The following is a 115,343-nucleotide window of genomic DNA, read 5'->3' as shown; positions in this document are numbered from 1 at the left end:
CGGTATGGAGCGCTGGTCTATTTTCACTGCGGTTCACAATTTCCCCGCTCATCAAAGCGTGAATTTTATTTCTTAACTGACACTCTTCGGCAAGAGCAAGAAGCAATTCGACACTGCTTGTGTTTAATCGTTGCTTGCTTAAATCCAGGTGGATATTCTGAGTGGAAATGTTTAAAGCTTGATTCCTGTGCGCTGAACTCTTCAGCTCATTGACCGTGGCCAAACGTATGGTTTGCACGTGTTTTTCTAATTCAATCCAGGAATTCAGTTCGGTTAATTGCTTCATGCGCATTATTCTTGAAAAATTTTTTCTAAAAATATCACTAATGCTTGTTATGAACAATTAAAAAATCCATCTTTATGGACTTCTTCTTTATGCTTTGTGGAAGTCAATCCCTTGTTTTGAGTATTTAAGAACAATTTGATAGAAAATCACATAAAAAAATAGCTTTTTTTATAAATTTTTGTATAATCTTCCGCTTCATTTTCGAGAAGGCTTGCCGAACGTAAATTAATCAAGCGAGTTGTTGCCTGAGCGAACACATAGTTTGCCTTTTTAGCAATCAGTCGTTTTGCTTTACTTTGTGCCGTTGATGACGGTACTAGATTGGATTTCTTAATATTTTGTTAAGAATCGTTGTGTAAACTTACAATCGAAAAGCCAAAAAATTGTTTATAATTTAATCATAATGTAGTCACCGAGAACACCATGGAAGATTCTATGGAATAGATGGTGGCTGCCATCTATAAGGGAGATTAGTCATGTTAATTTTGACTCGGCGTATTGGTGAAACTCTCATCATTGGCGATGATGTGAACATCACTGTTTTAGGTGTCAAGGGAAATCAAGTGCGATTGGGTATTAACGCGCCTAAAGATGTTTCTGTACACCGCGAAGAAATCTATTTAAGAATTCAGCAAGAAAAAGAGTCAACTGATACTGAAGAAGCTGTATAACCCAGTTTTTTATTGCAGTCAGCCAGTCCCGAGTCATGGCAAAAGGAGTTGCCAGCTCGGGACAAATTTTTTTGTAACCCTTAATGTTCAATCGTATTGACTGATGTGTCCCCTGAGGATAATTCGTGACACACACCGGCTTCGTCTTGTAAACAGAGTTGGCCAAATTGATTCACACCAAGAGCTTTGCCTTGCAATAAGCCATTCGGTTGTGAAACGGTGATTAACTTTCCCGCCAAATAATCTACGGTTTGCCAATCGCTTAAAAAGCTTGCAAAACCTGAATTTAAAAATTCCCGCATGTGCTGATGGAGCTGATAAATTAAGTTGGCAAGCAGATGGTTACGATCCTGGCGTTTACCGGTAATTTCATACAAGGAACACCAGGGTTTGTCGGGTATCGGCAACTTATCAGTTTCGGTGTTTACGTTTAATCCAATCCCAATAATGACTTGGGCGCAACCATTGCTTTCAGCAATGACTTCAATAAGAATGCCGCATAATTTCTTATGGCTCCAAATTAAATCATTAGGCCATTTTAACTGGATGGTCTCATCAATTCCGCTGTCTTTTAATGCAGCAAGCACTGCAAGGCCGACTAAGAGACTTAATCCGGATAGTTGGGATAGGCAACAATCTAATTGCCAGCGGCTTGAGAAATAAATGTTTTCAGCAAAAGGAGAAATCCATTGACGGCCAAAGCGGCCACGCCCCGCGGTTTGCATTTCTGCGCAACAAATACTTAATGTAGAATCACCAGTCAATTCTTTGAGGAATTGGTTGGTAGAACCAATAATTGGCTGAATATGAAACTGGAGGGGTGTCTCAAAATTGCGCAAATGCAAATGTTTGATTATGGTTCGTTCATCCAAAAAGCTGATTGGGGTGTTTAACTGGTAACCTTGCTGAGGAATGCGTTGGATGGGTAGCCCCCATTCCAGCAACTGTCGAACATGCTTCCATACGGCTGTGCGTGAAATAGACAATCGTTCACCAAGGGCATTGCCACTGTGGCATTCGCCGTCAGCGAGTTCTTTTAACAAGGTGAGCTGAGTTAAGGAAAGTTGCTTCATTAAGATACAAAAAGAAGAACAAACAAGTATTATACAACGACTCGGAAAATTGAGGCAGAGTAATCTCACATATTGATTGCTGACTCAGACATGGCTCCTCCCAAAAGCAGCATGCCAGGGGAGGAGTGGGTAGTTTGAGTTAAGCTCTTCTTGTGGCTAAAGCAAGAAAAATATAGGTCCATCCACTCACCAAGAGCTCAATGGCTATGAAAAGGCCAATAATCCACAAGCCGCTGACAGGCCATTGCATGAGAATCATAATACCCAATATAAAGGCAATAATTCCCGCAAATAACAACCATCCCCAGCCAGCTGCGCCTTTAAGCATGATGGCCATAAAAAAACGGCTGATGCCAATGATGATCAGCACTGAGGCCAGGAGGGCTGTGATAATGGCGGATGCAAAGAATGGATCATAGAGGACAAGCCCTCCAGCGATTAAATAAAGAATGGCGATGAAAGCATGCCAGGCAACCGCTTTCCACTGTTTGGATTTAAAGGCATCGATGATTTGGGAGAAACCACCGATTAACAGCAGGACTCCAAGAAAAAGCATGCTCGCTAAAGTGAGACTCACCAGCATTCCCAAGCCGATGCAGCCTAAAAACACAAATACAATCCCCAAGGCTAAAAGCCAACCCCAGTTGCGTCTGAGCTCTCGACGCTCCTCTAGCAAAATAGAAGCCATATAATGTCCTTATTAAGTTATCATCCCAATAAATCATAAACAAAAATTAGAGGGCATGCACCCTCTCATTAATTAATTATTTTTTTTTGAGATGAGGCTTGATGTTCTCTGTTTAATTGATGAATGCCTGGGATATTATGGAAATAACCTTTGTTTTTAAACCACCTTTCCCCATCCCAATGCATCCAATCACTAACTTCATGCCCTAAGCTTTTTATTCCTTGCACGCCTTTTGTCCGATGAGGCTCATGCTTTGTGATTTCCCAATAACGCAATTCGTAAAATGGATTGCTAGGAACTGCGTTTTTCGCTTTTTCAAAATACTCTTGATGATTGACTTCATTCAGTTGGAAATAATAGTCCATATCAGCGATTAGAAAATAAGCTTTGCCAAGTAAGGGTTTGGTTTTAGGGTTCTGAATGGGCTCAAGGATGGCTATCACTTTCTCCAGGGATCTGATTAAGTTGATAAAAGCTTCCTTATTGTTTTTCAAGTGTTGATTATTATCATAATATTCATTCTCGGGCATGACCTGATACATTTGATGATCGATTTGTCGCATCATTGCTTTTGCCAAAGCAGCCAACCTGACTTTGTCTTCCTCAGCATTCTTAGGTTTACATTGCGTCAGTAGATTGACGGCTTTCTGAACATCACTTAGATTGCACCTTTCGATGGAATTGGTTTTCATCTCCACATCAATGATTAATTCTGCATATTCACGTTTGTAGATATAGAATAATTCTTCTCTGTTTGTTTCTTTAAACAACATCTCGGTTTTAATGGGTTGGAGCTCATAGGCTTTTTTCATCAGTACTACTGCTTGAGCTAATGGGATTAAAGCTTCGGACAATCTTCCTTCCTTAATCTTCTTAAAGGCCTCTTCTCGCTTTAATTTAGCCTCAGATTGAAAATGATCCGCCGCTACAGCCAAATCCTGGGGGTGAAATCCTTGTCCCTTTGTATCACTAAAAAGGTTATAAGCATCAGGGTAAAGTTTGTCTTCCACTAATAATTGCATGGCTTGTGAAGGAAAATGGCTGCTGAAATCAGGGTAAAATTGCTGCGCGAAGCGGCTGATTTTCAAATCCCTTGGCCATTTTTTCAGGTAATGCTCAAACAGTTTGTTTGAGAGCGGGCTCGTTTTTTTGATGAAGGACTTAATCTGTTCCTCACTAAATTCTTTTAGTAAGATTTGCAATGCCCCATCCACGTCCCTATCCAATTCAAGCAGATCAAAAGCTGCTTGAAATTCTTTCTTTTTTAAATGATGGTTTACGAAAAATTTAATTTCTTCCCCTCTGATTTTAGGGGCTAGCTCCAAGGCTTGAGTAATTAAGCTTATGGGGTCGGGAGACTTAAACAACAATGAATTGATTGAGCTGGTGATTTTACCCACCATGGAATCCTGGCCATTTTTTGCCCTTTCAATTTTTTTCTTGGCGAGAGCCAGTGCAAATTTACTGTCCCTAAAGTATGTGAAGGTTGCGGGATCAACATCAACTAATGCGGCCGCGGCCTCCATAATCACAAGATTATTTTGCGGATCAAGACTTGGTGCCACATGATGGAGATTTAAGGATATCCAGGATCGGCCGAAGGCATGATTTAAGGGAATGTGTTCACCATGGTTGGCAATCACAATGGACTGTACGTGATGGTAATAATAATCCACCAATTGTTGTTGGATTAATTGCGTGGTTTGATCGGTGGCTTCGGTAGAAAGATTTTTTAGAAGCTCTTTATCCAGATCTTGTTGTCGCAGAAATTGCAGATGCTCATTCGGGAAACCTCTTAGGTAACCATAATAAGCGTACTTATAAATGCTGAGGCAGACGTTATGCGAGCGACAGTGATTATAAAAACCAAGCCAACCTTTAAAATGCTCCCAAGCGTAGCGAATTAAACCCGCAGGGCGCAACTCCTGCCCATTCGTATACAAGTATTTAGCTTGACTAAGTCGCTGCCATTCTTCGATATACTCTTTTCTGCTGTCTGCATAAAAATAAATGTCTGGCCGATGACTGTAAGTAGAAACTGAATCTTCAGGTATTTGGTTGAATAAAGCAGTATTGATTCGTGGCATAAAATAACCCGGGTTTTTATAAACAGCAAACTGTTTAATATGGAGATCGATTGCTCTAAAAGAGAGCTGATTGTATCACGAAAAAAGAAAAAATCATCGACCAGGGCTAAATTTCTTCAGCCTTGAAAAAATCCAGAGGATTGACTTTAAGGTAGCGAATTACTTCAATCTGAGGCTGAAAACATAGGGCTGCACAGCAGCTTATTTGTGGCATAAAGCAACGCATTTGCCAAACCGTTTCATGGAGACTATCAACTATTTCCTCCTGCGCGGCTGGTAAAATTGGCACGTTAAATCGTTGCGTTGGATAGCTTAAACCAAGGCCGCAGGCTTTAATGAGAGCTTCTTTTTGCGACCAAATACTGAAGAAAGACAGGGGCTTCAATTGAATTGGTACTTTGGCTAATGCTGCACACTCTTGTGGCGAAAACGAATGCTTGGCAATCCCTTCATAGGGTCTTGCCGAAAAAAATTCCAAATCAATTCCGAGAGGGGTATGCTGGCCTACGGCTAGTAAAGCCAATTCGCCTGAATGGCTTAAATTAAATTCAATTGCCTCCTTGCTCTTGATTTCGGGTTTGCCATGACTATTGTAGTCAAACTGCAAATGTTCCGGCGGGCAATTTAAATACTTTCCCAAGATGATTCGCATCATCGCACGAGCCACCCTATAGCGCCGGCGGTGGTGTTCAAAACGGAAGCGGTTTCCTTTGGCTTGCTCATCCTCGTTAAGAAGCAAAAGGGCGGGTTGCGCAAATTGGGTCAGGGGAAATTCCCAAACATCAATACGTGAAGGGCTAAGACAACAGTCTCTGACAGACATGGCTTTAAATAGAGGCATAAGCAATCCAAAAACCTATTGCAATCATTCAAGCAAGGGCGAACGCTATTATTATAGCTAGAACAAGTGGCGTGAAATTGCAGTTGCGGTTATCATATCGCATGAGTGTAAATTCGCCAAATGAGTAGCAAATGAGTCGACAGTTTTTGGATTTTGAACAACCCATTGAAGAGCTGAATCAAAAAATTCAAGCTTTGCGAATGGTGGGCAATGATAATGAAGTCAATCTTAGCGAAGAAATTTCTCGCCTTGAGTCCAAGTGCGAAGAGCTGACCGCTAATATTTTTTCCAATTTGGAGCCATGGCAGGTAGCTCAACTGGCTCGCCATCCCTTGCGCCCTCAAACTACCGATTATCTAGAGCACATATTTACCGATTTTCAGGAATTGCATGGTGACAGGCATTATTCCTCGGCTCCAGCAATCATTGGTGGCCTTGCACGGCTCAATGGAGAGCCAGTGGTAGTATTGGGTCATCAAAAAGGGAAAAAGACTAAGGAAAAAGTCTATCGTAATTTTGGTATGGCCAGACCCGAAGAATACCGCAAAGCGCTGCGGCTGATGAAATTAGCTGAAAAATTCAAATTACCCATTTTTACTTTTATTGATACGGCCGGCGCTTATCCTGGAATCGGTGCTGAGGAAAGGAATCAATCCGAGGCGATTGCCAGAAATCTCCTGGAAATGGCCAAATTAAAAACAATGGTTATTTGCACCGTTACCGGCGAGGCTGGTTCCGGTGGTGCGCTTGCCATAGGGGTTGGCGATCGTGTTTTGATGTTGCAATACGGTATTTATTCCGTCATTTCTCCTGAGGGATGTGCTTCAATTCTTTGGAAAGATCCCTCCAAGGCCAGCGAAGCAGCACGAGCCATGGGAATTACCGCAGATAGAATCATTGAATCAGGTTTGGTTGATGATGTGATTCCTGAACCCCTTGGTGGAGCTCATCGTAATGTGGCTGAAATGGCGAAACGGCTTAAAGACATTCTGGTTGAGGAATTAAGAACGCTAAAAACCTTTCCCATGTCTGATTTATTAGAGCAACGATATAAAAAATTTATGGCAATGGGAGCTTGTGATTGAGTCTTTGATTGATAATCAATGCCGGCAGTCTCTCCTGGCTTGTGAGCGCATCTACGTCGGTTACAGTGGGGGATTGGATTCGACAGTTTTACTTCATGCTTTGTCACAAGACCCCAATTTTTTGCCGAAAATAACTGCTGTACACATCAATCATGGACTGAGTCCAAATGCGCAGGGGTGGGAGAAACATTGCCAAGCTTTTTGTAAAAAGCTAAATTTGCCTCTGATTATCAGGGCTATTAACCTTCATAAACAAGGAAATGTGGAGGAAATTGCTCGAAAAGCCCGTTATGAAGTTTTTAGGGATCTTGTGCAAGAGAATGATTGTCTTCTTCTGGCGCATCACTTAAATGATCAGGCTGAAACCCTGCTGCTTCATCTTTTTAGGGGTGCCGGGATTGATGGTTTGGCTGCCATGCCATTTTGTAAATCGTTTGCCAAGGGGAAATTAATTCGGCCACTCCTGTTTCATTCAAGAGCTACTCTAAACAATTACGCTGGCGAAATGCAGCTGGATTGGGTAGAAGATGAAAGTAATGAGAATTCTGATTTTTCAAGAAACTTTATTCGCCATCAGATTATTCCGGAGCTTAGAAGTCGTTGGCCTAAAGTGATTAACAATTTAACCCGCACCTCAGAACATTGCCAACAAGCGCAAAGTAATCTGGATGATTTGGCTAAAATGGATTGTCCTTCTCTCAATGACATTTCAACTGTGCTCGAATTGAACCAGCTAAAAAAACTCAACAGGGCGCGCTTGACCAACGTTCTAAGGTTATGGTTAAAGAAAAATGAAGTCAGATTGCCATCAACAGCTACCTTTACTCGTTTGATTACCGAATTGATTGAAGCCGCTTCGGATGCAAACCCACAAGTGTCTTGGCCGGATATCTCGGTTAGGCGATATCAGAATGCTTTATATCTTATTAAGAAAGCTAATCCCCCGCTTCCTTTAATTACACCATGGCCGACTTTCCCTGAGCCATTGAATTTGCCTGGCTTAGGAGAATTGAAAGTCAAAGCGGCCAAAAAAGGTTTGGCCATTCCCGCGGGGAGCAAAATTGAAATTCGCTTTCGTCAGGGAGGAGAGACTTTAACCTGGCGAAAGCAAACCAAAGAGTTGAAAAAACTGTTTCAACAATGGCAAGTTCCTACCTGGCTTCGTAACCGTATTCCTCTCCTGTACATTAATGAGCAGCTCGCTTGTGTGGTCGGTTATGCCATTAGTGACTCATTTTTCAAAGATTCCCAAGAATCCTTCGAAATTGCTTTGCTCTAAAAACCTCAACCCGTTGTACCCCAACTCTATTATTAACTTTTAGTTAATTAATGTTAACAAAAAAACGTATTTATTAATTTTTTATCATGAATATAATTTTCTTATTTGTTGAGAGAAACATCATGATTTCTAAATTTAGAGTAGCCTGGTTGCTTAATTATATTTCCATAGCTTCTTTTTCTGCGACCATCATTACTCCGGCACTGCCTTTGATGCAAGTACAATACAAACTCAGTAATGCTCAGGTTGAATGGCTCATATCAATCTTTCTGCTGGGTTATGTATTTGGTCAATTAATTTATGCACCCCTGGCAAATCGCTGGGGAAGATTGCTGGCCTTGAGATTAGGCCTGGTTATTAACCTGGTTGGAGTTCTCTTAGCTTTACTCGGTATTTTTGAAAACAGTTTTATCACCATACTTTGGGGGCGCTTCATTACTGCCTTAGGTGCCGCAGGCGGTTTGGCATGCACCTATATGCTAATTAATGAATGGTTACCTGAAAAGCAACGCACGGTGGCCATTGCTTACAGCATTTTAGCCTTTACTATTGGCATAGGTGCCGCAGTAACGATAGGTGGCTTGGTGAGTGACAATTGGTCCTGGAAATGTTGCTTTGTACTCTTGCTCATTCACGGCGTCATCATGTTGGCGGGAACAAAGCTGTTTAGCGAAACACTTGTAGAACCCCAAGGCATTCATGTATCGGTTATTTTGAATAACTACAGAAAAGCTTTAGCTTCTAGACAACTTATCGTTTTTTCGCTATTGCTGGGTTTCTGCTCGGCCATGGGATATTGTTTTTCAGCAAGTGGCCCTCAAATTGCTCATCATATTTTAGGAATTTCTGCATCCACCTATGGGTATTGGAATTTACTGAATATGATTGCTATGTTCATGGGTGGTCTTTGGTCCAGACGTTTGCTTCAGCAGTTTTCAGTTATGCCCATCATAGGTCTGGGATTATTCGGAAGTGCTGCAGGGATAGTCAGTTTGCTGTTGATGCTGAGCAATCACTCGTCTTCGCCATTGTGGTTTTTTGCGAGCACCATGAATTTCTATCTGTTTGGAGGACTACTGTTCGCAGGCGGCTCTATGGTTGCCTCAACGGCCATTGCCGATAAAGCCAGTGCTTCCTCAATGATGAGTTTCCTAAACATGTTGAGTGCAACCATCGCTGTGATTAGCTTAGGCTATATGAGTGTTAATCCTCTGTTGGCATTTATTGAGACTTTAGCAACCATGTGGGTTTTAGTGACGGTATTGCTGATTTTAGAGTGCACAAGAAAGCAAGGTGCTCGACCCATTCCAGTAACTGAAATGTAAGCTAAATGTCGGTTAGATAACGCTTGCAGGATTAGCATAAAGCATACTAGGGGGTAAGTCTCGCTGTTATACCCCCGTTTTTAGTTTTAAGCTTTCTCATGGCTTTAAGCCCACAGAAGAAAGCTGGTGGTGGCAGATTTAAATCAATACTACCAGTCGAAATGATAATCTGTTTTCCGGCTACTCCAGCCATCGGCTATTTTAATATCGAGTTGTTTTGCAGAATGCAAATCGAACTCGATGATGGGACCCCAGTAGGGGTTGTAAAAATTAAAGGTTTTGATGTCAGTGCCTTGGTCCAACTTAATACTGCAATACAACTGACGTGGATCGGGTGAACCAAGGCCGTCTCCAAAGCCTAAATCCAACTGCGTTGAGCCTTCAGCGTTTGCTTGTGCATCGACGGAATAACAGCTGTTGCATTCAATTTTTACTGTTTGTTCAAGGTGATTATTCAATTTTAAACAGCTGCCATGAATGTATAAACAAGGTTGGGCTGAGAAGGCGGAACCTGCGAACAGGGCGGTAAGTGAAAGAATATAATGGAACCTGGACATGAAGAAAGTCCTTGTAAAAAAAGAATACAAACTTCTATCATTTTTGCAATTTGCTTGTCAATTACGAAACGTTAAATCGAGCAGTTTATTGGGTTTGCAACACAGAAATGTTCATAGAGGATCAAAGGAGTAAGTCAGAGTGATCTCGCTAAATAAACTATGAAACCACTCTGCAAAAAACTCAATTTAGGGCATGTTTTTAGCATTCGGGATGGTTGACCGCCAGGCCTCCCATGGAGGTTTCCTTGTAAATGCTTTGCATGTCTTGACCTGTGTCCTTCATGGTTCGAATGACTTTATCAAGAGAAATTTGATGTTGCCCATCACCGATTAAAGCCATACGAGAAGCATTGACTGCTTTTACTGCCCCCATGGCGTTACGTTCAATGCAAGGAATTTGCACCAAACCCAGAACAGGGTCACAGGTCATGCCTAAATGATGTTCCATTGCAATCTCAGCGGCATTTTCAATTTGCTCAATGCTACCGCCTAAAACGGCTGTCAGACCCCCAGCCGCCATGGATGAAGCCACTCCAACTTCGCCTTGGCAGCCGACTTCGGCACCTGAAATAGAAGCCCCTTCTTTATATAGGATACCGATTGCCGCTGCGGTTAAGAAATAGGTGTAAATGTCTTCTTTATTCCAGCGGTCATGAGCCTCCTGAGAATATCTCAATACAGCCGGGATGATTCCTGCGGCACCATTCGTAGGCGCGGTTACAATTCGGCCTCCTGCAGCATTTTCCTCATTCACAGCCATGGCAAACAAATTGAGTTTGTTCATGATGTCGGATTGTTCAAAGACACTTGGGATTCCCTTGTGTTCAATTAGTTTTTTGTACAAATCAGGGGCTCGTCGTTTCAAATTTAAGCCACCGGGAAGATTTCCAGGATGTTTGCAGCCATTTTCTATGCAATCGTCCATTACTTTTGCAATGGAAAGAATGCCTTGTTTGATCTCTTCATCACTTCGCCAGGTTCGTTCATTGGCCCACATCAGTTCTGCAATGGTCATTTTGTTGTCATTGCACAGTTTCAACAATTGCTTGGCGGTAGTAAAGGGGAAGGGGGGCGGGGCATTGTGCAGAGCAGGTTTATCAAACTCTTCTTCAGTGCAAATGAATCCTCCGCCAATGGAATAATAGACCTGAGACAAAAGAAGCTGGTTGTCGCTATTAAAGGCGCTAAGTCGCATGCCGTTGCTGTGCTTTGGGAGCAGTTCTTTTTGCAAAAAGAGAAAATCGCTCCTTTCATCGAAATGAATATTCTTCTCACCAGCCAAAATAAGTACTTTAGAAGCAATAATTTCTTGCATGCGGGGCACCATAGTTTCTGGAACCACGGTTTCAGGTGCTTGACCTTCCAAACCATTTAAAATGGCTTTGTCAGTTCCGTGCCCTTTACCAGTCAAAGCCAAAGAGCCATAGAGTTCAATTTTAACGCGTTCTGTCCCGTCGAATTGGTTTTCCAGCTTGAGCAATTCTAAAAATGCATTCGCCGCCAGCATAGGGCCGACGGTATGTGAGCTTGAGGGACCAATCCCAATGGAAAACAAATCAAATAAGCTAATACTCATTCTAAGAACTCAGTGGTTTAAATAGTGTCAAGTTTAGAAGGAATTTTACAAGCAAACAATATAAATGTAATGCTGCTATTAAAAGATTAGTCGAAAATATGAATTTAACGAGGGCTCGACTAGTAATTTCAATTAAATTTAGGCAGAATGTCTGAGCATTTTTGCAAGTTCTATTCTGATCGAAGACAAAAGGGGAATTGTTTATGAAGATGAGACTGGTCGCTGCAGCTGTAATGGGCTTAGCAATGACATCCGCAATTGCTGCGAATGACGCAACAAATACAGCAACTTCTGCTACGCCTGCTTCCAACACTGCAACATCTGCTACATCATTAAATAGCGACATGGATAAGCTGTCCTACAGTATCGGCGCCGATTTAGGCAAGAATTTTAAAAAACAAGGTATTGATATCAATCCTGCTGCTATGGCAAAAGGGTTACAAGACGGGATGAGCGGTGTTCAACTGCAACTGACCGAACAACAGATGAAAGATGTACTCAATAAATTCCAAAAAGATTTAATGGCAAAACGCAATGCTGAATTCAGCAAAAAAGCTGATGAAAATAAATCAAAAGGTGAAGCATTCTTAAACGCAAACAAAAGTAAAGAGGGTGTTGTCAGCTTACCAAGTGGGTTGCAGTACAAAATCTTAGAAAAAGGAAATGGCGTTAAGCCTTCTAAGGATGACACCGTTACGGTTGAATACACAGGCAAGTTGATCGATGGCCAGGTGTTTGATAGCACTGAAAGAACAGGTAAGCCTGCAACGTTCAAAGTTTCACAAGTGATTCCTGGTTGGACTGAAGCTCTGCAATTAATGCCTGCTGGTTCTACATGGGAAGTGTATGTCCCCGCTGATTTAGCCTACGGCCCACGCAGCGTAGGTGGCCCAATTGGTCCTAATGAAACCTTAATTTTCAAAATCCATTTGATTTCCGTTAAAAAATCAGATGCCTAATCTGCAATTGCAGCACCTCTGAGTACTCAGGGGTGCTCTTTTAAATTCTTAGTATTGTTTTCAGCGCCGTCCTGCATTCTAAAACCTTGATGAATTTTCTTGCTCCTGAGCAATATTAACAATTTAAGTCTGTGCGAGTCTTCCATGAATAAACGCCTGTTCATCATTTTCTTGCTGGGATTTTCTTCTGGTCTCCCTTTAGCCCTTCTGAGTGGAACCTTGCAGGCTTGGTATGCGGATGCAGGTATGTCAGTTCTAGCCACAGGCATGTTAAGTTTAGTGAGCCTCCCCTATGCCTATCGCATAGCCTGGGGGCCATTGCTGGACCGTTATAGTCTTTTCTCCCTGGGTAAGCGCCGCAGCTGGATGCTAGTCATGCAAGTGGCTTTATTCTTGGGTTTTAATGCCCTAGCCTGGTTTAATCCGCACACTTCTTCAGAATTGATGGCAATATTAGCTTTTATCCTTGCCTGTTTTTCAGCCACTCAAGATGTGGCCATCGATGCTCATCGTGTGGAGTATTTGCCGACTTCTGAACATGCTTTGGGAGCGTCAATGGCTGTATTTGGCTATCGTCTTGCATTGCTGTTGGCAGGGGGGTTGGCTTTGGTTTTGGCTCAGCATTGCGGTTGGGCTTTCACCTATCGATTGATGGGATTTCTTATGCTCCCTGGTGTTATAGCAACTTTGTGGAGCAAAGAGCCCTCTGAGGAACTCATTGAACAGGTTAGTTTTTTAAAATCATTTATTGCCCCGGTAAAGGATTTATTCAGTCGCCGCGGAATTGTGTTTTTACTGTGCTTTATTTTCTTTTTCAAATTGGGTGAGGCGTTTACCACAACTACCAGTGGAATCGTTATGCCTTTTCTAATTCAAGGCCTAGGGTTTTCCTTGGACACGATAGGTTACGTCAATAAAATTATCGGCATCAGTTCAACACTTTTGGGTGGGTTGGTAGCGGGTTTGGTTTTATTAAGGTATTCGCTATTCAGTTCTCTGTTGGCATTCGGTTTGATTCAGGCGATAAGTAATGTCTTATTCATTGCCCTTGCAGTACTGGGTAAAAACCTAACGCTATTTGCGTTGGCCGCTGTTTGCGATAATTTTGCTGCAGGAATGGGGACTACGGCCTTGGTGGCTCTTTTTATGCGGCTTGTGAATAAGTCATTTACAGGAACCCAATTTTCATTGTTGGTTGCCATTTCAAGTTTACCACGTATATTTTCCGGACCTTTTGCAGCGATGATGCAGATGCAATTGGGATGGGTAGGCTTGTATCAATTATCTTTCATACTGGCTCTTGGTTTTATTCCGTTTTTGCTGCTGATCAAAGAACAAATTAAAACGGCCGATGAGACCATTTTCGCTGATGCAGAGGATGTCAGCGTTGTTCAATAAAGATGGCTAATCTTTTACAAACACGGCTACTCAAAAATATCACTAATATCAAGTCGATTGTGCTGGTGCCACATGTTTATGATTAAATCATCAAGATAAGAGGGAAATGGATGATAGCCTGGGGCATAATTGTGTTCTAGAATCAAGCGGGCAGCCAGATTGTGGGCATAAAAAACGGGATCGATAAAATGCAACAAGGTAGGGTGTTTAAGAGCAAAATTAACAGGCTTTCGTGAACATAAAACTTTGGCATGATTAAAATTGCTGCCGATCTCATCTGTAGCTCCCATATTGGCTATGTAAGCTTGGCTGCAATCCGTGGGGTTTAGGTATTTGGCTAACTGTCCGGGAATGCCGGTTGCCGTTACAATGCAAAAGGCCTGTTTCGCACGTTCTTTGATGGTTTCCACCTGCGTGGGAGATAAGGCTTCAAAGCCTGATTCAACAGCGCGGTTTAGGGCGCGCTCACTTTGATCGACAACCGTTAGTTTGCTGGTTTCTGTTCCTAAATATCGAGCAATTCCACGCCCTACTTTGCCAAAACCAAAAAGCAGAAAAGGCTGGTTTTTGATCGATTGCTGAGTCAATTCTTGTATTGCCCTAACGAAGGCTTCGCCAGTTCCATACATTCCTTCAAGTTTTTTTAATCTGGAATCATCGACGTTGATGACCGGGAAGGGGATATTGGCTTGACGATAGCGCTCACCTCCGGTTTGTGTCAATTCAACCGCACCTTTGAGAATCTTAATATTTGGCATGTCTAAAACTTCTGCGCAGCAATCCAGTGCGATATCGTATTCGCCAAGCAATTCAAGATGGTTCGGCACATAATCAAGTCCAATGTTTTCCAGGAGTTGCACGATCTGCTCATTCGGTGGGGATAAAAATTGAACGTGAGTCACGGTTACTTCAGCCCCGGCAGCCAATAAAGGCTCAAGCTTAATCAAAGTTTCATGAGTGAGAGGAATATTATGGAGTATTCTCACCCCAAGAAGAGGCTTTGTTTTTTCCCATTGTTCGCGAAGCTCTCGTTGAAGATAGAAATGATTGTCTGGATAAGTTTGTAAATTGTGCGTGATCAAGGAATCTAAATCGTACATGTACTGCCCCTACAACGCTTCTGCAGCTTGACTGCAAGGAGCTAATAAACGGGTAATTAACAGTACTAAGTATAGGAGATAAGTTAAGAATATCTATTATGGTACCGAGGGTGGGACTCGAACCCACACGGTGTCACCACCACCGGATTTTGAATCCGGCGCGTCTACCAATTCCGCCACCCCGGCTTTGTGCGGCCATTATAGCAAAGAAATGGTTGGAAACAAGTGATAGTGAAAATTATTTATCGACTTGTGAATAATTTTCATTGGGATACACTAAGCATTGAGATTCACCAAACTGAACAAAAGCATGAAATCAATTAACTGGATATTTGCATTGATTTGCCTTGGCTTTAGCATGAATACTTATGCGCAGATTTATAGTTGTCCTGATCCGGAAACCACTTCTTTAAAGTGGGGTGAAATCCCCAAGCCGTGGCAGGAAAATCCTTATTCGCCTCGGCCACAAGGAGAGGAAGGAACCAAATTCGTGCGTGCCAATATTTTAGTAGCCGGTACGGGTCGGGGCGTTATTTGTGCCTATCGTAATTCCTTGGGTGTTTACTCTATATGGTGGCCTGTTGCAGTAAAAATTCCTGCACGTGTGGATTATAACTGGATTGAGGTATATGGTGGTTTTCTCTGCACACAATCACTGGGTGATTGTCAGTTCAGTGTGGCCATAGAGCCCTAAAACATTTTGCATCTTTCAGGCGCTGATATGAGAAAGGATTCATGTTGATTCGGTATGCAATTGCATTAATTTTATTGGTAGCTGTCCATCCAGTCTTCGCACTTAATGATAATCCTTGCCTTGGTCCCAATGAGATCCTAAATATTACCAATGGCGGTGGCCATATTTTCAGTCCATGTGTTGTTCCAGCCCAAAAAATTTTGGCTTCGGGCGAATATGAATATCAAACCTTTAAACCTGTAGGTACTCTCGAGAGTTATCCTGAGATTGAGATAAGAATAGGCCTGCCTGGCTCTTCTGAATTGCGTTTTCTACTCCCCAACTACCTGCAGCTGAAGGAGCCTTCCATTGCCGGGACTCAACCGCTGCTCCTCAGTAGCAAGCATCAAGCTTATCAGGGCGGAAACTGGCTGGTGAGCGTGGACGTTGAATTGGCATTTCCTGGCGGAAGTTCTGAATTTGGCAGCTCTAAGATGCAAGGCTCACTGTCTGGAATTGCCAGTTACGCAATCAACGATAAATGGAGTTTAAACACCATGTTGGAATGGAGTTCATTTACTGAGCCTCCAATACTAAACAGTGAGCGCTACAATGTGTTTTCCCCGGATCTTTCGGTTAATTATTCAGCTTCTGATCGAGTGGTGCTGTTCAGTGAACTGTTTTGGCAATCAGCAGTTGGCGTCAATGAACCAGGCGTCACCGTTGCTGATGCAGGATTTCTCTATATGATTAATCCACATTTTGAAGTGGACTTTACTTTTTTTAAACAGTTGGGAAATAATAATCTCATATACCAAAAGGATTTTATGGTTGGGTTCACCCTGTACAGTTAGCTATTGAACTTTAAAAATTTAAGCACAACACTTTGTTTTGGATTTACAGGGCTAATGAGACAAAAACCTAATATAAAAATTAGGATGAGCAGGCACAATATTGAATATGGTAGGGACTTGAGCTCAGCTCCGGTTTAAATTAAGGGATTTACAATTTGCCAAGCGGCCGATATGAAGGCCAATCCAATTACTAAATGGAATTTAATAATTTTTCGATGTCTTTTCGTATTTTTTTAAAGGAAGTAATGGGTAGATATTGCTTTAGAACATTGCCCTTCGGATCGACAAGAATCTTGCTAAAATTCCAGGGGATGAATTTGAAAGGCCTGCGCTTGATGTGCTTTTTAATAAACGCATAGAGTGGCGCCTGATTTTTCCCCTTCACATCAATCTTTGCAAATAATGGAAAACTGACCCGATAGCAACTCTCGGCAAATTCTTTTATTTCTGCATCTGTCCCAGGTTCTTGCTGGGCAAATTGATTGCAGGGGAAGCCCAGTATCGCCAAACCTTCTTCCCTATATTCCTGATGCATGGCCTCCAATTCCTTGTATTGTGAGGTAAAGCCGCAACGACTTGCCACATTGACCAAAAGCATGACTTTGCCTTCGTAGGCTTTTAAATTGGTTCGACCGCCATCCATTGTATCAACAGGAACATCATAAATTGAAGACTGTTGTGTCTTTTGCAGCTTTGAATTCATTACGTCCCTCTCCAAGTTGAGTAGTTTCCTAGATGCGATTTTCAGTGATATCAATCATCATCTGCAAGGCTTTTTTCGCATTATCAACAACCCATTGCTGGTCTTGCGCATTAAGCCGTTGTCTTGATCCACTAAATTCATTGACCAAGTCACCAGGTTTAACTTCATTATAAGAAGGAGCCTTGCCTTGTCTTAAAAGGTCAACCAAAGCAACCAAATGCGGTGGATCATTGCGTGACATGGTGGCACAACCGCAGCCTATCCCTTTGCTGTGGTCTGCTCTTGGTGTCTCCGCCAAGTTAACCACCTCAATATTTAACGACTTACAATATTGTTTTAGATTGTTCACCATATGATTTTCTGTACCGATGGCATAACGTTTTGTTCCAGCCTTATCATGAACCACGTAGTCCCAAATAAAGGCTGTCGATCCAGCTTGCTGCGCCACACGAATGACTTCATTGCGGCACTCTGGATGAACAACCGTGGAATAACCCTGACTGTGCCAATAGTCACACATCTCAGCTTTATAGTGACTGTGGACGGCACATTCACTGGCAAATAAGATTAATTCAGCCTTGTCGAATTGCTCAAGGGTCTTGCGATCCTGGGCCTGTAACGAATATTGCGCACCTGCCGTGCCGCCAGGCCAATAAGCCAGTTGTTTGATGCCAAGCCAGTAGGCAATATTTTCACCCATGTGGCGGTCTGGGATAAACAGTATCTTTTTGTTTTGTTGTCGGGCCCATTCAAAAATTTTTTTTACGTTGGAGCTGGTACATACGGCGCCTCCTTGTGCACCAGTCATCGCTTTGACACGTCCAGAAGTGTTCATGTAGCAAACAGGAAGAATTGATTCAGCGCCGTAGCGTTCGTTTAAATCAAGAAATGCGGGTTCAACCATGAAATCTTTAGCCAGCATTTCCATAGTGCAGCCGGATTTTGGGTTGGTAATGTAAACTTGTTGATGTGGATTGGCTAAAATGGCGATGGATTCCGCCATAAAATGAACTGCGGATTCAATAATGACTGATTTTTCAGCATGAGTGGCAGCCATTAATGCCAATTGGTAAGAATCACCAATTTTACCGCCGAATTGTTCAACAAGTCTTACAATATCGCCACCCATGTAATAATGGGCGAGGAGCAGGAGTTTGTCGCCGAAATGCTCTTGTGCTTTTTTAAGATAAGGGCTCATCCAGGCAAGGATTGTGGTCAGTTTTCGATCGGGCAGTGCCAAATATTCTTCTGCATAGGGTATGAATTCCTCCTGATACCAATCCAGTGGATAATCACTTTGGCAAATACTCATATCATTGGTTACACGCATGAGTGTTTTTTCAGGCTGGTATGTCGTGTCACTTTTGAACATCGGGTACCCCAATTAAATAAAATGAGTTTGCGGTGAAGTTAATCTGGCTATACTTTCTTCAGCTTTTGGATTTTTAGTGGGAAAATCCTCACGAAAGTGGCCACCTCGTGACTCTCTTCTGGATAATGCTGCCCTGACGATCAGCTCGGCATTTAAAACTATATTACGCAATTCAATGAAATCTCGAGTGATGCAATGTTTCCAATAGTATTCTTCGATGATTTTCTTCCGCTTCATGATTAATTGTAGTAGATCTTCAAGTCCAGCTTCCGTGCGTACGATTCCGGCATAAGAAGTCATTTCGCCGCGCAGGCCTCGCCAGTGGGCGTTAATTTGACTCGCACGCCTTGGATTTACCTCTCCGGGTGAACTCCAATTGGGAACATGGTCAATAACTTTGCTGACTGTGCTGATGTCCTTTAGCGTGCAAGGGGCTGCATTGCTGGCCATGACTAAGGCTTCCAGCAAGGAATTACTGGCCAAGCGGTTTGCACCATGCAGGCCGGTAAAAGCCACTTCACCAATGGCATACAGCCTTTTTAAATCAGTTCTGCCATCGACGTCGGTCAGAACCCCGCCGCATTGGTAATGAGCTGCAGGGACGACTGGAATCATATCCTGGCTCATGTCAATGCCAATGCTTAAGAGGGTTTTAAAAATATGCGGAAAACGCTTTTTGAGAAAGGCTTTGGGCTGATGAGTAATATCCAAATAAACAAATCCATGTTGACTTTGCTCAATTTCACTGAAGATGGAGCGGGCGACGACATCGCGGGTAGCCAATTCCATTTGCCCGGGGGCATAACGTTGCATAAAACGCTCGCCGGTTTCGGGGTTTTTCAGTAAAGCGCCTTCACCCCTGACGGCTTCTGAAATGAGAAAATTATTGACGTGGTGATGATGCAACAGCGTAGGATGAAATTGATAAAATTCCATGTTGCCCACTCGTGCACCAGCGCGGTAAGCCATAGCGACTCCGTCACCTGTAGCAATCATGGAATTACTGGTGTAACGATAAGTTTTTCCTGCGCCACCTGTTGCAAGTATGGTGCATCTTGCTAAAAAGGTATCAATTTCATTTTTTTGACAATCCAGGATGTAAGCCCCCAGTACTTCCCCTTGTATATCGGTTCGATGTGGGTGGTAGTGGGTGATTAGATTTACCGCGATATGATTTTCAAAAAGGCTGATTTGGGGGTGTTGCTTGACGGCGTTTAATAACGCCTCCGTTACCGTCAGGCCGGTTTGATCGCCCGTGTTGAAGATTCGTCGATGCGCATGGCCTCCTTCTTGGGCGAGAGCAAAATCGCCTCCGGAGTGTTTCATAAAGTCAATTTGATAATCCATTAAATCCTGGATGACTTGCGGTGCTTGACGAATAATGAATTCCACAGCGGGTTGATAGCATAAGCCGTCACCGGCTTGCAAGGTATCGGCGATATGGGATTCGAGGGAGTCTTCAGGACTTACAGCAGCAGCAATTCCTCCCTGAGCATAACGGCTGTTGCACTCTTCCACCTCAGCTTTGCTGATTAAGGCTATTTTTACCTTAGGCTGCAATTTTAACAACTGCAAACAATAGTTTAAGCCTGCCAAACCAGTGCCCAGGACGAGAACATCAAATTCTCGAGCTTGCCCCTGCTGTGATAAATTGATCATGAAAACGCTTTCACTAATTGAGCAGCCAGACCCGTATATTTTTCTGGTGTTAAAGCGATTAACTGCTTCTTAACCTCATCGGGAATGGTCAGGGAATTGATGAATTCTTTTAAACTTAAGGCATCGATGCCTTGGCCTCGAGTCAGGGTTTTCAATTGCTCATAAGCATCTGGAATGTTATAGCGGCGCATAACGGTTTGTACCGCCTCAGCCAAAACTTCCCAATTGTCATCCAGATCCTTTTTTAAAGCCGGTTTGTTAATTTGTAACTTGTCATTGCCTTTCGCAATGGCCTGAAAGGCGATTAAAGTATAGGCGAAAGCCACCCCAACGTTTCTAAGAACGGTGGAGTCCGATAGATCACGCTGCATTCGGGATTGGGTCAACTTATTGGCAAAATGATTAAATAAAGCATTAGCCAAACCCAAATTTCCCTCGGCGTTTTCGAAATCGATGGGGTTGATTTTATGGGGCATGGTTGAGGAACCTACTTCCTCCGCAATGGTTTTCTGCTTGAAATAATTTAAGGAAATGTAAGTCCAGACATCCCGAGTATAATCCAAGAGAATGTTATTGATGCGAATCATGATGTGTGACACTTCGGCAATGCCATCATGAGGTTCAATTTGTGTGGTGTAGGCACTGAAGGATAAACCTAAGGAATTAACAAATTGTGCGCAGTGCTTGCGCCAGTCGACTTCCGGGTAAGCGATAACGTGGGCGTTATAGTTTCCAACGGCACCATTGCATTTAGCAGGAATAAGGACTTCCGCCAATTGCTGTTGCGGACGCTTTAGACGGGCCACGAAATTGACCAATTCTTTTCCTACTGTAGTAGGCGTGGCGGGTTGGCCGTGTGTTCTTGAAAGCATGGGAATGTCTGCATGTTGTTTCCCCAGAAGCATAATACTGGCTATGATCTCAGCCAGAGCAGGTTGAATCACTTGGGCAATGGCTTCTTTAATCATTAAAGCGTAAGCGACATTGTTAATGTCTTCTGAAGTGCATGCAAAGTGGATAAAACTGCCGTATTTTTTCAAGCTATCAAAATGGGACAGTTTTTCCTGGAGATAGTATTCAACGGCCTTCACATCATGATTCGTCTTTTTTTCATACTCTTTTACTTTTTGAGCTTCTTCTTCATTAAAATTAACTAAAATTTCCGCCAAATACACTTTAGCTTTGTTATCGAGTTCAGCCACTTCTTTGATGTCTTTATTGCCGGCTAAGGATTCAAGCCAACGAATCTCCACCATTAAACGGTAATAAGTCAGGGCAAATTCACTGAAATAGGGACTTAAGACTGAAGTTTTTTTCACATAACGACCGTCTATAGGGGAAACGACATTTAAGGGGGATAGAATCATGGTAAACCGCCGCAATCATAAAGCGCATATAATATTAGATGCGGCGGCAGATGTGAATAAAAAATCTCGGCAATCGCCCGCTCAAACCGAATAGGATTGATAGGGATTGTTTCCAGTAGGTTCTAATTCACCACTGGTTTTTGCATCGGCTTTGTTGTTGGTCCGACCTGTTTCTGATTGTTCAGTGGGCTTAAAAAACAGTTGGCTTTGAGTTTGCGCGAGAGTTGATGCTGCAATTGATTGCTGACTAGAAGGATGGGTGGTTGTGTTAGCCATGTCCTCTGATTCAGGTATTGTAAATGGAGTCCCACCTGCAATTGACTGCTGGCTAGAAGGGTGGCTGACTGTGTTAGCCATGCCTTCCGATTCAGGTACTGTAGATGGAGTCCCAGAATTTTCTGCCGTATGTTTCTGTGCAAGTTTTGCCAGTTTTTTTCGGACAATGGATGCCGCTTGTTTTATTTCGAGGCAACTATCCTTCGAAACGTATTTAAAAACTTGCCAACGGGAATTCGGTTTTTCTCTTAAGCTTTCATTGCTAATGAGGGGGTGGGAGTCACTTCTTTGAAGCCATTGATAGAGGTTTTTTTCAAAATCAATGATTTTTGTAGTTGCGGGTTCAACTCGCCAGGTATCCGTTTTTTCGTCTTTAACTAATTTTACAATCAGGGAAGGATTTTTAATCGACACATTTACAATCAATTCATCCTCAATCAGTTCATCGTCTAAACAGCCGTCTTCATCACGTTCATGGCTAAGAGCTTCTTCAAGCTTGTTCAAACGTCCTAATAAGCTTTCATACTGCTCAATTACAGTTTTAAGTTTAAGCTTCGTAATGGGTTTGGCTTTTTCTAGCTCTTCATTCGCAATGGCTTTGGCTTTTTCTAGCTCTTCATCAGTCAAGGGAATGAAAGATTGGCTGGTTTGTTGAGACTCCCCCGTCAGGTCAGGAACAGGATTGGCAGAGCGGGGTACATCCTCAAGCTGGGTGTAATCGGTATCGTCAGCAATCAGGGAAGTTAATTCATGCAGGCCCCATCCGCGTCTTGTGAATCGTCCACCAGCACGGCCATGAATTGCCCTCAAGATTGGACTAAACCTGTCGTAACCCCGATAAGTTTGCTCAAGAATATGTCTGAAACCCAAGCGATAGCCTTCGGTTACTCCCGAATAGATGCTTTTAAACACATCGGTAATGCTTTGATTGACTAGAAAAACAAAACCAAAAAAAGCGACTGTAGGGATCAATACGAAAGCCCCTAAACTTGCCATTGCTGTTTTAAGCAAGGTCATTAACAGATTATCTGATCTAAATTTTGCCAGTAAAATGAAAGGTGTAAAACCTAAAGCCAGGACAACAGTTAATAAGACAAAGGCCATTATTACCAGGTTAATTAGTAAGGATTTAAGAGGGAATAAAATGAACCCTAGTACAACGCCGGTAAATTTATCGAGGATTTTAAACATATAAACTGAGACAAAGACAAGGCTTAAGGACTGCAACATTAGCAAAATAATTGATTCTAAGGAAGCGGAATTGTGATTCTCAGCATGGCGCGAGTACTGTTTGCAGTTATTAATGAAGCCAGTTCTGCCAAATTTCTGGGGGTTTTGCTATAATGCAGTTCGGATAAATAGTGGGCATTAAGCATGTCAGATAAAGAATTGTATTCCTCACCCTTAGGTCAGAAAACCACATACGTAGAAACTTACAACAGTTCGCTGTTGTTCCCGATTTCTCGTGGGCCCAAGCGCGAAGACATTGGAATTAACAATCAACAGTTGCCCTTTTATGGTTACGACTTATGGACAGCTTATGAACTGTCCTGGCTGAATAATAAAGGAAAGCCTGTGGTGGCCGTTGCTGACATTTTAATCCCTTGCGACTCTCCGAATTTAATCGAATCCAAATCACTGAAGCTTTATCTGAATTCATTTAACAACAGCCATTTTGATTCCACAGAGACGGTGGTGCAAACACTGGTTAATGATTTGAGCAAATCTGCCGGTAGCCCTGTCAATGTGACAATCTTCCCCCCAGAACATTTCTCTTTAAGCCGAATAGAAGACATGAATGGTTTTTGTCTCGATGAACTGGATGTTCGTTGTGATGAATATCAAGTGAATTCTTCGCTGTTAACCATTGAAGGGGAATCTGTGGTCAACGATTATTCAGTGTATAGCCATCTTCTGAAATCAAATTGTCCTGTGACTGGTCAACCCGACTGGGGAACGCTGGCTATTACCTACAGTGGCCCACGGATCAATAATGATTCCTTACTGAAATACATTGTTTCGTTTCGCAATCACAACGAATTCCATGAACAATGCGTGGAACGAATTTTTACGGATTTAATGACTCATTGCCAAGCAAAAGAGCTTTGTGTTTATGCCCGTTACACAAGAAGGGGAGGCTTGGATATCAATCCCATACGTTCAAGCTCTTACATTGCACCGCCCAGAAATATCCGATTATATCGGCAATAATACAGTCAGTTAGCCATGCTTTGATTCATCATGGACTGTCATTCACATCATCGGCTAATTTAAGTAGAATGGTCTTTTTTTAAAGGAAGTCGGGGAAGATTATGGCTGCCGCAGCACATACAATTGATTTTCAACATTTGGGAATGCAAAATCTTGAACAGGTAGGCGGAAAAAATGCTTCACTGGGTGAGATGATTAGCCATTTATCTTCTGCCGGAGTTCTTGTGCCGACAGGCTTTGCCACTACGGCTGACTCTTATCGGGAATTCCTATCACAAAATAAACTTGAGCAAACCATTTACGATTTACTGTCTTCCTTGAATGTTGATGACATCGCCCAATTGACTGCCGTTGGCAAGAAGATTCGTGAAATGATTGTGAATGCCCCTTTTTCAGCCGATTTTGAGCAGGCAGTGCGAGTCGCCTATGAGAATTTGGCAAAATCCATCGGCCATCATGATTTCACCGTGGCAGTTCGCTCCTCAGCGACAGCGGAAGACTTACCGGATGCATCTTTCGCAGGTCAACAGGAAACCTATCTAAACGTTCATGGCGTTGAAGCGGTGTTGACAGCAATCAAACAAGTCTTTGCTTCCTTGTTTAACGACAGGGCGATTGCCTATCGGGTTCACCATGGTTTTGCCCACCATGACGTGGCGCTTTCAGCAGGTGTGCAGCAAATGATAAGAAGTGATCTTGCAGCCAGCGGCGTGATGTTTACCATGGATACAGAGTCCGGTTTTGACCAGGTTGTTTTCATTACCTCATCTTATGGATTAGGGGAGATGGTGGTGCAAGGTGCAGTCAACCCCGATGAATTTTATGTTCATAAACCAGGTTTGTGTGCTGGAAAGCCTGCTGTTATTCGCCGCACTTTGGGAAGTAAAGCGGTTAAGATGATTTATAACGATGACGCCAGTCGAAGCGAGCGGGTTAAAATTGAAGACGTTAACAACGCCGAGCGTCTGGTATTTTCCTTAAGCAATGAAGAAGTCGAACAACTGGCTCGTCATGCGCTGGTGATTGAAAAACATTATGGTCGCCCTATGGATATAGAATGGGCAAAAGACGGCCTGGATGGAAGGTTATACATTCTTCAAGCACGACCTGAAACGGTTAAAAGTCGTGCGAGTTCTCAGGTTCTTGAACGTTATTCCCTAAAGGCTAAAGGAGAAATTTTAACCGAAGGACGCAGCATTGGCCAAAAAATTGGCCAGGGACGAGCGAGAATTATCAACGACGTCAGCGAAATGCATCGTGTTGAAACCGGCGACGTTTTGGTTTCTGACATGACTGATCCCGATTGGGAGCCAGTCATGAAAAAAGCCTCTGCCATTGTAACGAACCGTGGAGGCCGCACTTGTCATGCAGCCATCATCGCTCGTGAGTTGGGTATTCCTGCAGTGGTAGGCTGCGGAGATGCAACAAAGACCATCAAGGATGGGGATGAAGTCACCGTCAGTTGCGCTGAAGGAGATAATGGTTATATTTATCGAGGGTTGCTTCCATTTGAGCAGGAGCGCCTGGATGTGGATTCCATGCCTCAGTTACCACTTAAAATCATGCTTAACGTAGGAAACCCTGAACGTGCTTTTGCTTTTCAAGCCATTCCCAATTCGGGTGTTGGTTTAGCCAGGTTGGAATTTTTAATTTCCAATACCATAGGCATCCATCCTAAAGCGCTTTTGGAATATGAAAAACTTCAGGACAAACAATTAAAATCCCTTATTGATGAGAAAACAGCCGCGTACCCTTCGCCCATAGAATATTATATTGAGCGCTTAAAAGAAGGCATCGCAACCATAGCTGCGGCGTTCTATCCAAAACCTGTAATCGTAAGGCTTTCTGATTTTAAATCCAATGAGTACGCCAATTTAGCGGGTGGGAAGTATTACGAGCCGCACGAAGAAAATCCAATGTTGGGTTTCAGGGGCGCATCCCGCTATGTTTCCGCTGATTTTGCAGAGTGTTTTGCGCTGGAATGCCAGGCTGTGCGGCGTGTGCGTGAAGATATGGGACTCAATAACGTTGAGGTCATGATTCCTTTTGTCCGGACTGTGGCGGAAGCGAAACAAGTCATTGATGTGTTAAAGAAACATGGCCTTGAACGAGGTAAGGAGGGTTTAAGGATTATTATGATGTGTGAGTTGCCTTCCAATGCTCTATTAGCCAGTGAATTTTTAGAATATTTTGATGGATTTTCAATTGGTTCTAATGATTTGACCCAGCTTACACTCGGTTTGGATAGAGATTCTGGTCTGGTAGCTTCTCAGTTTGACGAACGAAATGAGGCAGTAAAGGCATTGTTGCATATGGCGATATCCACCTGCAAAAAAGCTGGGAAATACGTAGGAATATGCGGGCAGGGACCTTCTGATCATCAGGATTTTGCTCAATGGCTGATGAAAGAGGGCATTGATAGTGTCTCCCTAAATCCAGATTCCGTATTGGAAACTTGTCTCTTTTTGGCAAGGCAAAAGTGATGAACGCAAAGGGCAAATACCTGATTCTCTTCGCCTTGCTTTGTCCAGTACTCCTTTACGCGGGGGTACCTGGTGACAACAGTCACGACCCTTTGGCTCCTATTTTGTTATGGGTGACTTTAATCCTATTTGCGGCTCTTGTTGGCCGCTATCTTGCGCAACGATTTCACCAGCCTGCCGTGCTTGGAGAATTGTTGATGGGGGTTTTACTCGGGAACATTTTTTATTATTGGGGACTTCCTCTGGCGACTGTTTTGCGCGAAGGGCCAGCTATTTTTGAGATCGTACGGGATATGTTAGCCGAAGTGCCTTTAGCCCAGGCCGTGAAAAATCATATTAGCAACCCTTATTCTACGCAACAACTGATTGCTGTTCTTGGAGGCCCTCATGGCCTGGATCTGGTGAAAATTGGCAACATCCTGGAGGTATTTTCGCGTTATGGAGTGATTTTCATGCTTTTCATGGTGGGTTTGGAAAGCTCCATGACAGAACTTAAGCATACGGGCCGTGAGTCTTTGCAGGTCGCAATTCTTGGCGTCATTACACCTATTCTTCTTGGTTTTGTCGTCGCTCATTTGCTGATGCCAGAATCCACTTATAAAGTGGATTTGTTTGTAGCGGCAACTTTGGCCGCCACGAGTGTAGGTATTACAGCCCGCGTGTTAACGGAAATGAAAAAACTCAAGACCCGAGAGGCCAGAACCATTCTGGGCGCTGCAATGATTGATGACATTCTGGGCTTGATTCTTTTATCTATTGTTAGCTCCCTAGTTACCAATGAAACAGTCGATTTAACCGTAATTCTCCGTATTATTATCTCGGCATTGTTATTTTTTGTAGCGGTTTTGGCTATTGGACCCAGTATTTTGCGAATGGTTGTCCGATTCTTTAATTATTTTCTAGAGCCTTGGGAAGTAAAGCTATTTTCTGTTTTTATGTTTGTAATGTTTTTGGCTTGGCTCGCAACTTTGGTAGATTTAGCAGCGATTATAGGTGCTTTTTGTGCTGGGCTCATTCTGCACGATGACTTTTTCTTAAACAAAGATCAAGTTGTCGAGGAGCCTAGTATAAAAAGCCTGGTGGCCCCCCTCGAATCCATATTGGCTCCCTTGTTTTTTATTTTGATCGGCGTCCAGGTTAAGCTAGAGTCTTTCTTGAGTTGGAATGTAATCATTCTGGCCACAGGACTTATTGCGGCCGCCATTATAGGTAAATTAGTGAGTGGTCTTGGTGGTGGCAAACGAGATGATCGGTTGTTGATTGGCATTGGCATGATGCCCCGAGGGGAAGTAGGTTTGGTTTTTGCTTCCATAGGCAGAAGTTTAAATGTAATTTCGGATGACTTGTTTTCGGCCATTATTTTGATGGTAATTGTTACTACATTGCTCGCCCCACCATTATTAAAACAGCGATTTAAAAAAAAGAGAAAATTAAAACATGCTGCCCACCCAAAATGACATTTTAAAAGACGTCCGACGTGCCTTGGAAGAAGACTTAGGAGATGGCGACGTCAGTGCTGCTTTATTGCCGCAGGCCTTAATGGCAGAAGCAGAAATCATTTCCCGTGAACCGATGTTAATCTGCGGGCAACCCTGGGTCGAAGCCGTATTTGCTGAAGTTGATCCCACAATTCACTGCGAGTGGTTATGCCAGGAGGGTGAGTGGCTTAATGCGCCTGCTACCCTATGCCGCATCGGCGGTCCTGCTGCTTCAATCTTGACTGCTGAACGAACCGCATTAAATTTTTTACAAGTTTTATCCGGCACAGCCACGCAAGTGCGTCAGTATTTACTTAAATTAGAAGGGACAAATACTCAACTTCTGGATACTCGAAAAACAATTCCGGGATTGCGGTTGGCTCAAAAATACGCAGTGGCTTGTGCGGGCGGCAATAACCATCGAATGGGTTTATACGATGCGTTTTTAATTAAGGAAAACCACATTAAATCTTGTGGCTCAATCAGCAAAGCGATTCAACGAGCCAGGGAAATCCGAAAGGATTTGATGGTCGAAGTGGAGGTTGAAAACCTGAGAGAACTTCAAGAGGCGCTTGCTGCAAGGCCAGATCGGATTTTACTGGATAATTTTAGTTTGGATGAACTCATGGAAGCAGTAAAATTAAATAATCGAAGTTGTGAATTGGAGGCCTCCGGCGGGGTTGAATTATCTACGATAACATCCATCGCGCAAACTGGGGTGAATTACATTTCAGTGGGTGCTATGACTAAGTCCATTCATGCTATTGATTTGAGCTTATTGGTTAGGGAAATAAAATGAATCCACACATTGTATTTACCGGGGGAGGCACAGCGGGGCATGTTACCCCAAATTTAGCTCTTATCGATGTGCTTCAGGATAATGGCTGGCAAATTGATTACATTGGCTCTGAAAACGGGGTCGAAAAAGACATGATTTGTTCTCTGGCTATTCCTTATCATGCTGTAAGCAGCGGAAAATTAAGACGATACTTCAGCTGGCAAAATTTTATAGATCCATTCAGGATCTTACTAGGAATAGGACAAGCTTATTGCCTGTTAAAAAAAATTAAACCGGATCTGGTATTCTCCAAGGGTGGGTTTGTGGCTTTTCCAGTAGTTGTCGCCGCTTGGCTACAGCGCATCCCGGCGATTGCTCATGAATCGGATTTAACCCCCGGTCTTGCTAATCGATTAACTTTTCCCTTCGTCAGTAAAATTTGCCTAACCTTTGCAGCAGCCAAAAAACACTTTAAAAACCAGGACAAAGTTGAGATCACTGGCACTCCAATCCGTGCTGAATTATTTAAAGGATCCAAAGACAAGGGCTTGGAATTATGTGGGTTTAACGCTGATAAACCTTGCCTGTTGGTGATGGGGGGGAGTCAAGGCTCTGCTTCATTGAATGAAGCTGTAAGGCGTTGCTTGCCGGTTTTATGTGAACAGTATCAAGTGGTTCATCTATGCGGTAAGGGAAAAATTGACAAAACCTTATTGAATAGGGTTAATTACTTTCAAATGGAATATGCGAAGGACGAATTGGCAGATCTGCTGGCTGCAAGCGATTTAATCGTCTCCAGGGCTGGAGCAAACGCTTTGTATGAAATTTTGGCTTTGGAAAAACCACACGTCTTACTGCCCTTATCAGGAAAAGTCAGTCGTGGTGATCAATTGCAAAATGCTCGTTATTTTAAAGAGCAAGGCATCAGCACGGTAATTGAAGAAGAGCAGTTATGTGAGAACTCGCTTATGTCTGCTATTCATGAGGTACAAGAAAACGCTCAAGAAATTAGAAAGAAAATTAGAGCATTAGAGATTGAATCTGCTACCGCAAAAATTATTGCTCTAATCAAGGAGGAGATGCATGTTCAATCCCCAGAAGTTGTATGAGTATATTCAACATCAATGGCAGGAAAATATTCTTACAAGTCTTTTTGAATACATTAAAATCCCAAATAAATCACCACAATTTGATCCAGATTGGCAGGCGCACGGCTTTATGGAACAAGCGATTAACCATGTCGCAGATTGGTGTAGGAAAAATGCGCCAAAGAACATGAGTCTTGATGTTGTTCGTTTACCGGGACGAACCCCTCTGATTTTCATGGAAATCCCTGGCAATACCGAAGAAACCGTGCTCCTCTATGGTCATTTGGACAAACAACCTGAAATGACTGGTTGGCATGAAGATTTAGGCCCCTGGAAACCAGTAATTAAGGATGGACGGCTTTATGGGCGAGGGGGGGCCGATGATGGTTATTCCGCCTATGCGTCCTTAACCGCCATTCGCGCCTTGGAAGAGCAAGGCCTTCCCCTCGCCCGTTGTATTGTCATCATCGAAGCCTGCGAAGAAAGCGGAAGCTACGATTTGCCATTTTATATTGATCAATTGAAGGAAAAAATTGGCCAACCGTCCTTAATCATTTGCCTTGATTCTGGGGCTGGGAATTACGAACAGTTATGGATGACCACATCGCTTCGTGGAAACGTAAGTGGGGAATTAACCGTTGAAGTCCTTAAGGAAGGAGTTCATTCTGGGGCTGCCAGTGGCATTGTCCCGGACAGTTTTCGAATCGCAAGACAACTGTTAAGCCGAATTGAGGATGAAAATACTGGCGAAATTAAGTTGAAATCCCTTTATTGCGAAATTCCTGAAGACAGAAAGCATCAAGCTGTGGCTTGTGCAGAAGTATTGGGGGAATCCGTTTACAGGAATTTTCCATTTGAACCAGGAATGAGTGCTGTAAGTCAAAGTAAAGAGGAATTAATTTTAAATCGCAGTTGGCGGCCGGCTTTGACCGTCACCGGGGCATCTGGTTTGCCAAGCATTGCCGATGCCGGGAATGTTTTAAGGCCTAAGACGTCTTTAAAATTGTCAATGCGGCTTCCTCCTTTAATTTCACCTGAACTGGCGGCTTCGGCTATGGAAGAAGCTCTCAGCCAAAATCCTCCCTATCACGCCAAGGTATCCTTTAAGGCTGATCACGGTTCTATAGGTTGGAATGCTCCCAGAATGGTTGCCTGGCTAGAAGAGGCAGTCAATGAGGCTTCAATGGCTTTTTACCAAAAGCCTGCTGCATACATAGGCGAGGGCGGGACAATTCCTTTTATGGGAATGCTGGGTGAAAAATTTCCTGAGGCCCAGTTCATGATTACAGGGGTACTCGGGCCGCATTCAAATGCCCATGGTCCCAATGAGTTTCTGCACTTGGAAATGGTAAAAAAATTAACGTCTTGTGTGGCCTTCGTCCTTCACTCACATTTTCAACAAACAACACTCGACAGATAAAAAAAAACTTGCGATACTCATTACTTCTTGCGTCCGCGAGAAGTAATTGGTTGTTTTTAAAGGAAAAGTAAAACAACCAGTCCAACTAAATAAGGAGAGTAAAAATGAAAGCAAATTTATTTGCTGCTGTTCTATCTTTGTGTGTAATCGCCCTTCCCTTGCAGGCGGCCAAACCTAGTCCCGCTTCGACTGAAAAATCGCTGCAAGCCCCAGCAAAAATCAATTTAAATAAAGCCGACGCAAAGCAGCTTTCCCAATCGGTAAAAGGAATTGGTCCAAAACGAGCCCAGGCTATTGTTAAATTTCGCGAGGAACATGGCCTCTTTAAATCCATTGATGAACTGGCGCAAGTCAAAGGAATTGGGAGGCAATTTGTTAAAAATAACCTTGAGCAATTGCAAGCAATCTTTAGCGTAAATTAGTTTTGAATTTTTATTTTATTTTTTGGGCTGGGTGACTTGCATTTGCAAGTCCACCCTGTATTTTCCTGAATAAGCGCAAAAATGGTTCATTGTTTTCTAACAACTTGAATAATAATGCAAAATTTATCTTAAGTTTTTTAATCTTGGGCTGGCTCACTGGGAGTGTCCGGTTCAGCCCAGTGTAAATGTTTATGTAATTTCCGGTTTTGATTGAATAATTTTCCGTTAGAATCAATCAAAAAAAATACTTAAATTGGAATTCGAACCTTCCTCAAAAAAAACTTAATCAAGATCTGTCGATTTTTACGCAAATATGAGGTAAAGTGTTCGCCAAAAAAAGAACGAGGTAATGTTTCACATGTTCAGGAAATTGAGGGGCGTTTTTTCCAATGATTTATCCATAGACTTGGGAACGGCGAATACACTGATTTATGTAAGGGATAAGGGAATTGTTTTAAACGAGCCTTCTGTGGTGGCGTTGCGCAATGAATCAGGGCAAAAACGCGTCGCAGCAGTGGGCCTTGAAGCCAAACGCATGTTGGGTAGAACACCTGGCAATATTAACGCAATCCGACCTATGAAGGATGGCGTCATTGCGGACTTCTTCGTTACTGAAAAAATGCTGCAACACTTTATCCATAAAGTCCACGAGAACCGTTTCCTAAGACCTAGCCCGCGAGTGCTGGTGTGCGTACCCTGTGGTTCAACCCAGGTGGAACGACGGGCCATTCGTGAATCGGCGATGGGCGCAGGGGCAAGGGAAGTCTTCCTCATAGAAGAGCCCATGGCGGCTGCTTTAGGTTCGGGGATGCCTGTGGAAGAAGCCAGCGGTTCGATGGTTGTCGATATCGGCGGCGGTACCACTGAAGTAGCCATTATTTCTCTCAGTGGTATTGTCTATCATCAATCTGTACGCATTGGTGGCGATAAATTTGATGATGCGATTGTCTCTTATGTTCGACGCAACTACGGCACTTTAATTGGGGAGACCACCGCAGAGCGGATTAAACATGAAATTGGCTCTGCATTCCCAAGTCGCGATCTTTTCGAAATTGAAGTCAGAGGACGGAATCTGGCCGAAGGAGTTCCACGCAGCTTCACACTCACCAGTGCTGAAATCCTTGAAGCTTTGCAAGAACCACTTTCTGGCATTGTAGGTGCAGTAAGAGCAGCGCTTGAATTGGCTCCTCCTGAATTGGCCGCGGATATTGCAGAACGAGGTATGGTACTCACCGGAGGTGGGGCTCTCTTAAAAAATATGGATACCTTATTAATGGAAGAAACAGGCCTGCCCGTGCTGGTTGCAGAAGATCCTTTAACCTGCGTTGCTCGTGGCGGTGGTAAAGCATTAGAAACCATGGATCTACGCGGCGGTGATTTCCTCTCAACCGAATAACCATAAGAGCAGGATTTTTGCAAAACGCGGTAAGCGCAAGGCCTTTAGCTTTGTGTTTGCTGCGTTTTTATCCTTTTCTTGTATGTTTTTAGACTATCACTATCAGTATCTAAAGCATGTTCGCAGCGGCTTTGGGCTGTTGATTTCTCCTTTGCAGTTTGCTGTTGATTATCCTGTGCGGGTAATTGGTTGGCTGCAATCTTTAGTGAGTGCCAAAAAGGCATTAATCAACGAAAACATGCAATTACGTTACCAGCAAACGTTGCTCGAAGCTGAGCTGCAAAAACTTCTGGTTATTAAAGAAGAAAATTCACAGCTTAGAGAGTTGTTGTTGACTTCCTCCAAAGCAAGCATGCGTGCCATGGCAGCTCAGATTTTAGCCGTTGAAACGAGCAGTTCGAGGCAGCTTGTGGTACTCAACAAAGGCAAAAGGGATGGGGTCTACGTGGGGCAACCTGTCTTGGACGCCAAGGGTGTTATGGGGCAAATTATTGATGTGGGTTCGATGACCAGTACAGTCTTGTTGATTTCGGATGCTAAAAGTGCTGTTCCGGTAAGAAATAACCGCACTGGAGAGCGAGCCATATTGGTGGGCACCAATGATATGAGTCAACTCTCACTAATTAACCTGCCCAAAACCTCTTCCATTAATAAAGGGGATTTGTTGGTTACCTCAGGTCTTGGTCGATTATATCCAGAAGGCTATCCTGTGGGGCGTGTTGAATCAATTAAAAGCATCCCCGGTGAGGCGTTTATTAAAGTGGATGTTAGTCCTATTGCCTTACTGAACAGAAATCGATTGGTGTTGCTAATCTGGCCTGATCAAGAGCAAGCTGCATTGACTGAGCAAATCCATGAGCGCCTCAATGCCATAGGAGAAGTCGCATGAACTCGTTGGGCTTGCGTTTATTTGTTGCCGTTATTTTAGCTCTTGCTTTAACCATTCTGCCCTTACCTGAATTATTAACCCACTTAAGACCGCCCTGGGTTCTAATTCTGGTTTTGTATCTGCAATTCTTTTTGCCTAATCAATTCAATTTGTTCGCTGTATTGATAGTTGGTTTACTGCTTGATGTTTTGCTGTCCACCGTGCTAGGAGAACATGCCTTTGCCCTTGCTTTGGTGACCTGGATTGCAAGCAGTAAGGAGCGGCGATTCAACTTTTTCCCCATGTGGCAACAAATGGCTTTAATTGGCTTTTTTTGCTTGTTGTATCAGCTATTAATTTTTATTGTTGAAGCATTCTTAGGCTATCGCATCTCTTTATTGATGTTGTCTGCCAGCGCCGGTGTAAGCATGGTTCTTTGGCCCTGGGTGAGGTTGATTGCTGATGATGCCCTAAGGTCAAAGGCAGTATATGCGAGGTAAGTCAGGGTCCTACACCCGGAAATAGCATCGGAACTACAAAGACTCCACATCCAGCAGGCGGTATTCTCCAGGCGGTATATCCCCTAAAGACCAATTTGCTATTCGATGACGAACTAAACGTAAGGTGGGGAAACCTATGGCGGCAGTCATGCGTCGAATCTGATGGTTTTTTCCTTCCTGCAGAATAATTTCAAGCCAGGTTGTAGGTACCGTTTTGCGAAAGCGAATGGGAGGATTTCTGGGCCACAAAGGAGGTTCCGCTATCAGTTTTACCTGGGCCGGTAAAAATTGCGTTTCTTTAAGCCGCAAGCCTTGTCTTAAGGGTTGCAAATCATTTTCCTGCGGTGCGCCTTCTACTTGCACCCAATAGTATTTCTTCTTGTTAAATTTAGGGTGGGATAAGCGGTGCTGGATTCTTCCTTCATTGGCAAGCAAAAGCAAACCCTCACTATTTTTGTCCAATCGTCCAGCTGCATAAAAGTTCGGTAAATCAATATAGGCAGATAGGGTTTGCTCATATTGCTCACCCGTAAATTGACTTAAAACACCAAAAGGTTTGTTAAATAACAAAATGCTTGGCACGACTCTACTGCTTAAAAAGTAAAAGAAAGGCTTATTATGCAATTAAACGGATTTGGGACAAAGGATTTTCAGTGCTATGATTATCCCTTTTATATGACCGGAGTTGCCATGACATTCGAAAAAATAAAAGTTCCAACTGAAGGACAAGCCATTACTGTAGCTGCGGATTTATCATTGAAAGTACCCAATTTCCCAATTATTCCATTCATTGAAGGTGATGGGATTGGTGTGGATGTCACTCCACCAATGATGGAAGTAGTGAATGCTGCTGTTGCAAAAGCCTATGGTGATCAGAAAAAAATTCACTGGATGGAGGTTTATGCTGGTGAAAAGGCAACTAAGGTTTATGGCCATGATCAATGGTTGCCAAAAGAAACCCTCGAGGCGTTAAAACAATTCGTGGTAGCAATCAAAGGTCCTTTAACCACTCCAGTCGGTGGAGGAATCCGCTCGCTAAACGTTGCTATCCGTCAGGATTTGGATTTATACACCTGTCTGCGTCCCATTCGTTACTTCAATGGTACACCAAGCCCTGTTAAAGAGCCTTGGAAAACCAATATGGTTATTTTCAGGGAAAACTCAGAAGACATTTATGCTGGTATCGAATGGCAAGCTGATTCAGCCGAAGCGAAAAAAGTGATTAATTTTTTACAAAATGAAATGTCTGTGAAAAAAATTCGCTTTCCCGAGCATTGTGGCATTGGAATCAAACCGGTTTCCAAAGAAGGAACTACGAGATTAGTCAAAGCTGCGATTCAATACGCCATCGACAATGATCGTGATTCGGTTACTCTGGTTCATAAAGGCAACATCATGAAATTTACCGAAGGAGCCTTCAAGGACTGGGGTTATCAAGTCGCCAAAGAGCAATTTGGTGCGACTGAATATCAAGGTGGGCCATGGCTTGAATTTAAAAATCCTAAATCGGGTAATCGCATTATCATTAAAGATGTGATTGCCGATGCTTTCTTACAGCAAATTCTGCTAAGACCTGAAGATTATAGTGTAATTGCCACTTTGAACCTGAATGGCGATTATATTTCAGATGCTTTGGCAGCACAGGTTGGTGGAATCGGGATTGCTCCAGGCGCCAATATTGGCGATGAAGTGGCTGTCTTTGAAGCAACACACGGGACCGCTCCTAAATACGCAGGCCAAAACAAAGTTAACCCAGGCTCTTTAATTTTATCCGCTGAAATGATGCTTCGCCATTTAGGTTGGACGGAAGCCGCTGACTATATTATCAAAGGGATGGAAGGGGCTATTGAAGCAAAAACAGTAACTTATGATTTTGAGCGTATGATGGAAAATGCAACTTGCGTAAGCAGCTCAGGATTTGGGCAAGCCATCATTAAACATATGTAATATTGCTAAATAACAATGGAAGATTCAACTTTTTGCTACAATTAAGTACAGCAAGAATTGGCAAGAAGTTGAATTTTCTATGCACGTCATTGAATTTATTTAAAAAGCCAAGGATAATTTTTGCAAGGACTTCCATTTTAACTTATTTATTGTTTAATAAATTTTGCAGCGATTCTCACGCCAAAGATGAATGTAATCTAATCAAGATGTTGTTCATTTCCGCAGGGTTTAATTTTTTCAAGAATTAAATCATTTTTTACTGGCCAAATGTGCGTTAGAAGTCTATAAAATTAGTAAAGGGTGTATGTTATGAGTGGATGGTCTTTAGAGGAAATTGTAGAGCGAGAACAGGCTGAATCGGAAGCCTTACCAAAGCTCAAACAGCCCAGAAAATACAAAGTAATTCTACTTAATGATGATTACACACCAATGGAATTTGTAGTGGAGGTATTAAAGCGATTCTTTCACCTTAATGAAGAGGTAGCAACCCAGGTGATGTTACAGGTTCATATTTTGGGGAAGGGCGTTTGTGGTATTTTTACTAGGGATATAGCAGAAACAAAAGTTGCTTTGGTCAACGATCATGCGAGGAGCAATCAACACCCCCTGCTATGTACCATGGAACCAGAATGATGGTGGTGTGGCTGGAGAGGAGCAACGACAATGTTAAATAAAGAACTTGAATTCACCTTAAATCTGGCCTTTAAGGAAGCAAAAGAAAAACGTCATGAATTTATGACGGTAGAACATTTGCTACTATCATTGCTTGATAATCCAGCCGCTGGGAATGTCCTACAGGCTTGTGACGCCAATATTGAAGCTTTACGCCGCGATTTAACCGAGTTTATTGATGAGACAACCCCAAGAATTCCTGAGGACGAAATAGATAGGGAGACGCAACCTACCTTGGGTTTTCAGCGAGTTTTACAGCGTGCTGTGTTTCACGTTCAATCTGCCGGGAAAACCGAAGTTACCGGCGCAAATGTGTTAGCGGCTATTTTTAGTGAGCAAGAAAGTCAAGCCGTGTATTTTCTGCGTCGTGAAAACATTACCCGTTTGGATGTAATAAACTATATCTCCCATGGTGTATCCAAATATCACAACGATATGAGCGATAGCATGAATTCCATGGATGAAGACTCAATGGGCAATGAAGGAAATGAATCCCCGCTTGAAAGCTACTGCATGAATTTAAACAAACGTGCAAGATTAGGCAAAATTGATCCTTTGATTGGTCGTCATGAAGAAATCCAACGAACAATCCAGGTCTTATGCCGTCGAAGAAAGAATAATCCGCTGCTGGTGGGTGAGGCAGGTGTGGGTAAAACTGCCATTGCCGAGGGTTTGGCAAGACGCATTGTTGATGGCGAGGTTCCGGAAGCAATACATAACTGCGTTGTGTATTCTCTTGATTTGGGTGCACTTTTGGCGGGCACAAAATATCGTGGGGATTTTGAAAAACGCCTGAAAGCAGTGCTGAAACAATTGTCACAACAAGATGGTGCTGTTCTCTTCATCGATGAAATTCACACCATTATAGGAGCTGGGGCTGCCTCAGGCGGTGTAATGGATGCTTCTAATCTAATTAAACCGCTGCTTGCCAACGGTGAGCTGAAATGCATCGGTTCTACTACTTATCAAGAGTACCGTGGCATCTTTGAAAAAGACAGGGCACTGGCACGCCGTTTCCAAAAAATTGACATTAAAGAACCGAGCATTGATGAAACCTTTGAAATACTTAAAGGCCTTAAAGGTCGTTTAGAAGAACATCATGGGGTAAAATTCTCGATTCCTGCATTAAAAGCTGCAGCAGAACTGTCTGCCAAATACATCAATGATCGCTTCTTGCCCGATAAGGCTATTGATGTCGTTGATGAAGCAGGTGCCTATCAAAATCTACTTACTGCTAATAAGCGCAAGAAAATTATTAGCGTGACTGAAATTGAGAGCGTTGTGGCTAAAATTGCCCGTATCCCGGTTAAGAAGGTATCTGCAAGAGATAAAGACACTCTTCGCAATCTCGAGCGTGATTTAAAACTGTTGGTGTATGGACAAGATGCTGCCATTACAGCGCTGGCTTCTGCAATCAAATTAGCCCGCTCAGGTTTAAGAGAACCTCAAAAGCCAGTCGGTTGCTTCCTGTTTGCAGGTCCTACCGGAGTAGGTAAAACCGAGGTTACAAAACAGTTAGCCAATGTTCTTGGCATTGAATTGCTTCGTTTTGATATGTCTGAATACATGGAAAAACACACTGTATCTCGTTTGATTGGCGCCCCTCCCGGCTATGTGGGTTATGACCAAGGAGGATTGTTGACCGAGGCGGTGACGAAAAACCCCCATGCTGTTTTGCTGTTGGATGAAATTGAAAAGGCGCACCCTGATGTATTTAATCTGCTTCTGCAGATTATGGATCACGGCACCCTAACGGATACCAATGGGCGTCAGGCTGACTTTAGGCACGTTATTCTGGTGATGACTTCGAATGCTGGTGCTACTGAAATCAGCAGGAATTCAATTGGATTCTCCTTACAGGATAACAGCAATGATGGCCTGGAGGTCATTAAGCGGCAGTTTAGTCCGGAATTTAGGAACCGATTGGATGCGATCATTAATTTTGCACCATTGGATACAGCTACCATTGGTTTGGTGGTCGATAAATTTATTATGGAGCTCGATGAACAATTAAGTAATAAGGGTGTGACCTTTAAAGTAGACCCAGCCGCCCGAGATTGGCTCATCGAACATGGTTATGATAAAGCAATGGGGGCGCGACCCATGGCTAGATTGATTCAAGAAAACGTCAAAAAACCGCTGGCTGACGAGTTACTTTTTGGAAAGCTTGCCAATGGCGGTCATGTTACCTTGAGAGTAAAAGACGGCAAACTCCATTTCGACAGCCATGATCATAGGGAAGGTGTTTGCTAAGTAGCAAAAACTCTCTTTCTGCGCTTCTTCGGAAGCGCTTTTTTTTATTTCCCCATCCTCCCGTCCAGTTTCCATTTAATCCCTAACAATTATTTATCATCTAAGGTAGAATATGGCAATTTGCTAACCTGGTTTTTACATGCTTAGTGTTATTATCATTGCTAAAAATGAGGAAGCCAATATTCGACGTTGCCTAGATTCTGTTAAATGGGCTGATGAAATTATTGTCTTGGATTCCGGAAGCAGCGATATGACTGTAGCCATTGCCAAAGAGTACACCGATAAAGTTTACTGCACAGATTGGCAAGGATATGGGGTTCAAAAGCAGCGTGCTTTAAATTATGCCAGAGGTGATTGGGTGCTGAACCTGGATGCGGACGAGTCGGTATGCCAATCATTGCAGGCAGCTATAGTCCAGGCAATTCAGAGCGATGAAGCGGATGCTTATCGAATTCCCATCTGTATGAATTTTTATGGCAAGCCATTACGTTTCTCTTCTAGCCCTAAGCGTCATGTGCGCCTATTTAAACGTTCAGGTGCACGCTACAGTGATGACATTGTGCATGAAAAAATCGTGCTGCCGGCGCATGCACGTATTAAACAATTTCGTATTGCTATCCAGCATCATTCTTTCCGTGATGTAAGCCACGCACTCTATAAATTAAATAAATATTCATCCTATAGTGCCAAAATCAGAATTGAACAACAGAAAAAAAACAATTTCCTTAAAATTCTCGGCTCCAGCAGCTGGATGTTTTTTCGCTGCTATTTTCTCCAAAGGGGCTTTTTAGATGGTAAGGCCGGTTTTTTATTTGCTGTCATAAATGCTCAAGGTGCTTTTTATCGTGGAATAAAACAGCATTACCACGATATGGATGTCAGTCGATTACCAAATGTATTGAGGAAGGATTAAATGGAAATTTTGTTGCAGTTGTCTAAAAAATTCCCATTACAAAGCTGGGTTTCCCTGCTGCTTGCAGCTACATTGCTTGCTTTACCATTAAGTTCCACCGGTAAAAGTATTGCGGCGGTATTATCCGTCATAACGATTATTATGATCCCTGAATTTCGTAGGGACTTGCGTTTTGTTCTTTTTGAAAAATGGTCATTAGCCGCTTTGGCATTATTCAGCATTGCAGTGCTTGCTTGTCTTTGGAGTCCTGCTGATTGGGGTGATAAGGGTTTTGTAATCGAAAAATACAGCAAATTGCTGTACTTGCCCATTTTAGCTGTGGGCTTTCAGGATGCAAAAACAAGACAATTGGCTTTGTATGCCTTTCTTCTTGCTGTAACCATCACCTGTATGTTGTCCATACTTAAATTTCACGGTTTTTTGTCCTTTTTCCAATTTAATCCAGATCGCGTATTTCGCAATCATATTATGACTGGGTTTATGGTAGCTTTTGGCACTTACTTGTCCTTTCTTTTTGCTTATCGCCATTCTGGTTATTCTCGTTATGGCTATGTATTACTGGGTCTTCTTTTCAGCTATCAAGAATTATTTGTTAACGGTGGGCGCACGGGTTATGTGCTTTATTTTTTAATGATGGGATTATTAATCGTTCAACTGTGCTCATTAAAACAGGCCATTGTTGCTTCACTGTTGGTGATCACTGTATTTGCAGGGAGTTATAGCCTAAGTCCTGTGATGAAAGGACGGGTGAATGCTTTGGTGCTGCAAATTAAAGCTTATCAACAGAATCAAAAAGATTCCGACATTGGTTTTCGTTTGCAATTCCATGATTATGCACACCAGCTGTTTAATCGTCATCCCTTGTTTGGCAATGGCACAGCCAGTTTTACTTATTTCTATGCGAAAGAGGCGCCTGTACCGGGTTGGTTTTGGAAGCTTTGGGAGCCCCATAGTCAATATTGGCTCATCGCAGCTGAATTTGGCTTGTTAGGCATTACAGGCTTATTTCTCCTGTTTTTTTCATTAATCAGAGCCAGTTTTCAACTTAATCAAATGAGAGTTATAGCTTTTGCAATGCTTTTACCCTTTATGATTGGTAACCTATCTGATTCACTGCTATTTTATTCAGGCTCTGGCTATTTTTTCCTATTGTTCATGGCGCTTTGCTTGGGGGAAAAGGTGGAGTTGGATAAAAACAAGCGCCTGGATAATCGACCGTCTTTTCGTCTTTGAGTTTCATTTAGAGAATCGTTCCTGCGATTAAATAATAGAAGTTCATACGAGACAAGATGAAGCTCACTCATCTTGTCTCATTCAATCACTACCCTGACCGGTGATTAATTCACGCTCTTGATTGCATGTTGCTCAAGCTGCACTTAATTAATATTTTCTTAACAAAAGTTTTATATGATGCGACGAAATCTAGTAGTTCGATGTCAGCATGAAACTTTACCGTACACTTTCCGAAGCAGTAGGAGCGATTCGACGCAAACCCAAAGAGGTTATCGCAATCATCAGCTTTAATGGTCAGGCCTATTTCGTATTTCGCAGTAATCCAAGCCCTGAGGTAGCGACAATCATTCAAGCGCAAATGAAAATTTTAATAGCTAATGAATTGCTCGGCATTACAAGAGCAGATTACGGCAATGACAGTAAAGAGCAACTTTATGAATTCATGCTTCAGGCGAAAATACCTGAGTTATTTCCAGAGTCTCGCCATGCTGAAGAAAATCTAATTCTGGGTTTCTCTGGAATTTTAGAGCAGTTTAAAACGGAGTTTCCTGAGCAAAAAATTAGAAAGATCGATATTTTTTTGAGCCACTCACCTTGTTCTGAACAAGGTGTGAAGAGATGCAGCGGATCCCTCTATCTTAATGATTTTTTTCTGCCATCTGGCTGTGATCAAAAGCTAATTGCATTTTTCAAAAAAGGGAATTACGTGGATTTGGATAGAAGCTTATTTCTAGAAAATTCTAATGTTCAGGTTCGTTACCATCGCCAGTTTGATTCGGCAGTGGAGAACCACGTAGAAAATTTTATAATTCAGGCTGAACCTGAGCTTAAAGATGTTTTTGATCACCACTGGAAAAATGCTTCGCCGACTCTAAAATGCTAGCTTAAATTGCTGCCAATATTGGTTATAGAGTGCCAAAACCTCTTCGCCAACATCTCGCTGGAAATGACCGCGTTTTAACAGTTCGGGCGGTGGGTATACAACGGGATTATTTTGTACTGTTGTGGGTAAAAGCGTTTTAGCTTTGGTATTGGTAATGGCATGCCCTTCAATCAAAGCAATTTGGGCTGCTACATCGGGCCTTAAAATGAAATTGATAAATTCATAAGCTTCTTTAGGATGAGGCGGATTTTGAGGGATGGCAAGGCAATCAGTCCAAATTACAAACCCTTCTGAAGGATAGCTAAAGGCAATGCGTTTATTCTCTGCCTGGGCTTTGACTGCATCTCCATTCCAGGCTACACCGGCAATTGCATCCTCATCAATCATAATGGCTTGAATGCTGTCGCTTGCAAATAATTTGACATTAGGAACGAGCTTCAATAAAGCCTCAAAAGCCAATTGGATATGTTGAGGGTTGTTGTCATTTGGATTAAAACCAAGGCTCATTAAGGCAATTGCAAAAATTTCTCTTGAATCATCAAGCAACATCAGCTGTTTATGCCATTTTGATTGCCAAAGCTCTTTCCAACTATTAGGCGGCGGGTTGACCAAATTCGCATCATAAAAAATACCTGTGGCGCCCCAAATGATAGGGATACTGTACCGATTGCCGGGGTCGAACTCACTGTTGGCAAAATTTGGGTCTAAATTAATCAAATTGGGGAGTTGGCTGTGGTCCAAAGGCAAAAGCATGCCTTGCCTTTGCATGCGTTCCACAAAATAACCTGAGGGTAAAATGACATCATAAATGCTTCGACTGCTGGCTTTGAGCTTCGCATACATGGTTTCATTGCTGTCATAAGTCGAGAAATGAACCATGATACCTGTCTCATGCTCGAATTGTTGGATCACTTGTTTAGGCAATTCACCGCCCCAGGCGTAAACATTCACAACGCGCTGTGCATTGGCCATGCCGGTTAAAATCAACAGAATGCATAAGGCAAAGCGCTTCACTTGGACTCCCCTGACAAACGATGTGAAATAATCACCAGAATCATCGATAACAGAATGGTAATACTGCATAAGGCATTTAATTCAGGTGTAACACCTGCTCTAACCAAGGAATAGATGGTTAATGGCAAAATGTTAAAGTCCGGTCCAGCAACAAAATAACTGATAATCACATCATCAAACGACAAAGTGAAACAAAGTAGAAAGGCACTTAATACCGCAGGCCATAATAAAGGTAAAAGAACTTTCCGAAGGGCAATTGTACGACTGGCTCCCAGATCGAGAGCACTAAAGTAAATATTTGGATCAAGGGTATGAATGCGACTATTAATTGTTAATACCACGAATGGAATACAGAAGGTGATGTGAGCAATAAGCAGGCTAAAAAAACCTAAAGGAATGTCTACGGTATTGAAAAAAATAAGCAAGGCAACGCCAAGCACTAAATCAGGAATAATAATTAATAGCAGCAAAATGGCTTGAAGAGATTGCTTTTTCTGTCGATGAAGAAACAAATTGACACAAGCCAGTAAGCCAATCGTGGTTGCAACCGTTGAAGCACTTAAACCCAACAGCACTGAATGGATGAAAGAGGACCACAATCCTCGATCTTGAAACAGTTCTGAATACCACTGGAGAGAAAAGCCCTGCCATTGCAAAGAGAATTTAGCATCATTGAAGGAATAGACTACCAACACCAAAATAGGAAAATAAAGGAGCAAGTAAACAAGAGCTAAAAAACTTTTTTGCGCCAATTGTTTCAATGCAGTCCCTCCTTATTCTGGCGACGAAATATAAAAAGCAACAACAGCAGAAGGGCCGTTAAAATGATGCTGGTTGCTGAGCCTTGGGGCCAATTAGCCAATACGAGAAACTGATCCTGGATGAGATTCCCAAGTAAAATCGAGCGCGCTCCTCCCAAGACATTGGGTATGTAAAACAAAGTCATGGAAGGAAGCAGTACTAATAAGCAGCCGGCTATAACTCCGCTCGCTGTGTTCGGCAGAAAAACACGAAAGAATATAGCCCATTTGCTGGCACCTAAATCCCTGGCTGCTTCAATCAACCTAAAATCAAATCGTTCCATATTGGTAAAAATGGGTAGAACCATAAAAGGGAGAAGGTTATAAATTAGCCCTGTAATCACAGCAAAATTGGAATAGAGCAAGGAAAGCGGTGCGTCAATCACATGGAATTTTAGCAAGATGCTGTTAATTACTCCTTTCGCCTTCAAAATAGCAATCAAAGAATAAGTTCTTACTAAAGAGCTCGTCCAAAAAGGAATGATAATTAACAAAATAAGCAAAGATTGCTGTTTGGATTTTACCAGCAAATAACTGAATGGATAGGCAAGAATAAGGCAACTGAGGGTGGTTAATAGGGCGATGACTAAGGAACGAACAAAAATTTTTAAAAAAACGGGGGATAATAAAGCGCTGTAATTGGCCAGGGTAAAGGGTAAGGAGACGAGTTGATTGTTGTTTGACGATAAGAAGCTGGCGAGTAAAACCAAAGTAAGCGGAAGGACGCAAAAAAGCATCAGCCAAGCGTAAATGATTGTTAACGAAATCGATTTATTTCTCATCAAGCAAGTCCAACATTCAATTTTGAGGTTTTCAATACCCAGGGCTCAAACTCCCTGATGATTTCAAAGAGAGAGCTGATTTTTTAAACAGGGAAAGTCCAAACAGTATTTGGCTCATCTTTAATCCGCCTGAAATGACGCCAATCCACTTTTTCCAGGACGATGCCTTTCAGTTGTTGTTTTCTTCGAAAGGCAGTAATACTTCCCAACCGGCTAACCATTGCACCCAAACGATCTCATTGAGAGAGTATTCCAGCTTGTCATCGTCTTCATCAAAAAATTCAGAAGCATTGATTACCTTCCCCGAAGCCAATTCAACTTTTAAATCCACCGTGGAACCTTTATAGACAATATCAATAATCTTCCCCGGCAACATTTCGTTGGATTCACTGACTTCGTATAGGCTCCAAACCCTTATGTCCTCAGGGCGCACCATTAAATGAAGTTTGTCGCCTGCTTTGTAATGCTGGGTATTTTTGCAATGCAAACGAATGGATTCAATCGCTGTAACTAAAGTCTGGTCATCGGCTTCCAAGACTTCTACATCAAAAATATTTGCTTCGCCAATAAATTTAGCCACGTATAAATTTTTGGGAGTCTCATACACTTCTCTAGGCGTTCCTATTTGCTCAATATGTCCATGATTGAAAATTACAATTCGATCAGACATAGACAGGGCTTCTTCCTGGTCGTGCGTGACAAAGATAAATGTCATATTTAAGGTTTTCTGGAGTTGTTTGAGTTCATATTGCATTGCTTTTCTTAAGCGGTAATCCAATGAACTTAAAGGTTCGTCCAATAATAAGACCTGAGGACGATTAATAATAGCGCGGGCAATTGCAACTCGCTGCTGCTGGCCCCCGCTTAATTGTTTGATATTGCGGGCAGAAAAGGCTTCCAGTTGCACAAGGCGTAGCGTTTCCTGCACTCGCTTCTCGATCTCGTCTTCATCTACCCCTTTACACCGCAGTGCAAACGCTACATTTTCAAAAACAGACAAATGAGGGAAGAGCGCGTAGCTTTGAAAAACCGTATGCACATCTCGTTTTTGCGGGGGAAGGGCATTAACGCATTGTCCATTAATGTAAATATTACCTGAGCTGGGCTGTTCAAAACCAGAAATCAAACGTAAAAGAGTTGTCTTGCCGCAGCCTGACGGCCCTAGCAAAGTTAGGAATTCGCCGTTATAGACTGATAAATTAATATCATCCAGAATTTTGGCTGCATGGTATGATTTAGACAGTTGTTTAATTTCTATTAGTGCCATTCGAGTTTGGTTATAAAAAGGGCAAATTATGGGCTCTGATTAAATGCTTGTCCAGCCCAACCCTGGTTAAATTAGAAATAACCAGAAAAAAGCTGGATTCCTAACCGCTTATTGTTATTTCAGGCCTACCAGACTGATATGCCTGAAGGTGGTGCTTGCAAACTGCATGCCTCTGAAATACCGCCATTATTACAAACCACTGCCCCAGTGGCATCATCCACCGTTAAAACCCCTCCCTGCCAAAGGCAGCAGCCTTGTAATTTTTGCAAATCCATAATGGCATGCCGTGTACAATAGCAAGAAGAATAATAGCCGTTGTTGCAAACGTATCGACCCGCAGAAGAGTCACAATAATTAATGCCTCCCATGCTGCCGCAACAATTTTTCTTATCGCAAGTGGGCAGGTAACTTGTGCTTTCATCACAGATGTATGTTGTTTTGGCAAGGCTTGCGCTGGTCATTACGGAAAGCATGATTGCAATAAGCAAATGAGAGACGAGTCTCATGGTAAATCCTGAAATTTATAATGAATTAAGAATAACATAGCTGCTAACAAAAAGAAGCTGTTTACACGTTCCTGCTGAGATAAGGTTTGCTTCAATCATTTTCAAAAATTGATTGTTCAATAACACTTTATAAGGAGTTAGCCAGGAAAAGCGCTAAGCTGCATTATAAAAATAGAAATTACTATTAAAATTCGTGGGCTTTGCCCGCATTTTAATAAGAGCAGGCGCTGAAAGCGTTTACACCCCCTAATCATGATACACCATGGCATCTGGCCAGCTCCCACATGAGTAAGAGAGCAGGCAAGGAGAAATCTTGGGCCTGGTAAATTAGGGAGGGGTAATTTTCCAAACAAATGGCTTAAGGGATGATTTCAGGTTCAAGAGGGACTACCAGCCATAAAATTAAATAAGCCAGGATGGCTGACCCACCTAAAAGCACGCAAACGACAAACAACAGTCGGACAAAAGTGGGATCAATGCCAAAATATTCCGCCATGCCGCCACAAACCCCCGCAATCATTTTTTCTTTGCGAGAGCGATACAGTTTTCGATTTTGCCGCGATAATTGTTTCATAATTTTCATTCCTGATTATGTCAGTCGCTGTTTAACAAAGATGACTCCATTCTTATAATTTTAGAATATTATAAAAGCAAGTTCATTTTTTATGACAAAGAAATCGTAGAGCTTTTTTCTTCTTCTTGATCAACATTGACTGTTTGTCTGTCCAGGGTTAATCGATTATATAAATTGCCTTTTATAATCAAGTCAGCAGCGGTTCTTATATTTTCCCCTGGTCGATTGGCAATTATAGAAGAATTTGGGAAAAAACTGAATCGATGACGGCTTGCATAATTAACTACGGCTTGCATGTCCCCATACAAATCCCTTTCCCAAGAGGGATTTTCCGTAATCTCACGATCACAGCCTATTACCCAAATGGATGCCTTTCTAAGTGCAGTCCCTTGTGAAAGCGCGTAATTGCGCATGGTTTCGTCCAATTTATTGAACAGATCAAGACGATATAACCAAAATTCTGCAGTTAAAAGGGGAGAGTTGCAGCCGAAAGATAGCTCAACTCGAGGCACATGATAGCTGCTGCTGACAATAATAATATTTGGATTTCGAGCCAGGTTCCAAAATCTGGAATATTCTGGCCAACATTGTTCAAGGAATTTTCCCAAAGCAATCACTTGACCCGATGTGCTGCCAAGGGGGCAAGTATCGATTAAAAACAAACGGCGCGGATAACCATGGAAAGAACCTTCCATCTCGAGTATCTGCTTGAGCTGCTCGTTTTGTTGTTGTACACCATTAAAATAAATATAAACCGCTCGTTTTTTGCCTAGCTCGAGATTTTGCCTGGTGCATTTTTTGGCCAAGTCAAGGCTATATTTGATGCGTTTTATGGTGTCCAGGGGATCGAAAGCTTCGGGAGAAAATGAATATTTGTTTCCGCTTTCTGAGTAACTTCCATAAAAATCGCCACGCCCACTCAAGACTACAATTAAGTCAATGTCTCCCAATTCAAGATGGCTTGCATCAACGGCTTGAGCCATATGGTATTTGCTTTCCAGTTGTTCAGGGCTAAAGGCCAAATCCTCTTTGGCAATGTCCTTTTTCTTTAATAAATCGGCAATAGCCAACTTACTGATTGAATGATCGTCCTCATTTTCATCCATTTTAATGCTCCGAGCATCTGGAGGTTACTGCTTTGTTTCAATACTGATGCAACTAATCTTCCAAAGCAGGAATCTTTTCAAGATCTTGCAAGTCCAGTTCGACTGACTCAATTTTTTGAAATCTCTGAGTGATCTTTTTGGCAGAAGTATTTACTTCACTCACATCTTGTTGTGCTTGGTCAATGTGCTTTGTCAGCTTATCCATTCTTTTTTCAAAGCGTTGAAAATCTTCAGCCAAAGCTTGAAGGTGCTTTTGAATTACATGGACGTGTTTTCGCGTCTCATCGTCTTTTAATACTGCTTTTGCAGTGGTTAACACGGCCATGAGGGTACTGGGTGAGACCAGCCACACCTTTAGTCGTTGGGAAAGCGCCACGACTTCAGGGTAATTGGCATGAATTTCAGCAAAGATGGCTTCCGCGGGGATGAACATCACAGCACCATCCGCTGTCTCGTTTGGAATGATGTATTTTTCAGCAATGTCTTTAATGTGTTTTTGTAAATCCTGACGAAATTGTTGCTGCAAACTTTTTCGTTCCACTGAGGTTGCATCAGTAGCCATGATTTTTTGAAACGTTTCAAGGGGGAACTTGGCATCGATAACCACATTACCTGTGGGCTCGGGCAAAAACAGGATGCAGTCAGCGCGTTTCTGATTGCTGAGTGTATGCTGCATTCGATAATGGCTGCTTGGTAATACATTGGCAATTAAGGTGGCTAATTGCACTTCACCAAAGGCACCCCGTGCCCGCTTATCCACCAAAACATCTTGCAAACTGACTACATGGGTTGACAATTCCGTAATTTTTTTCTGAGCCTCATCAATAATGGTCAAACGTCTGACTACGTCGGTAAAGGTCGAGGATGTTTTTTCAAAACCTTCAGTCAATTTATGATTTACTTGTTGAGTTAAGCTGTGTAAATGGTTGCGAATCTCTTCAGTCAATGTTTGCAAATGAGAGGTTAAAGAACCGGCATGTTGTTTAAAGCTATGATTGATTTGCTCGCGCACATCCAACATATTCCGCTGAACGGTCTCACCGATTAACTGTTGAGTCAACAATTGGCCTTGAGTGATTTTTTCGAGAATCTGCTGTTGGCTTGTCTGATAAGCTTGTTGCACATCAAGTTGCAATTGATGCAATTGCGTAATAATCAATTGCTGAGTCTTTTCCGCTTCATCTTCAATGCGTGCACGGAGACTCCTCTGGCTAAAAATTACCCAAATCCCAATAAGAGCTTGAAGGACAAACAGCAAAGTGATGCCTTCAAGCCAGGAAAAATCTGCAAAATTAATCATATTATCCTAGAGCAGTGATTGCGATTGGCTCACTGTATTCGTACACAGGTTTAAGTTGGCCAAAATCAATCAAGCGCAAATAGCCTATAAAGTAGGGAGGTTTATAATCACTTTTAAGGTTTGAATCAAATGAAAAATCAAAATTGTGCACCCCAGCTGCAAACCAGGAGGCTGACTGCACTGCGGCAAAAGGCTGGTAAGCCCCATTTGCATCACGGCCAAAGAGCACCGCTTCAAGCGCATAACGACTGCCGGTTGCTACCTCGAGTTTGGCAGAAAATTCATAGGTGTTTTTGGCTTTAATTTCGCGAATAGCTGATGATGGAATCACATAGGAGAATGCGGTGTGACCATGCCGAATAATCTCGGTGTTGTTGACGATAGTCGTTGTTTGCACATCCACATACCAATTTTCACCATGGCTGTCCTTATCAGAGAGTAAATCAAATTTAGCAAGATATAGATTATTTTCAATTTGCTCCAGATTAAGCGATATGGGTTCCCCATAAGGGCTTAACAGATAGGCTGAAATGTCATCAATGGGATAATTTAAATCTTCATCAATTAAACGGATCAGTACACTGAGCTGCTCGCCATAATGATAACGCGTCTTATTCGTTTCAACCGTTAAGTAAGTGCTGGCATTACGATCATAAACATGAATTTGATAAGCTGAATCCAATTGCAACTGACCCTTAGAGGCTTTGAGGACAAATTTTCCAGCTCCTAATTCGGGTTTTAACTCAAAAGCAAGAAGTTCATCGGCAAAAGCAGTTCGACTCAAGGCATTTTCTTTAGCAAACAGAGTGGAAGCTTCACTTAGACTGAATTGTTCGCCTTTGCTATTCAGAATAAAAAATTGCGGTGATTTATTGTGTTTAGCAGTTGTAGATATTCGAATTACTGCGCTGGGACCTTGAGTGGTGATCGTGACTCCGTTTTCTAGATCTTTAAGGCTGGCCGTTTTTTGGTATTTTCGACTGATTTGTCGATTACTCTCATTTTTCTTCAGTGATTTGGCCTCAATTGCCCAGCTGTGACTTAGTTGTTCGTGGGATAATTCTTCACAGATTTTACAATCATAAGGAATGACAGGTTCAGAGGGCAAAGTCATTGCCTGGGATTGGCCAAACCAGAGGATAGATAAAAACATTAAGCGCTGTAACTTCATCATGCTACTCCTTGGGCGGATAAATCAGTGCGCAGAATTTGTTCAAAACCGAAACAGGAATAACGGCTTTGATTATGACTCAGTGGTATCCTGTCTATGGTTTTTTGCCAGTCGTAAAACCAGATTTTTCCAGCAGCAATTTGTGAGCTGCAGTTTAAAAAGCCATCGGAGCAGCTGGCCAGATAAGTTTGAGTCAATTTTAAGCCGGCATTTAATATGTAGCCGTTGCAGTAACTGGCTTTGGAAAAGGGTGATGCAGTTACATCCGTGCCTACAACTACTCGGAAGAGTACGGGCAAAGAGGGGCGATTAGCTGTGCCAAATAGCATTTCGGCGTTGAACAGGGCCATATCGGCAACACGCTGTTGTTTGACGGAATCATTGCGATAGCCGAGTAACCAGCCCACTCCCTCAGCGAACACATTGCCGTTCATGGCTTCATCCGCCAAAGGGGTTCCAGCACTTGAAGGGGCGATGGCAATGACTTGTTGTATTGTTTTAGTTAATTTCAGGTAGCGTGCATCGTAACTCGGGTTAGATAAAATCCAGCGGATCACATTTGCACCGTTGGAGTGGGTATAAACAGTAATTTTGCTGATTTTTCTCCGTTGAATAAAATCAAGCATTTGATTAGCGACACAGCCAGCAGCTGCCTCATGCCACATGTATTCTCTAAAATCACATGCTACAACCAAGTGATTTTCAGGGTTTGGCAGAGTGGTCGCTAAACTGTCGATGAAATCAATTTTCCAGTAACCACCATAGGCATCTTCACGATGGTCATTGGTTCCGTGAATAAGGACGATGCCAAAATTATCAGTTGGGGAAGAGGCAAAAAGACATGAGGTACAGAAAAATATAAGCAGGCTGCTCAGCAGCTTCTTGAAGTCCATTTCGTTTTCCATCCTTGGTTAAAACTCAAGAATATCTATAGCATACCCACAGATTGGACAGCAAGGGGCAAAACCAAACCCTGCAAACCTTATCGAAATCCTATATTTAATAATGCTAAACTGCTTCTTTTAATTGCCCTAAACTTTCATGAATCAAGTCATTCAAAATAAAATTAAAACGCTTCAAGAACGCATCCGCTTGTACGACTACCATTATTATGTACTGGATGAACCCCTTGTTCCTGACATTGAATACGACCGCTGTTTTAAGGAGTTACAAGCTCTTGAGAATGAGAATCCAGAATTCATTAGCGCTGATTCACCAACACAGCGTGTGGGCGTGACACCCGCTGGGGCATTCGAAGAAGTTAATCATATTAAGCCCATGCTCTCTTTAGCCAACGTCTTTTCAGAAAAAGAGCTGCAAGCATTTATGAAGCGGGTTGCTGATAAATTGGACATGAGTGAAGAGTCCCTGGAGTTTACTTGCGAACCTAAATTGGATGGTTTAGCGGTAAGTTTGACTTTTAAAGACGGCTTGTTCGCTTATGCTGCAACGCGCGGAGATGGTGCCGTGGGAGAAAACATCAGTAATAACATTAAAACCATTGCAGCGGTCCCCCTTAAATTGCTATGCGAAACCCCTCCATCCCTAGTTGAAATCCGTGGGGAAGTCTACATACCTAAGGCGGGTTTCGAAGCTTACAACGCCAGGGCAAGGGTGACTGGTGAAAAGTTGTTTGCCAATCCACGCAATGCGGCAGCGGGCAGTTTACGCCAGTTAAATCCTGCCATAACGGCTTCAAGGCCTTTGGCCATTTATTTTTATGGTCTTGGGGCTTGCGAGGGATTTGATCTTCCTGATAGTCATTACCAACAATTGCAACTGCTGCGCACTTGGGGGTTTCGAGTTTCGAATGAAACTAAAAAAACCAGGGGTCTTAGCGGCTGTCTTGAGTTTTACCAAAATATTTTAAAACGCCGCATGGATTTGGCTTATGAAATTGATGGCGTGGTTTACAAATTGGATGACATTAACCAGCAGCAGGAATTAGGCTACGTTGCCCGCGCCCCACGTTTTGCCTGTGCCCATAAATTTCCTGCGAGTGAGGAAATGACTGAGTTGTTGGCGGTTGATTTCCAGGTTGGGCGTACAGGAGCATTGACTCCAGTGGCTCGTCTTAAGCCTGTCAGTGTGGCTGGTGTAACGGTCAGTAATGCCACTTTGCATAATATGGATGAAATATTACGCAAAGACATTCGTATTGGTGATACGGTTGTGATTCGAAGGGCGGGCGATGTTATACCGGAAGTAGTTTCGGTGGTACTCGAAAAGCGCCCTCTTCATACGGAAATTATTCATCTTCCTGCTCACTGTCCAGTTTGTGGTGCTGATGTGATTCGCGAAGAAGATGAAGCCGTTGCACGGTGTACGGGTGGATTGTTCTGTACGGCTCAGCTTAAACGAATGCTGCTCCATTTTGCTTCGCGAAACGCGATGGCGATTGACGGTTTGGGAGCAGGACTGGTGGATTTATTTGTCGGGGAGGGACTGGTTCGGGATGTATCGGATTTATACCAACTGGATCTCGAAACGATTATGAATTTGCCGCGAATGGGACGCAAATCGGCAGAAAATTTGCTAACAGCCATTGAAAAAAGTAAAAAAACTACATTCTCTCGCTTTTTATATGCCTTGGGTATTCGGGAAGTAGGGGAGGTCAGTGCACGGGTTTTGGCTTCTGAGTTCCAGGACATCCCATCTTTAAAGGCTGCTTCAGTTGATGAGCTAATGACCTTGAAAGACATTGGCCCTGTCTGTGCCTATCATGTGGTGCATTTCTTTGCTCAAGCTCATAATTGCGATGTCATTGATAGGCTGATCTCTTACGGTGTTCACTGGCCAAAAGAAGAGAAAAAAACATTCAACCAAGAACATCCTCTTTATGGAAAAACCCTGGTTTTAACAGGAACATTAAACAGTATGGGACGTGAAGAAGCCAAGGCGCGCCTTCTTGCTTTAGGCGCAAAAGTTTCAGGCAGTGTTTCCAAAAAAACAGACTTCGTCATTGCCGGTGCTGAAGCGGGTTCAAAGCTTGATAAAGCAAATGAACTTGGCGTTAGGGTATTGAATGAAGAGGAATTTATTGCGCTTTTGACTTGACGTTGCCTTTCGCAAAGAAGATGATAAGGCCATGATTAATGGCGCGTGAGAAAAATAATCTTGGCAGCAGTTCGCAATTTAGGAATTCTGTTTTCCTGGCTGCTCGCGCTGTCCGTTTCTTATGCTGCTCCATGGGTTTTGAACAATCCTTATCCGGATGACGATGATTCAGAACCCATTTATTACTCTTCTTTTGCAGAACAACCCAAAACTCTTGACCCAGCCAAGTCTTATTCCAGTAATGAATATCAATTCATTTTACAAATTTATGAACCTCTTTTGGAATACGATTATTTCATCAGACCTTACACATTAGTGCCGTTGATAGCCGCCTCGATGCCAGAAGTCCACTTCTTAAACCAGGCGAAACAGGAAATCAGCAATCCTGAAAGCAAGGATTTGGCTTTTTCTTTGTATCGAATACATATTAAACCCGGAATTTATTTTCAACCGCATCCTGCTTTTGCAAAAGATGCCAAGGGTGAGTATCTTTACCTCCGCTTAACGCCCGGTTTCCTCGAAGAACATGACATTAACAACTTATCGGATTTTCCACAGAACGGAACCAGGCAGTTAACTGTAGATGATTACATCTATCAAATTAAACGCTTGGCTAATCCTGCTGTTAATTCGCCAATATACGGTTTGATGAGCGAACGCATAGTGGGTTTTCGCGACTTTTCACATCTTTTAATCACTGAATCTGAAAGTTTTCTCGATTTAAGAAGATTCCCCTTGGCGGGGGTCACCAAAATTGATGATTTCACTTTTGAAATCCTGCTTTACGGATTATATCCACAATTTAGCTTTTGGTTGGCTATGCCTTTTTTTGCTCCAGTACCCTGGGAAGTTGATCAATTTTATTCACAAGCCGGAATGGATGATAAAAACTTAAGTTTTGACTGGTATCCTGTGGGCACAGGACCATTTATGCTTACGGAAAATAATCCCAATCGTCGTATGGTTCTTGATAAAAACCCTAATTTTCGGCAACAATTTTTTCCAATGCATGGTTCACGGAAAGATGAACAGGCCGGTTATTTACAACATGCTGGTGAGCGCTTGCCTTTAATCAGTAAAGCAATATTTAGTCTTGAGAAAGAATCCATACCCAGGTGGAATAAATTCTTACAAGGTTATTATGATTTATCAGGAGTGAGCACCGACAGTTTTGATCAAGCCATTCAAATTAGCCCCAGCGGGGAACCAAAGCTCACTTCTCAAATGCAAAACAGGAAAATTCGCCTGTCAAAAACGACTGATCCCAGCATTTATTACATGGGTTTTAACATGCTGGATCCGGTGATTGGCGGGAGAAGTGAAAGAGCCAGAAAATTACGTTTGGCCATCTCCATAGCCGTAAATTTTGATGAGAACATCGCCATTTTCTACAACGGTCGGGGCAAGCCTGCCCAAGGCCCTATTCCACCCGGCATTTTTGGTTATCGTGAAGGGAAATTGGGAATCAATCCCTATGTTTATCAATGGAAATACGGACAGCCCAAACGAAGACCCATTGAAGATGCGAAACGGCTGATGCGAGAGGCTGGTTATCCCAATGGGGTGGATAAAAAAACAGGAAAGCCTCTGATGTTGCACTATGACGTTCCCATTACAGGAGGACCGGATGATAAGGCCCTTTTGGACTGGATGCGTAAGCAATTTGCGCAAATCGGTATCGATCTCAATGTCCGTGCCACTCAATACAATCGTTTTCAGGACAAAATGCGCTCAGGTAATGCCCAAATTTTCAGTTGGGGTTGGAATGCTGACTACCCGGATCCTGAGAATTTTTTATTTATGCTTTACGGTAAAAACGGCAAAGTAAAACACAATGGTGAAAACGCAACCAATTATGAAAATCGTTATTACGATAAGCTTTTTGAGCTCATGAGAAATCGGCAAAACGACAGCAAGCGACAGCAACTCATTGACTCCATGGTGGAAATTGTTCGCCATGATGCTCCATGGGCTTGGGGGGTTAATACTGAAACCCTCTCATTAAGCCAGCAGTGGGTATCCCCGGTAAAACCCAACACCATCAGTTTAAATGCCTTAAAATATCTTGATATTGACGTAAAAACCCGCAATCAATTACGCGCGACTTGGAATAAACCCATTTTTTGGCCCCTCGGCTTGTTTTTATTGCTCTGTTTTCTGTTATTTTTACCCTTGCTATTCGCTTATATTAAAAAAGAAAAACAAAGTGCCCCGAGAATAAAACAATGATTGCCTATTTGCTACGTCGAATTTTATATGCCATTCCCATTTTGCTGGGAATTAATATCCTTACCTTTGCGCTTTTTTTTATGATTAACTCTCCTGATGATATGGCAAGGATGCAATTGGGGCAAAAACATGTCAAACCGGCAGCAGTTTTGCAATGGAAGATACAACATGGCTATCACTTGCCCTTATTTTTCAATGCAGAAGAATCGGGTTTTAAAACCATAAGTAAAACCCTTTTTTTTCAAAAATCTCTAAAATTATTTGCTTTTGATTTTGGCATATCCGATGCAGGACGAGACATCAGTTACGACATCTCACATCGAATGTGGCCAAGCCTTGCCATTGCTTTCCCTATTCTTATTTTCGGCATGATTGCCGACATCCTGTTTGCCATGTCTATGGCATTTTTCCGCGGAACCTATCTTGATTTAAGCGGGGTTGTGTTTTGCATTATTCTGATGTCCATTTCAAGTTTATTCTACATCATTGGTGGGCAATATTTTTTTGGAAAATTGCTACGGTTAGTACCCATTTCAGGTTATGACAGTGGTTTGGATAGCATTAAGTTTATCGCTCTTCCTATTTTCGTTGCCATACTCTCAGGAGTCGGTTCTGGCGGGCGGTGGTATCGCAGTCTTTTTCTCGAGGAACTCAATCGCGATTACGTCAAAACTGCAAGAGCTAAGGGTTTGTCAGAGGTGCGAATTTTATTTCGCCATGTTTTGAAAAATGCCATGTTGCCCATTTTAACAGGAATTGTGGTGCTGATTCCCTCGCTGTTCATGGGAAGCCTGGTTTTAGAGTCTTTTTTTGGAGTACCAGGTTTAGGCAGTTACATCATTGATGCCATTCAACAACAGGATTTTGCCATCGTTAGGGCCATGGTTTTTTTAGGTTCAGTTCTTTATATTTTAGGTTTGGTATTAACGGATATTTCCTACACACTGGTGGATCCGCGAGTGAGGTTTAGATAATGGAATTACTATGGACTGACAAATGTTTTCTGGCTGTATTATTAGTCAGTACTGGCGTTATCCTAATGAGCCTCAGAAAAAAACACATTCGACTGGCTTTTCAACGAATCATGACCAAACCAGTCGCAGTTAGTGCTGCTGTGGTGTTGTTATTCTTTTTAATCATTGCTGTTCTTGATTCAATTCATCTCAAATCCGCAAGTGCAAATTCGGCAGGAGGCTTTCACGATTCCATCCTGGATCGGGCTCTTTCGCCACTAGATCATTTTTATGAAAAAACCTATTCAGCGCCCCTGGCACTCCATTTATATTCTGTAGAGACCCGCCTCATTCATGGCCAAATGCAGCAATTTCATCCCAGGTTATCTTACCTTAGCCCCGAAATAAAATCAGAAGATGACAAACAGCAACTTATTCGTTTGAGTCTGGCAAAAGCAACCCTGGTTGCGGCTTTGCTAACCCTGATCCTGTGGCTGCTCTACCTGTTATTTAAGAGGCTAACGGGAAAACGAATTAAATTAGTGCCTACAGTAACTGCAACCAGCGCCCTCACCACTTTTTTTGTTTGCCTCCTTGTAATGTTTGCCAGCTATTGGATTTCTCGGTATTTTCATCTTTTTGGTACCGGTAAAATCGGGCAGGATATCTTTTACTACACAGTAAAAAGTATTAGAACCGGATTGGTTATAGGTATCTTGACGACGGTGTTTATGCTTCCCCTGGCTTTGTTCTTTGGAATTGCGGCAGGTTTTTTTGGCGGAGTAATTGATGATCTAATTCAATACGTCTATACAACCTTAAGCTCGATTCCTGGGGTGTTGTTGATTACTGCTTCCGTTTTATCCATGCAAACCTATATTGCTAATCATCCGGATCAATTTTCGACATTGAGTGCCAGCGCAGATGCCCGTTTGTTTGCCTTGTGTTTGATATTGGGCGTAACAAGCTGGACCAGCCTTTGCCGTTTGCTGCGGGCTGAGACTTTAAAACTCAGGGAGGTTGATTTTGTAACCGCTGCAAGGGCATTAGGCAGTCGTTCTTTAACCATCATCCGTAAGCATTTACTGCCCAATGTAATGCATATTGTGCTGATTACTTTGGTTTTGGATTTTAGTTTTCTGGTCTTGGCTGAAGCAGTTCTTTCTTACGTGGGTGTAGGAGTTTCCCCAATGACCATCAGTTGGGGCAACATGATTAATGGTGCCCGTCTTGAACTGGCACGAGACCCAATTGTGTGGTGGCCAATGCTGGCTGCTTTTGTATTTATGTTTATTCTGGTTTTAGCGAGCAATCTTTTTGCTGACGCGGTTCGGGATGCTTTTGATCCTCACCAGGCTGCCGTGTGATGGTTTTGCCTAAATTAGGTTTACATTGAAGAAGTTAGAAATTATTCGCGCAAGATGATTGATATTGAATCAATTAAAATTTAGAATCAGCAGCGGTTAATATCCTTATCAAGGTTACAAACAATGAAAAAAATTAGCTCTGGTATTGTCTTGGCCACATTATTAAGTGGTTGTGCAGCTATCCCATTGGATCCCGCAGCTTCCCGCGTTATTGCTTCCACCAACCCAGCACCTAAAGGTTGCAAATATTTAGGTCAGGTAGTTGGCAATCAAGGTAATTTCTTCACGGGCGATTGGACCTCCAATAAAAATCTTGAAGAGGGTGCTATGAACGACATTAAAAATAAAGCCAGTCGTTTGGGCGCCAATTACATCCAAATTATCACTAACCGTGCTGGAAATACAGGTTCTATGAGTGGTTTTGACGGTAATATGAATGGTCACATGGCGCAAACCAACGTCACAAATATGGGAAATGCTTACATTTGTCCTGATAAATCCATAGGTTTGTCCTAACGGCAGAGCCCTCTGCCGAGGGCTTATTCCATTCATTGCTGTTGCGTAGTTTGCCAGAGAGCTAAATGCGCACCAGTAGGATCAGTAATGATCGCGAATTGACCCATATCACCTGCCTTTGTAACTCCTTTGATCTCTTGAGCACCATTTTGTTTGGCTTTATCCAAAGCTTGGGCAACGTCAGGAACTAAAATATAGGCCATCCAATGCGGTGGAATTTCATGCTGGTGCTCATTGGGAATATGCCATATACCTGCAAATTCTTTGTTATTGCTTTTAACAATGGTATAAGTCATTTGCCCTGAGTCAAGATCCTCAAATTGCCAGCCAAATACCTTGCTGTAGAAGTCTTTCGCCTTTTGTACATCAGGTGTTGCCAATTCATTCCAGCAAAATTGGCCGAATGATGGTTGCGTCATAATCTGTCCTTATTAACGTAAAGATGGAGATTGAAAACTTCGTGTTGAAAAGCAAGCTTTCGGATTAATAAGGATAATGCAGCAGGTTGCTATTTTCAATGAATGCCATTAAGGGAATTGGGCCATGATGCGGACACAGCTACCACTAAATAAAACAGTATAGCCAGTCCGCTGGATAGAAAGTAGTTTTACAGAAATTCTTTCAAAATACTCATTTGATAAGAAGTGGATTTGACGCGTAAATTGTAGTCCCCCCATCCGTGGCCAGTGGACCAAATTGTCCAACCCACAAACCCATAATTTTTACCTTGGGCGCTGTTATCTTGTAAATATTGCAAGAACTGGCGCAAAGCAGTACTGCAACTGGCCTGGTTTTTTCCGCTACCAAATTCAGTGACAATTGCCTTTACTTGATTCTCTTGCAACCAATCGGCAAAGGCATTCAAATTAAAACCATTGGGGCCAATGCTGCTTAAATCCTGCTGGCAGTCATCGTGAATGCCGCTGTAATCGTTATCTAAATACTGATGCACATTGATTAAAATTCTAGATAAATCTTCAATCCCTGCCCGTACAAAATTTTCACGGCTGAATAAACTCGCGTTGCTGTATATTTGTCCGTCCTGACCTGTCCATTGATGGGTGAGCCAGGAATGCAAACCGGACCAACTGTTGCCTTCTACTAAAATGTAGCCGTCAAATGATTGATTGCGAAGTGTCTTTATGAGGGAGGCTTGAATCGTAAAGACTTTATCATCAGGCACATTAACAGGTTCATTCATTAAATCCAGAAGCAGGTAGTTTTTATCAATTTTAGAATCATTCTGCATGAGTGTTGCGAGCTGGCTCCATACCGATTGATAGGCTTTCTCATCTAAAATCAAACTGCCATCTGGACAGGCACCTGAAGGCCCACAGCCGGAATATTGTTCACCAAATTTTGAATAGCGCATATAGGCATGTAAGTCGACGATGGTGTTAACCTTGGCTGCTGTTAAGGTTTGCAGCAAAGGTCGGATGTAGTTATTGTAATAAGCCAAATTAAGGCTGCCTTTTCCAGGCCCATCCAGTTGGATATACCCCCAACTGATTGGCAAACGCACCGTATTCATTCCGGCATTGATCAATTCTTCGATCTCTTTTAAGTCAGAATTATTACTGGAGCTGTCTTGTTGCGAAAGATTGGGAATGACAAAGGGATCAATGACTTTGCCAAACTCAAGCCCGGATAAATTAAAGCCAACAAATGGCCAGTTTTTGCTGGGCTTCGCATGGGCCATTTGAGTATTCGTTTCTATAGGGGTATAGGTAATCACGCCTTTCACATGCCCTCCACTGTCTATGCTTCGATTCGCATAGGTGATATGCACTCCAGCAGGGGGAGAGTAATTGCCGATGCTGTTATTGCCCGAATTATTAATGCTCAATCCCAGATATCCCAAATAACTGTTTTCTGGTTCACAACCGCCAAATCGGAGGGTTGCACCTGCATAATAGGCACTTCCGGAAGCCGCATTGGCATCGCCGCTTTGACCTGGCGCCAACTTTAATGTCACGGAGCCAGATTGGTTTTGAATGCATAGATAGGGCCTTATCAAGCCATTGGGCCCAACCCCTTCGATGTCATTGCTGATAGAGGCGGCAAAAGCTAAATTCGGAAAAACAAAAAAAGTGAGCCATTTGAACATTCCAGCCCCCGGATGATTGAAAATTAAATCATGTGTATAATAACAATCCATTATTGAATTAAAACCTGTCTTTTTTAACAGGTTTGGGAAGGCAAGATGGATAAATTGTTGAACGAGTTTGAGAGAGCACACACCCTAAATCAGCTAAATGATGCCCTCATGCAGTTTTTTTATTCTCAGGGAATCCAAAGCATCGCTGTTACCTATTACCAGCAACACACGAAAACGGGCAGTAAGCTCATTTACAATTGGGTAAGCCCGGCCTTAAAAATCTGGCATGAGTTTTATCTGGATCAAGGTTATGCCGATGTGGACCGCACTTTGGAAGAAACAGAGCAATCCTTAATTCCGCAGTTTTGGGATATTAACGAGCAGTTGACGCAGGCGAAAAACAAACGTGAGCTGCGCATGCGCCAGGAGTCTAAGGAATTCGGTGTTGATAAAGGGTTGTCTTTGCCCATTTATGGTCCTGCAGGCGAATTTGTAGTGTTGGTGCTGCATCAACGCCAAGGAGAGAATGGCTTATTAAATTGGCAACAAAAACAATACGTCTGGCTTGCAATCAGCCAATGCTATTTCCATTTTTTAAGGCGAACGCTTGTGAGGGATGTCAAAAAAGGGGTTAAACTCACTCGTCGGGAGCAGCAGTGCCTTAAGCTGACCGCAGAAAATCTTAGGCTTGAAGCGATTGCCAACCAACTGGGAGTGAGTCAAAGGACCATTCACTATCATTTGCAAAATGCCAATAAAAAGTTGGGTGTGAATAACAAATACTTAGCAGCAATGCGCTGGTTGCAAGAGAATTGAAACGAATGCTTGCCCTAAGCAAACGACTTCGGTAGAGTTCGGTCATTCTTTTCAGTGAGTTTGCAAGATGCAGTCGCGTTTCGTTCATTTGCACCTACATACCGAATTCTCCATGGTAGACGGGTTGGTGCGAATCAAGCCGTTGATGAAATCCCTGGCTAACAAGGGTATGAACGCCGTTGCCATAACTGATCATTGCAATCTTTTTGCTGCAGTTAAAGTATTTAAAACGGCCCTTGAAATGGGCATTAAACCCATTATTGGCAGTGACTTGCCCTGTCATGATCCCCAAACTCCAGAGCAAATCACCTCATTAGTCCTGCTCTGTCAAAATGAGATAGGCTATCGCAATTTAACTTGCCTGGTTTCAAAAGCTTACCAGGAAGGTCAATATCAGGGACAGCCTCGAGTTCAACATGAATGGATTAAAGAGCATGCGGAAGGCTTAATTGCTTTATCAGGTGGGCGCTTTGGGGCGATTGGCAAGGCTTTACTAGCCGATGACGAGGCTGCGGCTTACGAATTGGCCCGCTCTTTCATGACCTGCTTTCCAAACCGTTTTTATCTTGAAATACAAAGGACGGGGCGCGCAGACGAAACCATTTACAATGAACGAATTGTTCGATTATCTGAAGAATTGAATTTACCGTTAGTCGCAACGAACGACGTGCGCTTTTTGCATCAAGACGATTTCGAAGCCCATGAAGCCAGAGTGTGCATTCATGAAGGTTATACCCTGGCTGATCCCAGAAGGCAGCAAATTTATAGTTCTGAACAATACCTTCGTTCCGCCGATGAAATGATCGAGCTATTTAAAGATTTGCCCCAGGCCATCGAAAATAGCGTGCAAATTGCTAAACGATGCACCGTTAAACTGAATTTAGGCAACAATTACTTACCCAATTTTCCTATTCCTCAAAGCTATAGCGTTGAAGACTACCTGTCTGAGTTATCCAGGAAAGGCCTTGAAGAGCGTTTAACTCACATCTTTAGGGACAAAAGCGTTGAGGAACTCACGGCATTGCGGGAACCTTATGACAAGCGGCTGGCCATAGAACTGGATGTGATTAACCGCATGGGTTTTCCTGGCTATTTCCTGATTGTTGCCGATTTTATTCAATGGGCTAAACAAAATGGGGTGCCAGTCGGTCCGGGAAGGGGGTCTGGCGCTGGTTCATTGGTAGCTTATGCCTTGAAAATTACCGATTTGGATCCGCTCCTCTATGAACTTCTTTTTGAGCGTTTCTTAAATCCAGAGCGCGTATCCATGCCTGACTTTGACATCGATTTCTGCATGGAAGGACGGGATCGGGTGATTGATTATGTGGCTGAAAAATACGGTCGGCAAAGTGTCTCGCAAATCATTACCTTTGGTACAATGGCGGCTAAAGCTGTCGTCCGCGATGTGGGGCGGGTTTTAGGCCATCCCTATGGCTTTGTCGATAAAATAGCCAAGCTTATTCCCTTCGAAATTGGCATGACTTTAAGCAAGGCTTTGCAGGACGAGACTGAGTTACAGCGCCGTTATGAGGATGAAGACGACGTCAGAGAACTGATAGATTTGGCTTTAAAACTGGAAGGGATTACTCGCAACGCGGGAAAACATGCTGGGGGGGTGGTTATAGCTCCCTCCAGGCTAACTGATTTTACAGCCATCTATTGTGAACAGGATTCAACCCAAATAGTCAGCCAATTTGACAAAGACGACGTTGAGGCAGCAGGTTTGGTAAAGTTTGACTTTTTAGGCTTAAGAACTTTGACCATTATCGACTGGGCCTTAAAAATTATCAACAATCAACGCGCTGCAAAAAACGAAAGTCCAATAGATATTTCCTTCATACCTACCGACGATAGGAAAACCTTTGAACTGCTCATGGCTTGCCAAACTACGGCTGTGTTTCAGCTGGAATCCCGGGGAATGAAAGAGCTCATTCATCGCTTACAGCCGGATTGTTTCGAAGATATCATTGCTTTGGTTGCCCTGTTTAGGCCTGGACCTTTGCAATCAGGGATGGTTGATGATTTTATTGACAGGAAACATGGACGGGCAAAAGTCGAATACCCACATCCTGACTTGGAACCCATCTTAAAACCCACTTACGGGGTGATTCTCTATCAGGAACAAGTCATGCAAATTGCCCAGGTTTTGGCAAACTATACCTTGGGCGGTGCGGATTTGCTTCGGCGGGCGATGGGTAAGAAAAAACCGGAAGAAATGGCGAAGCAACGCGTCATTTTTACCGAAGGGGCCACTGCTCGTGGTGTTGATGAAGAGGTGGCCACCCATATTTTTGACTTGATGGAAAAATTTGCAGGCTATGGCTTTAATAAATCCCATTCCGCAGCCTATGCGCTAGTCGCCTATCAAACTGCATGGCTTAAAGCCCATTTCCCAGCAGCATTTATGGCCGCTGTAATGTCTTCGGATATGGATAATACCGACAAAGTGGTGACTTTCATTGATGAATGCAATCAAATGCAATTGAAAGTCCTTCCTCCAAATGTCCATAGCTCCAATTATCAATTCACCGTAGCGAATGATAAAACTATTCTGTATGGATTGGGGGCGATAAAAGGAGTGGGTGAAACGGCCATCAACTGCATCGTTGAAGAAAGGGAAAGAGGGGGCTTATTCTCCGGCTTATTTAATTTTTGTCAGAGGATGGATCTGCGCAAGGTGAACCGCCGCGTGCTTGAAGCATTAATAAAGAGTGGTGCAATGGATTGTTGGGGGGTAGAGCGTTCAGTCTTGTTTGCTTCCCTTGAGAAAGCATTAAAGGTGGCGGACAAAACTCATCAAAATGCAAACAGCGGCCAAACGGATTTATTGTCCTTATTGGACGACAGCCAGCTGGAAGAAGATTATTTGGCAGCCAAGCCCTGGCCTGAAATGATGCGGTTAAACGGTGAGAAAGAAACCTTAGGTCTTTACCTTACGGGGCATCCTGCCAGTCAATATTGCGAAGAATTTAAAGCCTTCACCACGCCTATTGCCCGTTTAAATCCCAACCAGGCTAAAAAAGCCTGCATCTGCGGTTTGATCTTATCCTTGCGCCGGGTTATGACCAAGCGGGGCAAAAAATTAATCATTATTGGTATTGAAGATGCCAGCAACAAAATGGATGTTGTAGCTTTTTCCGAAATCTTTGAGGCTCAGGAAAAACACATTCAAATTGGCCAAATGCTTGTGGTAGAAGGAGAAATTGCCACAGATGATTACAGCGGTGGCGTAAAAATGACTGCAAGCCAGTTTTTCACTGTTCAAGAAGCACGAACTCGCTTTGCCAAATGCCTTGCTCTTGATTTAACCCCCACCAATGATTCCTTGGTTTCTTCTTTGCAGTCTATTTTACAAGCCAATCAGGGGGAGTGCGTGGTGCAGGTGCATTATTTCAACTCAACTGCATCGGCCATTTTAACATTAGGTTCTCAGTGGCGCGTATCACCAAGTGATGAGTTATTGGCTGTATTAACTGATCTTTTAGGCAACGATAAAGTTAAGTTGAACTATTAAACCCTTTTTTTGCCTTAATGCATGAGCTAACATGTCGAAAAAGCCTAATGGATTGTTAAACATGAATTTTTCCTTGCGAATGCTGCTAATTTCCTTATTCAGTTTTGCTCTTGGAAGTCATTTTGGTTTCGCCGCTTATAAAGACAACATGTATAGGAATTTTTGGTTACCCAAATACCATGGCGAACGGTTGAATTATTGCAGCCTTGACGGTAAGGCCTGCGGCATCAAGCTTGCCCACCGTTATTGCAGGCTTATGGGTTACGAATATGCTGATCAGGCCGTCATTGCTCACAATGTGGGTCTGACGAATTATCTTTTCTGCCGAGCCCGATGCAAGGGTTGGCGTTGCAATGGCTTTAAAAACATTCGCTGTGTGGCCAAAGTCCGTCATGCTCCACCTAAACCCTATCACTATCGTTATAGACGTTTTGTTTTCCCACGATTTGAGCGTTATCGCGTTGACTGGTGTTACGATGGCAGCCGTGGATGTGGACGAAGAGCAGCATTTTCATTTTGCCGTCGCATGGGCTATTTAAATACCCGCGGTTATAAGATAGAAAAATGCATTGCAGCCACAAAAGCCATCGGAAATCAAAAGCTATGTTTTGGTGTTCTCTGCAACGCTTTTGAATACATCGATTGCTCTCGTTAATTGCATTATCGGGATCATAAATTGTTTATCCCTGCTGTTATCAGCTGTCATTGAATTAGCTTATCCGGGTCTTGACATGCAATCGCAAGACCGCGGGAATGAGTGAATTATTATTGTAATAGCGAGTCGTGGAACCGTTACATGCAGGGTAGACACATTGATGCTGTTAACTTGTTCCCTAATCAAGATTATTTATGTTCAAATTTAAGAAATTAAATGATTTTCATACTTCTGCTATAGGCGTATTTTTAATTAGTTTTTCTATCTTGGTATTAGAAATTACCCTTACCAAAATTCTATCAGTAACCCTGTGGTATCATTTTTCATTTCTGGTGATATCCATTGCCATGTTTGGTTTTGGATTTGGTGGCTTGCTTGTTTATTCTTTAAAAAGACATTTCCAAACTTTCCATTCTGAAAATTTAACCTTATTGTGTCTTTCTTTGGCCGTCAGTATCCCTGTGAATTTATATGTGACGGTTAAATACCAGTTCCCCACTTCAATCAACCTACTGTCCCTCGTACGAGGAGGATTGGCTTATTTATTATTTAGTGCACCTTTTGTGTTAAGCAGCATGATTTTATCCATGATTTTTTTAGAGTTTAAGAAAAAATCAAGTTTAGTTTATGGCTACGATCTGTTAGGTGCCTCTTTGGGCTGTATTGCCAGTATTTATTTGCTCACCGTCTTTCCTGCGCCAAAAGTTGTTTTAATCACGGGATTAATGTGTGTTTCTGGTGCTTTGCTGTTTGACCTCCCTAAAATCAAATGGTTAAGTTTTTCTATCTTCGTCCTGAGCTTATTGTTGGTTTTTTACAGCGATAGCCTTTTTAAAATTACCCAAACCAAAAAATTCTCCCAAACGGATTATCCGCCAATATTTGAACAATGGTCACCTTTGGCACGAATTACCGTCACTCGTGATATTTTTTGGCGAGGAAAAAACAGCGATCTTCCTTTTGGTTGGGAAATGAGCCGCAATGTAAAGAATTATGGTCGTTTTGAACAATTGTGGATAGAGCAAGATGCTTCCGCAGGCACGCCTATTGTTCCTTTCGATGGTGATTACTCAAAGGTGGAATATTTGAAATACGATATAACCGCTATTCCTTATTATTTATTAAATCATGCAAACGTATTTATTTTAGGAGTGGGTGGTGGACGTGATGTTCTGACTGCGTTGGTATTTGGCAATAAGCATATTACTGGCGTAGATATTCATCCAATTATTATTAACTTGGTTAAAGAACGCTTTGCCCACTACGCCGGGAATATTTTTAATCATAAATACGTAAAGGTATTTGTATCTGAGGGACGGAATTTTTTGCAAAGCAAGCCGTTGCAATATGATCTGATACAAATTCCCCTTATCGACAGTTGGTCAGCTACGGTCTCAGGCGCTTATGCCATGACTGAAAATAGTCTCTATACCTTGGAGGCTTTTCAAATTTACTTAAGGCACCTCACACCCAATGGCATGCTGAGTATTACCAGATATTACTTTAATCCTGATATGCAAACGATAAAAATTGCTGTGTTGGCTAGGGTGGCACTTGAAAAACTGGGCAGTGATTCACCACAAAAACATATTGTCATTTTAAAAAACCGACACATAGCGACCGTACTGGTTAAACGCAGTAAATTTACCATGGCTGAGCTAAACAAGATTAATAACCTTTCTAAACAATTGAGTTTTCCAACCGTATATTCTCCGGATGGTTCAACTAATGAAGTGCTATTTCAACAAGCGTTAACCACTAAAAATCTGGACAATTTCCTTAAGCAGTATTATTTCGACATCAGGCCTAATACAGATGATAGGCCCTTCTTTTTTCAGATGATGTATTTTTCTAAAATCAAAGATCTGTTTAAGATGAACATCATGGATGATCAATTTAGAAATTTTTATGGAGTAGGTGTCCTCTTTTGGCTCCTGATCATTTCAACCATCTTTATATTGATTTTTTATCTGTTGCCCATTCTTTTTACAAAAGAAGGAGGAAAAATTGCGCCTTTTTGGGGTTTATATTTTATTTTAATCGGTCTAGGCTTCATGCTCATTGAAATACCTATCGTGCAGCAGGGCTCCGTGTATTTGGGTAGCCCAGTATATGGCTTGTCCATTGCTTTATTTTCTTTATTATGCTTTGGTGGCATCGGCAGCTTATTAAGCAGTCGCTTCAAACCGAGTCAGTTAAAAAGATTGATGTTGCTCAGTTTCCTCTTGATTATTGTCACCACGCTTTTATTCCCCTTTGGGTTTTCCATACTGAAGCAGGGCAGTTACGAAAGCTCCTGGATATTGAAGTGCTTGGGCTTTATAGCCTTAGTCTTACCGATGGCAATTGCACTTGGAATTCCTTTGCCTTCAGCATTTCGTTTAATTCCTGCTGGATTAAGCAGCAATATCCCCTGGTTTTGGGCATTGAATGGAGCGGCATCGGTGCTTGGTTCAATCATTGCAATGAGTTTAGCCATTGCTTTTGGGTATTATATTACATCCTGCATTGCCGCCGTTTGCTATTCATTGGCATTGCTATGTCTTTTTATTGCAAATCTCAATTCAACCCCATTAGTTGAATAAACCATCGCGATATATTTTATCGAGGGTTTTCTAGCAGAATAGAATTGGCTCTTGGGAAAAATGTTCGCTCCGTGTCGATTTCCGAAGGGTTTTTAAACTAAGGTGTCATAAATTTGACAGTTCCTAATTTGCTACCATACTCATGATTAGATATGCTGGACTTAGAGACGGTTATGGGGCGAAACGAGACTATTTTAATTATTGACAATAATGAGGGGCGCTCTAACAAACTTCGTACTATTCTTAATTTTATTGGCGAATCCTGCCTTATTTCCGATTATGAAACCTGGCAAGATTTTTTTAGCAAAAAAACCTATGCCATTTTACTTGGTGCCCAGGAATCCCCCGAGGAAACCTTAGAATTTCTTGATGAATTAAGGAAAGCTGCAGTAAAGATTCCTGTTATTTTGGTTGATCCATCCATAAAGGACGCCCTCTATGCGAACTTTGGAGTAATCGCATCTCTTTCTTTTCCATTTAGTTATGCCCAAATATTAGAGGCATTGCACAAATGCCAAATGGCCCATGAAATCTTTTTAATGGGTGAAAATTACAAGAATAGAACCCCCTTATTCCGCAGTTTGGTGGGCAATAGTGAGGCTATTCGCCAGGTTCGCAAATTAATCGCCCAGGTTGCTGATACGGAAGCGAGTGTTTTGATTTTAGGCGAGTCGGGCACAGGTAAAGAAGTGGTAGCTCGAAATATTCATGCATTTTCCTCTCGAAGTAACAAACCCTTTATCCCAATTAATTGCGGAGCAATACCTGCTGAACTGTTGGAAAGTGAATTATTTGGCCATGAAAAAGGTGCATTTACTGGGGCTATCACTTCCAGGCAGGGGCGTTTTGAGCTGGCGGATGGCGGCACCTTATTTCTGGATGAAATCGGCGATATGCCTTTGGCCATGCAAGTCAAATTACTAAGAGTACTGCAAGAGCATTGTTTTGAGCGGGTGGGCAGCAACAAGAGCATTGAGGTGAATGTTCGCATTATTGCCGCTACTCATCGCAATCTGGAAAAGGCCATTGAGGAAGGAAAATTTCGCGAAGATTTATATTACCGTTTAAACGTCTTCCCCATTGATATGCCGCCGTTGAGAGCGCGTCGTGAAGATTTGCCTTTATTATTAAACGAACTCATTTCAAGAATTGAAGGTGAAAACAGACCTAGTGTGCGCTTAATGCCTGCTGCCCTAGAGGCTTTAAGCGCTTATGATTGGCCGGGTAATGTTCGTGAATTGGCTAATTTGGTTGAGCGTTTGTCAATCCTTTATCCCAATGGAATTATTGATTTCGCCGATTTACCAAGACGGTTTAAAAAAGAAAATAAAACCGCAGCAGCGGGACAATCCGCGTCGGACCGAGAAGCCTTATTGGAAATGCTAAATCCCGATAGCCTTTTAAGGGATGGCATCGATTTAAAAGAGCACTTGATCAAAACCGAGCTTGCATTAATCAATCAGGCTTTGCATGAGTCCGATTGGGTGGTGGCACATGCTGCAAATTACCTCAATATGCGCCGAACCACCCTCGTGGAAAAAATGAGAAAATATGGATTAACAAGACCTGAACGCGCCTAGCAGAATTTATTCTGTCTTATTTGATGGCGGCTCAATATCTAAATGGGTTTTATCCTTTGCTGGTTTCTTTTTTTTGACGGCGGCAACCGTAACTTCTTCTTCATGGCCTTCTGGACCAGGTTTTTTTGCGCTGGCAACGACGACTTCCTCACCGGCTTCTGACGTCTTCTTTGCCGCGGTAACGACAGCCTCATCCTTTTTTTCCGCAGTTTTTGAAGCGGAGCTTACGACCTCTCCCTGTTCAGCAGTTTGCTCACGCTTTTTCTTATAATCGTCAATAATTTCAGTAACACTTTTCTTAACGTCTTTAAATAGTTTGTTAGCGAACGAACTCAGTTCCTTGAAATCAGGTAGTTTTGATTTAAAATCATTCATAGTTGACTCCCTGTTGTCGTCTTAGCCTATTAATTTTAAGTATATCTTGAATTTAGCGTTTTTCCGCAAATAATCAAGGATTAGCTCAAGCCCAGGGATGCAGAATTTTTGTAACAGGCTTAAGCATCTTCTCAACCATGGATTTTTTACCATGGACGGTAATTTTAAACACATTGGATTCACGCATTTTCTCAACCAGGTAATCATCGCTGGTCTTTAATTCATCCACCAATTTCAGACCAAATGCATCTTTAGCGAGCCAATGTTCACCCGTTGAAACCTCATCGATATCAAGCTGGGGACGGTTAGAGGCCACGTAAGTTCTGAATGCCTGATGAATTTTCTCCAGATCTTCCTGGAATTTTTTACGCCCTTTCTCGGTGTTTTCAGCAAACAAGGTCAGGGTGCGTTTGTACTCGCCTGCAGTGAGTAGCTCCATATCAATGTCATTTTTCTTCAACCAACGATGAAAATTCGGAAGTTGTGCTACAACACCGATTGAACCAATGATAGCAAAAGGTGCTGCCAGAATTTTATTAGCAACGCAGGCCATCAAATAACCGCCGCTTGCTGCCATTTTGTCGATGCAAACAGTGAGTGGAATTTTTCTATCGCGGATGCGTTGCAATTGGGAGGCGGCAAAACCGTAGCTGTTCACAGCCCCGCCGGGGCTTTCCAGTTGAATGACTACCTCATCGTTTTCATCAGCAATGGCGAGAATGGCGGTAATGGCTTCGCGCAACCCTTCGGCCTGGCTTGCTTTGATATCACCATGAAAATCCACCACGTAAACTGCATGTTTGCTTTCTTTTACTTTTTTCTTTTTTTCCGGTTTTTTTTGTCTGATGTCATGAGACATTCTTTGTTTGATTTCTTCATATTCCTTGGTTAGTGAAGTTATTTCAAGTTTGGGTTTTGCCTTACGGCCTAAGGCGAGAATTCCTGCAAAAGCCAGCAAAATCGCAATGACAAGGGTTAATGTTTTTAACAAAAATAAACCGTATTGGGCCAGAAACTCCATCATTCACCTTGAGGTTTGTCAAACAAAGTATGGAATTATGCTCGCGCAGGTTATGGGGTGCAAGTGCTTTCTTGCAATGTATTTTTAATTAAGTTCCAACAACATGAATTGAAAAGTAAATGTCAAGAGCATGCAATTGTGATAGTCTCCTTTTTTTAAACAGCTGCTCAATCATGCTTGAAGTCATTTCACTTTCTTTTGATTATCAGGACAAACCCGTACTTGATCAGGTTGAATTTGCTGTAAAGCCAGGCGAATTATTGCATTTACGGGGTGGTAATGGGGCAGGGAAAACCACCCTGTTGCGCCTGCTCACTGGACTACTTGAGCCCTCAACGGGTGACATTCGTTATCAAGGCGACTCCATTTATAAAGACCTATCCGCTTATCAGCGGAATCTTTGCTTTGTAGGCCATCGCACAGGCATTAACCCCTTTTTAACGGTGAGGGAGAATTGTTTTTTTGATCTTCAATGGGGGCGCCGGGGGGGCAATTTCGAAGATCTGTTGCAACATTATGGACTGAGTGACTTCGCGGATGAGTGTTGTTCACATTTGTCTGCTGGTCAACGTCGTCGAGTGGGGTTATTGCGCACGGCTATAAGCAATGCCAAATTATGGTTGCTGGATGAACCTTTGGTTGCTTTGGATCAGCAAGCTATGAAGGTTTTTATGGGCTCCCTTGAATCTCATCTTCTCGAGGGGGGGCAGGTCATCATGAGCTCTCATCAGGACTTGAAGTTAAAATCGGTGCCTCAGTTGGAGTATGCATTATGAGGGTTGTATACCAGGTGCATCATGCTTAATTTAGTTATACTGTTTAGGCGCCAGTTTCAACGCGAACTGCTTTTGCATGCCAGACAGCCGCGGTTATTGCTTCATTCTTCCTTGTTTTTTTTAATGGTAACTGTATTTTTTCCATTAACCATGCCGCCAGAGCCCATGTTGATGCGTACTGTTGCCCCAGGTTTGGTTTGGATTGCCATGTTATTGGCCCTGTTGCTTTCCTCAGTAAGCTTATTTCAACAGGATTATGAGGATGGGGTCCTCGAGCAATGGCTTATTTCCCCCTATCCTTTACCAGTAATTGTTTTTGCAAAATTATTTGTACATTGGTTGTTGAATTTGGGCGCCATGCTCATCTATTGCCCTCTTTTGGCCATTCTTTTTCATTTGAGTGGCTATGAAACAGTCATTTTAGTGATTAGCCTGATTGTAGGGACACCTGCAATCCTTTTCCTGTGTGCTTTGGCTTCGGCATTCAGCGCCGGAAGAGGGGTGTTGATGGCCCTTGTCCTCCTGCCTTTAACGGTACCGGCCATGGTTTTTGGCAGTGCCAGCCTGTCAGCCGCCATGCAGGGATTAGCAGTTCCTGGTTATCTTGCCATACTGGCTGCGGTTTCCTTATTGACGGTTTGTTTTTTACCCTTTGCCATATCTGCTGTGATTCGCATTAGCCTTGCAGATTAATGCGTGATAAAATTCCGTCTTTTTTAAGCAGTCAAGTCCTTATGTGGAAATTTTTATACCAAATGGCTTCGCCGAAGACTTTTTTTCAATTGACTAAGCCCTGGCTTGGTTGGTTGGGATATGCTGCTTTGTTGTTTTTAACCCTGGGCTTCTTATGGGGTTTATTGTTTGCCCCTGCCGATTATCAGCAAGGTGATGCATTCCGCATCATTTATCTTCATGTGCCAAGTGCGTTCCTATCCATGGCCTTGTATACCTGGATGGGTTTTCTCGCCGTGCTGTTGCTGGTTTGGCGCATCAAAATGGCGGGTTTAGTTTTAGGAATAGCGGCGCAAGTTGGGGCAGTAATGACTTTCATCGCTTTACTGACTGGGGCTATTTGGGGTAAACCCATGTGGGGCACCTGGTGGGTCTGGGATGCCAGGCTTACCTCAGAACTCATTTTGCTCTTCCTGTATTTGGCCATTTTAGCTACTAAGGATTCGTTTCAGAATAAGGAACAGGGGGATAAGATAGCCGCTATCTTGACCTTGGTTGGTCTCATTGATTTGCCAATCATCCATTACTCAGTGTATTGGTGGAATACCTTGCACCAAGGCGCAACGCTAACTTTGTTTGCCAAACCTAAAATAGCAGCCCCCATGCTGTACCCTTTATTATTCAGCATCATTGGCTTTTTCTTATATGCGTTTTGGTTGATTTTACATAAGACCCGAAGTGAGTTGCTAATCAGAGAACGTCGGCACGACTGGTTAAAAAAAATGTTTGAGCGGGGGGAACTATGAATCCAGTTCTTCAATGGTTAAATATGGGCGGCTATGCCACATATGTGTGGCCTGCCTATGGCTTGGTGTTTGGTATTTTGATTCTGTTGGCGATTCGAGTGAAATTCGATGCATCACGCAAACGTAAACAGCTTCAGCAGTGGTTTAAGAGGCAAAAATGAACCCAGTACGCAAACGTAAAATGCTGATGCTTGTATTCATTGTATCGATTTTGGCGATGGCTGCGGCTTTGGTTCTATATGCTCTAAGGCAAAATATCAGCTTATTTTACAGCCCGAGCCAGGTGATAGCTGGTGAAGCGCCAGCTAACCACAACATTCGTTTAGGCGGCATGGTGGTGAAAGGCAGCATCATCCGCTCCAAAAAGGATTTAGCCATACAATTTAAGCTGACGGATTTCAAAGAGGAAGTGACGGTTTATTATCGAGGCATTCTGCCCGACTTGTTTCGTGAAGGACAAGGCGTAGTGGCCATGGGCAAATTAAGCGATGCACATCAGTTTCAGGCCAGTCAAATTCTCGCCAAACATGATGCCAACTACATGCCTCCTGAAGTGAAACAATCGTTGGCTAATGCTAAACAGAATGGAGAAAAAAGTTCTACATGATTGCTGAAATGGGTTTATTTTCATTAATTCTTGCTTTGTTATTCGCGTCTTTATTGGCCATCGTACCCAGTTTAGGTCTTTGGCGACAGAAAACGGCCTGGATTGCAGCGGCTCCTCTTTATGCGATCGCGCAATTTATTTTCGTTTCATTTGCGTTCCTTTGCTTGGCATTTTGTTTTTTAAGAGATGATTTTTCGGTCATCTATGTTTTAAGCAACTCCAGCACTTCTTTACCCTGGTTTTACAAGCTGTGTGCGGTTTGGGGAGGGCATGAGGGCTCCATGTTGCTATGGGTAGCGATTTTAAGTTTTTGGATGGTGGCTATTAGCCTGTTTAGCTCTTCGCTTGAACAGGACATGAAAGCACGCGTATTAATTGTATTGGGGCTGATCAGCATTGGCTTTATTCTTTTCCTTTTATCCACGTCAAATCCTTTCGCACGTCAATTTCAGCTTCTCAATACTCAAGGGCGAGATTTAAATCCGCTGCTGCAAGACCCAGGGTTTCTGTTTCATCCGCCCATGCTTTATATGGGTTATGTGGGCTTTTCAGTCGCCTTTGCTTTTGCCATCGCCGCGCTTTGGGTTGGTCGTGTGGAATCCTCTTGGGCAAAATGGACCCGACCATGGACTTTGGCTGCCTGGTGCTGTTTAACTGCAGGCATCACTTTAGGCAGCTGGTGGGCTTATCGTGAATTAGGCTGGGGTGGTTGGTGGTTTTGGGATCCGGTTGAGAATGCCTCTTTTATGCCATGGCTGGTGGGCACTGCTTTGCTTCACTCCCTGGCCGTGAGTGAGCAAAGGCAGCAGTTTAAGGCCTGGACATTGTTGTTAGCCATCACTGCGTTTTCGCTGAGCTTGATTGGAACTTTCCTCGTGCGCTCCGGCGTCTTGACCTCGGTTCATGCGTTTGCAGTTGACCCAAAGCGCGGGTTATACATTTTGACCTTTTTACTGGTGGTGATCGGCGGCTCTTTGCTGTTATTTGCTCTACGAGCGCAAACTTTGCAAAATAAAGATGCGGCATCGCCCGTTTCAAGAGAAAGCGCGCTGCTATTAAATAATGTTTTTCTTGCTGTAATGATGTTAACTGTACTAATGGGCACAGTTTATCCACTGTTAATTGATGGTTTAGGTTTGGGCAAATTGTCCGTAGGTGCGCCTTATTTCAATTCCGTTTTCATTCCCTTAATGATTCCATTACTGATATTAATGGGGCTCGGAATTCATTTAAATTGGCAGCGGGATCAGTTTGATAAAATCCGCAAACGTTTGCTAAATGTAAGTTTGATGAGCTTATTATTGCCCCTGGCTTTGTTGTGGCTCTTAAGCGATTCCGTTAAAGGCTATGCCTTATTGGGTCTGGTACTTGCTGTATGGATTATCCTGAGCACGCTGAAATTAATTGTCATTCGTTCCCAACAGCGTGGAATGCGAAATCTGGGCCAGGCGTTTTTAGGGATGGTTCTTGCTCATTGTGGTGTTGCGGTAACCGTAATAGGCATTACGCTGTCTTCAAACTATGGTGTGCAAAAGGACGTGCGCATGGCACCAGGTGTGAATGCAAAACTTGCAGGTTATGAAATTCAATTCATTGATGAACGGTCGTTACAAGGTCCCAATTACCATGGCACACAGGCTCGCTTTAAGATTAAAAACAACAACAGCAGCAAGTTCATTTACCCAGAAAAAAGAATTTACAACGTCGGCAAGATGGCCATGACTGAGTCAGCGATTGATGTGAATCCATTTAGGGATATCTACATTGCCTTGGGTGAGCCTTTGGATGATAAGGCTTGGTCAGTCCGTTTATATTACAAGCCTTTTGTGCGCTGGATCTGGGGCGGCGGTTTTTTGATTTTGACAGGTGGATTACTGGCTCTGGCTGATAGGCGCTACTATCAGAAACGTCAAATGGCTTTATCTACACAAGAGGTGGTGTTATGAAGCTGTGGCGTTTACTGCCTTTCGCCGTTTTTGTCATCCTTGCTTGTTTCCTCTGGAAGGGATTGTTTCTCGAGCCACAAAAACTGCCTTCGGTTCAACTTGGAAGGGCATTACCCTCATTTGAACTGGACAGCTTAAATGATGAGCATCGCTTTACGCCTGACTTGCTCAAGGGACAAATTAGCTTGCTTAACGTTTGGGCAAGCTGGTGTCCTGCTTGTACTGAAGAACAGGTGTTTCTGACGCAGCTTTCTCAGCAGGGAGTGCCAATTTTTGGCATAAATTATAAAGACAACAGTGATAGTGCTAAACAGTGGCTTAAGGATTGGGGTAATCCCTATCGCAATGTGGGTGAAGACCGAGACGGAAAACTGTCTATTGATTTAGGTGTTTATGGCGCACCGGAAACCTTCCTCATTGATAAGAAAGGAATCATTCGTTACAGGCATGTGGGTGTTCTTGATGAACAAAGCTGGAATGCGAATTTCCTGCCTCTCATTAAAAAGCTGGAGGCGGAGCTATGAAAAAAATATTCGTTTTTCTTACGGTGCTGATGGGTTTGGGGCTGGCTATTGCCCATGCTGATAACCTCTACCCCCTTGAAACGGCAAAACAGGAGGCACAATTTTCCCATTTATTAAGGGAACTTCGCTGTCTGGTTTGTCAAAATCAGGATTTGGCTGATTCCAATGCCAGTCTTGCAAAAGATTTGCGCGGGCAAGTGTATCATTTGGTTAAAGAAGGGAAGAGTGATAATGAAATCATTCATTATTTAACGGAAAGATATGGCGATTTTATTTTGTTTAAACCCCCCGTTAAACCTTTAACCGCTTTGTTGTGGTTTGGGCCTGCGTTGTTTTTACTCGCAGGTTTGTTGATTTTTTGGCGTACCTGTTTAAAGCGAAATGCAAATGGATAAGTGGTTATTAATTTCTTTAGCAATCTTGCTGCTCCTGGCTTTGCCAGTTGCTTTGTATCCTTTGCGAGCTTCTAAAAAAAGCTTGTTTATCATCATACCGTTAATGGTTTGCTCTCTGGCCTTGGCTTATTGGCAGTGGGGAGCTTTGCCGCAATGGTCAGAATACCAGCAACAACAAGAAAAACAGAAAAAAATTGTCGCATTAATGCAAACCATTAAAGGCCCGGAACAATTAATTGCCAAACTTAAGGCTAGTCTTAAGGCCAATCCCAACAGTGCTAAAGGCTGGTATTTGCTCGGACGAATCTATGCCAGCCAGGGAGAATGGTTAGACGCTAAAGCTGCATTTGAAAAGGCCTATCAACTTAATCCAGCGGATGAAACCATTGTTGTAAATTATGGCCAAAGCCTTTGGCAATTAAATCAGCAACAGTTCAATGACACAATTCGTACTATTTTTAACGGCCTGTTGCAAAAAAATCCGCAACAACCTGATGCTTTAGCCATGTTGGCCATGGATGCTTTTGGTTCGAAAAATTATCAATCTGCAATTGATTATTGGCAGAAGTTGCTCAAGTTAGCTCCTGAGCACTCCGAAGAAGCACAAATGATTCTAAAGGCTATTGCTAAAGCACAAGGGGAAATGCAGTCGAATCATTGATGGTTGGATTGGAATATACAAGTAAGGCTTCATCTTAGGAATAATATGAATCAACTGATCACCTTAATGCCCGGAGATGGTGTTGAAATCATCGCGCCGGCTTCTCGTTGTTCGGATAAACAACTTGCCGAACTCAAACAGTTGCTGACTTCCTGGGGGTTAAACTGCTTTGTCCAGGATGAGCTATTCGGTCAGGATCTGTTATGTGCGAACAGTGACGAACTTCGTTTTTCTGCCTTGAAAAGGGCGCTGTACAATCCGGACATCAAAGCAATCGTTTGTGCCAGGGGAGGCTACGGGAGCATGCGCCTGTTGCCTGAGTTAATTCAATTACCCCCTCCCCAAACCCCAAAATTGCTCGTAGGAATGAGTGACATTACCGCTTTGCATTTATTCTTGCAGCAACACTGGTCTTGGCCTAGTCTTCATGCCGCTTTGGCTGTTGATAAATTCAATTGGGAATGCATTGAAATGAGCAAAGCGCTTATGTTTGCTGAAAAAAAGGAGATTTGTTTTAAAACCACTGCTCTTAATCGATCGGCGCAAGAGCAGGTTTCCATCCAAAGTAGCGTCTGCGGTGGCAACTTAACGCTTGTGCAAACCAGCCTGGGAACCGATTGGCAAATTAATGCTGAAGGCAAAATTATTTTATTAGAAGAGGTTGGCGAAAGAGGGTATCGGGTTGATCGAATGCTTGAACAGCTGCGCCAAGCCAAAGTGTTTGATCAGGCTGCAGCCCTATTGTTTGCTGATTTTACCGAGGGAATTGAGCCTGATGGCTCATCTTTGATAGAATCAGTGATTAAGCGATTTGCTGAAACTTGCAAGATACCTGTGTTTAAGACCCATGGTATTGGCCATGATCCGGTTAATTTTCCCATTCCCTTAGGTACAATGGCCAGAATCGAAACAGCTGATAACCAAATTGTGGTGAGTATTTAAAACAAGCTATGCATAATTGTTGTGTTTATGTTGAAATATCGTCTAGACTAAATTTGCTAAAAGGAATTTTTGCCTTCAAGGAGAGAACATGACCGATCGAGTTTATCAAGTTGTTCAATTAGTTGGTACTTCAGAAATTGGTATTGAAGAAGCAATCAATAATGCTATTGCTCATGCTGCCAAAGTTCATGGCAAGCTGGATTGGTATGAAGTGATGGAAACTCGTGGCTTTATCGATAATGACAAAAGTAAGTATTATCAAGTCCATCTAAAAATTGGCTGCCATGCCCATTAACCACTACTTGAGTGTGGTCAGCAGAGAAACTTAAATCCAGGCACTCTATAATAATTGACTTAAAACCGGGATGGGTTTGAGCGGCTATCATCTTTAATACTTAGGTCTTAAGCTTAAGAACTTAACTGGTCTCTTCATATTCTTTTAGAGCCTTCAGAAAATGCCAGCCATAATGACTTAATTTATGCTGCCCAATTCCGGAAATATTTAACAGGTCATCCATGGTTTTCGGCTTTTTTTTGGTCATTTGTTGCAAGGTGGCATCGCTAAAAATCATAAAAGGAGGTTTACCTTCCTCATCGGCCAGTTTACGCCTAAGACTTCGCAACAACTGAAACAAAGGATTGGTTTCAATCACTACAGTTTGATGTTTGGTCTTGGCCAGTTTTTCCTTTGGCTGGATTTTGGGAAGAGAGAGCAGCACCTGCTCTTTATTTTTTAAAATGGCCACCGCCTTTTTACTTAAGCGAAGGATATTAAAGTGCTCGGCATCTTGAAGGCAGTAGTTACGATGAATAAGCTGCCAAGCTAAATGTTTCCAATAATTGGCTGATTTGTCTTTGCCAATTCCAAAAGTGCTGAGACGGTGGTGGCCTGCTTTTTGAATTTTTTCAGAGCTGCTGCCCCGCAACACTTCAATGGTGTAGCTCATACCATAACTTTGGTTCAGACGATAAATGCAGGAGAGAAATTTTTGCGCATCTTCGGTAGCATTAACCACTTCTGGCGGGTTATCGCAAACATCGCAATAATTACATTGCTCTTCCATGGATTCATCAAAGTAATGCAGCAAAATCTGCCGACGGCAATGCGTCGCTTCCGCAAAAGCCAACATATGGTTGAGTTTGTTCGTTTCAATTTGCTGCTGCTTAATATTTGAGGTGCCCGCAATCCAGGCACGCAGCCTCGCGCTATCACCTGGATCGTAAAGCAATAAAGCTACTGCAGGCAGTCCATCGCGACCAGCCCGTCCAGTTTCCTGATAATAGCCTTCAATATTTTTAGGTAAATCATAATGGACTACAAAACGCACATTGGATTTGTCTATACCCATTCCAAAAGCCAAAGTGGCCACAACCACATCAATTTTGTCGTGACGAAATAATTGTTGTACCTCGCGCCTTTCCTGATGTGGTAAACCGGCGTGATAGGCTCTGGCTTTAAACCCCAAATCTTGTAATTTGTTGGCAACCCGCTCAACCTCATTACGAGTTCCGCAATAAATTATTCCGGATTGCTGCGTTTGCGTTTTAAGAAAAAAATGCAATTGCTTCATCGGGTTGTCTTTCGTGATGACGCTGTAGTGAATGTTGGGACGGTTGAAAGACGCAATGAATTGTTTGGGTGAATAGTTGAGCTTATTAATGATGTCTTGGCGTGTCAATTTATCAGCGGTGGCGGTAAGTGCCACCATTGGAATGCCTGGAAATAATGTCTTCAATTGTCCAAGACTGGCGTACTCAGGCCGGAAATCATGTCCCCATTGCGAAATGCAGTGCGCTTCATCAATGGCAAATAGCGCGAGCTCACAACTTTGTAAACGCTCCAAAAATGAACCCGTCAGCAAACGTTCTGGAGCAATATAGAGCAAATCAAGTTCGCTGGCGTGGAGTTGGGCCAGCACTTGGCGTGCTTCGTCGCTGCTTAGAGAGGAATTGTAATAGGCAGCCTTGATTCCTTGCAACTTCAGCGCCGCGACTTGGTCTTCCATTAGGGCAATGAGGGGTGAAACGACGATGGCAACCCCTTTTCGAACCAAAGCAGGGATCTGGTAGCACAAAGATTTTCCCCCGCCAGTGGGCATTAGAACCAGAACGTCTTGACCGGCGATTAAGTGCTCTATGATTTCTTCTTGCGGATGTCGAAATGCATCAAAACCGAAATAATTCTTTAAAACATGCAGAGCTTCTGAGGGTTTGGAATGAATGTTTACGCCTTCCATACTGTTCTTATTATTGTTTGATGAAAGAGAAAGTTTGTACTAAAAACTGTCTGGCCACCATCGTAAGCTTGAGTGCTTTTTACAACGTAAAGTCTGTTCATGCAAGTCTTAAAACAGAATGCTGTTGATTTCCTTAGCTGCAATGAACTGGTTGGAGCCATTCTGGAAAGCTGCCTTCCTTAAATTTTTTACCTTGGGCAGTAAGCTTCAGTGACTTTGCTTGTGCTATCGTTTTAGAATACTAACTTAGCCATGTTTTAAACATTAAGGAAAGCTATGGATTTCAAGTTCAGCGAAGAGCACCTTGCCTTTCGGGATATGGCTGCGGAATTTGCACGCAACCAGTTGGCTCCTGGGGCGGCGGCATGGGATGAACAAGCCTATTTCCCTATAGAAGTGATGCGGCAAGCGGCTGCATTAGGAATGGCTGGCATTGTGTGCGGGGAAGATATTGGCGGCGCCAATTTAACCCGTTTAGATGCCGCTATCATTTTTGAGCAACTGGCCTCAGGTTGTGTGAGTACCAGTGCTTATCTCTCCATTCATAATATGGTTGCCTCTTTAATTGATCGTTATGCCTCTGAACATTTGAGAACCCTTTGGGGGCCTAAGTTAACGTCAATGGAAGCCCTGGGAAGTTACTGTTTAACGGAGCCTGAATCTGGTTCCGATGCCGCATCGTTAAAAACGAGGGCTGCCAAGGAAGGGGATTACTACGTTTTAAATGGTGCCAAGGCATTTATTTCAGGCGGCAGTGTCAGCGATGTCTATCTATGCATGGTTAGAACTGGAGATGAGTCTCACCATGGAATTTCCTGCCTTCTTGTTGAAAAAAATACTGAAGGGTTAAGTTTTGGGAAGTTAGAACATAAACTGGGTTGGCGAAATCAGCCCACTTGCATGATTTATTTTGAAAATTGTCGTGTACCGGTCACTAACCGCGTCGGTGAAGAGGGTATGGGATTTAAAATTGCTTTAAATGCTTTGAATGGTGGGCGAGTCAATATTGCTGCTTGTTCTTTAGGGGGAGCAAAAGCCTGCTTGCGCCTAAGTCAGCGCTACGTTCATGAACGCAAGCAATTTGGTAAAACTTTAAGTCAAATGCAAGCTTTGCGGTTTTATTTTGCAGACATGCTAACCGATTTTGAAGCAGCAAGGCTTATGGTTTATCGGGCAGCAGATGCTTTGGATAAAGCAGATGTTCATGCGCCAATGTATTGCGCCATGGCTAAACGCCTGGCTACTGACGTTGCTTTTCGCATCAGTGACAAAGCCATGCAGCTTCATGGGGGTTATGGCTATTTGCACGATTATCAAATTGAGCGTATTTTCCGTGATTTGCGGGTTCATCAAATTCTTGAAGGAACCAATGAAATCATGCGCGAGATTGTAGCGAAATCCAGCCTGGATGATGAATATATTATTGAATAACAGGAGTTTTCATGAATTTAATAGAACAAAATGTAGATGGGCGTGGCATTCTCAATTTAACATTGAACCGGCCAGAAAAGTTAAACGCCTTAAGCACGGAAGTGCTTCAGATCCTTGATGAATTACTCGATTCGGCGAAAGAAAATCCCAAAGTTAAAGCCCTCTTGATCACTGGTTCTGGCAAGGCATTTTGCGCTGGCGCTGATATTTCCCGTTTGGCTGAATGCAACGCCCAAACAGGTTATGAGTTTGCGCGCCAAGGACAGAATGTTTTCAGAAAGCTTGAAACATTAGGTAAACCGTCACTGGCAGCCATCAATGGATTTGCTTTTGGGGGTGGATGCGAGTTAGCCATCTCAGCCAGCCTAAGAATTGCTTCCAGCAATGCGCAATTTGGGCAGCCTGAAGTAAAACTTGGGGTCATTCCCGGTTATGGCGGCACACAACGTCTGGCCAGATTAGTTGGTAAAGGAAGGGCCATGGACTTGTGCTTGACTGGGCGATTTATTGATGCTCAGACTGCCTTAAATTGGGGCTTGGTTACGGCGGTTGTCGAGCCAGAATCTTTACTCGAGGAAGGTAAAAAAATCTTGGGCACCATATTATCCATGGGTCCTTTGGCCATTCAAAGCGTAATGGAGGTGATTGATCATGGTTTTGACATGAGTCTCACCGATGCACTACACCTTGAAGCCGTACATTTTGCTAAAATTTGTGCAACTCATGATAAACAAGAGGGAGTTAATGCTTTTCTGAGCAAAAGACAGGCAGAATTTAAGGGAGAGTAGTGATGGATAGTATAAGCTTTGCAGAAGAAGGCCAAATTGGTTTGGTTACTCTAAACCGGCCACAAGCCTTAAATGCTCTGACACTTGACATGATCCAAGCCCTACAGCAACAACTGCTCACCTGGGAAAGCAATCCGAATATTTGTGCTGTGGTGATTCGAGGTGAGGGCGAAAAGGCATTTTGTGCTGGAGGCGATGTCCGCTGGCTTTATGAAGCTGGCTTAAGCCATAATCCTCAGCAGATGCAGTTTTTCTGGCATGAATATCGTCTTAATCATTACATTAACCGTTATCCTAAGCCTTACATTGCCTTAATGGATGGCATCACCATGGGGGGGGGCGTTGGAGTTTCCCTTCATGGTTCTTACCCTGTGGCTACAGAGTGTTTCGTTTTCGCCATGCCTGAGACGAGTATTGGTTTTTTTCCTGATATTGGTGCTTCTTATCTGCTATCGCGCTGCCCAGATGCAGTGGGATTGTATTTGGGTTTAACAGGCAACCGTATTTCTGCGGAAGATGCTTATGCCTTAGGGCTAATTAAAGCTGTTGTTCCTTCAGAATCGATTGAAAAGCTTTTGCATGAGCTTATTAACAGGGATTTGTCCAACCACCCGCAAAGTGTCATTGATGATTGCATCAAACAGTTTGCCAAGGCGAATTCACAAGCGCCAATTGAGGAGCAGCGCAAGGTAATTAAGGATTGTTTCTCACGCTCCAGTGTCGAAGACATCTTTAATGCTTTAAATGAAAGAGGGGATGATTGGTCAACAACCATTTTAAATAGTCTGCACTTTAAAGCGCCTCTCAGCCTGAAAATTACTTTTGCCCAAATTCACAAAGCTGCTTCTTTAAATATGGCGCAATGCATGGCGATGGATTATTGTCTGGTTAGCCATTTTATGCAGGGGCATGATTTTTATGAAGGCGTACGAGCATTATTAATCGATAAAGACAAATCACCTCGCTGGCAGCCAAGCACTTTAAACCAGGTGAGTGATGCTATGGTTATGGAGTATTTTGCTGGCAATGAAGAGCTCATCCTTATTATTTGATCTAAGGGTAGAAGTCCTTCTATGTGGCGATAACTGCCGTTATGCCTAGACTTAAGGAACGCTTGGCCTTCTGATTGGCTGAGCCATGATGTTGCTGTCTATTCAGGAAGGAAGTTTAAAATTTGCTAAAATATAACTGGTAACTGAGTGTGTGCAAGGAGTTGCCCCGTTATTTCACGGCTATTTAATTGTGTATAACTGACATTTTGCATAAAATGCTCATTCCAAGCTCAAACAGGTTCTTTATGTCAGATTTTTATCAAGATTTTTCAAAAAGACGGACATTCGCCATCATATCCCACCCAGACGCGGGTAAAACAACCGTGACTGAAAAATTGTTGTTGTTCGGAGGAGCGATTCAGCTTGCAGGAACTGTAAAAGGCCGCAAAGCAGACCGTCACGCCACTTCCGACTGGATGGAAATGGAAAAGGAGAGGGGTATCTCTATCACCACATCCGTGATGCAGTTTGTGCATAACCAGCATGTGATTAATTTATTGGATACCCCAGGCCATGAAGACTTTTCGGAAGACACCTATCGTACTTTAACGGCGGTTGATTCGGCGTTGATGGTCATTGACGTCGCCAAAGGTGTGGAAGAAAGAACAGTAAAGTTGATGGAAGTCTGTCGTTTACGTGATACACCGATTATGACTTTTATCAATAAATTAGATCGTGAGGGTAGAGAACCCATTAGCTTGCTTGATGAGGTCGAGACGGTACTAGGCATCCAATGTGCGCCAGTGACTTGGCCTGTGGGAATGGGTAAGCGATTTAAAGGTATTTACCATTTGCATCAGGACACGATATTCCTGTACCAGCCAGGGAAAAACAGTCAAAAGCAAGAGGCCTTAAAGATTAAGGGCCTGGACAATCCGCAACTGGATGAACTGCTGGGCGAGATGGCACAAGAATTACGCGATGAAATTGAATTGGTTAAAGGCGCTTCTCACGAATTCAATCTTGAAGATTATCTGGCGGGTAAGTTAACCCCGGTTTATTTTGGTTCAGCCATTAATAATTTTGGCATCAAAGAACTTCTGGATGATTTTGCTGAGCACGCTCCAGGACCAAGGCCTCGTGCGACTCTTGAGCGGCAAGTGAATCCTGATGAAGAAGCCTTTAGCGGCTTTGTATTTAAGATTCAGGCTAACATGGACCCGAAACATCGGGATCGGATAGCCTTTTTACGCATTTGCTCCGGTACCTTTAAAAAAGGGATGAAGTTAAATCACCTGCGCATTGGTAAGGAAATACAAATAGCCAATGCTTTGACTTTTATGGCTGGCGACAGAACCCATGCTGAAACGGCTATGGCCGGTGACATCATTGGTTTGCATAATCATGGGACCATTCGTATTGGTGATACCTTTACCCAAGGGGAGCAGTTAAAATTTACAGGCATTCCGAACTTTGCCCCTGAATTGTTTCGCTTGGTCAGACTTAAAGATCCACTAAAAAGTAAAGCGTTGGTCAAAGGTTTAATTGAACTGTCGGAAGAAGGTGCCACCCAGGTTTTTCGGCCATTAAACAGCAATCAGCTCATTTTAGGCGCGGTTGGTGTGTTGCAATTTGATGTAGTGGCCCATCGCTTAAAACATGAATACAAAGTTGATTGCGTTTATGAAAACGTAAGTGTGACTTGTGCTCGCTGGGTTTATTCAGAGGATGAAAAGGCCATGGCTGAATTCCGCACCAAGGCTTACGACCATTTGGCTTTAGACGGCAGCGATTCTTTGATGTATTTGGCGCCAACTCGGGTAAATTTGACGATGGCTCAGGAACGTTATCCTAAAATTGAATTTTCTGCCACTCGAGAGCATTAAAAGACCAGGAGCTTTCAGTGTCTGAAAGCTCCTGATAGGAATACTAGGCGGAGCAGCTCGCACTTATGGTATGGGGGCCTTTATTTGTTAATCGCACCTTCCCTCCAGAGTCGGCAACGATGGTTACCTTATCACCGTCGTGAACCGTAACATAAATGTTGTCGCCTTCTGAAAGTTCGGTGCCATTGATTTTTCCTGATCGTTTTAACACTTCAATCAAAATTGGATTGCTGCTGTCTTGGCTATGTATGGTGCATACCGAAGTGATTGTCCAAAACCAGGAATTCACAAATTCTTGAGGATCATTTGGAGGTAATTCATAGTCCAGACTGATACCAACATTGAATTCATGAAGGTTAGTAGAAAAAGCACTGGCGCTGAATAAAGCACCAGCAAAAAGCAAGCCATAACCAAGCTTTCGCAACATAAATGTCTCCTGAAAAAAAAGATTAAGATACCTGTATTTTTTATGGATGGCAAACAGGGAAAAATTTTAGATCAAATTCATAAATATTTTTGTTTTTATTCAATGTAATTTTTTTAATTTTGCTGTTCTTTCTTGAGTAAAAAAGAAAATTTATTTTTTAGAAAATAAAAAAAACCCGCAACATTTCTATTACGGGTTTTTATTATATAACAAGTTAATTTTTCAAGTATTTTTTATATTTCTGTGAGTGCTTTGGCAATGGATTCAGTCATCTTTTTCGCATCGCCGAACAACATGTAGGTGTTGTCTCGGTAAAATAAATCGTTTTCAACGCCCGCATAACCCGGTGAGAGGCTTCGTTTTACAAATAAAACGGTTTTGGCCTTTTCTACTTCCAGCACAGGCATACCATAAATGGGAGAGCCAGGATCCGTTTTGGCTGCGGGATTGGTAATGTCATTAGCACCAATTACGAAGGCAACATCGGCTGTGGCAAAGTCGCGATTGATTTCGCTTTGCTCATACACCCGATCATAAGGAATGTTGGCTTCCGCAAGCAGCACGTTCATATGGCCGGGCATGCGGCCAGCGACCGGATGAATGGCAAAACGCACGCGTATATCGCGCTTTTCTAACGCGTCTACCAGCTCTTTTACGGCGTGTTGGGCATGTGCCACAGCCATGCCATAACCAGGCACAATGATGACATCCTTGGCGTTGCTCAATAGAAAAGCTGCATCTTCCCCATTGGCTTGATGAATTTGCTGGTTGTCCTGCCTTACTGCCGAAGTTCCAGTGTCGCTAGCTTTAAGGCCACCGAAAATGACGTTTATAATTGAGCGGTTCATGCCCACACACATGATGTAACTCAAAATTGCCCCGCTGGCACCGACCAGGGCACCGGTTATCACCAATAAATGGTTACTCAGCGTAAATCCAATTCCAGCGGCAGCCCATCCAGAATAGGAGTTCAGCATGGAGATTACGACAGGCATATCCGCGCCGCCGATTGGGATGATTAAGAGCACTCCCAGGAGAAAAGAAAGAGCCGCCATGGTGATTAGGGTGTAGAGGGATTGGCCGGTTAAAAAGAAAATGAAGATAGCTACAATGCCAAGAGCAAGGATGAGATTCCCAAATTTTTGTCCTGGATAACGAATGGGTTGTCCTGACATGATGCCTTGAAGCTTTAAGAAAGCAATGACAGAACCGGAAAAGGTGATTGCACCAATGATTAAACCGAGGCTCATTTCGACAAGGCTTGCTGTTTCAATATTACCGGGTCTGCCAATGCCAAAAGAAGCTGGGGCTAAGTAAGCGCAAAAAGCGACAAGAACCGCTGCAAGGCCAACCAGGGAGTGAAAGCCAGCTACCAACTGGGGTAGGGCGGTCATATTGATTTTAAGGGCAATGATTGTTCCTACGATGCCCCCGGCGATAATTAAAGCGATGAGCAGCAAATGATGGTGAGTGGACGGCATCATCAAGGTGGAGGCCACCGCTAGAAACATGCCAAAAATCCCCAGCAAGTTTCCTCGCCTTGCGGTGGCAGGGCTTGCCAAGCCTTTAAGTGCCAGAATAAAGCAGACTGCCGCAATCAGGTATAAAAATGGAAACAAAGAAGTCATGGCTTATCGTCCTTAATCATTATTTTTTATACATGCGCAGCATGCGTTGAGTCACCACAAACCCACCAAAGATATTGATGGCTGTGATGAATATTCCTAATCCACCTAAAACGGTTATCGTGCCTGTAGCGGTCGTTCCGGCCGCGATAATCGCTCCTAAAATAATGATGCTTGAGATGGCGTTGGTGACTGACATCAATGGGGTATGCAAAGCAGGGGTTACCTTCCAAACCACGTAATACCCTACAAAGCAGGCTAATACGAAAATGGTTAAAATCGCTATATAGGGGTTGCTTAAAGTGTTAATGCTATGCATGTTGAGCTTCCTTATTCGCTTGAAAGGGAAGGTATTTCCCTGCATGACAAAGCAGGGCTTGTTTAATAATTTCATCCTCGGCATTGAAGTTCAATTGCTCGGCTTTGGGAGCCAGGAGGCGCATTAAATTAAGCAAATTAGTGGCATACAGTTCACTGGCCGTTGCAGGAACAAATCCTGCTAAATTGCTGTAGCCTACAACAGTGACTCCGCCAATACGGACAACTTTATCCCGCTCACTGTACTCGCAGTTACCGCCACGAGAGGTTGCCAGATCAACAATGATTGAGCCTGGTTTCATGCCTTCAACCGTTTGCTTGGTTAAGAGGATTGGCGCCTTTCGGCCTGGGATTAAAGCTGTGCTGATGACGATGTCAGATTGCCTGGCAAATTTATCAATCAGTTCGGCTTGTTGACGTTTGTATTCTTCCGAGGTTTCCGAAGCATAACCGCCCTTTGTTTCGGCATCCTGTTCCACACCCACTTCCACAAATTCAGCGCCTAAACTTTCTACTTGCTCCTTGGCCGCACGTCGGACATCAAAGGCATAAACGACTGCACCTAACCGTTTGGCCGTTGCAATTGCTTGTAATCCGGCCACACCAGCCCCCAAGACCAGAACTTTGGCCGGGTGAATCATTCCAGCTGCCGTCATCATCATCGGAATAGCCCGTTTAAAATAAGCTGTGGCTTCAAGGACAGCCCGGTAACCGGCCAGGTTCGCCTGTGAAGAAAGGCTGTCCATGCTTTGGGCGCGGCTGATTCTGGGTATTAAATTCATTGAAATGAGGCTGATGTTTTCCTTACATGCCCAAGTGATTAATTCCGCTTGCGGCTCATTATCGATATGGGCAATCACGAGACTATGGGCTTGCAGCCCGTCCAACTCGCTGGGATTAGGTTCATTGACCAGCAACACGATGTTTGTGGTTTTAAGTAGAACCGTTCTCTCATTAACAACCGTCGCCCCGGCTTGTTGGTAATCAGCATCACTGAAACCTGAGGCATTACCGGCCTGCGTTTCAACGGTCACCTCAAAACCCATTTTAATGTATTGCTTCACCGCAGCGGGGGAAATCGCAACGCGAGTGTCTTTGTCGCTCTCATTTAAGGTTGAAATTATCATGGAAATATCCCTATCACCTTTTTCTTTATCCTATTGGAATATAATTGTTATTGCTAGGGTTTTTCCATCAATTTTGCCGTTAAACACCCAATTTCATGGAGTTGTTTGAACTTGTGATTTCGCTAAAGTACGTCCTTTAAAGCAGGTCCGACATGGAATATGGAAATACTCTGTTTTTTTGCGGGGGCGGCCTTTTTTTACACGAATTCAGCGCTTTGCCTGTTGCTGATGTTTGCATTATTGTTCAAGCCAAGCTCAGCTTATCCAATTTGTTTTTTAGCAGGATTATCATATTGCCTTGTTCATGAGTGGCTTATTGCTGATCAAGGGATGGGAAACAAGGCTTTAAAGGTGATGCCAAAAGTCTTCATAGAAGGTGAGATAGTTTCCATTCCAACAGCCACCGAAGCCAAATCACAGTTTCAATTTAGAGTGGTTAAGCTTGACCGCCAGCCCGCGTCAGCAATTGTATTGCTGTCTTGTTACAATCATTGCCCTAAGTTTCATTTAGGTGATCGCTGGCGATTTCAAGCCAAATTGAAAAAACCACAAAATCTGGGTAATCCTGGACATTTTGATTACGTGGCCTGGTTGAGGATGCATCATATTAACTGGACTGGTTACATTAAATCTCAAGCTATGACGCGGCTAGCAGGAGCAAGAGGGCTTAGCTTGTTGGCTCTGCGCCAGCATTTCGCCCATTCAGCCTCGGCCCTTATGTCGCATGAGTCCTCTTTAGGAATTTTTGAAGCCATCAGCCTCGGTTTAACCAGCCACATCGATAAAACGCTTTGGGATTTGTTTCGGCGAACGGGTACAACCCATTTAATGGTCATTTCTGGATCTCATATCGGTTTGGCGGCAGGTTTGAGTTTTTGGCTGATGCGTTGGTTTTGGACAAGAAGCGCTCGTTTATGCCTGTTTTACCCAGCCCCGCAAGCAGCCAGTTTTGTGGCATTAATCGTTGCATTGGCTTATTCGCTTTTGGCGGGATTTGGTGCTCCAACGCAACGGGCATTATTGACTTGCTTTTTCATGTTGATGAAAAATTTTTTAAGCGGCCGTTTCAGTGTATGGCAGGCTTGGCGATATGCCTTGTTGTCAGCACTTCTTCTGGAACCTCATGATGTACTCAGTCCAGGCTTTTACCTCTCTTTTTTGGCCGTTGCCTGCTTAATTTTGGTCAATCAACGCTTTGCAGTGCAGGGAATTAAAAAAGTCATCCTGTTGCAACTGAGTTGCCTTTTTGGCCTGTTACCCTTGACCCTATACTGGTTTTCTTACGGGGCTTTAAACGGTTTTGCGGCGAATCTTTTGGCTGTACCGATGGTGGAATTGTTTATTGTCCCCTATTCTCTTGCCGGATTATTCTTAATCCAGTTTTGGCAGTGTCCCTGGATTTTATGGCCAATTGATGTTGGCATTAAAGTGTTGCTTGGCTATCTAGGTTGGATTGATTCCTTTTCATTCATTAATTTGCAATTTTCCTTCAACGACATCTTGCCTGTTTTGTCTTTAATGTTAACCATGTTTCTTGCTCTTTTTTTTCCGATAAGACCTGTTTTACCAGCCATTGCAGTGTTGTTCTTGGCAAGCCTTTTGCCTGGAAAGCAAAGGCTTGCAGAAGGGGAGGCAGCCATTGATGTGGTGGATGTCGGACAGGGATTGGCCATTGTGGTTCGCACTGCTAATCATAATCTGGTTTATGACAGCGGCATGAAATTCTATAAGGGAGGTGATATGGCCAATCTGGCTATCATTCCTTACCTTGAGTGGGTTGGGGTAAAAAGCCTTGATGCCATCATCATCAGCCACCCGGACCTCGATCATCGCGGAGGATTAGCTTCTCTTGAGGAGAAATATCCGGGAGTGCAGCTATTGAGCAACGAGGTTTCTTTTTATCGTCACGGCTTGAATTGCCACGATTATCCCCCTTGGACATGGGATGGCGTTTATTTCCAATTCTTACCGATTAATGAGCGATTTCCCGATAAAAATAACCGCTCCTGCGTGTTAAAAATTTCTACAGAAAATGGACAGGTTTTATTCACGGGCGACATTGAACGATTAGCAGAGCACTATTTGCTAATGACTTATGGTGACCATCTGAAAGCGGATGTGTTGGTCGTGCCACATCATGGCAGCAAAACATCCTCATCCAAAGAATTTATAGGTATGGTGGCTCCAAAATACGCCATTATTTCTTCCGGCTTTGATAATCGCTACCATTTTCCTCATCAAAAGACCTTGGATACGTTCAACGAAAAAGGAATCATCTGGTTTAATACTTCCAGTTGCGGCATGTTTAGTGTGCGATTAGGAAACAAAGAAGCCGAGTTAAAACCTAAGTGTTTCAATTCGCCTAACAATGGAGAAATCCTGTACTAACGGAGTTCTCGTTGACAATAAAATATACATCTTGTACCATGTGGCCACTTTAATTCATGGATTAAATGATGCGATTAGCTGCCGTTTTTCTTGTGGTATTAACCAGCTGTTTTTCAATTAACCTCTATGCCGAAGGGAAACATTGCGAGCAGCAACGCTGTGTCGCGGTGGTGGATGCAGGCAGCACAGGCTCCCGATTGCACATTTATTCCTATGATCTGGATAGCACACAAACTCCTGTGAACGTGACTGAAGTCTGGAACAAAAAAATCAAGCCCGGACTGGCGACGATTGAGCCCAATGCAGCAACGATTGATGCTTATTTAACAGCCCTGTTCTCCGGTGTTCCAGAGAGCAATCTACCCGTTTATTTTTATGCCACAGCCGGCATGCGTTTATTACCCCAGCCTAAGCAGCAGCAATTTTATACGCTAATGCAGCAATGGTTTGCCAATCAAAGCAATTGGACATTGCAGCAGGCTAAGACGATTACCGGTAGTGAGGAAGGGCTTTTTGGCTGGTTAGCGGTCAATTATCAACTGGGTGCACTTAATTCCCAAGACAAAGAGCTGGCTGGCGTGATGGACATGGGTGGGGCTTCGGTTCAAATCATCTTCCCGGTACAAAATGCCGACAACGTCAATCCACAGGATCTGAAACAATTCAATTTGTACGGCAGGCAATTTAATTTGTTCATTCATAGTTTCTTAGGTTTAGGCCAAACCGAAGTGACCCATCAATTTTTAGATGAATCCACCTGTTTTTCGGATAACTATGAATTGCCCACAGGGTTCACCGCCGCTGGCGATGCATACAACTGCGAAAGCAGCATTGCACCCTTAATGAACGTCCATAAAGTTAAGCGCACCGTGGCCCCGGCGATGGAAGGCAGCCAAATTAATAACTGGTTTGTTTTAGGCGGTATGGCCGAACTGGCCAAGTCCAAACCATTTGAATTCAACGGCCAATTCAGCAATCAGGATTTGTTGGAACAAGCCAACTCACAAGTTTGCCATCAATCTTGGGACAGTTTAAAAAACCAATACCCTGAAAACGAATACCTCTACGGCTACTGCCTGTTTTCAGCTTATTACTATGCCCTAATGGTGGAAGGCTACGGCCTTGAGCCCCAGCAAACGGTAAGTTTGCTGCCCAATAATCAAGGCAGCGACTGGACAATAGGGGTCGTCTTAAACCAAAAACCCGTTTAAATTCAATCTTGCACACAAACCGACTCGAGGTATAATAACCGCTATCGCCGTTGTAGCTCAGTCGGTAGAGCAATTGATTCGTAATCAATAGGTCCGCGGTTCGATTCCGCGCAACGGCACAGAAGGTATAAGGGTTTTAGAAGGGCAATTGAAAATATAATATCACTTTGGTACCAGTTTTGGTACCGAATTTGAAATGTAATTGATTGATAGCAGATGTTAATTTCGGGGCCTTTCACAATTAAGGGGGGCACTTCAAATCAACGAGCACTATTATTGGTAACTTACTTATTTAGAGTAAATACTAAACCGTTAACAGTTGATTTCACCTACTAATCAAGAAAATCAAAAAGGTTGGATGCGTCCAAACCCTCCTTTCCATATACTATTTTTCGATTGTTAGCATTATTTTCCCATGTCCTGTCAGCTTTTTTAATTTTTTGGGCGTTTGTAAATCCTATTAAAAGTGGATTTGAATGGCTATTAGAATAATAAGGGCTTGCTCGATCTAAATCCGAAGTTAAATTAAGAGGAGCTTTAGTAGGATTATCGACAAACTTACATTGAACAATAGCCTTTGTTTCACCATCGTATGTATCAATTATTATGTCAGCTCCTTTATCATGGCTTTGTTGAGTATATCTTGCAATATACCCAAATTTAGGCGCAATTTTTTTCATATCTTGAAATATTAGATCTTCATAAGTTTTGCCATTTAAATGAATATAGCTTTCCTCAATTGGAAGTTTAATTTTTTGATTCTTTTGAAACGTCTTTGCATAAAGCTCATCAATAGTATCGTTTTCCATAGGAGGTGCTATGATGATCTGTTGGCTGAGTCGACGTTTTTTTTCTAATAATTCATGCAAATTTAGATCAAAACAAGTTGATTCGTATTCAGGATGTAATGCAAGTATATAATAGATATGCACATCTGAGTTTTGGCCAATTCTATATATCCTATCATTAGCCTGATCCTCTACAGCTGGATTCCACCATCTTGTTAAATGAATAATGTGATTGGCTGCTGTGAGAGTCAAGCCAACTCCACCTGCGCGTGGAGATAATAGCATGACATCAAAAATTCCTCTTTCATTTTGGAATTTATCTACTATATCCTGCCTGCTTTTTGAGTTTATTTGTCCATTAATTGCCATAGGTAATTTTTTAAGATTGTATCGTGTTTTAATAATGTGGGGTAAAAAAGCAGGATGATGCCACTCGTTATACTCTATAAAGATAAGAGCTTTTTCTTTATTCTTATATATGCTATCTAAAATTTGAAAGCATTCTTTTACTCGAGCAGATTGGAGAATAAATTCATCATAAGAATTATATTGTCTTTGCCTTTTACTATCAGGATGTAAGGAGCAGGCCCTTAATAAATGTAATGCTTTCAGCATTCCTCCTGATTCTTCTTGCTGAGCTACTTCTTGAATTATTTTTTGGTAGGCATTTGCTTGTATATTGGGCATTAATACTGTTTTAACATGAATATTTTTTTTGGGTAAACCTGGTAAAATAGACGATTTCATTCTTCTTAGCATAAAAGGCGGTGCTTTTTCACTCGCTTTTGTCAATCCATCTTGAAGTTCTTTAATAATTTCATTTTGTTCGTTCTCACCTAATGTTAGGATTGATTTTTCATATTTTGTGCTAAATTCTTTAATGGATCCTAACATCCCTGGTTGTAGCACATCAGTGATGGCCCAAAGATCACATAGTCGATTTTCAACAGGAGTTCCTGTCATTCCCAACCAGAAATCACAATGAAGGCTGCATGCTGCAGAATAGTTTTGGGTTCCAGGATTTTTTAATTTTTGAATTTCATCAAATACTACAACTGCAAAATTGATCACACTGAAACTTGTTTGATATCTTGTAAGAGTATCAAATGTAGTCAAAATTAGATCAGAACCTTTTAATTGGGTTACATCTAAGTACCTACCAGATTTTAAATTTTTTAATGTTGAACCATAAGCACGGAGAAGATTACCTAGGCCACTAGATAAATGAATATTAATTTCGTCTTCCCAATTTTTTAATAAGCCAGTAGGGGCGACAATTAATAAAGGTTTATTCGTTATCTCTTTTAATTTCATTGCTTCATGAAGCCAAGCAAGAAACATGAGTGATTGGAATGTTTTCCCCAAACCCATGTCATCAGCTAATAATACGCCTCTAGAACCAGCTATATAATGGTTCTGTAACCATTTAAAAGCTTCTATTTGGTGGGGTTTCGGTTCAGACTTAACATTATTTGGGATTGCATTCGAATGTGGAATTATCACTCTTGGGTGACGAAAGACATTAAATTCGACACATTCTAAATTTTCTTTAACTAGCATAACTGGGGTTTGATTAATTTTATCTGTGATTCCAGTTAGTGTTTTTAGTTTATCTTCTTTTTCGATAACTGTATTTGGTTTTTTAGGTAAAAAACATTCAAGTTTTGAAATGTTCTCGTTATTCACAGGTATACTGAATTCTCCATATTGATAAAATTGATATCCATCCTTTTGGGCGTTTTTCAACTTATCTACTAAATCAGATACCTCATTCTTATTTGCAAATTGATGCTTATCACCATTAATATCAATACCAAAGGGAACATTTGGTAGTTCGCCACCAGGCAGCCATTCATTCGGAGGAAGCTGTATCCAAGGAATTATTTTCGCGTTCCAATCTCCAATTCCTATGACTCTATCGGAAAAAATTTGATCTAGTTCATCTTCATTGATAATTCCTTCCAAATCCTCAGCTAGAGCGGCTTTTGGATTTTTCAGAAATTCTAATTTTTCTTCTTTTGTTGCATGTTGAATTTTATGGACTGTTTCTAAAGCTTTATTAACCTGAGGATGAATCAGCAGATATCGACCAGGCCCAAGCCCATAATATTGGTTTAGTTGTAAACTATTATTGAAACTTCTGATGAAGGCTTCTTGATCAATAGGAGGAAGAATATTTTCAAAATGTGGATCCAAATTTTCAAGCTCTTTTTTTCTCAATAAAATTGGCTCTATTCTGAAACTATCTTTTTCTGGTACAGCTTGAATTTTAAATGCATTCGCAAAGAAAAGAGTTATTTTCGATATGGAACCATCGTCAGTTAAAGTCCATGTCTTTTCTTCTGGTAATAGATGCCGTATTGATGAAAAATGCTCTATAAGCTCTAGTCTTTTTTGTATTGAACTTGAAGAAACTAATTGTGTCTGTAATAACTTAATTTCCTCTTTTATTTTCCAAGCATACCAAGGTAGTAAAAATTTATTTTCACCTATCTGTAAAAAAATACCCCATTCTTTTGATTGAATAATTGGCCGTGAATAACTATTAACCCAATGATATTTGATTTTATAGTTGTTTTTCGCAATTAATCCTTCAGATATGATATGGATTCCACCGTCAAATAACGGCGGCAGTTCTAAAAGATTCTGTATAAAAAGTTCTTGTTCTTTAATAGAGGTAATAAAGTCCTTTGACGAAATAATCAATGTATCTACAGATGGTTGTTGTTGTAAGTTATTTGCTTCAATAAATTCCAATAACCATTGAGCTCCTTTGTGATCACATTTATGCCATTCACTTAAAGGTATTAAGCTATTTTTTTGTTGGAGTTTGAATAATAAAACCCATTGATTGTTGATGAATTGTTCATCATAAATTAAAGTTTGTTTACTGCGCTTTTTTATATTAAATCCAAAAATCACTGTGGTACACCTTTAAACCAGTATTGCGATATATAAAATCAGATAAATTTTGTTGCCAAGAGTATGTATTACTAGATAAATGACCAATTCCATCAGAATTGTAATGCGGTACGATTTTTAAAGATTCTTCTTTAAAATTTTTTCCCACATAATAATTTTTATATCTTTCCGGGGCTTTGGGATCCTCATCCCGCCATGCTCTACATTTCCCTTCGTGGCTCCATTCAGCAAGGACAATATTTCCAATTTTAAGAATTAAAACACTATGGTTTGACTTGCATCCGGAATCCATTGCTCCAAATGAGAGCTTGTTTTCAAAATAAGTTTCTGCATAATATTTTGCGTCGGGTCCAAGAACGAACCATGCTTCATCAAGAAAACCGTATTTATAATAAGCCATCCAAAAGGCCTTACGATATTTCCATTGCCGATCTAGCGCCATTTGATCAACAATTTCAAAGAATTGTTCAATGCTTTCACCAACTAACCATTGGTATATAACTTTCAAATATTGTTCGCTAATTGACCTCCAACCATCTCTTCGGTATGCAATAATACGTGGGTCTTTAAAATGTTTTATAAGTAGGTCTTGTACTTTTTTTTGACTTTCACTACTGTTGGTTGAGTTATTACTCAGCCAAGGAGTCAATAAAGATTGAATTAAATTAACTCTATGATTTGAAAATCGCACAGAATCTTTAGAAAAAAAATAATTGATTACAGCGTTTATTAATTTATCAGATGGCTCTCTTTCTAGTATTTTTAATAAGTTTAACCCTATAGCTTCAGAATAACCCCTAATAGAAATCTCGCCCTGTAACCCAAGAAGGCTAAAAAATTTGTATATATCTAAATTACATTCGTTTAAATATAGAGAAATCACTTTACTTAAATCAAAGTTTGGGGAAAATATATTTAATTTTTGATTTCTTTCATACCATTTCGATAGGCTGGGATTCATCGACGAATATATTTTTTCTGTTATAAAACAACTTAATTTTTTAAATACCGCAAGATATTGTTCTCTTAAGCTAAAATCTTTCAAGAAACAATATATTAATTTTTTTAAGTTACTAGCAGTCAGATTTTGAGATAGCCAATTTAAATATTTTTGTAAAAAATTAAGATCTGAACCAAGTGCAAATGAATTAACTTGGGGTGTTGTCCATAATATAAATGGTACTAGCTTCCATTCTTTATTAGAAATATTGTCAAAGGATTTTGCTTCTAAGGCTTTATAGAAAGTAATAGATAACTTTTCTAAGTTTTGACTAGTGGGGATACTACCCAAGCTATCAAATTTTTTCTCAATTATCTTTAATGCCCTATTTACTTGAGGTTCTTGCAATGATAAATGTTGAGATTTAAGTTTTATCGTATGATAAAACTGAGAAATTTCTTTTCTTAATGAAGGAGAGTTATCTGATTGCACGATGAAGTTTCTCCAGATCTTCAGGAGTAGGCGATCGCATGATAAACCTTAACTCAATTCTTCTATTAAGTTCCAGGCGATTGGGATCGACGGGTCTTCTTGCTTCATAACCACTTACATTCAAAATAGGAATGCCATTAATATTTTTGACTCCCTCATTTAAAAATGGTTTGGCTTCAGTTAGTTCTTTGAATATAGAAATAGCTCTTCTCGTTGAAAGGTACCAGTTATGATCAGAAGATCCTGTCACATCGGTATGGCCTTCAATGAAAACAGCATCCAAGCCATCTTGAGAGGCCAAATTTAAAGACCCACAATGATATTTATATTTTTTATCAGTTATTGCCATGCAGGGTAAATATTTTTCTAGAACATTTGCTAATTTAGATAAAGCCACTTTGCCATTTTCGTTAAGGTTATATTGGTCGATGCCAAATAAAATACTTTCAGGTAAACGTAAGACCCCTTGTTCAAGATCTACTGTTACAGCGACACCTTCTTCTTTCAAACTATGCTCAATTTTCTTTAATATTTTATCTCTGGACTCATTTATTTCTGTAACTTTTTTTGTTGCAGATTGATAATTATTAGCAACTATCATCAATAAAATAATAAAAATGAAAATAATGCCTACTAACATATCTGTGAATGAGGCAAAATAGCTTTCATCATGTAATTCTTGTGTCTGCATCTACCTGCCCATTTGACTTTTGTTCAATAAAATTTGTATAGGTTTCTTCCCGTTCCTCTTGTAATTCATGTATTGCTGCGCTTAAGTGGCTCAATGCTTTTTCAAACTGTGAATCAAAAGACTGTATAAAGTGAATAATACTATTTTTAAACTCTTCACTTCCTTTTGCTAATTCAGAAAATGCATTAGCTAAATCATGATCAACTTTCGTGAATCTATCTTCGTATTGGCTCAAAATAGTTGGCATTTTTTCGGTGAAACTATCTAAACTGTTTAATAAAGTACCCATTTGTTTTTGACTTTCTATTAGTCTTAATTCAGTTTCTTGAGTAACTTTAAGAGCTTTTTGGATTTGCTCTGATGTTTGAGATAGAGGCAAGACTGATTGTCGGATATCAGATGATGATTTTTCTAGATTTGTAGTAGTATTATTTAATCCATCAATTACAGTTTGTATTAGAGTGATATTATCATTGAATTTTGAGCTAGCATTTTCAATATTTTGAGCAGATGAATTAAAACCATTCACTGCAAGGGAAATTGAATCACCTGCGCTATCAAGTTTAAGAGATGATTCATTAATTTTTTGTAGTGACAATGAAAGATTGCCAAGTAAGTCTTGGATTGGCGCAATATTTTCTGTAATTTGATTGACTGTACCAGCAAGATTGCTCATGCTTTGAGTGTTGATACTAGCTGCGCCACTTATGTTGCCACTGGCATTTTGGATACTTTCAGCGATACTTTCAAGTGAATTAAGTGTTTTTCCAAATTCAGCAATACCATTTTGTACTGGTACAAATGTATTAGCAAAGTTCTCTAAGGATCGCATAAGTCGATCTGTGGATTCTTTAGTATTTGAGCCAAAGTTTGTACTCATTAATTCGATATTATCAACTAGTTTTTCAAGAGAGACTTTTAAAGTATTCACACCATTGACAAGACCTTGCATGTCATCAGCGGAACTTTTTCTTAATTGTTCAATAAACTCATCTAAAACTTTTTCAAGAGCATTTTCATTACTTCCTGAGAATTTATGAGCTAATTCTCTTATTTCGTGAGCTAAAGGCTCGAGAGCTTTAGCGACACTAACCGGCAATTGGTTATTAAGTACATCTCCAATTCCTCTGGAAATATCATTGGCCATACTTTGCAATGCAAAAGTCTGTTTAGTTTGCTCCTGTATACTTTCAAATAATAGTTTTTCAGTTGGTTTGTACTCAGTGCAATTTTCAATTAATGAACAAAAATTATTTAATTTCTTGTGAAACTCTTTTGTTTGCTTTTTCTGAATAAATGAGATGAATAAACTACAACTTATTCCTGCAATAGAACTAAAAAATTTAACAGATGCTACTTTCAGAAGTTCTGATAAGGCTGCCTGTCCTTCACCATGTGCTAATCCTTGTTGTGCTATATGCAGAGCAGCGGCTAATCCTATAAATGTAAAGGTCAGACCAATTCCGATTAGGTAATTGGGATAAGCATAAAATTGATTAATATTTAAAACTTGGCCTAATATGGACTGTTTAGTGAAATACTCATAGGGTCTATGTGATAGATATACTGCTCTATGGCTATGATTATCGGTCTCATTATAAGTTAAATAGTAAGTGCTCGATATAAAGTCATTCCAGATCGCTTTTAGCCATCTAAGGTTTGATATTTTCGTAGAAATGGATTCAAAGTTATTATAAAAGTCCTTTTTTGACTCAATTTGAAAAAAAACTTTCGATGCAATCTTCAAATCTTTATTAACTTTTCCTATATTCCAGAAGGATTGTTTTAGAGGGAAAAGGGCTACTATTACAATGAGTAATACAAAAAACCAAACGGTAGAATCTTGGGTTATGAAATAAAAAAAGGTTTCTGCATTTAGCATAATTTTGTTTCTCAAAAAAATAATAGCCTCATAATTCAGTGAGCATAAATATCTATCAAGTATCTATTTGAAATACTTATGATAGGATTAGCTCACTCTCCTAGAATTATTTTTTTTATTGAGATAGGAGGATTATGCTTCTTGTATACAGTTCTTGATAGTTTTCAAGGGTTGTTAGTTGGCGGATTTTATATTTTATTTGTTCAAGCTTCAACTATAATGTATATCCCTAATTTAGTACTAATAATTAGAGGTAAATGTAAGGGATAGAAAAAGATTAAAACTTCAGTTTTTTTACAAAATCCTTGATAAGTATTTCCTATATTTATTTGAATTAATAAGTGAATTTTAACAAAGAGGGAAATCAATCTTTCCTATCAAAAAATTTGGATTTGATCTAGAGCAACATAATTCAATTGCCTTACTAAGTGAATAAACCTATAATCCGGACCCTTTTTAAATGGTTTTGGATTGGAGATATCATGAAAGATTATTTTGCTAATAGGATAGAAACTGAGGAAGATAAGGACGAATATATGCCTTGGTAACCCAAGGAATATTTGCAGCTGCAATGGGTAATCCCAACATACCAGCACCAATGGAAGTTCCTGTAATTAATAAAATACCGCCTATGGATCTAGAATCCATTAATTTCCCCCTACACTATCGAACCTATTTTATCCTTTAAGCAATTATTAATTTATCCAGAAAAAATATAGAACAATAGCATTGTTCTATGTTTATTCAAGCTTTATTTTGTAAAGCTCCCATCTTTAGTGGCAACCTAAATTAGAGTTCATTGTCTTATTTTTTGCCAGATGTTCCCACGGTGTTAAATCATTTAGCGAATCGTGCGGTCTCTCGTCGTTATACTCCTTTATCCAGTTTTCTGTCAGCTCTCTGACTTCTTGTAGATTTTTAAACGCGTACATATCCAATATTTCTGTGCGGTAAGTTCTATTGAATCGCTCAATAAATGAATTTTGCGTTGGTTTACCTGGCTTAATAAATTCTAAAGCCACTTGATGCTTTTCAGGCCAGTCTGCTAATGTGCTTGAGATAAATTCAGGGCCATTATCCATGCGTAATTTAGCAGGGAAACCTCGCCATGCAACAACACGTTCTAATACGCGAATTACTCGCTGAGCAGGCAGGCTTAAATCGATTTCAATAGCCAACACTTCACAGTTAAAATCATCTACTATGTTAAATGTTCTGAAGCGTCGGCCACACATCAACGCATCACACATAAAATCCATAGACCAACACTGATTAATGGATGCTGGCACACTCAGGGGGCAGGTGAGCGATTAGGAAGCCGTTTTTTGCCTTTACGACGCATATTGAGCTTCAGTTCACAATATACCCGATAAATGCGTTTATGATTCCACCTATGACCCTGACGGCGCAAGACTTTAAGCAATTTACTAAAGCCATACGCCGGATAGCGTTCGGATGATTCCTGCAATGCCACAATAACGCCTTCATCGGATTGGCTATCCGGCTTATATCGATAAACCGAGTCGCTGATACCCACAACCTTACAAGCACGGCGTAAACTCACAGTATGAGTATTCACTGCATAATCAACCAGCTCCCGTCTCACAGATGACTTCATAGCTTTTTTTCGACAATATCCTTCAGGATTTTGTGATCAAGACTTAGCTCAGCATACATTTGCTTTAGACGACGGTTCTCTTCTTCAAGATCTTTCAGACGTTTTACGTCGGATGCCTCCATGCCACCATATTTGGCTTTCCAGTTGTAATAGGTTGCATCTGAAATCCCATATTCACGACAAATTTCTTTAACCAGCCGACCTGCTTCGACTTCTTTTAGAATTTTTACAATTTGTGTTTCTGTATAACGCGATTTTTTCATTTTTGTTCTCCTCAAACATAGTTTAACTTGGAGAACTCTAATCAGAAATGCACCTATTTTAGGGGAGGGTTACACTTTACAAATGTTAATGATTAACCAGAGTGGACGAAATATTTTCATGCCATCCGGGCTCTCTCAGTTCAAGCATATTAATAAAGCGTGTTTTTGGAAAATAAAGCAAAGCGTTGGTCAGATTTGACCCTACAAATCATTGATTATCACTGAAGGATGCTTTGATTTTTAATAGGGGCTAAGCCCTCATATTGCTTGAATTTCCTAATGCAATTTAAGCCGATTTTATTAAGAAATTGTCGGGCCAAGGCCCGACCTAAGGTTGTTGGGACTGTGGAAAAACAAAGCTTCAGCGATTACGTTAACTCTGGCTTCCTTTGCTAAGGTAGACGGGTTGTACGTTATACTCCACCGCGTGTTAATAACAACACTATCAACACAATCAGGATGATGCCCACGAGTCCACTTGGGTAATAGCCCCATCCACTGCTGTAGGGCCATGTTGGCAATATGGCTATCAATATAACTACTAAAATTAATAAAGTTACTAAGTTCATTTCAATTCCCTTGTTTAGATGATCCTAAGTCTAGTTTTACTTTGCTAAGCTACAAAAAGCAAATTTTTCTAACTTCATGAATTTTAAAGTCTAATTCATGGGCATTAAAGTTTACAAATTTTACAACTTGCCACTAATGCTCCACTTAAAAGAATACTTGATTCTTTTAGCAGGGTGGGTAAGCCGTCGACAGGCAAGGTGGTTTCCTAAATGCAATTTTAACCAAAATTTTATCAAGAATTTCGAACCCGAGTTTATAAGCGCATAAAGAGTGGAAGACATGGCTAAAAGCCTGAAGGCCGAAGAAGCTAAAAGGGACGTCCACTCGCCTCTGTTTAATTTTTATTTATTTGAGAAAATCGGTTTTTGATCCGGAGTCCAATTGATGTCTTCTGGTTTCAGAACTAATGTTGGGTGATGAGCATTGAGGTATTTGTCCTCATTCGTTACTAAATTATTAAAATAATCCAAAACCTCATCATCGTAATCATCAATATCGTTGGGATTAACACGCCGCTTAAACCATTTAAAATAAAAATTACTTAAAACCTCTTCATCAACTACGTTAATAATTAATGCTCTTGAATCCATTAAAGCTTTTTGACATATATAATCCAGACATTTACTCGCAAAGCCATTTCCTCGGAATTCTTCTTTCACCTCTATCCAAGTAAAATCAATATCTCCATCCTTTCTGTCTTTATAGATGCAATGCCCTACAATTTTTTTATTACTCAATATATTAATATGATGCTCATTTTTACCGTTGTTATCGAAAATTTCCTCAAATTTTAACTGCTCCTTCTTAGCTACTTCTCGGTTGTTATAAAACATTTTGACCCCAAACTTAATGCCTTAAGTGTCATTATAGTTTAATTAAGTGGTCAGCCCTTAGTTCGACAAATTAATTTTCCTTCCCACGATGTTGAAACAACATTTTTTTCAAGAATTTGTCGAGTCAAGGCCGGATCTACGCTGCTTATCGTCAAATAATTCTTGTTCTAATCGGTATACCGGAAAAGGGTTACATCGGTATAAATCCTTTGATTAAAATTTGAACTATGATTAAAAAGAACTTCCTTGCTATAGGGGCAAATTATGAAAAAATCTTCTCCAGGTTCCATAAAAAAAGAAAAAATCAAACAAGAGGATTTGAAAAATATTTCGGGAGGGAGTGATGAAAGGAATAGAAATCTTAATGACCCGATTTACACCAAAAACCCTATAAAAAATCCAATAAAAACACCAAAGAAACCTCGAAATCGATTCTGAACAGAGGCTCTTTGTCCTTATTTAAAGGAGCTTCTCGGCTCCTAGTGTCATGGTTGTAATGAGGCACATTTACAAGAGGCGCCTCATTGATTTTTTAGAACCTTCTTCCATTGGCACGTTCTATGGGATTGAGTATTTACTTAATCCATGAGTCAGCAAACGGAGTCAGGCCGAGGGCCAACCTAAACTTACTGGATTAACCTCGTTTTCAAAGCTAATTGGACGAATAGGCCTGTGGGTTCGATTTCGTGCAACGGCATTGTAGAATTCAAAATCCCAAATGGATGTTTTAAGTTCAATGAGATGTATCTGGTGTAGCAATTTCGATCAAGCATTTGTTTGCGAATCCAACTGCCAAATTTTTCGAGTGATGATTCCTCAGAACAGAATATTAAAATTAGAGAATTCCGCTGTCTTTTTTTTAAAATGTATTACATAGTTGTTGAGCTTCATCGCAAAATGTTCATTAGCCATTCTTAAGGACTAGAAATGCTAAATAAAATCCAAAATATCTGTTTATTAGTCGTATTAGTTATCTCTACTGTGTCGGCGGAAACTTACCGTGTAGCTGCAACAAAAGACACAGTAACTCTAGGGCTTTTTACCTTAGATAAGCAACCTGCTGTTAAAATTCACTCTGGCGATTCCGTATCTCTTGAAACCTGGAACAGTTGTTTGCATGAAATGGTTTTTAATAAGACCACCCCTGCTGGAGTTGCACAGTTTTATCAAAAACATGATATTCAAAATAGACGTGGAATGCACAGCTTAACTGGTCCTGTCTACATTGAGGGAGCTGAACCAGGTGATGTGCTTGAGATTCGGATTTTAGATATCAAACTAAACGATTTTGGCTATAATTTCTTAAGTCCTACCGCAGGGATTTTATCGGAATTTACAACCCCTCAAATCATGTACTTTAAGTACAATAAAGAAAAAACCACTACTGAATTTACCAAAGGTATCTGCTTACATTTAAAACCCTTTCCAGGAATTATTGCAGTAGCTCCTCCCACAGATTGGCCTGATGGTTGGCCCGTTAATTTAGATTCGCATATGGGGCAACCTGTTCCAGGACAATTTAATTCCGTTCCACCTGGTCCATTTGGCGGTAACCTTGATGAGCCCAGTTTGCAAGTTGGTTCTATTCTTTATTTACCTGTTTTTCAAAAGGGTGCATTAGTTTGGACCGGTGATTCACATGCAATGCAAAGCAATGGTGAAATTGATGTTACTGCACTTGAAACCTCGTATGAAGGGATCACTTTGCAATTCATCGTTCGAAAAGATCTAAGAGCTGAAGGGGTATTTGATAAAACCAAACGTAATGGTAATAGCCTGTTCACTTGGCCAGTTATTGAAAATGCAAAAGAATGGATTGTGATGGGTTTGAATGAGGATCTGTTTGAAGCCATGCAGCTTGCCTCTAGAAATGCTATTGAATTGTTAGTCCGCACTCAAGGGTTCTCGGCGAAGGAAAGTTACCAGTTCTTAAGTATGGTAGGTAATTTCAAAATTCCTGAAGCAGTCAATACCATCAAAAACGTAGCCGTGCATATTCCTAAAGAAAGCTTCAAAAATCTAGGCAAGATGAAGACGCTTTCCTCTGAAGGTAAGTTTCCTCTTACAGCGCCAAAGATTAATGAAAATGCAAGTTGCGAACCTCAGGAAGGCAAGATTATTCAATAACCCTTTAGGTGAAAAAAATGAAAAAATTCATAATGTTTTTATATTTATACTTCATGGCCTCGGTTGTTTTTGCGCACAGCATTGTACTTGAGAATAAAACGAATTATCCAGAAAAGGGCAGATTAGGCCAAATTGCAGTACAGTGGGCTACTTCAGCAAGAGCGGTACAAAAAGCCAATAATAGCATGCTTAAAGGCGCAGCATTGAGTGCGAACTCATTCGTATTGCCCAATCAAAAAGGAAAAATTCAGCTCAGTTCACCGAATAATGCCCGCTACTTTAGGCTCATAGCATGGTCAAGTGATAAGCCAGATCCTGATTTAATAACTAACTGGGTAGGCATTACTCCGAATAAAACTTATGTCGTGAACCAAAATCAACTGGTACCCCTTATACTCATGGCTGGCTCAGGCTGTTAAACGCTAGAGCAGTAAGCGTAGGTCGGGCCTTGGCCCGACACACAAGCTTTTTAGGGAAAGAGTGCTTTTAATAGGCTTGGATCTTCATATTTCATTGGATTTCCGAAAGCATGGTCTAAAGAGACGACGTGCGCTTTGCAATTGAAGAGAACGTTGACTTCATTTATGAAACACTAAGCGAGGATTTAAGAGAACAGGGTGTACTACATCGTTTTAAATATTCAAAGCCTGATTTTAAACAAGCCTTTTTGGCAAAAGGCCTCTTGCTATTTTTTTAATCTTAATTATGGATGGTAAAAAGGCAGGGTTTGCCAATTTTTACATTGAGCATCGAAATTTTATACTGCAAACAGCAAGGCAAACCTGTATTTAAATGATCTATTTGTCCTAAAGGCATATCGGCAAAGAAGAGGGGCTGCTTTATTGATGGAGAAATTTCAAGAAATAGCCAGCGAAGAAAATTGTGGTCGAATCGAAGGGGTTATGCTTGCGGATAATGAAGAAGCGCTCAGGCCAAGGCCCGATTTACCATTTGAAATCAGCGTAGCCATGACTTTGTGGCGGCGGCTTTAGGTAAACACCAGGATGCTAATTTTTGTACCATTTAAATATCTTTGTTAGAATGAAATTCGAATGAATAACAATGTGAGGGTAATACCGGCATTTTATTGGTATGAAAAATTCTAATCTAAGCATATGTGACGCAACCATACATCCTGGTGAAGTAGCTAATTTGGCTCTTCCTCTTCCCGAATTATATTCATGTACTTCCTTTTACATGCCCATCAAGGTAGTCCATGGCAAACAGGCTGGCCCCTGCATCCTTATTTTTTCTGCATTGAAGGGTGATGAATTAAATGGCCTTGAAATCATCAATCGTCTGTTAAATCCCGAACACCTGAAAAATTTACAGGGTACATTGATTGCTATACCCGTATTGAATGTGTTGTCGTTGGTGAATCATTTAAAAACGCTGTCTTTCGAAATTAATCTTGAACGATGTTTTCCTGGTAAAAAGAATGGAACTTATGGTGAAAGGATGGCCCATGTGTTCACAAAGGAGATATTGTCGAAAGCGGATTATTGCATTGAGTTACAAAGTGGTTCATTGAACCACGACATTTTACCGCAGATATATTGTAATGTGTCGGATGCAACGAGTAAAACGCTTGCGCAAGCCTTTGCTGCTCCGGTGATTACCAACATGAAAGCCAAAACAAATTCCTTACGCCAAACGTCTGAAAAGCTCAATATCCCTTTGCTCATATACCAAGCAGGGGAGGCTTTGCGTTTTAATGAGTCTGCAATATCCCTGGGATTGGACGGGATTTATAGAGTACTGCATGCGCTTGGTATGTTGTCTGCTCACAGTGAAAAAACCTCAGAAGGATTCAAACCTGTATTCTCAGAAGATCAGGACTGGATTTATTCACACATGAGTGGTGTACTCAAAAGTAAAGTGGAGTTGGGGCAGCGTATTCACAAAAAACAAATCATAGGATTAATTAATGATCCTTTTGGAGCAGGGAAAGTGGAATCAATCAAAGCACCATCGGATGGTATTGTAGTAGGGATTAATCGCCACCCTCTCATTCATGAAGGGGAATCCATTTTTAAAATCGCTTCCTTCATCGATAATAATCGCGCTGAAACGGCTTTAGGTGTTTGGAGCGAAACGTTCATTGACGAAATGCTCTGAGACATAATATATGACGGTTCGCGGCACTATAATTTGGCTCATTTGTGCATTTTTCTTTTTATATGAGTTTTTTTTACGTACTGTATTAGGCACGTTTCAATCTTCAATTATCCTAGATTTACATTTGTCTGCGGTTCAATTTGCAATCATGAGTTCAACTGCTTATCAAATAATTTATGGATTGATGCAGTTACCGGTGGGAATCATTGCTGACCGATATGGCTTAAAGAAAACGCTCTTGTTTGCTGCTCTTGTTTGCTCAGTTTCCAACTTGGGTTTTTCTTTTGTCCACAACTACCAAATGGCATTACTTTTTCGACTGTTTATGGGCTTGGGTTCTTCCTTTGGTTTCGTTTGTTTACTACTCGCGGTTTATGATTGGCTGCCGCGGAAAAATATTGCTTTCTTTATCGGCTTATCCCAGTTCATCGGTACTCTGGGGCCTATGCTTGCTGCAGGTCCTCTAAATGCATTGTTAGAAACTAATGTTTTAGGGTGGCGCGAATTGTTTTTAGTACTTGCTTTAATTGGTGGGATATTTTCCATTCTCGTGTTTTGCTTTGTTGATAAAAATAGAGAGGAAGCTAATTCCCTTTTTATATTAGCAAGACCGTCGTCCTTGCTTTCCAATTTGTATCAACTGGTTCGGCAAAAACAAGTTTGGTGGATAGGCTTTTATTCCTCAAGTGTTTACTTTTCTCTGGAATATTTGTCAGAAAATGAAGGCATTTCTTTTTTAATGGCCAAGGGGCACTCTGCTACTTTCGCAGCTTACCTCATTACGATTGCATGGCTAGGCTATGCAATCGGATGCCCTGTTTTGGGTTTTTTATCCGATAAATTAAAACAACGAAAACCCAGCATGCTTTTTAGTATTGGTTTGGTGCTGTTCAGTTTAAGCGCAATTATTTACCTTCCACTTAATCCATTAAGTATTCTGCTTTGCTTTTTTCTACTGGGTATTGGCGCAAGCGGACAGAGCCTGGGTTTTGCGATCATTAGTGAATATTGTCAATCCAGCTATCTAACGATAGGACTGGCTTTTAACAACACGCTGATTATGTTCTTCGGCGCGGTTAGTGCGCCCTTGATTAGTACAATGCTTGAGCGGGGCGCCACAGCCTATCCTTTACTTGTTAACTATCAAATGAATTTTTCATTAATGATAGCCTTCATATTTATAGGGGTTATTCTTAGCTTTCTGTTAATCAAAGAAACTTTCTGCAAGCAAGTTCACGAAATAACAATGTTGTCGCCAAAACTTGATTAATAAGAGTAAAGCAAAAAGGCTCATCTATGATCATGAAGAATCGGATTTACACATTCAGATTCATAGCAAAGGCATTCGCGATAAATACAGAATACGATATTTTGAATCATCCATGATTACAAAATATCGTCCGTCGTTATAAAACCAGACCATTGGGTTGTGGATGAAGGATAGTATCATTCATATTGATACCCACAGCCTGGCAAAGATCTTCACCTGGCATTAGAAATCCTTCCGGTAAATTTTCTTTCTGGAATACGAGTACTTGTTTACGATGGCCACCCGCTTCGCTAATCGGGCTTGCACCACGTTTAAAGAAACGGATGATAGGGAGAGGGGTTCCTTCCTCAAGGCTTTCTAATTGGTAACGGAAATCCTGATTCAATCCAACAAGCTTTGTAAACAAAGCCTGTGAGTAATCATTCATTTCATGGTCTTCCATCTCGATGCCATCATTGAGTTCTAGCCATATTTCCAGTTTGTCCTCACCCGTTCTTTCATCGATATAGCTGTAAAATGCTTTTTTAAGAATTTTACTCTCTGTATCTATATCTGTAACAGCGCGTTCTAATTCAGTAAAGGCCAGATTAGCCCCATTGAATACCACAGTGGAATCACGTCCCCACACAAAAATCAAAGGTAAATTGGTTTTAGGTTTCTGGAAAATACCGTATTTTGCCAGCAAGGCTTGCACATCACTCGAAGCATAGATTCTGCCCTTATCACCTAAATCGTAACGGATACGGGGGGATGAGCGATCGTTTCGGGTGGCAGTAAAGATGAGTGAATCTTTGTCATCCGCATGCGCTTCATCTTTGCCTTCATCAAGACACTCCACATGATAGTTCCAGGGATCGTAGTGAAAGACCATCGGTAGACCTTTATTGGGGCCATAAAGCTCACGGGCAAGACCTGGATTTTGTTCAATTGCTTTGCGCACTGTTATTTCATACTCCGTCTCAACACCCAGGTTAATATCTAAATCCGAAGCACCATAAGAAGAGTAGATTTGATTAAATCCGTCTTGTATTAACAGATCGCGCATTGCTTCTGAAATGGGCTGGCCGCCAACCACAGCAATGGCTGAAAAGTCAGCTAAGCTATAGCCCTTATCTTGTATATAGGCAGCCAAATCCTTAAGAAAAGGGGGGTAACCCGCGATGATGATTTGGCTTTTCTCTTTGTTTAATGTTTCAGCAATAGCCCTAACTTTGGCTTTATAGCGATTCATAAATGCTTTTGCTCTATGGCTAGAAAGTGCAGCGATTTGGGCATCCAAAGCGTCAGCAAGCTTTAGATCACGATTTTTTAACAAGGCTTTGAGGGTGTTATCAATAATTTCTGTAATAATCCTTCCACCTTCTTCGCTAATACCCGGATTGGCTCGTTGCAGGTTGTTAACTGCCAATTCAAGCTGGTGTTTTTCATATTTGGTTATACGTACGAGCTCATCCAGAATTTTTTCTTTATCTGGGCCTGTTGCAAAAACAGAACCTGTTTCACGCATCAATTCATAAGTGGTTAAGCCAGTAGCCCATGGACCTAGCGCAAAGGCATTCACATAATTGAGTTTTCGATTGCCAAATTGAATTTTTGCCGCCAGGGCTAGTGACTTCTTAACGGTATCCAATTCACGCTCACTACGCACCCAGGTTGTAGGTTTACCTGTTGTACCCGTAGAAGTATCGGTTTTTCCCTTCTCTGGATATTTGCCTTGCCAATGAAGGTCTGAATCGTGTTCCTGGACTTTGATGTAAATCCCCTTCGATGTAACAGGAACATCGCCGTAAGATGCATCAACTGCTCTACCATTAAAAGTTTTTAAATGTTGCCTGTATGCAGGGACTTTGGCATAAGTCTGGTGATAGCGGCTTTTTGCAAGGATCTCACCCGTTTCGAAAATATTTTTTTCTTTACCAAAGAAAAAAAAGCGCACCTTAATGAGGAAAGAACTCCGGATGGTTACCTGATATAGCCAGCTCAGGAAATTACCCTTGAAGGAATCGGCAATTGGATCAGTCCAGAGATTGATTCGACGTTGGTTATGTTGGCCTGCATGGCGAAGATGCTCACCTGCAGTATTTTGGCGCTCTTTATCTTCCAGAGTGGGATTATTTAATTCAGATTTCCAGAGTTTGTTGTTTAATATCCTGATAAGTTTGCTATCCGAATCATTGGCGCTGGCATGTCCACCAATATATTTTATTAAACTGCTCCGATTTACAACAAACACCGTCTTTCTCTGTTGTCCATTTTCAAGAATCTGGTTTGCTTCAATCTTAATGGTTCTATAAAACATTGATGCAGGCCAATGGTGCACGGTCACCCCATTTTTTCCTAATTCGTTTCGTGGATTTGTTTGGCCTTGCTGGAATAATAGGCGCTCTCCATATTCTGGATGATTAAAAACAATTACTGCTGATTTAATTTTGTGAATTGCCATAGACGTGATCCCTTAGAAATTTGCGGGTCGAATTTAATCACAGCAGTCAAAGATTAACAATGGCGTTAAAAAATTTATCATCGATGCAGTTAGAAATTCCTAAACAGGGGTTTCAGGAAATGGTCAGGCCGAGTCCCGGCCAGCTCGTCAGTGATATAGAATATCGTTAACAATTGGTCCTGTTTCCCATAATAAGACCTATACGATCAGCTATGTTTGAAACAGGCTCTCTATCCAGTAATCTATTTCTTTCTTCAAATGATAGGATTTCAGTAAATTTAGTTAATAAATACTGATGGGTATCAGAGCCTTCGATAGAAAAATTCAAAAGGTATTCGACCAATTTATAACTTTTAAATAGGGGCTTGAATGTGGCTTCTATCTCCTGCAGTTCAATCCTTTTATCATTTTGAACACAATCAATAAGATCAAGAATTTTTATGGATTTAGTTTGAATCTCAGGTATAGAAAAAATAAGGTTACAACTGTAATATTTTGCATAGAAATTCTTATTTTTTTCTGAAATATTAAAATTGGATATAAAATGGATTTCTGTGATTGCTTCTATAGGGATATTGACGGCTCTTTGAAAATTAAATTCCGCACCTGCGGAAAGTTTTTTCCCTATTAGGTTGAAAATTGAAATCATTTCTTCATCCCTAACTTGATTTAATTCTTGGCAAATCAAATCCATCAGTTTAGGCAATTTTTCTAAATGCCTAAAAAATTGCATGACGAAAAACTTTTCCACATTTCCAGGCTGCCCATAAAATATGGTCTGTCCGTAATCCGCTTCAATTACATCTTCCTGAATATTGAAGAACAATTGTTCTTCCTCAGTTGGACTCTGTTGATAAGGCTCTAAATATTTTCCATTATAGGTGTAATGAAGGACGTATTTTTTCTCATCAATCATAAATTTTATGCCGCAGGCATTTCGGTAAATCTTTAAATTTATCTTCCCAATTTTAATGCCATCGGAAAATTCATCTGGAATATCAAATGCAGCGAATACTTTGTGATCTTTAGCCAGGGAATCTGTTTTTCTAACCTCTTGGGAATCGGGTTTTGATGACCATAATAAGTCATGTTCTTTAACAAATACTTGCCCAGGCATAAAAGTTTTTAACTGTAAAAATTTTCGAAAATCAATGAAAATCCTTATAGGAGGATATCTTAAATCCGCATTTTGTATCGCTAAGCTATCAACGTCATCAATTCCGAAGCAAATTGAATCATAATCAGCTGGTTCTGTAGAAGCGTTTAACGCTGAACCTATATACAACATATTTTTTTCAACAAGATATTTTCTACTGAAAAAAGAGGAATCTAACATTAAATCAATATAAGCTTGATTTGTAACGTGGTTCAAAGTGCTAATAAAATTCACCTTTTGTAAATTTGCCAAAATCCTGGTGAGTAAATCCCTTTCAATCCGCTTTGGCAGATAAAAATTACTGGTGTAAGAAGCAAAAGGATAATACTTTCGGTGAACTTGTTTTCGAGTATTCGAATGAAATAAACCTTGGAGAGGTCTGATTCCTTTATTTCGCTTTTCTTTTTCATTCACTTTCTCGATCAAATTCTTTTGAATTTCATTTTTGCTATGCATTTATACCCTTTAGCTACAATTAGCCATATGTGTTGAATAAAGGGAGCATTATGCAAAAATTTGACGCAAGTGCAATAATTCCACAAAAAAGGCAGAAAATGAGCTTTAACGAAATATGAAGAATGAGCTATATAAAATTACATTTTATGATTGTTTGGCTGAAAGTAACCGAGTTTTAGCTGTGACCGATGCTTTCTCGAATTCTCTATTCGGGACGACCTACTCACTCTTCATGAGGTTGTTGCCATGAATGGATTGGAAAGTCGCAAACAAGCACGATGACTGTAAATAAATAGAGAGTCCTGAATCAAACCATTGCTCTTGTAATATACTTAATTTGATTGAGTAAATGCCTTAAGAAAACACAAGAAGATCTTTAGAAATTAAATGAATTCTGGTTTAAGAAAATGTTAGGGATAAATGCTATGGTTTCTACTCGTTTAAATAATGAAGAAGGGCTGAAAAAAATTGCGGAAGTGAACAAGGCCCTTACTGCCATAGGCTATGTGGTTTTGATATTGGCATTAATTTCTGCAGTGATGGTGGTAAGAAGCTTTCTTTTCGCTATCCTTGTTTTCTCATTGTTTGAACCAATCATCACTGCCAAAAACAAATGGTTTAGATCAATTCGAAGTTATTGGATTATTGCCTGGCACCCATTGATTGGTATTTTCTACGTTTTATGGCTTTGTTTACTGCTGGGCACGTTATTTACAAACCCACTTGTATTGGATTATCTACTCGCCTCAATCCTGCTAATCATTGGTTTCTCCCGGATTTACATGTCATTTAGATCAAAAGCCTTAGTGTTGGTTTCAGCAGGAGTAATGTCCATAGTTCTCGCCGTTTTTTATTTATCAAATAATGACATGTTAAAAATGTTTGTGATTTGTTTAATGGTCTTCGATTGCATTATTGGCGGTGCAATTTATGTGATGGTGGGAGGTAGCATACGCAAAAAATTAAAAGACACTCGTGTAACGACTAAGCTAAAGCAAGAGTAGGGCGGTCCTCGTCCTCACAATTTCCATATTGGTTAGAGAATTTTTTTGGGGTCTATGATCTCATCGATGCCGCATTGTATTGTTCAGCGAGTGGAGTGTTGACCTAATTTGAGTTTTATCCAAAATGGTCGGGACAAGGCTTGACCTACTTGTTGGGGTAGGGCGATTCTTTTAAACAGGTGCGAAAGTAGTAAATCATTAAATCGATGAATATCTGAGGGCAATAAATGGAATAGCGTCCATTAAAGAACGCTATCCCCTTCATTTAGAAACGGCTTATAGGGAAGACGCCAAATAATTGAGTACCGCACTGCTGGGTAGGGCAGGCGTGAACGTTTTGCCACTCCAGAT

At 41.7% G+C, this 115,343-nt stretch carries 102 protein-coding genes, 2 tRNA genes and 1 pseudogene (2 of these 105 only partly in view); 60 read left to right on the top strand and 45 right to left on the bottom strand.

Annotated elements, in window-relative coordinates; genetic code table 11:
• Nucleotides 1-286, bottom strand: the beginning of a protein-coding gene (gene pgi, locus EL203_RS09295) for a glucose-6-phosphate isomerase (RefSeq protein ID WP_058469871.1). Its footprint begins 1,187 nt before the window's first position; 286 of the gene's 1,473 nt are visible here — the first part of the coding sequence; its start codon is at nt 284-286; the stop codon falls past the left edge of the window.
• A 476-nt stretch (nt 287-762) separates the two neighbouring features.
• Here pgi and csrA point away from each other — a divergent pair, with 476 nt between their 5' ends.
• Complete coding sequence (csrA, locus tag EL203_RS09290; RefSeq protein ID WP_058469756.1) at nt 763-957, top strand: carbon storage regulator CsrA; 195 nt, start codon at nt 763-765, stop codon at nt 955-957.
• Between the two features lie 80 nt (nt 958-1,037).
• On the opposite strand, the gene birA is transcribed toward csrA, so the two are convergent.
• The 4 genes from birA to EL203_RS09270 form a co-directional block, all read right to left on the bottom strand.
• Nucleotides 1,038-2,030 carry a bifunctional biotin--[acetyl-CoA-carboxylase] ligase/biotin operon repressor BirA gene (birA, locus tag EL203_RS09285; RefSeq protein ID WP_058469755.1) on the bottom strand — a complete coding sequence of 331 codons (993 nt, stop codon included), beginning with the start codon at nt 2,028-2,030 and terminating at the stop codon, nt 1,038-1,040.
• Between the two features lie 139 nt (nt 2,031-2,169).
• On the bottom strand, nt 2,170-2,718 hold the full coding sequence (locus EL203_RS09280) for an HdeD family acid-resistance protein (protein ID WP_058469754.1): 549 nt from the start codon (nt 2,716-2,718) through the stop codon (nt 2,170-2,172).
• A gap of 68 nt (nt 2,719-2,786) precedes the next feature.
• Nucleotides 2,787-4,805 carry a hypothetical protein gene (locus EL203_RS09275; RefSeq protein WP_058469753.1) on the bottom strand — a complete coding sequence of 673 codons (2,019 nt, stop codon included), beginning with the start codon at nt 4,803-4,805 and terminating at the stop codon, nt 2,787-2,789.
• A gap of 106 nt (nt 4,806-4,911) precedes the next feature.
• Nucleotides 4,912-5,646 carry a 4'-phosphopantetheinyl transferase family protein gene (locus tag EL203_RS09270; RefSeq protein ID WP_232003926.1) on the bottom strand — a complete coding sequence of 245 codons (735 nt, stop codon included), beginning with the start codon at nt 5,644-5,646 and terminating at the stop codon, nt 4,912-4,914.
• 131 nt (nt 5,647-5,777) lie between these two features.
• Here EL203_RS09270 and EL203_RS09265 point away from each other — a divergent pair, with 131 nt between their 5' ends.
• From EL203_RS09265 to EL203_RS09255, 3 genes are all read left to right on the top strand, one after another.
• On the top strand, nt 5,778-6,731 hold the full coding sequence (locus EL203_RS09265; RefSeq protein WP_058469751.1) for an acetyl-CoA carboxylase carboxyltransferase subunit alpha: 954 nt from the start codon (nt 5,778-5,780) through the stop codon (nt 6,729-6,731).
• Entirely contained in the window at nt 6,724-8,010 is a 1,287-nt protein-coding gene (tilS, locus tag EL203_RS09260; RefSeq protein WP_064108342.1) for a tRNA lysidine(34) synthetase TilS, read from the top strand. The genes EL203_RS09265 and tilS overlap by 8 nt, the downstream gene beginning before the upstream one ends.
• A gap of 122 nt (nt 8,011-8,132) precedes the next feature.
• On the top strand, nt 8,133-9,335 hold the full coding sequence (locus tag EL203_RS09255; protein WP_058469749.1) for an MFS transporter: 1,203 nt from the start codon (nt 8,133-8,135) through the stop codon (nt 9,333-9,335).
• Between the two features lie 149 nt (nt 9,336-9,484).
• On the opposite strand, the gene EL203_RS09250 is transcribed toward EL203_RS09255, so the two are convergent.
• Nucleotides 9,485-9,892 (bottom strand): hypothetical protein, encoded by a 408-nt coding sequence (locus tag EL203_RS09250; RefSeq protein ID WP_058469748.1) that lies wholly within the window; start codon nt 9,890-9,892, stop codon nt 9,485-9,487.
• 199 nt (nt 9,893-10,091) lie between these two features.
• Nucleotides 10,092-11,468 carry an L-serine ammonia-lyase gene (locus EL203_RS09245; protein WP_058469747.1) on the bottom strand — a complete coding sequence of 459 codons (1,377 nt, stop codon included), beginning with the start codon at nt 11,466-11,468 and terminating at the stop codon, nt 10,092-10,094.
• 203 nt (nt 11,469-11,671) lie between these two features.
• Here EL203_RS09245 and EL203_RS09240 point away from each other — a divergent pair, with 203 nt between their 5' ends.
• Together EL203_RS09240 and EL203_RS09235 are read left to right on the top strand one after the other, a co-directional pair.
• A complete protein-coding gene (locus tag EL203_RS09240) occupies nt 11,672-12,427 on the top strand; it encodes an FKBP-type peptidyl-prolyl cis-trans isomerase N-terminal domain-containing protein (RefSeq protein ID WP_058469746.1) in 756 nt (251 codons plus the stop codon).
• A 144-nt stretch (nt 12,428-12,571) separates the two neighbouring features.
• Entirely contained in the window at nt 12,572-13,825 is a 1,254-nt protein-coding gene (locus tag EL203_RS09235; protein WP_058469745.1) for an AmpG family muropeptide MFS transporter, read from the top strand.
• A 26-nt stretch (nt 13,826-13,851) separates the two neighbouring features.
• Here the strand turns inward: EL203_RS09235 and EL203_RS09230 are convergent, their stop codons facing one another.
• Together EL203_RS09230 and EL203_RS09225 are read right to left on the bottom strand one after the other, a co-directional pair.
• On the bottom strand, nt 13,852-14,925 hold the full coding sequence (locus tag EL203_RS09230; RefSeq protein ID WP_058469744.1) for a Rossmann-fold NAD(P)-binding domain-containing protein: 1,074 nt from the start codon (nt 14,923-14,925) through the stop codon (nt 13,852-13,854).
• 99 nt (nt 14,926-15,024) lie between these two features.
• Nucleotides 15,025-15,111, bottom strand: a tRNA-Leu gene (locus EL203_RS09225).
• A gap of 172 nt (nt 15,112-15,283) precedes the next feature.
• Here EL203_RS09225 and EL203_RS09220 point away from each other — a divergent pair.
• Entirely contained in the window at nt 15,284-15,619 is a 336-nt protein-coding gene (locus tag EL203_RS09220; RefSeq protein WP_375232612.1) for a DUF3757 domain-containing protein, read from the top strand.
• A 41-nt stretch (nt 15,620-15,660) separates the two neighbouring features.
• A complete protein-coding gene (locus EL203_RS09215; RefSeq protein ID WP_058469742.1) occupies nt 15,661-16,452 on the top strand; it encodes a transporter in 792 nt (263 codons plus the stop codon).
• 190 nt (nt 16,453-16,642) lie between these two features.
• Here EL203_RS09215 and EL203_RS09210 read toward each other — a convergent pair whose 3' ends face one another.
• The 5 genes from EL203_RS09210 to EL203_RS09190 form a co-directional block, all read right to left on the bottom strand.
• Nucleotides 16,643-17,155, bottom strand: a complete 513-nt coding sequence (locus tag EL203_RS09210; protein WP_064108343.1) for a glutathione peroxidase — start codon at nt 17,153-17,155, stop codon at nt 16,643-16,645.
• Between the two features lie 28 nt (nt 17,156-17,183).
• Nucleotides 17,184-18,527 carry a quinolinate synthase NadA gene (gene nadA / locus EL203_RS09205; protein ID WP_058469741.1) on the bottom strand — a complete coding sequence of 448 codons (1,344 nt, stop codon included), beginning with the start codon at nt 18,525-18,527 and terminating at the stop codon, nt 17,184-17,186.
• A gap of 12 nt (nt 18,528-18,539) precedes the next feature.
• Nucleotides 18,540-20,186, bottom strand: coding sequence for an L-aspartate oxidase (gene nadB / locus EL203_RS09200; RefSeq protein ID WP_058469740.1), 1,647 nt, complete (start codon nt 20,184-20,186; stop codon nt 18,540-18,542).
• Complete coding sequence (purB, locus tag EL203_RS09195; RefSeq protein ID WP_058469739.1) at nt 20,183-21,553, bottom strand: adenylosuccinate lyase; 1,371 nt, start codon at nt 21,551-21,553, stop codon at nt 20,183-20,185. Before purB ends, nadB begins: the two co-directional genes overlap by 4 nt.
• An 81-nt stretch (nt 21,554-21,634) precedes the next feature.
• Entirely contained in the window at nt 21,635-23,020 is a 1,386-nt protein-coding gene (locus EL203_RS09190) for a hypothetical protein (RefSeq protein ID WP_058469738.1), read from the bottom strand.
• A gap of 183 nt (nt 23,021-23,203) precedes the next feature.
• On the opposite strand from EL203_RS09190, the gene queF reads away from it, so the two are divergent.
• The 10 genes from queF to mreD all read left to right on the top strand — a co-directional run bounded on the left by queF (nt 23,204) and on the right by mreD (nt 34,473).
• Nucleotides 23,204-24,040, top strand: a complete 837-nt coding sequence (gene queF, locus EL203_RS09185; protein WP_058469737.1) for an NADPH-dependent 7-cyano-7-deazaguanine reductase QueF — start codon at nt 23,204-23,206, stop codon at nt 24,038-24,040.
• A gap of 101 nt (nt 24,041-24,141) precedes the next feature.
• The gene (gene ppsA, locus EL203_RS09180) at nt 24,142-26,523 is read left to right on the top strand and encodes a phosphoenolpyruvate synthase (protein ID WP_058469736.1); all 2,382 of its coding nucleotides are present in this window, start codon (nt 24,142-24,144) and stop codon (nt 26,521-26,523) included.
• On the top strand, nt 26,523-27,980 hold the full coding sequence (locus EL203_RS09175; RefSeq protein ID WP_058469735.1) for a cation:proton antiporter: 1,458 nt from the start codon (nt 26,523-26,525) through the stop codon (nt 27,978-27,980). The genes ppsA and EL203_RS09175 overlap by 1 nt, the downstream gene beginning before the upstream one ends.
• Complete coding sequence (nadC, locus tag EL203_RS09170) at nt 27,961-28,800, top strand: carboxylating nicotinate-nucleotide diphosphorylase (RefSeq protein WP_058469734.1); 840 nt, start codon at nt 27,961-27,963, stop codon at nt 28,798-28,800. Before EL203_RS09175 ends, nadC begins: the two co-directional genes overlap by 20 nt.
• Entirely contained in the window at nt 28,797-29,888 is a 1,092-nt protein-coding gene (locus tag EL203_RS09165; RefSeq protein ID WP_058469733.1) for an undecaprenyldiphospho-muramoylpentapeptide beta-N-acetylglucosaminyltransferase, read from the top strand. The genes nadC and EL203_RS09165 overlap by 4 nt, the downstream gene beginning before the upstream one ends.
• A complete protein-coding gene (locus EL203_RS09160; RefSeq protein WP_058469732.1) occupies nt 29,863-31,287 on the top strand; it encodes a M20 family metallopeptidase in 1,425 nt (474 codons plus the stop codon). Before EL203_RS09165 ends, EL203_RS09160 begins: the two co-directional genes overlap by 26 nt.
• A gap of 104 nt (nt 31,288-31,391) precedes the next feature.
• Nucleotides 31,392-31,709, top strand: a complete 318-nt coding sequence (locus tag EL203_RS09155) for a ComEA family DNA-binding protein (RefSeq protein WP_058469731.1) — start codon at nt 31,392-31,394, stop codon at nt 31,707-31,709.
• Nucleotides 31,710-32,067: 358 nt separating this feature from the next.
• Nucleotides 32,068-33,105, top strand: coding sequence for a rod shape-determining protein (locus EL203_RS09150; protein WP_025385468.1), 1,038 nt, complete (start codon nt 32,068-32,070; stop codon nt 33,103-33,105).
• A complete protein-coding gene (gene mreC / locus EL203_RS09145) occupies nt 33,083-33,994 on the top strand; it encodes a rod shape-determining protein MreC (protein WP_058469729.1) in 912 nt (303 codons plus the stop codon). Before EL203_RS09150 ends, mreC begins: the two co-directional genes overlap by 23 nt.
• Entirely contained in the window at nt 33,991-34,473 is a 483-nt protein-coding gene (mreD, locus tag EL203_RS09140; RefSeq protein ID WP_058469728.1) for a rod shape-determining protein MreD, read from the top strand. The genes mreC and mreD overlap by 4 nt, the downstream gene beginning before the upstream one ends.
• A gap of 33 nt (nt 34,474-34,506) precedes the next feature.
• Here the strand turns inward: mreD and EL203_RS09135 are convergent, their stop codons facing one another.
• Nucleotides 34,507-35,055 (bottom strand): pseudouridine synthase, encoded by a 549-nt coding sequence (locus tag EL203_RS09135; protein WP_058469727.1) that lies wholly within the window; start codon nt 35,053-35,055, stop codon nt 34,507-34,509.
• A gap of 93 nt (nt 35,056-35,148) precedes the next feature.
• Here EL203_RS09135 and icd point away from each other — a divergent pair, with 93 nt between their 5' ends.
• The 6 genes from icd to EL203_RS09105 all read left to right on the top strand — a co-directional run bounded on the left by icd (nt 35,149) and on the right by EL203_RS09105 (nt 42,374).
• Nucleotides 35,149-36,420 (top strand): NADP-dependent isocitrate dehydrogenase, encoded by a 1,272-nt coding sequence (gene icd, locus EL203_RS09130; RefSeq protein WP_232004083.1) that lies wholly within the window; start codon nt 35,149-35,151, stop codon nt 36,418-36,420.
• 309 nt (nt 36,421-36,729) lie between these two features.
• Nucleotides 36,730-37,053, top strand: coding sequence for an ATP-dependent Clp protease adapter ClpS (gene clpS / locus EL203_RS09125; RefSeq protein WP_058469726.1), 324 nt, complete (start codon nt 36,730-36,732; stop codon nt 37,051-37,053).
• Between the two features lie 30 nt (nt 37,054-37,083).
• A complete protein-coding gene (gene clpA, locus EL203_RS09120) occupies nt 37,084-39,345 on the top strand; it encodes an ATP-dependent Clp protease ATP-binding subunit ClpA (RefSeq protein WP_058469725.1) in 2,262 nt (753 codons plus the stop codon).
• Nucleotides 39,346-39,484: 139 nt separating this feature from the next.
• Entirely contained in the window at nt 39,485-40,258 is a 774-nt protein-coding gene (locus EL203_RS09115) for a glycosyltransferase family 2 protein (protein WP_058469724.1), read from the top strand.
• The gene (locus tag EL203_RS09110) at nt 40,259-41,491 is read left to right on the top strand and encodes an O-antigen ligase family protein (RefSeq protein WP_058469723.1); all 1,233 of its coding nucleotides are present in this window, start codon (nt 40,259-40,261) and stop codon (nt 41,489-41,491) included.
• Nucleotides 41,492-41,699: 208 nt separating this feature from the next.
• A complete protein-coding gene (locus EL203_RS09105) occupies nt 41,700-42,374 on the top strand; it encodes a hypothetical protein (protein WP_058469722.1) in 675 nt (224 codons plus the stop codon).
• On the opposite strand, the gene EL203_RS09100 is transcribed toward EL203_RS09105, so the two are convergent.
• The 10 genes from EL203_RS09100 to EL203_RS09055 all read right to left on the bottom strand — a co-directional run bounded on the left by EL203_RS09100 (nt 42,363) and on the right by EL203_RS09055 (nt 51,787).
• Nucleotides 42,363-43,388, bottom strand: a complete 1,026-nt coding sequence (locus tag EL203_RS09100) for an ABC transporter substrate-binding protein (RefSeq protein WP_122224885.1) — start codon at nt 43,386-43,388, stop codon at nt 42,363-42,365. The two genes, EL203_RS09105 and EL203_RS09100, sit on opposite strands and share 12 nt — an antisense overlap.
• Nucleotides 43,385-44,149 carry an ABC transporter permease subunit gene (locus EL203_RS09095; protein ID WP_058469721.1) on the bottom strand — a complete coding sequence of 255 codons (765 nt, stop codon included), beginning with the start codon at nt 44,147-44,149 and terminating at the stop codon, nt 43,385-43,387. The genes EL203_RS09100 and EL203_RS09095 overlap by 4 nt, the downstream gene beginning before the upstream one ends.
• Complete coding sequence (locus EL203_RS09090) at nt 44,146-44,970, bottom strand: ABC transporter permease (RefSeq protein ID WP_058469720.1); 825 nt, start codon at nt 44,968-44,970, stop codon at nt 44,146-44,148. The genes EL203_RS09095 and EL203_RS09090 overlap by 4 nt, the downstream gene beginning before the upstream one ends.
• 169 nt (nt 44,971-45,139) lie before the next feature.
• Nucleotides 45,140-46,237 (bottom strand): spermidine/putrescine ABC transporter ATP-binding protein PotA, encoded by a 1,098-nt coding sequence (gene potA / locus EL203_RS09085; protein WP_058469719.1) that lies wholly within the window; start codon nt 46,235-46,237, stop codon nt 45,140-45,142.
• A gap of 125 nt (nt 46,238-46,362) precedes the next feature.
• Nucleotides 46,363-46,743, bottom strand: coding sequence for a hypothetical protein (locus tag EL203_RS09080; RefSeq protein ID WP_058469718.1), 381 nt, complete (start codon nt 46,741-46,743; stop codon nt 46,363-46,365).
• A gap of 358 nt (nt 46,744-47,101) precedes the next feature.
• Nucleotides 47,102-47,317: a PspC domain-containing protein gene (locus EL203_RS09075; protein ID WP_058469717.1), complete on the bottom strand. Its 216-nt coding sequence runs from the start codon at nt 47,315-47,317 to the stop codon at nt 47,102-47,104.
• An 89-nt stretch (nt 47,318-47,406) separates the two neighbouring features.
• Nucleotides 47,407-48,423, bottom strand: coding sequence for a hypothetical protein (locus EL203_RS09070; protein WP_058469716.1), 1,017 nt, complete (start codon nt 48,421-48,423; stop codon nt 47,407-47,409).
• 52 nt (nt 48,424-48,475) lie between these two features.
• Entirely contained in the window at nt 48,476-49,723 is a 1,248-nt protein-coding gene (locus EL203_RS09065) for a DNA recombination protein RmuC (protein WP_058469715.1), read from the bottom strand.
• A gap of 1 nt (nt 49,724) precedes the next feature.
• The gene (locus EL203_RS09060; RefSeq protein ID WP_082647106.1) at nt 49,725-50,897 is read right to left on the bottom strand and encodes a DUF4785 domain-containing protein; all 1,173 of its coding nucleotides are present in this window, start codon (nt 50,895-50,897) and stop codon (nt 49,725-49,727) included.
• Nucleotides 50,894-51,787: a lipase family protein gene (locus EL203_RS09055; protein WP_058469713.1), complete on the bottom strand. Its 894-nt coding sequence runs from the start codon at nt 51,785-51,787 to the stop codon at nt 50,894-50,896. The genes EL203_RS09060 and EL203_RS09055 overlap by 4 nt, the downstream gene beginning before the upstream one ends.
• Nucleotides 51,788-51,935: 148 nt before the next feature.
• On the opposite strand from EL203_RS09055, the gene ligA reads away from it, so the two are divergent.
• The 5 genes from ligA (at nt 51,936) to EL203_RS09030 (ending at nt 59,016) form a co-directional block, all read left to right on the top strand.
• Nucleotides 51,936-53,951 carry an NAD-dependent DNA ligase LigA gene (ligA, locus tag EL203_RS09050; RefSeq protein ID WP_058469712.1) on the top strand — a complete coding sequence of 672 codons (2,016 nt, stop codon included), beginning with the start codon at nt 51,936-51,938 and terminating at the stop codon, nt 53,949-53,951.
• Between the two features lie 60 nt (nt 53,952-54,011).
• Complete coding sequence (locus tag EL203_RS09045) at nt 54,012-56,180, top strand: ABC transporter substrate-binding protein (RefSeq protein WP_058469867.1); 2,169 nt, start codon at nt 54,012-54,014, stop codon at nt 56,178-56,180.
• Nucleotides 56,177-57,154, top strand: a complete 978-nt coding sequence (locus EL203_RS09040; protein WP_058469711.1) for an ABC transporter permease — start codon at nt 56,177-56,179, stop codon at nt 57,152-57,154. The genes EL203_RS09045 and EL203_RS09040 overlap by 4 nt, the downstream gene beginning before the upstream one ends.
• Nucleotides 57,154-58,500 carry an ABC transporter permease gene (locus EL203_RS09035; RefSeq protein WP_058469710.1) on the top strand — a complete coding sequence of 449 codons (1,347 nt, stop codon included), beginning with the start codon at nt 57,154-57,156 and terminating at the stop codon, nt 58,498-58,500. Before EL203_RS09040 ends, EL203_RS09035 begins: the two co-directional genes overlap by 1 nt.
• Nucleotides 58,501-58,623: 123 nt before the next feature.
• Nucleotides 58,624-59,016 carry a DUF4156 domain-containing protein gene (locus EL203_RS09030; protein ID WP_058469709.1) on the top strand — a complete coding sequence of 131 codons (393 nt, stop codon included), beginning with the start codon at nt 58,624-58,626 and terminating at the stop codon, nt 59,014-59,016.
• A 32-nt stretch (nt 59,017-59,048) separates the two neighbouring features.
• Here the strand turns inward: EL203_RS09030 and EL203_RS09025 are convergent, their stop codons facing one another.
• Both EL203_RS09025 and EL203_RS09020 read right to left on the bottom strand, forming a co-directional pair.
• On the bottom strand, nt 59,049-59,435 hold the full coding sequence (locus EL203_RS09025; protein WP_058469708.1) for a VOC family protein: 387 nt from the start codon (nt 59,433-59,435) through the stop codon (nt 59,049-59,051).
• 188 nt (nt 59,436-59,623) lie between these two features.
• On the bottom strand, nt 59,624-61,123 hold the full coding sequence (locus tag EL203_RS09020; RefSeq protein WP_162262721.1) for a cellulase family glycosylhydrolase: 1,500 nt from the start codon (nt 61,121-61,123) through the stop codon (nt 59,624-59,626).
• A 96-nt stretch (nt 61,124-61,219) separates the two neighbouring features.
• Between EL203_RS09020 and EL203_RS09015 the strand changes: the two genes are divergently transcribed.
• The 5 genes from EL203_RS09015 to EL203_RS08995 all read left to right on the top strand — a co-directional run bounded on the left by EL203_RS09015 (nt 61,220) and on the right by EL203_RS08995 (nt 70,264).
• A complete protein-coding gene (locus EL203_RS09015; protein ID WP_058469706.1) occupies nt 61,220-61,930 on the top strand; it encodes a helix-turn-helix transcriptional regulator in 711 nt (236 codons plus the stop codon).
• Nucleotides 61,931-61,997: 67 nt separating this feature from the next.
• Nucleotides 61,998-65,444 (top strand): DNA polymerase III subunit alpha, encoded by a 3,447-nt coding sequence (gene dnaE / locus EL203_RS09010; RefSeq protein WP_058469705.1) that lies wholly within the window; start codon nt 61,998-62,000, stop codon nt 65,442-65,444.
• Between the two features lie 31 nt (nt 65,445-65,475).
• Entirely contained in the window at nt 65,476-66,099 is a 624-nt protein-coding gene (locus EL203_RS09005; protein ID WP_183145710.1) for a hypothetical protein, read from the top strand.
• 194 nt (nt 66,100-66,293) lie between these two features.
• Entirely contained in the window at nt 66,294-68,684 is a 2,391-nt protein-coding gene (locus EL203_RS09000) for a spermine/spermidine synthase domain-containing protein (RefSeq protein WP_058469704.1), read from the top strand.
• A gap of 173 nt (nt 68,685-68,857) precedes the next feature.
• Nucleotides 68,858-70,264, top strand: a complete 1,407-nt coding sequence (locus EL203_RS08995; RefSeq protein ID WP_058469865.1) for a sigma-54 dependent transcriptional regulator — start codon at nt 68,858-68,860, stop codon at nt 70,262-70,264.
• Between the two features lie 6 nt (nt 70,265-70,270).
• Here the strand turns inward: EL203_RS08995 and EL203_RS08990 are convergent, their stop codons facing one another.
• Together EL203_RS08990 and sohB are read right to left on the bottom strand one after the other, a co-directional pair.
• The gene (locus tag EL203_RS08990; RefSeq protein WP_058469703.1) at nt 70,271-70,639 is read right to left on the bottom strand and encodes a hypothetical protein; all 369 of its coding nucleotides are present in this window, start codon (nt 70,637-70,639) and stop codon (nt 70,271-70,273) included.
• A gap of 85 nt (nt 70,640-70,724) precedes the next feature.
• Nucleotides 70,725-71,660, bottom strand: coding sequence for a protease SohB (sohB, locus tag EL203_RS08985; protein WP_058469702.1), 936 nt, complete (start codon nt 71,658-71,660; stop codon nt 70,725-70,727).
• Nucleotides 71,661-71,833: 173 nt separating this feature from the next.
• Between sohB and ccmA the strand changes: the two genes are divergently transcribed.
• The 11 genes from ccmA to EL203_RS08930 all read left to right on the top strand — a co-directional run bounded on the left by ccmA (nt 71,834) and on the right by EL203_RS08930 (nt 79,284).
• Nucleotides 71,834-72,436 (top strand): cytochrome c biogenesis heme-transporting ATPase CcmA, encoded by a 603-nt coding sequence (gene ccmA, locus EL203_RS08980; RefSeq protein WP_058469864.1) that lies wholly within the window; start codon nt 71,834-71,836, stop codon nt 72,434-72,436.
• A gap of 21 nt (nt 72,437-72,457) precedes the next feature.
• Complete coding sequence (ccmB, locus tag EL203_RS08975; protein ID WP_058469701.1) at nt 72,458-73,129, top strand: heme exporter protein CcmB; 672 nt, start codon at nt 72,458-72,460, stop codon at nt 73,127-73,129.
• Nucleotides 73,130-73,170: 41 nt separating this feature from the next.
• On the top strand, nt 73,171-73,914 hold the full coding sequence (locus EL203_RS08970; protein ID WP_058469863.1) for a heme ABC transporter permease: 744 nt from the start codon (nt 73,171-73,173) through the stop codon (nt 73,912-73,914).
• Nucleotides 73,911-74,075 (top strand): heme exporter protein CcmD, encoded by a 165-nt coding sequence (gene ccmD, locus EL203_RS08965; protein WP_058469700.1) that lies wholly within the window; start codon nt 73,911-73,913, stop codon nt 74,073-74,075. The genes EL203_RS08970 and ccmD overlap by 4 nt, the downstream gene beginning before the upstream one ends.
• The gene (ccmE, locus tag EL203_RS08960; protein WP_058469699.1) at nt 74,072-74,521 is read left to right on the top strand and encodes a cytochrome c maturation protein CcmE; all 450 of its coding nucleotides are present in this window, start codon (nt 74,072-74,074) and stop codon (nt 74,519-74,521) included. The genes ccmD and ccmE overlap by 4 nt, the downstream gene beginning before the upstream one ends.
• On the top strand, nt 74,518-76,467 hold the full coding sequence (locus EL203_RS08955) for a heme lyase CcmF/NrfE family subunit (RefSeq protein ID WP_058469698.1): 1,950 nt from the start codon (nt 74,518-74,520) through the stop codon (nt 76,465-76,467). Before ccmE ends, EL203_RS08955 begins: the two co-directional genes overlap by 4 nt.
• Nucleotides 76,464-76,991 (top strand): DsbE family thiol:disulfide interchange protein, encoded by a 528-nt coding sequence (locus EL203_RS08950; protein WP_058469697.1) that lies wholly within the window; start codon nt 76,464-76,466, stop codon nt 76,989-76,991. Before EL203_RS08955 ends, EL203_RS08950 begins: the two co-directional genes overlap by 4 nt.
• Nucleotides 76,988-77,386: a cytochrome c-type biogenesis protein gene (locus EL203_RS08945; RefSeq protein ID WP_058469696.1), complete on the top strand. Its 399-nt coding sequence runs from the start codon at nt 76,988-76,990 to the stop codon at nt 77,384-77,386. Before EL203_RS08950 ends, EL203_RS08945 begins: the two co-directional genes overlap by 4 nt.
• Complete coding sequence (locus EL203_RS08940) at nt 77,379-78,047, top strand: tetratricopeptide repeat protein (protein ID WP_058469862.1); 669 nt, start codon at nt 77,379-77,381, stop codon at nt 78,045-78,047. The genes EL203_RS08945 and EL203_RS08940 overlap by 8 nt, the downstream gene beginning before the upstream one ends.
• Before the next feature lie 45 nt (nt 78,048-78,092).
• Nucleotides 78,093-78,989: a S66 peptidase family protein gene (locus EL203_RS08935; RefSeq protein WP_058469695.1), complete on the top strand. Its 897-nt coding sequence runs from the start codon at nt 78,093-78,095 to the stop codon at nt 78,987-78,989.
• An 88-nt stretch (nt 78,990-79,077) separates the two neighbouring features.
• Nucleotides 79,078-79,284 (top strand): dodecin, encoded by a 207-nt coding sequence (locus tag EL203_RS08930; RefSeq protein WP_058469694.1) that lies wholly within the window; start codon nt 79,078-79,080, stop codon nt 79,282-79,284.
• 121 nt (nt 79,285-79,405) lie between these two features.
• On the opposite strand, the gene recQ is transcribed toward EL203_RS08930, so the two are convergent.
• Nucleotides 79,406-81,226, bottom strand: a complete 1,821-nt coding sequence (gene recQ / locus EL203_RS08925) for a DNA helicase RecQ (protein ID WP_058469693.1) — start codon at nt 81,224-81,226, stop codon at nt 79,406-79,408.
• A 276-nt stretch (nt 81,227-81,502) separates the two neighbouring features.
• On the opposite strand from recQ, the gene EL203_RS08920 reads away from it, so the two are divergent.
• The 4 genes from EL203_RS08920 (at nt 81,503) to EL203_RS08905 (ending at nt 86,323) form a co-directional block, all read left to right on the top strand.
• Nucleotides 81,503-82,657, top strand: coding sequence for an acyl-CoA dehydrogenase family protein (locus EL203_RS08920; protein WP_058469692.1), 1,155 nt, complete (start codon nt 81,503-81,505; stop codon nt 82,655-82,657).
• An 11-nt stretch (nt 82,658-82,668) separates the two neighbouring features.
• Complete coding sequence (locus EL203_RS08915) at nt 82,669-83,445, top strand: enoyl-CoA hydratase/isomerase family protein (RefSeq protein ID WP_058469691.1); 777 nt, start codon at nt 82,669-82,671, stop codon at nt 83,443-83,445.
• A gap of 2 nt (nt 83,446-83,447) precedes the next feature.
• Nucleotides 83,448-84,497, top strand: coding sequence for an enoyl-CoA hydratase/isomerase family protein (locus EL203_RS08910; RefSeq protein WP_232003925.1), 1,050 nt, complete (start codon nt 83,448-83,450; stop codon nt 84,495-84,497).
• Nucleotides 84,498-84,742: 245 nt separating this feature from the next.
• Nucleotides 84,743-86,323: a peptide chain release factor 3 gene (locus EL203_RS08905; protein ID WP_058469689.1), complete on the top strand. Its 1,581-nt coding sequence runs from the start codon at nt 84,743-84,745 to the stop codon at nt 86,321-86,323.
• Between the two features lie 43 nt (nt 86,324-86,366).
• Here the strand turns inward: EL203_RS08905 and EL203_RS08900 are convergent, their stop codons facing one another.
• From EL203_RS08900 to EL203_RS08885, 4 genes are all read right to left on the bottom strand, one after another.
• Nucleotides 86,367-86,750 carry a hypothetical protein gene (locus tag EL203_RS08900; protein WP_058469688.1) on the bottom strand — a complete coding sequence of 128 codons (384 nt, stop codon included), beginning with the start codon at nt 86,748-86,750 and terminating at the stop codon, nt 86,367-86,369.
• 233 nt (nt 86,751-86,983) lie between these two features.
• Nucleotides 86,984-88,378: an NAD(P)(+) transhydrogenase (Re/Si-specific) subunit beta gene (locus tag EL203_RS08895; protein ID WP_058469687.1), complete on the bottom strand. Its 1,395-nt coding sequence runs from the start codon at nt 88,376-88,378 to the stop codon at nt 86,984-86,986.
• Nucleotides 88,379-88,397: 19 nt separating this feature from the next.
• Complete coding sequence (locus tag EL203_RS08890; RefSeq protein WP_058469686.1) at nt 88,398-88,694, bottom strand: proton-translocating transhydrogenase family protein; 297 nt, start codon at nt 88,692-88,694, stop codon at nt 88,398-88,400.
• Nucleotides 88,687-89,820: a Re/Si-specific NAD(P)(+) transhydrogenase subunit alpha gene (locus tag EL203_RS08885; RefSeq protein WP_058469685.1), complete on the bottom strand. Its 1,134-nt coding sequence runs from the start codon at nt 89,818-89,820 to the stop codon at nt 88,687-88,689. Before EL203_RS08885 ends, EL203_RS08890 begins: the two co-directional genes overlap by 8 nt.
• A 159-nt stretch (nt 89,821-89,979) precedes the next feature.
• Between EL203_RS08885 and EL203_RS08880 the strand changes: the two genes are divergently transcribed.
• From EL203_RS08880 to EL203_RS08870, 3 genes are all read left to right on the top strand, one after another.
• Complete coding sequence (locus tag EL203_RS08880) at nt 89,980-92,208, top strand: DNA internalization-related competence protein ComEC/Rec2 (RefSeq protein WP_058469684.1); 2,229 nt, start codon at nt 89,980-89,982, stop codon at nt 92,206-92,208.
• Nucleotides 92,209-92,273: 65 nt separating this feature from the next.
• Nucleotides 92,274-93,419, top strand: coding sequence for an acetate and sugar kinases/Hsc70/actin family protein (locus EL203_RS08875; protein WP_058469683.1), 1,146 nt, complete (start codon nt 92,274-92,276; stop codon nt 93,417-93,419).
• Between the two features lie 46 nt (nt 93,420-93,465).
• Nucleotides 93,466-93,538: transfer RNA gene (locus EL203_RS08870), tRNA-Thr, on the top strand.
• A gap of 213 nt (nt 93,539-93,751) precedes the next feature.
• Here EL203_RS08870 and EL203_RS08865 read toward each other — a convergent pair.
• From EL203_RS08865 to EL203_RS08830, 8 genes and pseudogenes are all read right to left on the bottom strand, one after another.
• Nucleotides 93,752-97,129 carry an SNF2-related protein gene (locus EL203_RS08865; RefSeq protein WP_058469682.1) on the bottom strand — a complete coding sequence of 1,126 codons (3,378 nt, stop codon included), beginning with the start codon at nt 97,127-97,129 and terminating at the stop codon, nt 93,752-93,754.
• The gene (locus EL203_RS08860; RefSeq protein WP_058469681.1) at nt 97,113-98,561 is read right to left on the bottom strand and encodes an EH signature domain-containing protein; all 1,449 of its coding nucleotides are present in this window, start codon (nt 98,559-98,561) and stop codon (nt 97,113-97,115) included. The genes EL203_RS08865 and EL203_RS08860 overlap by 17 nt, the downstream gene beginning before the upstream one ends.
• Nucleotides 98,548-99,252: an OmpA/MotB family protein gene (locus EL203_RS08855; protein WP_058469680.1), complete on the bottom strand. Its 705-nt coding sequence runs from the start codon at nt 99,250-99,252 to the stop codon at nt 98,548-98,550. Before EL203_RS08855 ends, EL203_RS08860 begins: the two co-directional genes overlap by 14 nt.
• Complete coding sequence (locus tag EL203_RS08850) at nt 99,230-101,134, bottom strand: hypothetical protein (protein ID WP_058469679.1); 1,905 nt, start codon at nt 101,132-101,134, stop codon at nt 99,230-99,232. The genes EL203_RS08855 and EL203_RS08850 overlap by 23 nt, the downstream gene beginning before the upstream one ends.
• 498 nt (nt 101,135-101,632) lie before the next feature.
• Nucleotides 101,633-101,782, bottom strand: coding sequence for an aromatic amino acid transport family protein (locus EL203_RS08845; RefSeq protein WP_126320111.1), 150 nt, complete (start codon nt 101,780-101,782; stop codon nt 101,633-101,635).
• Between the two features lie 125 nt (nt 101,783-101,907).
• A pseudogene (locus EL203_RS08840) lies at nt 101,908-103,015 on the bottom strand (IS3 family transposase).
• A gap of 413 nt (nt 103,016-103,428) precedes the next feature.
• Nucleotides 103,429-103,584 carry a DUF3309 family protein gene (locus EL203_RS08835; RefSeq protein WP_082647102.1) on the bottom strand — a complete coding sequence of 52 codons (156 nt, stop codon included), beginning with the start codon at nt 103,582-103,584 and terminating at the stop codon, nt 103,429-103,431.
• A gap of 342 nt (nt 103,585-103,926) precedes the next feature.
• The gene (locus tag EL203_RS08830; protein WP_058469645.1) at nt 103,927-104,418 is read right to left on the bottom strand and encodes a GNAT family N-acetyltransferase; all 492 of its coding nucleotides are present in this window, start codon (nt 104,416-104,418) and stop codon (nt 103,927-103,929) included.
• A gap of 264 nt (nt 104,419-104,682) precedes the next feature.
• Between EL203_RS08830 and EL203_RS14420 the strand changes: the two genes are divergently transcribed.
• The 7 genes from EL203_RS14420 (at nt 104,683) to EL203_RS08805 (ending at nt 109,933) form a co-directional block, all read left to right on the top strand.
• Entirely contained in the window at nt 104,683-104,856 is a 174-nt protein-coding gene (locus tag EL203_RS14420; RefSeq protein ID WP_156413803.1) for a hypothetical protein, read from the top strand.
• A 489-nt stretch (nt 104,857-105,345) separates the two neighbouring features.
• Complete coding sequence (locus EL203_RS08825; protein WP_058469646.1) at nt 105,346-106,545, top strand: acetamidase/formamidase family protein; 1,200 nt, start codon at nt 105,346-105,348, stop codon at nt 106,543-106,545.
• A gap of 17 nt (nt 106,546-106,562) precedes the next feature.
• A complete protein-coding gene (locus EL203_RS08820; protein ID WP_058469647.1) occupies nt 106,563-106,964 on the top strand; it encodes a hypothetical protein in 402 nt (133 codons plus the stop codon).
• A gap of 128 nt (nt 106,965-107,092) precedes the next feature.
• Nucleotides 107,093-107,242, top strand: coding sequence for a hypothetical protein (locus EL203_RS14415; protein WP_156413804.1), 150 nt, complete (start codon nt 107,093-107,095; stop codon nt 107,240-107,242).
• 85 nt (nt 107,243-107,327) lie between these two features.
• Nucleotides 107,328-107,537: a GNAT family N-acetyltransferase gene (locus tag EL203_RS08815; RefSeq protein ID WP_122225059.1), complete on the top strand. Its 210-nt coding sequence runs from the start codon at nt 107,328-107,330 to the stop codon at nt 107,535-107,537.
• 100 nt (nt 107,538-107,637) lie between these two features.
• Nucleotides 107,638-108,663 (top strand): succinylglutamate desuccinylase/aspartoacylase family protein, encoded by a 1,026-nt coding sequence (locus EL203_RS08810; RefSeq protein ID WP_058469648.1) that lies wholly within the window; start codon nt 107,638-107,640, stop codon nt 108,661-108,663.
• A gap of 10 nt (nt 108,664-108,673) precedes the next feature.
• A complete protein-coding gene (locus EL203_RS08805) occupies nt 108,674-109,933 on the top strand; it encodes an MFS transporter (RefSeq protein WP_058469649.1) in 1,260 nt (419 codons plus the stop codon).
• A gap of 136 nt (nt 109,934-110,069) precedes the next feature.
• Here EL203_RS08805 and EL203_RS08800 read toward each other — a convergent pair whose 3' ends face one another.
• Together EL203_RS08800 and EL203_RS08795 are read right to left on the bottom strand one after the other, a co-directional pair.
• On the bottom strand, nt 110,070-112,376 hold the full coding sequence (locus EL203_RS08800; RefSeq protein WP_058469650.1) for a phenylacetate--CoA ligase family protein: 2,307 nt from the start codon (nt 112,374-112,376) through the stop codon (nt 110,070-110,072).
• Nucleotides 112,377-112,542: 166 nt separating this feature from the next.
• On the bottom strand, nt 112,543-113,988 hold the full coding sequence (locus EL203_RS08795; protein WP_058469651.1) for a hypothetical protein: 1,446 nt from the start codon (nt 113,986-113,988) through the stop codon (nt 112,543-112,545).
• A gap of 425 nt (nt 113,989-114,413) precedes the next feature.
• Here EL203_RS08795 and EL203_RS08790 point away from each other — a divergent pair, with 425 nt between their 5' ends.
• Nucleotides 114,414-114,992: a hypothetical protein gene (locus tag EL203_RS08790; RefSeq protein WP_058469652.1), complete on the top strand. Its 579-nt coding sequence runs from the start codon at nt 114,414-114,416 to the stop codon at nt 114,990-114,992.
• 276 nt (nt 114,993-115,268) lie between these two features.
• Here EL203_RS08790 and EL203_RS08785 read toward each other — a convergent pair whose 3' ends face one another.
• Nucleotides 115,269-115,343, bottom strand: the 3' end of a protein-coding gene (locus EL203_RS08785) for a hypothetical protein (protein WP_058469653.1). 1,965 nt of this gene lie beyond the right edge of the window; only the last 75 of its 2,040 coding nucleotides appear in the window; its start codon lies off the right edge, out of view; the stop codon is at nt 115,269-115,271.

This window comes from Legionella jordanis, assembly GCF_900637635.1.
GTDB lineage: Bacteria > Pseudomonadota > Gammaproteobacteria > Legionellales > Legionellaceae > Tatlockia > Tatlockia jordanis.
This window is presented reverse-complemented; position numbering and strand designations above follow the sequence as displayed.

What these genes read in the sequence shown, in the direction of transcription:
- EL203_RS09150 (WP_025385468.1), top strand. Translation starts at nt 32,068, where the DNA reads ATGTTCAGGAAATTGAGGGGCGTTTTTTCCAATGATTTATCCATAGAC.
- EL203_RS09030 (WP_058469709.1), top strand. Translation starts at nt 58,624, where the DNA reads ATGAAAAAAATTAGCTCTGGTATTGTCTTGGCCACATTATTAAGTGGT.
- ccmD (WP_058469700.1), top strand. Translation starts at nt 73,911, where the DNA reads ATGAATCCAGTTCTTCAATGGTTAAATATGGGCGGCTATGCCACATAT.
- EL203_RS09020 (WP_162262721.1), bottom strand. Translation starts at nt 61,123, where the DNA reads ATGTTCAAATGGCTCACTTTTTTTGTTTTTCCGAATTTAGCTTTTGCC.
- EL203_RS08945 (WP_058469696.1), top strand. Translation starts at nt 76,988, where the DNA reads ATGAAAAAAATATTCGTTTTTCTTACGGTGCTGATGGGTTTGGGGCTG.
- EL203_RS08910 (WP_232003925.1), top strand. Translation starts at nt 83,448, where the DNA reads ATGGATAGTATAAGCTTTGCAGAAGAAGGCCAAATTGGTTTGGTTACT.
- nadB (WP_058469740.1), bottom strand. Translation starts at nt 20,186, where the DNA reads ATGATCAATTTATCACAGCAGGGGCAAGCTCGAGAATTTGATGTTCTC.
- EL203_RS09250 (WP_058469748.1), bottom strand. Translation starts at nt 9,892, where the DNA reads ATGTCCAGGTTCCATTATATTCTTTCACTTACCGCCCTGTTCGCAGGT.
- EL203_RS08885 (WP_058469685.1), bottom strand. Translation starts at nt 89,820, where the DNA reads ATGATAATTTCAACCTTAAATGAGAGCGACAAAGACACTCGCGTTGCG.
- EL203_RS09115 (WP_058469724.1), top strand. Translation starts at nt 39,485, where the DNA reads ATGCTTAGTGTTATTATCATTGCTAAAAATGAGGAAGCCAATATTCGA.
- EL203_RS09110 (WP_058469723.1), top strand. Translation starts at nt 40,259, where the DNA reads ATGGAAATTTTGTTGCAGTTGTCTAAAAAATTCCCATTACAAAGCTGG.
- EL203_RS09000 (WP_058469704.1), top strand. Translation starts at nt 66,294, where the DNA reads ATGTTCAAATTTAAGAAATTAAATGATTTTCATACTTCTGCTATAGGC.
- recQ (WP_058469693.1), bottom strand. Translation starts at nt 81,226, where the DNA reads ATGGAAGGCGTAAACATTCATTCCAAACCCTCAGAAGCTCTGCATGTT.
- EL203_RS09175 (WP_058469735.1), top strand. Translation starts at nt 26,523, where the DNA reads ATGAACGCAAAGGGCAAATACCTGATTCTCTTCGCCTTGCTTTGTCCA.
- EL203_RS09155 (WP_058469731.1), top strand. Translation starts at nt 31,392, where the DNA reads ATGAAAGCAAATTTATTTGCTGCTGTTCTATCTTTGTGTGTAATCGCC.
- EL203_RS08875 (WP_058469683.1), top strand. Translation starts at nt 92,274, where the DNA reads ATGATGCGATTAGCTGCCGTTTTTCTTGTGGTATTAACCAGCTGTTTT.
- EL203_RS09255 (WP_058469749.1), top strand. Translation starts at nt 8,133, where the DNA reads ATGATTTCTAAATTTAGAGTAGCCTGGTTGCTTAATTATATTTCCATA.
- EL203_RS09270 (WP_232003926.1), bottom strand. Translation starts at nt 5,646, where the DNA reads ATGCCTCTATTTAAAGCCATGTCTGTCAGAGACTGTTGTCTTAGCCCT.
- EL203_RS09240 (WP_058469746.1), top strand. Translation starts at nt 11,672, where the DNA reads ATGAAGATGAGACTGGTCGCTGCAGCTGTAATGGGCTTAGCAATGACA.
- EL203_RS08880 (WP_058469684.1), top strand. Translation starts at nt 89,980, where the DNA reads ATGGAAATACTCTGTTTTTTTGCGGGGGCGGCCTTTTTTTACACGAAT.
- queF (WP_058469737.1), top strand. Translation starts at nt 23,204, where the DNA reads ATGTCAGATAAAGAATTGTATTCCTCACCCTTAGGTCAGAAAACCACA.
- EL203_RS08990 (WP_058469703.1), bottom strand. Translation starts at nt 70,639, where the DNA reads ATGAATGATTTTAAATCAAAACTACCTGATTTCAAGGAACTGAGTTCG.
- EL203_RS14420 (WP_156413803.1), top strand. Translation starts at nt 104,683, where the DNA reads ATGAAAAAATCTTCTCCAGGTTCCATAAAAAAAGAAAAAATCAAACAA.
- EL203_RS08845 (WP_126320111.1), bottom strand. Translation starts at nt 101,782, where the DNA reads ATGGATTCTAGATCCATAGGCGGTATTTTATTAATTACAGGAACTTCC.
- ccmB (WP_058469701.1), top strand. Translation starts at nt 72,458, where the DNA reads ATGCTTAATTTAGTTATACTGTTTAGGCGCCAGTTTCAACGCGAACTG.
- EL203_RS09080 (WP_058469718.1), bottom strand. Translation starts at nt 46,743, where the DNA reads ATGAGACTCGTCTCTCATTTGCTTATTGCAATCATGCTTTCCGTAATG.
- EL203_RS09035 (WP_058469710.1), top strand. Translation starts at nt 57,154, where the DNA reads ATGGAATTACTATGGACTGACAAATGTTTTCTGGCTGTATTATTAGTC.
- EL203_RS09090 (WP_058469720.1), bottom strand. Translation starts at nt 44,970, where the DNA reads ATGAGAAATAAATCGATTTCGTTAACAATCATTTACGCTTGGCTGATG.
- EL203_RS08830 (WP_058469645.1), bottom strand. Translation starts at nt 104,418, where the DNA reads ATGTTTTATAACAACCGAGAAGTAGCTAAGAAGGAGCAGTTAAAATTT.
- ppsA (WP_058469736.1), top strand. Translation starts at nt 24,142, where the DNA reads ATGGCTGCCGCAGCACATACAATTGATTTTCAACATTTGGGAATGCAA.
- nadC (WP_058469734.1), top strand. Translation starts at nt 27,961, where the DNA reads ATGCTGCCCACCCAAAATGACATTTTAAAAGACGTCCGACGTGCCTTG.
- EL203_RS09070 (WP_058469716.1), bottom strand. Translation starts at nt 48,423, where the DNA reads ATGGATGAAAATGAGGACGATCATTCAATCAGTAAGTTGGCTATTGCC.
- EL203_RS08930 (WP_058469694.1), top strand. Translation starts at nt 79,078, where the DNA reads ATGACCGATCGAGTTTATCAAGTTGTTCAATTAGTTGGTACTTCAGAA.
- EL203_RS08795 (WP_058469651.1), bottom strand. Translation starts at nt 113,988, where the DNA reads ATGCATAGCAAAAATGAAATTCAAAAGAATTTGATCGAGAAAGTGAAT.
- EL203_RS08905 (WP_058469689.1), top strand. Translation starts at nt 84,743, where the DNA reads ATGTCAGATTTTTATCAAGATTTTTCAAAAAGACGGACATTCGCCATC.
- purB (WP_058469739.1), bottom strand. Translation starts at nt 21,553, where the DNA reads ATGATTCTATCCCCCTTAAATGTCGTTTCCCCTATAGACGGTCGTTAT.
- dnaE (WP_058469705.1), top strand. Translation starts at nt 61,998, where the DNA reads ATGCAGTCGCGTTTCGTTCATTTGCACCTACATACCGAATTCTCCATG.
- EL203_RS08855 (WP_058469680.1), bottom strand. Translation starts at nt 99,252, where the DNA reads ATGCAGACACAAGAATTACATGATGAAAGCTATTTTGCCTCATTCACA.
- EL203_RS08820 (WP_058469647.1), top strand. Translation starts at nt 106,563, where the DNA reads ATGAAAAAATTCATAATGTTTTTATATTTATACTTCATGGCCTCGGTT.
- EL203_RS09005 (WP_183145710.1), top strand. Translation starts at nt 65,476, where the DNA reads ATGTCGAAAAAGCCTAATGGATTGTTAAACATGAATTTTTCCTTGCGA.
- EL203_RS08890 (WP_058469686.1), bottom strand. Translation starts at nt 88,694, where the DNA reads ATGCATAGCATTAACACTTTAAGCAACCCCTATATAGCGATTTTAACC.
- EL203_RS09235 (WP_058469745.1), top strand. Translation starts at nt 12,572, where the DNA reads ATGAATAAACGCCTGTTCATCATTTTCTTGCTGGGATTTTCTTCTGGT.
- EL203_RS09040 (WP_058469711.1), top strand. Translation starts at nt 56,177, where the DNA reads ATGATTGCCTATTTGCTACGTCGAATTTTATATGCCATTCCCATTTTG.
- icd (WP_232004083.1), top strand. Translation starts at nt 35,149, where the DNA reads ATGACCGGAGTTGCCATGACATTCGAAAAAATAAAAGTTCCAACTGAA.
- EL203_RS08805 (WP_058469649.1), top strand. Translation starts at nt 108,674, where the DNA reads ATGACGGTTCGCGGCACTATAATTTGGCTCATTTGTGCATTTTTCTTT.
- EL203_RS08950 (WP_058469697.1), top strand. Translation starts at nt 76,464, where the DNA reads ATGAAGCTGTGGCGTTTACTGCCTTTCGCCGTTTTTGTCATCCTTGCT.
- EL203_RS09015 (WP_058469706.1), top strand. Translation starts at nt 61,220, where the DNA reads ATGGATAAATTGTTGAACGAGTTTGAGAGAGCACACACCCTAAATCAG.
- EL203_RS09265 (WP_058469751.1), top strand. Translation starts at nt 5,778, where the DNA reads ATGAGTCGACAGTTTTTGGATTTTGAACAACCCATTGAAGAGCTGAAT.
- csrA (WP_058469756.1), top strand. Translation starts at nt 763, where the DNA reads ATGTTAATTTTGACTCGGCGTATTGGTGAAACTCTCATCATTGGCGAT.
- EL203_RS08940 (WP_058469862.1), top strand. Translation starts at nt 77,379, where the DNA reads ATGGATAAGTGGTTATTAATTTCTTTAGCAATCTTGCTGCTCCTGGCT.
- EL203_RS09220 (WP_375232612.1), top strand. Translation starts at nt 15,284, where the DNA reads ATGAATACTTATGCGCAGATTTATAGTTGTCCTGATCCGGAAACCACT.
- EL203_RS09055 (WP_058469713.1), bottom strand. Translation starts at nt 51,787, where the DNA reads ATGGACTTCAAGAAGCTGCTGAGCAGCCTGCTTATATTTTTCTGTACC.
- EL203_RS09210 (WP_064108343.1), bottom strand. Translation starts at nt 17,155, where the DNA reads ATGAATTCAAAGCTGCAAAAGACACAACAGTCTTCAATTTATGATGTT.
- EL203_RS08895 (WP_058469687.1), bottom strand. Translation starts at nt 88,378, where the DNA reads ATGACTTCTTTGTTTCCATTTTTATACCTGATTGCGGCAGTCTGCTTT.
- sohB (WP_058469702.1), bottom strand. Translation starts at nt 71,660, where the DNA reads ATGGAGTTTCTGGCCCAATACGGTTTATTTTTGTTAAAAACATTAACC.
- clpA (WP_058469725.1), top strand. Translation starts at nt 37,084, where the DNA reads ATGTTAAATAAAGAACTTGAATTCACCTTAAATCTGGCCTTTAAGGAA.
- EL203_RS09275 (WP_058469753.1), bottom strand. Translation starts at nt 4,805, where the DNA reads ATGCCACGAATCAATACTGCTTTATTCAACCAAATACCTGAAGATTCA.
- clpS (WP_058469726.1), top strand. Translation starts at nt 36,730, where the DNA reads ATGAGTGGATGGTCTTTAGAGGAAATTGTAGAGCGAGAACAGGCTGAA.
- EL203_RS08935 (WP_058469695.1), top strand. Translation starts at nt 78,093, where the DNA reads ATGAATCAACTGATCACCTTAATGCCCGGAGATGGTGTTGAAATCATC.
- EL203_RS08970 (WP_058469863.1), top strand. Translation starts at nt 73,171, where the DNA reads ATGTGGAAATTTTTATACCAAATGGCTTCGCCGAAGACTTTTTTTCAA.
- EL203_RS09165 (WP_058469733.1), top strand. Translation starts at nt 28,797, where the DNA reads ATGAATCCACACATTGTATTTACCGGGGGAGGCACAGCGGGGCATGTT.
- EL203_RS09065 (WP_058469715.1), bottom strand. Translation starts at nt 49,723, where the DNA reads ATGATTAATTTTGCAGATTTTTCCTGGCTTGAAGGCATCACTTTGCTG.
- EL203_RS08835 (WP_082647102.1), bottom strand. Translation starts at nt 103,584, where the DNA reads ATGAACTTAGTAACTTTATTAATTTTAGTAGTTATATTGATAGCCATA.
- birA (WP_058469755.1), bottom strand. Translation starts at nt 2,030, where the DNA reads ATGAAGCAACTTTCCTTAACTCAGCTCACCTTGTTAAAAGAACTCGCT.
- EL203_RS09105 (WP_058469722.1), top strand. Translation starts at nt 41,700, where the DNA reads ATGAAACTTTACCGTACACTTTCCGAAGCAGTAGGAGCGATTCGACGC.
- EL203_RS09280 (WP_058469754.1), bottom strand. Translation starts at nt 2,718, where the DNA reads ATGGCTTCTATTTTGCTAGAGGAGCGTCGAGAGCTCAGACGCAACTGG.
- potA (WP_058469719.1), bottom strand. Translation starts at nt 46,237, where the DNA reads ATGGCACTAATAGAAATTAAACAACTGTCTAAATCATACCATGCAGCC.
- EL203_RS08800 (WP_058469650.1), bottom strand. Translation starts at nt 112,376, where the DNA reads ATGGCAATTCACAAAATTAAATCAGCAGTAATTGTTTTTAATCATCCA.
- EL203_RS09075 (WP_058469717.1), bottom strand. Translation starts at nt 47,317, where the DNA reads ATGAAACAATTATCGCGGCAAAATCGAAAACTGTATCGCTCTCGCAAA.
- EL203_RS09230 (WP_058469744.1), bottom strand. Translation starts at nt 14,925, where the DNA reads ATGTACGATTTAGATTCCTTGATCACGCACAATTTACAAACTTATCCA.
- ccmA (WP_058469864.1), top strand. Translation starts at nt 71,834, where the DNA reads ATGCTTGAAGTCATTTCACTTTCTTTTGATTATCAGGACAAACCCGTA.
- EL203_RS08900 (WP_058469688.1), bottom strand. Translation starts at nt 86,750, where the DNA reads ATGTTGCGAAAGCTTGGTTATGGCTTGCTTTTTGCTGGTGCTTTATTC.
- mreD (WP_058469728.1), top strand. Translation starts at nt 33,991, where the DNA reads ATGAACTCGTTGGGCTTGCGTTTATTTGTTGCCGTTATTTTAGCTCTT.
- ligA (WP_058469712.1), top strand. Translation starts at nt 51,936, where the DNA reads ATGAATCAAGTCATTCAAAATAAAATTAAAACGCTTCAAGAACGCATC.
- EL203_RS08790 (WP_058469652.1), top strand. Translation starts at nt 114,414, where the DNA reads ATGGTTTCTACTCGTTTAAATAATGAAGAAGGGCTGAAAAAAATTGCG.
- EL203_RS09245 (WP_058469747.1), bottom strand. Translation starts at nt 11,468, where the DNA reads ATGAGTATTAGCTTATTTGATTTGTTTTCCATTGGGATTGGTCCCTCA.
- EL203_RS09215 (WP_058469742.1), top strand. Translation starts at nt 15,661, where the DNA reads ATGTTGATTCGGTATGCAATTGCATTAATTTTATTGGTAGCTGTCCAT.
- EL203_RS09190 (WP_058469738.1), bottom strand. Translation starts at nt 23,020, where the DNA reads ATGTTTAAAATCCTCGATAAATTTACCGGCGTTGTACTAGGGTTCATT.
- EL203_RS08850 (WP_058469679.1), bottom strand. Translation starts at nt 101,134, where the DNA reads ATGCTAAATGCAGAAACCTTTTTTTATTTCATAACCCAAGATTCTACC.
- EL203_RS08920 (WP_058469692.1), top strand. Translation starts at nt 81,503, where the DNA reads ATGGATTTCAAGTTCAGCGAAGAGCACCTTGCCTTTCGGGATATGGCT.
- EL203_RS08995 (WP_058469865.1), top strand. Translation starts at nt 68,858, where the DNA reads ATGGGGCGAAACGAGACTATTTTAATTATTGACAATAATGAGGGGCGC.
- EL203_RS08955 (WP_058469698.1), top strand. Translation starts at nt 74,518, where the DNA reads ATGATTGCTGAAATGGGTTTATTTTCATTAATTCTTGCTTTGTTATTC.
- nadA (WP_058469741.1), bottom strand. Translation starts at nt 18,527, where the DNA reads ATGTTCAAAAGTGACACGACATACCAGCCTGAAAAAACACTCATGCGT.
- EL203_RS09160 (WP_058469732.1), top strand. Translation starts at nt 29,863, where the DNA reads ATGTTCAATCCCCAGAAGTTGTATGAGTATATTCAACATCAATGGCAG.
- EL203_RS08915 (WP_058469691.1), top strand. Translation starts at nt 82,669, where the DNA reads ATGAATTTAATAGAACAAAATGTAGATGGGCGTGGCATTCTCAATTTA.
- EL203_RS08825 (WP_058469646.1), top strand. Translation starts at nt 105,346, where the DNA reads ATGCTAAATAAAATCCAAAATATCTGTTTATTAGTCGTATTAGTTATC.
- EL203_RS08810 (WP_058469648.1), top strand. Translation starts at nt 107,638, where the DNA reads ATGAAAAATTCTAATCTAAGCATATGTGACGCAACCATACATCCTGGT.
- EL203_RS09025 (WP_058469708.1), bottom strand. Translation starts at nt 59,435, where the DNA reads ATGACGCAACCATCATTCGGCCAATTTTGCTGGAATGAATTGGCAACA.
- EL203_RS09060 (WP_082647106.1), bottom strand. Translation starts at nt 50,897, where the DNA reads ATGATGAAGTTACAGCGCTTAATGTTTTTATCTATCCTCTGGTTTGGC.
- ccmE (WP_058469699.1), top strand. Translation starts at nt 74,072, where the DNA reads ATGAACCCAGTACGCAAACGTAAAATGCTGATGCTTGTATTCATTGTA.